General features: G+C 70.9%; 94 protein-coding genes and 1 tRNA gene (1 of these 95 only partly in view). 37 read left to right on the top strand and 58 right to left on the bottom strand.

Annotation, left to right across the window (positions count from 1 at the left end):
- From KYK13_RS03595 to KYK13_RS03575, 5 genes are all read right to left on the bottom strand, one after another.
- On the bottom strand, positions 1-2,369 hold the 5' portion of the coding sequence (locus KYK13_RS03595) for a TonB-dependent receptor domain-containing protein (protein ID WP_223641973.1). The gene continues 250 nt to the left of window position 1, outside the view; 2,369 of the gene's 2,619 nt are visible here — the first part of the coding sequence; its start codon is at positions 2,367-2,369; its stop codon lies beyond the left edge, outside the window.
- Between the two features lie 30 nt (positions 2,370-2,399).
- On the bottom strand, positions 2,400-3,212 hold the full coding sequence (locus tag KYK13_RS03590) for an OmpA family protein (protein ID WP_223641971.1): 813 nt from the start codon (positions 3,210-3,212) through the stop codon (positions 2,400-2,402).
- 117 nt (positions 3,213-3,329) lie between these two features.
- Positions 3,330-3,932 (bottom strand): chalcone isomerase family protein, encoded by a 603-nt coding sequence (locus tag KYK13_RS03585; protein WP_223641969.1) that lies wholly within the window; start codon positions 3,930-3,932, stop codon positions 3,330-3,332.
- Positions 3,933-4,115: 183 nt separating this feature from the next.
- Positions 4,116-5,396, bottom strand: a complete 1,281-nt coding sequence (locus tag KYK13_RS03580; protein ID WP_223640573.1) for a transposase — start codon at positions 5,394-5,396, stop codon at positions 4,116-4,118.
- A gap of 66 nt (positions 5,397-5,462) precedes the next feature.
- Positions 5,463-6,149 (bottom strand): hypothetical protein, encoded by a 687-nt coding sequence (locus KYK13_RS03575; RefSeq protein ID WP_223641967.1) that lies wholly within the window; start codon positions 6,147-6,149, stop codon positions 5,463-5,465.
- Positions 6,150-6,227: 78 nt separating this feature from the next.
- On the opposite strand from KYK13_RS03575, the gene KYK13_RS03570 reads away from it, so the two are divergent.
- Complete coding sequence (locus KYK13_RS03570; RefSeq protein WP_223641965.1) at positions 6,228-8,405, top strand: molybdopterin oxidoreductase family protein; 2,178 nt, start codon at positions 6,228-6,230, stop codon at positions 8,403-8,405.
- A gap of 802 nt (positions 8,406-9,207) precedes the next feature.
- On the opposite strand, the gene KYK13_RS03565 is transcribed toward KYK13_RS03570, so the two are convergent.
- Positions 9,208-10,188 (bottom strand): homocysteine S-methyltransferase family protein, encoded by a 981-nt coding sequence (locus KYK13_RS03565; protein WP_223641963.1) that lies wholly within the window; start codon positions 10,186-10,188, stop codon positions 9,208-9,210.
- Positions 10,189-10,423: 235 nt separating this feature from the next.
- Positions 10,424-10,705, bottom strand: coding sequence for a hypothetical protein (locus KYK13_RS03560; protein WP_223641962.1), 282 nt, complete (start codon positions 10,703-10,705; stop codon positions 10,424-10,426).
- A 136-nt stretch (positions 10,706-10,841) separates the two neighbouring features.
- Between KYK13_RS03560 and gcvA the strand changes: the two genes are divergently transcribed.
- Positions 10,842-11,861, top strand: coding sequence for a transcriptional regulator GcvA (gene gcvA / locus KYK13_RS03555; RefSeq protein ID WP_223641960.1), 1,020 nt, complete (start codon positions 10,842-10,844; stop codon positions 11,859-11,861).
- Here the strand turns inward: gcvA and KYK13_RS03550 are convergent.
- Entirely contained in the window at positions 11,773-12,849 is a 1,077-nt protein-coding gene (locus KYK13_RS03550) for a lysylphosphatidylglycerol synthase domain-containing protein (RefSeq protein WP_223641958.1), read from the bottom strand. The two genes, gcvA and KYK13_RS03550, sit on opposite strands and share 89 nt — an antisense overlap.
- Positions 12,850-13,131: 282 nt before the next feature.
- On the opposite strand from KYK13_RS03550, the gene KYK13_RS03545 reads away from it, so the two are divergent.
- Positions 13,132-14,118 carry a zinc-dependent alcohol dehydrogenase family protein gene (locus tag KYK13_RS03545; protein WP_223641956.1) on the top strand — a complete coding sequence of 329 codons (987 nt, stop codon included), beginning with the start codon at positions 13,132-13,134 and terminating at the stop codon, positions 14,116-14,118.
- A gap of 33 nt (positions 14,119-14,151) precedes the next feature.
- A complete protein-coding gene (locus KYK13_RS03540) occupies positions 14,152-14,916 on the top strand; it encodes a glucose 1-dehydrogenase (RefSeq protein ID WP_223641954.1) in 765 nt (254 codons plus the stop codon).
- Between the two features lie 34 nt (positions 14,917-14,950).
- Here KYK13_RS03540 and KYK13_RS03535 read toward each other — a convergent pair whose 3' ends face one another.
- On the bottom strand, positions 14,951-17,500 hold the full coding sequence (locus KYK13_RS03535; RefSeq protein ID WP_223641953.1) for a hypothetical protein: 2,550 nt from the start codon (positions 17,498-17,500) through the stop codon (positions 14,951-14,953).
- 185 nt (positions 17,501-17,685) lie between these two features.
- Here KYK13_RS03535 and KYK13_RS03530 point away from each other — a divergent pair, with 185 nt between their 5' ends.
- Positions 17,686-18,213, top strand: coding sequence for a YkgJ family cysteine cluster protein (locus KYK13_RS03530; protein WP_223641951.1), 528 nt, complete (start codon positions 17,686-17,688; stop codon positions 18,211-18,213).
- A gap of 9 nt (positions 18,214-18,222) precedes the next feature.
- Here the strand turns inward: KYK13_RS03530 and KYK13_RS03525 are convergent, their stop codons facing one another.
- Positions 18,223-19,140, bottom strand: a complete 918-nt coding sequence (locus tag KYK13_RS03525; RefSeq protein WP_223641949.1) for a TetR/AcrR family transcriptional regulator C-terminal domain-containing protein — start codon at positions 19,138-19,140, stop codon at positions 18,223-18,225.
- 132 nt (positions 19,141-19,272) lie between these two features.
- Here KYK13_RS03525 and KYK13_RS03520 point away from each other — a divergent pair, with 132 nt between their 5' ends.
- Positions 19,273-20,448: an FAD-dependent oxidoreductase gene (locus KYK13_RS03520; protein ID WP_223641947.1), complete on the top strand. Its 1,176-nt coding sequence runs from the start codon at positions 19,273-19,275 to the stop codon at positions 20,446-20,448.
- A 96-nt stretch (positions 20,449-20,544) separates the two neighbouring features.
- On the opposite strand, the gene KYK13_RS03515 is transcribed toward KYK13_RS03520, so the two are convergent.
- Complete coding sequence (locus KYK13_RS03515; RefSeq protein ID WP_223641945.1) at positions 20,545-21,693, bottom strand: BMP family protein; 1,149 nt, start codon at positions 21,691-21,693, stop codon at positions 20,545-20,547.
- Positions 21,694-21,754: 61 nt separating this feature from the next.
- Complete coding sequence (locus tag KYK13_RS38785) at positions 21,755-21,883, bottom strand: hypothetical protein (protein WP_255654179.1); 129 nt, start codon at positions 21,881-21,883, stop codon at positions 21,755-21,757.
- 242 nt (positions 21,884-22,125) lie between these two features.
- Here KYK13_RS38785 and KYK13_RS03510 point away from each other — a divergent pair, with 242 nt between their 5' ends.
- Positions 22,126-22,512 carry a hypothetical protein gene (locus tag KYK13_RS03510; RefSeq protein WP_223641943.1) on the top strand — a complete coding sequence of 129 codons (387 nt, stop codon included), beginning with the start codon at positions 22,126-22,128 and terminating at the stop codon, positions 22,510-22,512.
- A 3-nt stretch (positions 22,513-22,515) separates the two neighbouring features.
- On the opposite strand, the gene KYK13_RS03505 is transcribed toward KYK13_RS03510, so the two are convergent.
- Positions 22,516-23,652, bottom strand: coding sequence for a phosphatidylserine decarboxylase (locus tag KYK13_RS03505; protein WP_223641941.1), 1,137 nt, complete (start codon positions 23,650-23,652; stop codon positions 22,516-22,518).
- A 10-nt stretch (positions 23,653-23,662) separates the two neighbouring features.
- A complete protein-coding gene (locus KYK13_RS03500) occupies positions 23,663-24,715 on the bottom strand; it encodes a hypothetical protein (protein WP_223641939.1) in 1,053 nt (350 codons plus the stop codon).
- 194 nt (positions 24,716-24,909) lie between these two features.
- Between KYK13_RS03500 and KYK13_RS03495 the strand changes: the two genes are divergently transcribed.
- Both KYK13_RS03495 and KYK13_RS03490 read left to right on the top strand, forming a co-directional pair.
- Positions 24,910-26,586, top strand: a complete 1,677-nt coding sequence (locus tag KYK13_RS03495; protein ID WP_223641937.1) for an amidase — start codon at positions 24,910-24,912, stop codon at positions 26,584-26,586.
- Between the two features lie 105 nt (positions 26,587-26,691).
- On the top strand, positions 26,692-27,747 hold the full coding sequence (locus KYK13_RS03490) for a hypothetical protein (RefSeq protein WP_223641935.1): 1,056 nt from the start codon (positions 26,692-26,694) through the stop codon (positions 27,745-27,747).
- Positions 27,748-27,833: 86 nt separating this feature from the next.
- On the opposite strand, the gene hxsC is transcribed toward KYK13_RS03490, so the two are convergent.
- The 8 genes from hxsC to KYK13_RS03450 form a co-directional block, all read right to left on the bottom strand.
- The gene (hxsC, locus tag KYK13_RS03485; RefSeq protein ID WP_223641933.1) at positions 27,834-28,991 is read right to left on the bottom strand and encodes a His-Xaa-Ser system radical SAM maturase HxsC; all 1,158 of its coding nucleotides are present in this window, start codon (positions 28,989-28,991) and stop codon (positions 27,834-27,836) included.
- A 3-nt stretch (positions 28,992-28,994) separates the two neighbouring features.
- A complete protein-coding gene (gene hxsB / locus KYK13_RS03480; RefSeq protein ID WP_223641931.1) occupies positions 28,995-30,437 on the bottom strand; it encodes a His-Xaa-Ser system radical SAM maturase HxsB in 1,443 nt (480 codons plus the stop codon).
- Between the two features lie 11 nt (positions 30,438-30,448).
- Entirely contained in the window at positions 30,449-30,793 is a 345-nt protein-coding gene (hxsD, locus tag KYK13_RS03475) for a His-Xaa-Ser system protein HxsD (protein ID WP_223641930.1), read from the bottom strand.
- Between the two features lie 4 nt (positions 30,794-30,797).
- On the bottom strand, positions 30,798-31,400 hold the full coding sequence (locus tag KYK13_RS03470; protein ID WP_223641928.1) for a hypothetical protein: 603 nt from the start codon (positions 31,398-31,400) through the stop codon (positions 30,798-30,800).
- Positions 31,397-31,885, bottom strand: a complete 489-nt coding sequence (locus KYK13_RS03465) for a hypothetical protein (RefSeq protein ID WP_223641926.1) — start codon at positions 31,883-31,885, stop codon at positions 31,397-31,399. The genes KYK13_RS03470 and KYK13_RS03465 overlap by 4 nt, the downstream gene beginning before the upstream one ends.
- Positions 31,886-32,292: 407 nt before the next feature.
- Positions 32,293-32,703: an SET domain-containing protein gene (locus KYK13_RS03460; protein ID WP_223641925.1), complete on the bottom strand. Its 411-nt coding sequence runs from the start codon at positions 32,701-32,703 to the stop codon at positions 32,293-32,295.
- A 54-nt stretch (positions 32,704-32,757) separates the two neighbouring features.
- Positions 32,758-33,159 carry a hypothetical protein gene (locus tag KYK13_RS03455; RefSeq protein ID WP_223641924.1) on the bottom strand — a complete coding sequence of 134 codons (402 nt, stop codon included), beginning with the start codon at positions 33,157-33,159 and terminating at the stop codon, positions 32,758-32,760.
- A 133-nt stretch (positions 33,160-33,292) separates the two neighbouring features.
- On the bottom strand, positions 33,293-33,868 hold the full coding sequence (locus KYK13_RS03450; protein ID WP_223641923.1) for a nuclear transport factor 2 family protein: 576 nt from the start codon (positions 33,866-33,868) through the stop codon (positions 33,293-33,295).
- A gap of 88 nt (positions 33,869-33,956) precedes the next feature.
- On the opposite strand from KYK13_RS03450, the gene KYK13_RS03445 reads away from it, so the two are divergent.
- Genes KYK13_RS03445 through KYK13_RS03435 form a run of 3 tightly spaced genes read left to right on the top strand, consistent with a single transcriptional unit; the run spans position 33,957 to position 36,342 of the window.
- On the top strand, positions 33,957-34,736 hold the full coding sequence (locus KYK13_RS03445) for an alpha/beta fold hydrolase (RefSeq protein WP_223641922.1): 780 nt from the start codon (positions 33,957-33,959) through the stop codon (positions 34,734-34,736).
- Positions 34,718-35,512 carry a ZIP family metal transporter gene (locus tag KYK13_RS03440; RefSeq protein ID WP_223641921.1) on the top strand — a complete coding sequence of 265 codons (795 nt, stop codon included), beginning with the start codon at positions 34,718-34,720 and terminating at the stop codon, positions 35,510-35,512. The genes KYK13_RS03445 and KYK13_RS03440 overlap by 19 nt, the downstream gene beginning before the upstream one ends.
- Positions 35,513-35,532: 20 nt before the next feature.
- Positions 35,533-36,342, top strand: coding sequence for an SDR family oxidoreductase (locus KYK13_RS03435; protein ID WP_223641920.1), 810 nt, complete (start codon positions 35,533-35,535; stop codon positions 36,340-36,342).
- Positions 36,343-36,345: 3 nt separating this feature from the next.
- Here the strand turns inward: KYK13_RS03435 and KYK13_RS03430 are convergent, their stop codons facing one another.
- The 4 genes from KYK13_RS03430 to KYK13_RS03415 all read right to left on the bottom strand — a co-directional run bounded on the left by KYK13_RS03430 (position 36,346) and on the right by KYK13_RS03415 (position 45,457).
- On the bottom strand, positions 36,346-38,700 hold the full coding sequence (locus KYK13_RS03430; protein ID WP_223641919.1) for a hypothetical protein: 2,355 nt from the start codon (positions 38,698-38,700) through the stop codon (positions 36,346-36,348).
- A gap of 104 nt (positions 38,701-38,804) precedes the next feature.
- Positions 38,805-39,842: a trypsin-like peptidase domain-containing protein gene (locus KYK13_RS03425; protein ID WP_223641918.1), complete on the bottom strand. Its 1,038-nt coding sequence runs from the start codon at positions 39,840-39,842 to the stop codon at positions 38,805-38,807.
- A gap of 210 nt (positions 39,843-40,052) precedes the next feature.
- Entirely contained in the window at positions 40,053-42,428 is a 2,376-nt protein-coding gene (locus KYK13_RS03420) for an alpha-2-macroglobulin family protein (RefSeq protein ID WP_223641917.1), read from the bottom strand.
- Positions 42,425-45,457, bottom strand: a complete 3,033-nt coding sequence (locus KYK13_RS03415) for an MG2 domain-containing protein (RefSeq protein ID WP_370645281.1) — start codon at positions 45,455-45,457, stop codon at positions 42,425-42,427. Before KYK13_RS03415 ends, KYK13_RS03420 begins: the two co-directional genes overlap by 4 nt.
- Positions 45,458-45,639: 182 nt before the next feature.
- On the opposite strand from KYK13_RS03415, the gene KYK13_RS03410 reads away from it, so the two are divergent.
- Positions 45,640-46,830, top strand: coding sequence for a hypothetical protein (locus KYK13_RS03410; RefSeq protein WP_223641915.1), 1,191 nt, complete (start codon positions 45,640-45,642; stop codon positions 46,828-46,830).
- Between the two features lie 60 nt (positions 46,831-46,890).
- Here the strand turns inward: KYK13_RS03410 and KYK13_RS03405 are convergent, their stop codons facing one another.
- Positions 46,891-47,187 (bottom strand): hypothetical protein, encoded by a 297-nt coding sequence (locus KYK13_RS03405; protein ID WP_223641914.1) that lies wholly within the window; start codon positions 47,185-47,187, stop codon positions 46,891-46,893.
- A gap of 485 nt (positions 47,188-47,672) precedes the next feature.
- Here KYK13_RS03405 and KYK13_RS03400 point away from each other — a divergent pair, with 485 nt between their 5' ends.
- Positions 47,673-47,882, top strand: coding sequence for a hypothetical protein (locus tag KYK13_RS03400; protein ID WP_223641913.1), 210 nt, complete (start codon positions 47,673-47,675; stop codon positions 47,880-47,882).
- Positions 47,883-48,019: 137 nt separating this feature from the next.
- Here the strand turns inward: KYK13_RS03400 and KYK13_RS03395 are convergent, their stop codons facing one another.
- The gene (locus tag KYK13_RS03395) at positions 48,020-48,925 is read right to left on the bottom strand and encodes an AEC family transporter (protein WP_223641912.1); all 906 of its coding nucleotides are present in this window, start codon (positions 48,923-48,925) and stop codon (positions 48,020-48,022) included.
- Positions 48,926-49,151: 226 nt separating this feature from the next.
- Between KYK13_RS03395 and KYK13_RS03390 the strand changes: the two genes are divergently transcribed.
- The gene (locus tag KYK13_RS03390) at positions 49,152-50,405 is read left to right on the top strand and encodes an MFS transporter (RefSeq protein ID WP_223641910.1); all 1,254 of its coding nucleotides are present in this window, start codon (positions 49,152-49,154) and stop codon (positions 50,403-50,405) included.
- Between the two features lie 6 nt (positions 50,406-50,411).
- Here KYK13_RS03390 and traC read toward each other — a convergent pair whose 3' ends face one another.
- Complete coding sequence (gene traC / locus KYK13_RS03385) at positions 50,412-52,226, bottom strand: outer membrane exchange accessory lipoprotein TraC (RefSeq protein WP_223641908.1); 1,815 nt, start codon at positions 52,224-52,226, stop codon at positions 50,412-50,414.
- A gap of 275 nt (positions 52,227-52,501) precedes the next feature.
- Between traC and KYK13_RS03380 the strand changes: the two genes are divergently transcribed.
- Complete coding sequence (locus KYK13_RS03380) at positions 52,502-52,738, top strand: hypothetical protein (RefSeq protein ID WP_223641907.1); 237 nt, start codon at positions 52,502-52,504, stop codon at positions 52,736-52,738.
- Between the two features lie 175 nt (positions 52,739-52,913).
- On the top strand, positions 52,914-53,705 hold the full coding sequence (locus KYK13_RS03375) for an FRG domain-containing protein (protein WP_223641906.1): 792 nt from the start codon (positions 52,914-52,916) through the stop codon (positions 53,703-53,705).
- A 129-nt stretch (positions 53,706-53,834) separates the two neighbouring features.
- Here the strand turns inward: KYK13_RS03375 and KYK13_RS03370 are convergent, their stop codons facing one another.
- Positions 53,835-54,032: a hypothetical protein gene (locus KYK13_RS03370; protein ID WP_223641905.1), complete on the bottom strand. Its 198-nt coding sequence runs from the start codon at positions 54,030-54,032 to the stop codon at positions 53,835-53,837.
- A gap of 340 nt (positions 54,033-54,372) precedes the next feature.
- Between KYK13_RS03370 and KYK13_RS03365 the strand changes: the two genes are divergently transcribed.
- The 3 genes from KYK13_RS03365 to KYK13_RS03355 all read left to right on the top strand — a co-directional run bounded on the left by KYK13_RS03365 (position 54,373) and on the right by KYK13_RS03355 (position 57,847).
- Positions 54,373-56,184, top strand: coding sequence for an acyl-CoA dehydrogenase (locus KYK13_RS03365; protein WP_223641904.1), 1,812 nt, complete (start codon positions 54,373-54,375; stop codon positions 56,182-56,184).
- Position 56,185: 1 nt separating this feature from the next.
- A complete protein-coding gene (locus KYK13_RS03360; protein WP_223641903.1) occupies positions 56,186-56,995 on the top strand; it encodes a hypothetical protein in 810 nt (269 codons plus the stop codon).
- A 117-nt stretch (positions 56,996-57,112) separates the two neighbouring features.
- Positions 57,113-57,847, top strand: a complete 735-nt coding sequence (locus KYK13_RS03355) for a hypothetical protein (RefSeq protein WP_223641902.1) — start codon at positions 57,113-57,115, stop codon at positions 57,845-57,847.
- A 118-nt stretch (positions 57,848-57,965) separates the two neighbouring features.
- On the opposite strand, the gene KYK13_RS03350 is transcribed toward KYK13_RS03355, so the two are convergent.
- Positions 57,966-60,185 carry a M4 family metallopeptidase gene (locus KYK13_RS03350; protein WP_223641901.1) on the bottom strand — a complete coding sequence of 740 codons (2,220 nt, stop codon included), beginning with the start codon at positions 60,183-60,185 and terminating at the stop codon, positions 57,966-57,968.
- 258 nt (positions 60,186-60,443) lie between these two features.
- Between KYK13_RS03350 and KYK13_RS03345 the strand changes: the two genes are divergently transcribed.
- Positions 60,444-61,640, top strand: a complete 1,197-nt coding sequence (locus KYK13_RS03345; RefSeq protein WP_223641899.1) for a DUF1615 domain-containing protein — start codon at positions 60,444-60,446, stop codon at positions 61,638-61,640.
- Positions 61,641-61,658: 18 nt separating this feature from the next.
- Here KYK13_RS03345 and KYK13_RS03340 read toward each other — a convergent pair whose 3' ends face one another.
- The 7 genes from KYK13_RS03340 to KYK13_RS03305 form a co-directional block, all read right to left on the bottom strand.
- A complete protein-coding gene (locus tag KYK13_RS03340; RefSeq protein ID WP_223641897.1) occupies positions 61,659-63,266 on the bottom strand; it encodes a fibronectin type III domain-containing protein in 1,608 nt (535 codons plus the stop codon).
- Between the two features lie 160 nt (positions 63,267-63,426).
- Positions 63,427-64,962, bottom strand: coding sequence for a pitrilysin family protein (locus tag KYK13_RS03335; protein ID WP_223641895.1), 1,536 nt, complete (start codon positions 64,960-64,962; stop codon positions 63,427-63,429).
- Positions 64,959-66,365 carry a pitrilysin family protein gene (locus KYK13_RS03330; protein ID WP_223641893.1) on the bottom strand — a complete coding sequence of 469 codons (1,407 nt, stop codon included), beginning with the start codon at positions 66,363-66,365 and terminating at the stop codon, positions 64,959-64,961. Before KYK13_RS03330 ends, KYK13_RS03335 begins: the two co-directional genes overlap by 4 nt.
- A 91-nt stretch (positions 66,366-66,456) precedes the next feature.
- Positions 66,457-70,398, bottom strand: a complete 3,942-nt coding sequence (locus KYK13_RS39015; protein WP_304504091.1) for a DEAD/DEAH box helicase — start codon at positions 70,396-70,398, stop codon at positions 66,457-66,459.
- Between the two features lie 124 nt (positions 70,399-70,522).
- Complete coding sequence (locus KYK13_RS03315; RefSeq protein WP_223641891.1) at positions 70,523-71,065, bottom strand: hypothetical protein; 543 nt, start codon at positions 71,063-71,065, stop codon at positions 70,523-70,525.
- A gap of 28 nt (positions 71,066-71,093) precedes the next feature.
- The gene (locus KYK13_RS03310; RefSeq protein WP_223641889.1) at positions 71,094-71,807 is read right to left on the bottom strand and encodes a hypothetical protein; all 714 of its coding nucleotides are present in this window, start codon (positions 71,805-71,807) and stop codon (positions 71,094-71,096) included.
- Between the two features lie 496 nt (positions 71,808-72,303).
- Entirely contained in the window at positions 72,304-72,705 is a 402-nt protein-coding gene (locus KYK13_RS03305) for a hypothetical protein (RefSeq protein WP_223641887.1), read from the bottom strand.
- 328 nt (positions 72,706-73,033) lie between these two features.
- Between KYK13_RS03305 and KYK13_RS03300 the strand changes: the two genes are divergently transcribed.
- Positions 73,034-73,456 carry a carboxypeptidase-like regulatory domain-containing protein gene (locus KYK13_RS03300; RefSeq protein ID WP_223641886.1) on the top strand — a complete coding sequence of 141 codons (423 nt, stop codon included), beginning with the start codon at positions 73,034-73,036 and terminating at the stop codon, positions 73,454-73,456.
- Between the two features lie 73 nt (positions 73,457-73,529).
- Here KYK13_RS03300 and KYK13_RS03295 read toward each other — a convergent pair.
- Both KYK13_RS03295 and KYK13_RS03290 read right to left on the bottom strand, forming a co-directional pair.
- A tRNA-Phe gene (locus KYK13_RS03295) sits at positions 73,530-73,602 on the bottom strand.
- Between the two features lie 90 nt (positions 73,603-73,692).
- Positions 73,693-74,496 carry a sigma-70 family RNA polymerase sigma factor gene (locus tag KYK13_RS03290; RefSeq protein WP_223641884.1) on the bottom strand — a complete coding sequence of 268 codons (804 nt, stop codon included), beginning with the start codon at positions 74,494-74,496 and terminating at the stop codon, positions 73,693-73,695.
- Between the two features lie 124 nt (positions 74,497-74,620).
- On the opposite strand from KYK13_RS03290, the gene nhaR reads away from it, so the two are divergent.
- Complete coding sequence (gene nhaR, locus KYK13_RS03285) at positions 74,621-75,520, top strand: transcriptional activator NhaR (RefSeq protein WP_223641883.1); 900 nt, start codon at positions 74,621-74,623, stop codon at positions 75,518-75,520.
- On the opposite strand, the gene KYK13_RS03280 is transcribed toward nhaR, so the two are convergent.
- Together KYK13_RS03280 and KYK13_RS03275 are read right to left on the bottom strand one after the other, a co-directional pair.
- The gene (locus KYK13_RS03280) at positions 75,521-77,119 is read right to left on the bottom strand and encodes an amidohydrolase (RefSeq protein WP_223641882.1); all 1,599 of its coding nucleotides are present in this window, start codon (positions 77,117-77,119) and stop codon (positions 75,521-75,523) included.
- Between the two features lie 11 nt (positions 77,120-77,130).
- A complete protein-coding gene (locus KYK13_RS03275) occupies positions 77,131-77,349 on the bottom strand; it encodes a hypothetical protein (RefSeq protein WP_223641881.1) in 219 nt (72 codons plus the stop codon).
- 225 nt (positions 77,350-77,574) lie between these two features.
- On the opposite strand from KYK13_RS03275, the gene KYK13_RS03270 reads away from it, so the two are divergent.
- Both KYK13_RS03270 and KYK13_RS03265 read left to right on the top strand, forming a co-directional pair.
- Positions 77,575-78,930 (top strand): nodulation protein NfeD, encoded by a 1,356-nt coding sequence (locus KYK13_RS03270; RefSeq protein WP_223641880.1) that lies wholly within the window; start codon positions 77,575-77,577, stop codon positions 78,928-78,930.
- Positions 78,927-79,751 (top strand): slipin family protein, encoded by an 825-nt coding sequence (locus KYK13_RS03265; RefSeq protein ID WP_223641879.1) that lies wholly within the window; start codon positions 78,927-78,929, stop codon positions 79,749-79,751. The genes KYK13_RS03270 and KYK13_RS03265 overlap by 4 nt, the downstream gene beginning before the upstream one ends.
- A 66-nt stretch (positions 79,752-79,817) precedes the next feature.
- Here KYK13_RS03265 and KYK13_RS03260 read toward each other — a convergent pair whose 3' ends face one another.
- Both KYK13_RS03260 and KYK13_RS03255 read right to left on the bottom strand, forming a co-directional pair.
- On the bottom strand, positions 79,818-80,333 hold the full coding sequence (locus KYK13_RS03260; protein WP_223641878.1) for a peptidylprolyl isomerase: 516 nt from the start codon (positions 80,331-80,333) through the stop codon (positions 79,818-79,820).
- Between the two features lie 139 nt (positions 80,334-80,472).
- Positions 80,473-80,964 (bottom strand): DUF2721 domain-containing protein, encoded by a 492-nt coding sequence (locus KYK13_RS03255; protein ID WP_223641877.1) that lies wholly within the window; start codon positions 80,962-80,964, stop codon positions 80,473-80,475.
- Between the two features lie 116 nt (positions 80,965-81,080).
- Between KYK13_RS03255 and KYK13_RS03250 the strand changes: the two genes are divergently transcribed.
- The 3 genes from KYK13_RS03250 to KYK13_RS03240 all read left to right on the top strand — a co-directional run bounded on the left by KYK13_RS03250 (position 81,081) and on the right by KYK13_RS03240 (position 85,535).
- Entirely contained in the window at positions 81,081-81,569 is a 489-nt protein-coding gene (locus KYK13_RS03250) for a MerR family transcriptional regulator (protein ID WP_223641875.1), read from the top strand.
- Positions 81,566-84,310: a VIT domain-containing protein gene (locus KYK13_RS03245; RefSeq protein ID WP_223641873.1), complete on the top strand. Its 2,745-nt coding sequence runs from the start codon at positions 81,566-81,568 to the stop codon at positions 84,308-84,310. The genes KYK13_RS03250 and KYK13_RS03245 overlap by 4 nt, the downstream gene beginning before the upstream one ends.
- A 100-nt stretch (positions 84,311-84,410) precedes the next feature.
- Positions 84,411-85,535, top strand: coding sequence for a hypothetical protein (locus tag KYK13_RS03240; RefSeq protein ID WP_223641871.1), 1,125 nt, complete (start codon positions 84,411-84,413; stop codon positions 85,533-85,535).
- An 8-nt stretch (positions 85,536-85,543) separates the two neighbouring features.
- Here the strand turns inward: KYK13_RS03240 and KYK13_RS03235 are convergent, their stop codons facing one another.
- Together KYK13_RS03235 and KYK13_RS03230 are read right to left on the bottom strand one after the other, a co-directional pair.
- Positions 85,544-85,837 (bottom strand): YkvA family protein, encoded by a 294-nt coding sequence (locus KYK13_RS03235; protein ID WP_223641869.1) that lies wholly within the window; start codon positions 85,835-85,837, stop codon positions 85,544-85,546.
- 93 nt (positions 85,838-85,930) lie between these two features.
- Entirely contained in the window at positions 85,931-86,986 is a 1,056-nt protein-coding gene (locus KYK13_RS03230) for an ABC transporter ATP-binding protein (RefSeq protein WP_223641867.1), read from the bottom strand.
- A 153-nt stretch (positions 86,987-87,139) separates the two neighbouring features.
- On the opposite strand from KYK13_RS03230, the gene KYK13_RS03225 reads away from it, so the two are divergent.
- Entirely contained in the window at positions 87,140-87,772 is a 633-nt protein-coding gene (locus tag KYK13_RS03225; protein WP_223641865.1) for a nuclear transport factor 2 family protein, read from the top strand.
- A gap of 96 nt (positions 87,773-87,868) precedes the next feature.
- Here the strand turns inward: KYK13_RS03225 and gyrA are convergent, their stop codons facing one another.
- The 3 genes from gyrA to KYK13_RS03210 form a co-directional block, all read right to left on the bottom strand.
- Positions 87,869-90,667, bottom strand: coding sequence for a DNA gyrase subunit A (gene gyrA / locus KYK13_RS03220; RefSeq protein ID WP_223641862.1), 2,799 nt, complete (start codon positions 90,665-90,667; stop codon positions 87,869-87,871).
- 273 nt (positions 90,668-90,940) lie between these two features.
- A complete protein-coding gene (locus tag KYK13_RS03215; protein ID WP_223641860.1) occupies positions 90,941-91,708 on the bottom strand; it encodes a tetratricopeptide repeat protein in 768 nt (255 codons plus the stop codon).
- 150 nt (positions 91,709-91,858) lie between these two features.
- The gene (locus KYK13_RS03210; protein WP_223641858.1) at positions 91,859-92,704 is read right to left on the bottom strand and encodes a class I SAM-dependent methyltransferase; all 846 of its coding nucleotides are present in this window, start codon (positions 92,702-92,704) and stop codon (positions 91,859-91,861) included.
- 306 nt (positions 92,705-93,010) lie between these two features.
- On the opposite strand from KYK13_RS03210, the gene KYK13_RS03205 reads away from it, so the two are divergent.
- On the top strand, positions 93,011-94,345 hold the full coding sequence (locus KYK13_RS03205) for a Xaa-Pro peptidase family protein (RefSeq protein ID WP_223641856.1): 1,335 nt from the start codon (positions 93,011-93,013) through the stop codon (positions 94,343-94,345).
- A gap of 151 nt (positions 94,346-94,496) precedes the next feature.
- Positions 94,497-94,856 carry a response regulator gene (locus KYK13_RS03200; protein WP_223641854.1) on the top strand — a complete coding sequence of 120 codons (360 nt, stop codon included), beginning with the start codon at positions 94,497-94,499 and terminating at the stop codon, positions 94,854-94,856.
- A 247-nt stretch (positions 94,857-95,103) separates the two neighbouring features.
- Here KYK13_RS03200 and KYK13_RS03195 read toward each other — a convergent pair whose 3' ends face one another.
- The 6 genes from KYK13_RS03195 to KYK13_RS03170 all read right to left on the bottom strand — a co-directional run bounded on the left by KYK13_RS03195 (position 95,104) and on the right by KYK13_RS03170 (position 100,274).
- Complete coding sequence (locus KYK13_RS03195) at positions 95,104-95,907, bottom strand: acyl-CoA thioesterase II (RefSeq protein WP_223641852.1); 804 nt, start codon at positions 95,905-95,907, stop codon at positions 95,104-95,106.
- 22 nt (positions 95,908-95,929) lie between these two features.
- Positions 95,930-97,537 carry a TIM44-like domain-containing protein gene (locus KYK13_RS03190; protein ID WP_223641850.1) on the bottom strand — a complete coding sequence of 536 codons (1,608 nt, stop codon included), beginning with the start codon at positions 97,535-97,537 and terminating at the stop codon, positions 95,930-95,932.
- Positions 97,534-98,163 carry a TPM domain-containing protein gene (locus KYK13_RS03185; protein WP_223641848.1) on the bottom strand — a complete coding sequence of 210 codons (630 nt, stop codon included), beginning with the start codon at positions 98,161-98,163 and terminating at the stop codon, positions 97,534-97,536. The genes KYK13_RS03190 and KYK13_RS03185 overlap by 4 nt, the downstream gene beginning before the upstream one ends.
- A gap of 37 nt (positions 98,164-98,200) precedes the next feature.
- On the bottom strand, positions 98,201-98,881 hold the full coding sequence (locus tag KYK13_RS03180) for a uracil-DNA glycosylase (RefSeq protein WP_223641846.1): 681 nt from the start codon (positions 98,879-98,881) through the stop codon (positions 98,201-98,203).
- A 77-nt stretch (positions 98,882-98,958) separates the two neighbouring features.
- Positions 98,959-99,525 (bottom strand): hypothetical protein, encoded by a 567-nt coding sequence (locus tag KYK13_RS03175; protein WP_223641844.1) that lies wholly within the window; start codon positions 99,523-99,525, stop codon positions 98,959-98,961.
- Positions 99,522-100,274 (bottom strand): hypothetical protein, encoded by a 753-nt coding sequence (locus tag KYK13_RS03170; protein WP_223641843.1) that lies wholly within the window; start codon positions 100,272-100,274, stop codon positions 99,522-99,524. Before KYK13_RS03170 ends, KYK13_RS03175 begins: the two co-directional genes overlap by 4 nt.
- 143 nt (positions 100,275-100,417) lie before the next feature.
- Here KYK13_RS03170 and KYK13_RS03165 point away from each other — a divergent pair, with 143 nt between their 5' ends.
- From KYK13_RS03165 to KYK13_RS03145, 5 genes are all read left to right on the top strand, one after another.
- Positions 100,418-102,139, top strand: a complete 1,722-nt coding sequence (locus KYK13_RS03165; protein ID WP_223641841.1) for a CpaF family protein — start codon at positions 100,418-100,420, stop codon at positions 102,137-102,139.
- A 129-nt stretch (positions 102,140-102,268) separates the two neighbouring features.
- Positions 102,269-103,237 carry a hypothetical protein gene (locus tag KYK13_RS03160; protein ID WP_223641839.1) on the top strand — a complete coding sequence of 323 codons (969 nt, stop codon included), beginning with the start codon at positions 102,269-102,271 and terminating at the stop codon, positions 103,235-103,237.
- A gap of 14 nt (positions 103,238-103,251) precedes the next feature.
- Entirely contained in the window at positions 103,252-105,003 is a 1,752-nt protein-coding gene (locus KYK13_RS39010; RefSeq protein ID WP_304504090.1) for a hypothetical protein, read from the top strand.
- A gap of 134 nt (positions 105,004-105,137) precedes the next feature.
- Entirely contained in the window at positions 105,138-106,850 is a 1,713-nt protein-coding gene (locus KYK13_RS03150; RefSeq protein WP_223641837.1) for a serine/threonine-protein kinase, read from the top strand.
- Between the two features lie 8 nt (positions 106,851-106,858).
- The gene (locus KYK13_RS03145; RefSeq protein ID WP_223641835.1) at positions 106,859-107,341 is read left to right on the top strand and encodes a hypothetical protein; all 483 of its coding nucleotides are present in this window, start codon (positions 106,859-106,861) and stop codon (positions 107,339-107,341) included.
- Positions 107,342-107,348: 7 nt separating this feature from the next.
- Here the strand turns inward: KYK13_RS03145 and KYK13_RS03140 are convergent, their stop codons facing one another.
- The gene (locus tag KYK13_RS03140) at positions 107,349-108,134 is read right to left on the bottom strand and encodes a transglycosylase domain-containing protein (RefSeq protein ID WP_223641833.1); all 786 of its coding nucleotides are present in this window, start codon (positions 108,132-108,134) and stop codon (positions 107,349-107,351) included.
- Positions 108,135-108,189: 55 nt separating this feature from the next.
- Between KYK13_RS03140 and KYK13_RS03135 the strand changes: the two genes are divergently transcribed.
- Positions 108,190-108,882, top strand: a complete 693-nt coding sequence (locus KYK13_RS03135) for an NAD-binding oxidoreductase (protein ID WP_223641832.1) — start codon at positions 108,190-108,192, stop codon at positions 108,880-108,882.
- Here KYK13_RS03135 and KYK13_RS03130 read toward each other — a convergent pair.
- Together KYK13_RS03130 and KYK13_RS03125 are read right to left on the bottom strand one after the other, a co-directional pair.
- Positions 108,876-110,531 (bottom strand): WD40 repeat domain-containing protein, encoded by a 1,656-nt coding sequence (locus KYK13_RS03130; protein ID WP_223641831.1) that lies wholly within the window; start codon positions 110,529-110,531, stop codon positions 108,876-108,878. The two genes, KYK13_RS03135 and KYK13_RS03130, sit on opposite strands and share 7 nt — an antisense overlap.
- Positions 110,528-112,669, bottom strand: coding sequence for a penicillin-binding protein activator (locus KYK13_RS03125; RefSeq protein WP_223641829.1), 2,142 nt, complete (start codon positions 112,667-112,669; stop codon positions 110,528-110,530). Before KYK13_RS03125 ends, KYK13_RS03130 begins: the two co-directional genes overlap by 4 nt.
- Positions 112,670-112,773 lie beyond the last annotated feature (104 nt).

The following is a 112,773-nucleotide window of genomic DNA, read 5'->3' as shown; positions in this document are numbered from 1 at the left end:
GTGTCGTCGCGCTTCGCGCCCAGCACCGGCGTCGTCGGGTTGCCGGACGCGAAGCGGAACCGCGCGCCCACCTCCCAGCCCCTCGGCAGCTTGTAGCTGGCGATGGCCGTCAGCACGTGCGTCTGGTCGTTGTCGAACTTGCGCCAGCGCGCCCCCGGCGCGTCCCGGCGCTCGCTGCGGCTGAGCGTGTACGAGATCCAGCCGAACAGCCGGTCCGTCAGCGCGCGGCGGATGAGCAACTCAAAGCCATAGATGCGCCCCACGCCGCCGTTCTTGAGGTTCTCCGGCACGGACTCGCCGTTGCGCTCGACGCGCGCGTTCGAGCGCACGATGAGGTCATCCAGGTCGTTGTAGAAGACCTCGCTGCCCACGAACCACTCCGGCCGCGCCTGCCACTCCGCACCCACGCTGTACTGGAGCGACCGCTTCGCCCCCAGGTCCGGATTGCCGAACCCCGGCGACGGCTCATCCTGCACCGGCGGGCTGTGGTAGACGCCCGCGCCGCCCTTCAGCGTCAGCGTCTCCGTGAGCGCGTAGCGCACCGCGAGCCGCGGGTTCACCGTGCGCTTCACCTCCTGCTGCTCCGTGAAGATGTAGCTCTCCGTGCGCACGCCCGGCACCACGAGCAGGTCCTTGATGGGCCGCCACCGCACCTCCGCCCAGGCGGACGGGTAGTACTGGGTGAAGTTCCCATCGATGTTGATGAGGTCCTCCGTGACGAGCGGCGACGGCGGCTCGCCCTCGCGCGGCGGCTGCTGGATGCTGGCCGTCACCTTCGCCAGGTTCGCCACCACGTCCAGGCCGCCCGCCACCGTCACGCGGTCGTTGAACACGTACTCCACCGTGGGCCGCAGATACAGGTCCGTGGACGCGATGCGCAGCCCGCGCTCGCCAATCGAGAAGTCGAGGATCGTGTTGCCAATGAGCCCCTGCGTGTCGAGCGCCAGCCTGCCCTCGCGGAACTGGTGCCGCAGGCGCAGCTGGTTGAAGCCGGTCGTCACGTCCAGGCCGCCATTGATGGACGGGTCGTTGTCCGCCGGCTGGTCCAACAGCAGCGCCAGGCGGTCGCGCGACGTCAGGCCCTGCAGCGTGAACGTGTGGCGGCTGCTCGGCTTCCACACCAGCTTCGCCTGCGCGTCGTAGTAGCGCGGGGCCACCTGGAGGCTGTCGTCGTCGAACGGCACCGCCTTGAGCACCAGGTCGATGTACGAGCGCCGGCCGCCAATGGCGAAGCTCAGCGTGTCCGTGATGGGCCCCTCCACCACCGCGTTGGATTCGATGCCGCTGATGCCCACCGTGGCGTGCAGGCGGTCCGTGCGGGGCTCGCGGCTGCGCACGTTGATGACGCCGCCGGTGATGTCGCCGTAGTACGCGGAGAAGTTGCCGGGCAGGTAGTCCACTGCCTCCAGCAGGTCCGAGTTGTAGACGGAGGTGAGCCCCCCGAAGTGATACAGGATGGGGATGCGCAGGCCGTCCAGGAAGACGCCGGACTCCTGGGGGCTGGTGCCGCGGATGACCAGCGCGCCGCCGTTGAACGCGGGCCTCGCCACGCCCGGCAGGTTCTGCACCACCTTGAGCGTGTCGCCCTGCGTGCCCGGAACGCGCTGCACCTCCGCCACCGTGATGGTGGTGCGCGTCACCTCCTTGCGCTCGCGGTCGCTGCGGACCACCGTCTCGTACTGGCTGAAGATGCGCTTCTGCACGTAGTACGTGGCCTGCGTCTCCTTGCCCTCTTCAATCGTCTCCTGCGTCTTGAAGCGGTCGTAGTTGCCCAGCACGACGATGACCGGATGCGTGCCCACGGGGACTCCCCGGAAGGCGAAGCGCCCCTCGCTGTCCGTGACCGCGGAGCGGTCCAGCTCCGTGAGCACCACCTCCGCCCCCACCAGCGGCTTGCGCGTGCCGCGCTCCAGCGCCCGGCCGCTGAAGTTCACCGGCCCCTGCGGCTCCTGGACGCCGCCGTCCGGCGCGGCCTCCGGCGGGGGCTCCGGCGCGCGGAAGACGAACTGGTACGCGTACTGGATGCGCACCGGCGCGGGGACGTTGTCGACCTCCGCCGGTTCGAACTGGAACTGCTTCACCGCTTCCACCGCGGCCTCGTCGAAGCCGTGGCCCGCGGGCTGCGTGACTTCGACGTTCGTGACGGAGCCCGTCTCCGAGATGTCGATGAACATCACCACCGTGCCCTCGAGCTGCTGGGCGGCGGCATCCGGCGGGTAGGCGGCTTCGACCTGACGCAGGAGGGCGGGCGGCTTCGTCAGCACGCCCGTGGGAGCGCCGGCATCGCCAGCGAGGGTCCCTGCGTCCGGAGCCTGTGCCACGGCTCCGGTCGCAAGCAATACACAGACGACGCAGAGGAGCGTTCTCATGAAGGGTGCGCGGGTCTCCCGCGCACCCTCCTAGCGCCCTCCGAGGCCCGGCGCGAGGACGATTTCGATGCGCCGGTTCTGGCTCTTGTGCTCGGGCGTGTCGTTGGGGACGAGCGGCTGGTATTGCCCATAACCCGCCGCGGACAGCATGGTCGGATCCACGCCAGAGTCCTGCAGCGAGCGCACCACCGCCATCGCGCGCGCCAGGCTCAGCTCCCAGTTGGTGGGGAACTGTCCGCCGCCGGTGGGCACGTCGTCCGTGTGGCCCTCCACGCGCACGATGCGGCCCTTCACCGTCTTCAGCGCGTCCGCGATCTTGACCAGCGCCTCCTGCCCTTCCTTGCCCACGCGCGCGGAGCCTGACGCGAAGAGGATCTTGTCCTTGAGCTGCACGGTCATCCGGCCCTTCATCTCCGACAATTCAATCTTGCCGTCGGCGATCTCCTGCTTGAGGGACTGGGCCAGGTTCTCGTACTCGGAGCTCTTCTTCTCCAGCTCCTCCTTCGCCTGCGCGAGCTTCTTGGCGTTGCGCCCCAGCTCATCGTTGAGCGCGGCCAGCTGCGCGTTCTTGTCCTCCAGGGCGCGGCGCTCGGCCGCGGCGGAGGTGAGGCGGTTCTCGGAGGCGTCCAGGCGCGTCTGCAGCGCGGCCTTCTCCTGCTCCAGCGCGGCCTGCTTCTCCTCCAGCTCCTTCACCTTCGCCTCGGCCGCCGCGCGGGCCGCCTTCTCATCCGTGAGGTTCTTCGTCAGCCCTTCCGCCTCCAGGGCCTTCTCGTTGAACTTCCCCTGCGAGACGCAGCCCGTGGAGAGGGCAACGAGGGCAGCCAGAACCAGACGTGTCCGCATAGGTGCGATTCCTCCTGACAAGGATGTTGGTGGGTCTGAGACTACCGCGCTCAGACCCGCCGCCGAGGAGAAACGCGCATCCAATTTGAGGCCAAACTTCCCTGCTGAACGAGCGGCCTACTTGGGGAAGATGGGGTGGGTGTCCAGCCAGGAGCTGAAGAGGGCGTCGGCGAAGGACTTGCCCGGGATGTAGACGCCGCCGGACGCGCCGCCCGAGACGTGGAGGCCGGAGCCAGGCAGGTAGGTGAGGACGAGGTCATCGCCCTTGCGGACGTCATGCAGGGACGACAGGAGCTTCTCCAGGGACTGGCTGAGGGCGTCCTGGCGCATGGCCGGGTTCTGGCGCAGGCCTTCGCGGAAGCTGCCCACCAGCTGGTCGCGGGTGATGGTGCGCAGGAAGCGGAAGTGCAGTCGTTTCAGGCTGTTGGACGACACGGCCTCCTTGAAGGAGGACGGTTCCTCTTCCATGTAGAGGCTCCACACGTAGACATTGAAGAAGAGCTTCTTCTTCAGCTCCATGTGGGTGAGCGCCAGCGTCTTGCCCTCCACCTGGAGGGAATCCGGCATGTCCACCCCGCCCGCCTGCTCCGCGTGGGCGGCAGCGCCCACCAGCAGGAGCATCCCCAGCGCGACCCCTCGCGCCCCCGTCTTCCACGCCGTCCCCATCATCGCCCTCCCCTTCCCCCTCTTTCCGACGTCGGTGATCGCAACGGTGCGCATGCCCAAGAAAACCGCCACTGGCCGCGATCATTGGTTTGTGCACCATTGGACGGCATCAAGGCGCCCAAGGCAAGGCTGTTGGGGGTTCAAGTGACTCCCCGGTTGGCGAGCAGACGGCGCGGATGGCGCGTGGCGTCACGAAACCGGGGAAATGGGCCTACTCCGCAGACGGGCCCGGGGGGCTCAGGGGGTGAGAAGAAATGCCCCTTCCGACTCGTCGAGCCACCCTTGCGCGATGGCGAGCAGGAGGTTGTGGGCGACGAGTGCGAGCAACCACGCGGCTTCGGCTCGCTTGCGACCTCGTACGTGAAGCCTGCGCAGTCCTTGGCGCTCCTTGACCTGCGCATTGAGCAACTCCGCCGTCGGTGCGCGCTGGGCGTAGGTGCGCTTGCCGGCGGGTGTCTGCATCCGCGCACGCCACGCATGGGTGAGGTCGCCTCGTCGGCCCCTGCTCCGCCCCTCCGGAGGAGGCAGGTTCTTGCGCGCCGGTAAGGGAGAAAAGACACGAATGCCCTGCGACTCAAGCGCGGAGAAGGCCTTGAGATTCCGATAGGCCCCGTCCACCAGCCAGGCTTCGGGCTTGAGTCCCAGGACGCGGGCCACCCAGTGCACCATGGGGAGCAGCTGCGCAGCGTCCGCCCCCTCATCGGTGACACGACCAGCCAATGCCAACCGGCTCTCGACGTCCGAGACGGCCTGCGCGTTGTAGGCGGGACGGAAGCCGCCGTCTGGCATGCGCATCACCTGGGCCTGTGGGTCGGTGAGAGAGGCTCGGGGCTCGCCATGAGCGCCCCCCTTCGCACGTTTCTTACGGCGTGCTGCCGCCGGCAATGCAGCGAGTGCGAGCGCCGCCCGGGCCTGTAAATCGGCCTGAGCGCGCTTGCATGCTGCACGTGCCTTGGCGCTCGCGCCCTGTCGGCACCGGCCGGCGGCAGCCGCCGCGGTTGCCCGCCTCTGCAGAGTGGCCTTTCGGTGAAATGAGGCAGCCCCTGCTGAAGCACGTACACGCGTGCCGTCCTGCGCGAGTCGTCGTGGCCGGAGCACGGCACCGCGGCTGTACAGGTCATCCAGCAGCTTGCCCAGCAACGCCCGGAAGGCAGGGCCTGAGCGTGTCATGAAGGAGGACAACGTATGCGCCGACACACTGACGCCGCCGCACAACCACCAGTACGCAACGTCCGTACGCAGCCTGGCTGCAATGGCGTGAGCGCTGGAGAGGCCCTCCATCTGCCCATACACCCACAGCGCCAGCAACAACCGCGGGTCCACCGCCGCACGACCCGCGTGATGCGCGCGCGCACGGATGGCGCGCTCGAAGTCCGACATGTCCAGCGCTTCGACAGCCGCCCAGACAGCGCGCACTGGATGACCTCGGTCAACCAACTGCTCGTAGGTCCGAGCCGCCAGCACCTGCGTCCGTTTTGGCCGGAGCAAACGCACTCGAGGCCGTTTGCTCCTCGCCATGGCGATTCATGCTCGCACAGCAGCGCTTATGCATCCCTCGAATTCATTAGAATCGTTAAATTTTTCTCAGCCCCTCAGTGACTCGCGGTACTCGTCCACGAGTTTCCAGAACAGCGTCCACACATCGTGTTTGCGTCTGCCCGCCTTCACGATCATGGAGATGGGTCCACAGGATGCGCTCCAGCCTCTCGTCTCACTGAGATAGTCCGCGAAGTTCCAGAGGAACCTGAAGCCTGCTTCGGGAGCTCCATGAGCCCCCAGCGCGAGCGAATACCCGGACAGGAGATGTTCCAGGTTCCGCAACAGCAAGACCCGCTGCGAGTCATCTCCGCCCAAATACATCCCAGGGCGCTTTCGAATGCTCTCCAGGAGATCGAAGACATTTGGATGCGATGCGGCTGCCCTCGCGAGTGGGGAGCGAATCACCGTCGCGGAGCAAGCCAGGACGTATCCGCCAACGCCCACGGAGGGCGCCACCTCATACAGGGTGAACGCATCCGCCAGCACCCGCTGCGTCCAGTACGCGTCCAGTCCCAGGCTGCTGCAGCGTTCAGCGGTCGCGGCGTTCCCTGCCTTCCATTCGTGAATGTCGAACAGCACGTTCTGCCGCTGGAAGCGCGAGAGTGACCACTCGCAGGCGCAGGCAAAATCCACCCGAGCTTTTTCACCAGTCCGCAGCGCCAGCTCCAGTTGCAGGAACATCTTCTCCCGGTCCATCCGCACGCCCGTGACCTCGGCGTCGTGGACATCCACGTCTAGGAAAGCCATCGTGGGGAACAGTCTGTCATCCAGCGGTCCCACTCTGGAAGGAGCCGGCGTAGGCTCTCGTCCATGAGCGCTTCCACGCCGGCCCAGGTCCATTTCCGCACCTGCAATCTTTGCGAAGCGATGTGTGGCGTGCGCATCGAGGTGGCGGATGGGCGCATCACGTCCATCAAGGGGGACGCGGAGGACCCGTTCAGCCGGGGCCACATCTGCCCCAAGGCCGTGGCGCTGCGCGACCTGCACGAGGATCCGGACCGGCTCCGCCATCCCATGAAGCGCACCGCTTCCGGATGGGAGCGAGTGTCTTGGGAGGACGCCTTCCGCGACATCGCGCAGCGGCTCCATGCCCTCCAGAAGGAGCATGGACCCAACGCCGTGGGCGCGTACCTGGGCAATCCCAACGTGCACAACCTGGGCGCGATGATGTTCGGCCCCCAGCTCCTTCGCGCGCTACGCACGCGCAACCGGTTCTCCGCCACCTCTGTCGACCAGCTCCCCCACCAGCTCGCGGCCCACCTCATGTTCGGGCATCAGCTGTTGGTGCCCATCCCGGACATCGACCGCACGCGATACATGCTCGTCCTGGGCGCGAACCCGCTCGCGTCCAATGGCAGCCTGATGACCACGCCCGACGTGCGCGCCCGGCTGCGCGCCATCCAGGAGCGCGGTGGAAAGGTCGTCGTCATCGACCCTCGCCGCACCGAGACGGCTGCCATCGCCGACCAGCACGTGTTCGTCCGGCCCGGCACCGATGCGCTCGCCCTCTTCTCCCTGCTGCATGTCGTGCTGGAGGGCAACGCGCACCGCATGGGACGGCTCGCGGCATTCGTGGATGGGTTGGACACCGTGCTCCCGCTCGTCCGTGACTTCCCTCCGGAGCGCACGGCCTCGCACACGGGCATTGCACCGGACGTGCTTCGCGGCATCGCCCGGGACTTCCTCGCCGCGGACGGGGCTGTCTGCTACGGGCGCGTCGGCGTGTCCACGCAGCCGTTTGGCTCGCTCTGCCAATGGCTCATCAACGTCCTGAACATCGTCACCGGCAACCTGGACCGCGAGGGCGGCGCCCTCTTCACCCTTCCTGCCTTTGACCTCATCGGAGGGCCGCGTGCGTTCGGCGTCGGCCCTGGCAGCCATGGCCGCTGGAAGAGCCGGGTCCGGGGACTGCCGGAGTCCTCCGGGGAGCTTCCCGTCGCGGCGCTCGCTGAGGAGATCCTCACTCCGGGCGAGGGCCGCATCCGCGCGCTCTTCACCCTGGCCGGCAACCCCGTGCTGTCCACACCCAATGGCACGCAGCTGGACGCCGCGCTGGGACAGCTCGACTTCATGGTGAGCGTGGATCCGTACCTCAACGAGACCACCCGCCACGCGCACTACATCCTGCCTCCCGCGTCGCTGCTGGAGCGCGGACACTACGACCTCGTCTTCCACGTGCTCGCCGTGCGCAACACGGCGAAGTATTCGCCTCCGGTGTTCACCGCGGGTCCGGACGCGCGCCAGGACTGGGAGATCCTCCTGGAACTCCAGCACCGGCTGGAGACCCTGCGAAAGGGACGGAGCATTCGCGCGCTGCTCCAGTACCAGGCCCTCAAGCGGATGGGACCGGAGCGCCTCCTCGACCTGGGCCTTCGCATGGGGCCCTATGGCTCGCGCTTCCATCCGCTCAAGAAGTCCGGCCTCTCGCTCGCGAAGCTTCGCGCCTCGCCGCACGGCATCGACCTGGGACCGATGAAGCCCAGTCTGCCCGGCCGGCTCCGCAACCGCTCCAAGCGCATCCAGCTGGCACCGGAGCTGTTCGTCGCGGACGTGGCCCGGCTCCGCGCCGCGTTCCCGGACGACGCGGCACCTCGCGAGGGCGAGCTGCTACTCATCGGCAGGCGGCACCTGCGTGACAACAACTCGTGGATGCACAACGTGCCGGGGCTCGTGAAGGGCCGTCCTCGCTGCACGCTCATGGTCCACCCGGACGACGCTTCACGCCTGGGCCTCACCGAAGGCGCGAACGCCACCATCCGCTCACGGGTCGGCGAAGTCACCGTGCCCGTCGCGGTCACCCCCGATGTGATGCCCGGCGTCGTCAGCCTGCCGCACGGCTACGGCCACCAGCGCCCCGGCATCCGCCAACAGGTCGCCAGCGCGCACGCGGGCGCCAGCATCAACGACCTCACGGATGATCAGGCGCTGGACGTCGTCAGCGGCAACGCCGCCTTCAGCGGGACACCGGTCCAGGTGCGACCGGCCTGAGTCCCCCGAACATCCCTTCTGTACATCACCGGTCCGACACGGCCCTCCTCCAAACCTGTCCGACGGGCTCCATTTCCAGACGGGAGCGAAGGCCTCCGGCGACGGTCCTCGAAAACCTGTCCGACTGTCGGACCGGTTCGCGCCGCCCTGAAGCAGTCGGTCTCCCCCACCACGGTCCTCCAAACCTGTCCGACTGTCCGACAGGTTCTTGAGGCCCGACGGAAGCGAAGGCCCCCCGACCACGTTCTTCCAAAACCTGTCCGATTGTCCGACAGGTTTCCGCTGCGCGGCTGGGCGGAGGCCCCCGACCACGGTCCTCCAAACCTGTCCGACTGTCCGACAGGTTCCCCCCACCCGGATGTAGCCGAGGCCCCCGACCACGGTTCGCCAGGAACCTGTCCGACTGAACCTGTCCGACTGTCCGACAGGTTTCCGCTGCTCGGCTGGAGGAGGGCCCCGACCACGGTTCGCCAGGAACCTGTCCAACTGTCGGACAGGCTTCCGCCGCGCGGAGAAGGCGGTCCGCAGCCACGGTTCTCCGAAACTTGTCCGACTGTCGGACAGGTTTCCTCCACCTGGATGAGCCAAGAGACCGACCGCGGCCCTCCGAAACTTGTCCGACTGTCGGACAGGTTTCTGGAGTTCGCCGCCGCCGGGGTGTCCCCACGGGGGCTCTCACCTTCTCATGGCAGCAGAAATCAGGTCCGGAGACCGTGGCCCTGGCTGACGGATGCTGTGGGCTAGGACGAGGTGGATTCATGCCATGTGCATCATGGCCAGGCAGCTCACCCCGAACAGGACGTCACGGCTGCCGGGTGCCTGGCACTCCTTCTGTCAGGGCTCGAGCGAGCGCGGCGATGTGACGCTCGTCGGTGCCACAACACCCGCCGAGCACGCGCGTGCCGAGCTCCGCATGGACTCGGGCCATCTCTCGCGCGAACGCTTCCGGGGTTTCGCTGTCGAGCTCCGCGCGTCCATCGAGCTCTTCGGGCGAGAGGCGGGAGGTATTGGCCTGTAGGCCCATCACCCGCGCACCGAGGACGGGCGAGGCGGCCAGTTGGCGCGACAGGCCCTCGCGGAAGACGGAGGGGTGGACGCAATTCACCATGTACGCGGTCGGACGTGCGCCGGGCAGGGCGTCGATGCGCCCCACGGCCTCGGCCAGTGGGGTTCCGTCGAGCAGCGTCCCGGTGGGACGGAGGACGAAGCTCAACAGGAACGGCGTCTTCGTGCGCGCCATCGCCAGGGCGAGGCCCTCGGCCTCCGAGAGGGCCGGCAGCGCCTGGGCCACGAGGAAGTCCACCCCGGCGTTCGCGAGCGCCTCCACGTGGGGCGCATGGAAGGCCACGGCTGCATCACTTGGGAGGGCCTCCTCGGGCCGGTAGGCATCTCCGCGACACCCGACGAGCCCGCCGATGAAGATGCCCTCTCCCCGGCTGCCCACTTCCTCTCGCAGGCCCGCGAGCAGCCCTACCGCTTCGCCGAAAACGTCGCGGCCGGCGAGCCCCGCGCGCGCGAGCCGCTCCGCGTTCGCGCGCCAGGTGGGGGTGAGAAGAAGCGTGGGCAGGCCATGGCGCAGGCCGATGTCGCGGTAGTCGCGATAGATGCTGGCGAGCGCCTCGCGTCCCTCCGGACGGAAGAGGAGTCCTGCGTTGGCCACGTGCGGATCCAGCAGCCCCGCGGGGTGGCGGCGCAGGCGCTCGACCACGGAACCCTCGGTGAGCAGCCGCGGGGCCCCGTGCAGGACGCGAAGGAACGGTGCGTGGTTCACCAGCTCATCCATCAGCGTGCTCCTATCATCGTCAGCATCCTCCGAAACCTCGCCTCTTCCGCGTCACTGCGTTCGACTACACATGGGCAAGGGTCCGCGCGACATCCTCCGCGCGTCCCACACGCCCAACTCCGGCCAGGCGGCCTGGAGATTGTCGTCTCGATGCCCGATGACGACGGCCCGCCCGTCCTCCTCGCGGATGACTCATGCGCTGCTGCTGGGTGAATCGCGCACTCAGCAGAGCGCCTCATGCGGCCTGATAGATCCGGACGTCCGGGGCGGCGTCGAGGAGCGGCTTCAGCGCGGTCACGACATCGGCGGTGAACGGGTCGGTCTTGAGGTAGGCGCGGGCCTGCTGCGTCGTCTCGAATCCGTGGAGCACCTGCACATCCTCGTCACGGACGAGCAGGTCCTTCGACTTCGCGCCGGAGATCTTCTCGAGGAAGGGCGCCTTGTAGCGCTGGTACACGCCCACGGCCGCGGGGCGATTGGCGGGAGGAATCTGAAGAGTGATTGGCAGGCAGGCCATGGGGGTTTCCTCTGTCTTGACGTCCGCGCTACGTGAAAGATGAGCTATCGCGCTGGCGAAAGGATTCATGCGCCCGGGCATCCGGCGTCGCAAACGAGATGTTCTTGGCTTCGGACAAAGGAAACCTTGACCGCCCATGAGTGCACCCGAACACCTCAATACCTTGCGTGCCTTTGAAGCGAGCGCCAGGCACGAGAGCTTCTCCGGCGCGGCCGCCGAGCTTCATGTGACCCCGGCGGCGGCCGGACAGCTCGTGCGAAGCCTCGAGGAGGCGCTCGGCGCGCGGCTGTTCCACCGGGGTACGAGCGGACGGAAGCGGCTCGTCCTCACCGAAGCGGCCCAGCGGGCGTTGCCGGACATCCGCGCGGGGTTCGAGCGGCTGAGCGTCGGCGTCGCGCGGCTGAAGGAGGGCCCGTCGACCGGTGTACTGACCGTGACGGTCAGCCCCGCCTTCGCGGCCAAGTGGCTCCTGCCACGCCTCGAGCGGTTCCAGGCCGCCTGGCCAGAGTTGGACGTGCGGCTCGACGCGTCCACCGAGCTGCTCGACTTCGCCGCGCGCGAGGTGGATATCGGCGTGCGCTACGGAGCGGGGAGCTGGCCCGGGCTGGCCGCGGAGAAACTCCTCGAAGAGGAGGTCTATCCCGTCTGCTCTCCGGCGCTCCTCCGGCAGGGCCGCCGTCCGCGTCGGCCGTCGGACCTGCGCGGCCTACGGCTCATCCACGACCGGTCCGTGGATGCGCGCCTGGGCTTCGCCACGTGGGATGCCTGGCTCGAAAAGGCGGGCGCGAAGGACGTCGAGTCGCAGCGGGGCCTGCGGATCAACAACTCCGCGTCGGTGCTGCAGGCGGCCATCGACGGACAGGGCGTGGCGCTGGCCCGCAGCATCATGGCGCATGACGACCTCGCGGCCGGACGGCGGGTGCGCCTGTTCCCGGAGGTCGAGTTCCCCTCCGCGCTCGCCAACTACGTCGTCTACAGGCCCGAGTGCGCCACGCTCCCGAACTGGTGGCGTTTCGGGACTGGCTCGTTCGCGAGGCGTCCGAGCGCCGGGCCCCGGCGACCAGGACCTAGCGGTACACCGGCGCGGGCAGCACGGGCGGCCCCACCGGCGTGGCGGTCGTCACCTTCGCCCTGGCGCGCCACACCAGCGGCGTGAGCGCCCCCACCAGCACGAACACCGCCTGCACCGTGTGCGCGAGCAGCGCGATGGACATCGCCTTCGCCGCAGTCGTCCCCATCGCCCCCGCCGCCAGCGAGAACATCCCGTCCGTCACGCCCACCTGCCCGGGCACCAGCGAGCCCATCGCCAGCGCCACCAGGTAGAGCCCCTGCGTGAACAGCGCCTGCACCACCGTTGCGTCGATGCCCACCGCGTGCGCCAGCACCGCGTACTGCATCACCTGCAACGCGCGGCTGCTCAGGAACGCCAGCATCGGCCGCCAGGGACACAGCCCTCCTGCACACACCGACGCCTGGAAGGTCTCCGCGTGCGTGCCCCACTTGCCGCACCGCCTGCGCATCCACGCGCCCAGCCGCTTCGCCCGCAGCCCCGCTCGCACTCCCAAGGACGCGAGCAGCAACACGCAGCCATGCACCAGCATCGCCACCGTGAACGCACTCCACCCCGTCATCACGTACGCCGCCAGCGCGCATGGGAAGGAGATGAGCCCTCCCGCACCCAATGACGCGGACTGCGACGTGGCCGCCGCCGCCGTCGCGCATGCGCCTCCCGTGTACGGCGTCAGCAGCGTGGCCTTCGTCGCCTCCGCCGCCGCACGGCCCGCGGGCGCCATGCTCGACACCGCGGTTCCAATCAACTGCGCTCGCACCAGCACCGACAACGGTACCTGCCCTGCTCGCGCGCCGTAGGACAGCCGCGTCGCCGTGGCGTCGCATGTCTGCCGTCCCAGTTCGATGAGCACCACCCAGGGGAGCAGCGGCAGCGCCTGGGCGAGCGTCGTCTTCAGCTCACCCGCGCCAGCCTTGTGCACCAGGGTCGCCAGCATCCCCAGGCCCCCCAGCGCGAAGAGGGGTTTGAGCACCGTGAGCAGCCTGCGTCTCCAGACGCACGGTGTCTTGCCAAGCCCCTCCCCAACGGCGGTTCCCAGCCCGGCCAGGGCCCCTTCGTGGTGCACGTTGCTCACACTCGCCCTCCTCGCCCATCCCCACCCGCCCCACCGAGGGGTCCATTTCAGAACCTGTGCAGCCCCCACCGTCATGGCGAGGCCCTGATCGTCGACGTCCGGCAGGCTCCCTTCCCCCGCGTCCGGCGGTAGACAGAGCGCCGCACCCTCGGGGCGGCCGTGCAGGCGGAGTCGATCCATCCACCAGTGGATGCACACCGCGAGTGGCGCGAAAGCGCACGCTCGGCAGCAGGGCGGAAGGCGGTTAGGGTGGCGCCGCCATCACAGCGCGGGAGCAATGCCATGAAAGCAGTGCGCTTCTCGGCCTTCGGGCCGCCCTCCGACGTCGTCCAGGTGGTGGAGGAGCCCCCCGCGCCGCTGAAGCCCGGCGAGGCACGGCTGGCCGTGCTCGCGACGCCCATCAACCCCTCCGACCTGCTCACCCTCTCCGGCGAATACGGCGTGCTGCCCAAGCTGCCCGCCACGCCCGGCAACGAGGGCGTGGGCCGAGTGGTGGAGGTGTCCGGCTCCGACGCAGTGAGCGTGGGCGACCGGGTGTTCCTCCCGCTGGGCGCCGGCACCTGGCGCACCCACCTCACCGCGTCCGCCGCGCAGCTGTTGCCCGTTCCGCCGGGCCTGGACCTGCTCCAGGCGAGCATGCTGCTCATCAACCCGCCCACCGCCTACCTGATGCTGCGCCAGTTCGTGACGCTCCAGCCCGGAGAGTGGGTGGTGCAGAACGCCGCCAACTCCGCCGTGGGCCGCTACCTCATCACCCTGGCCCAGGTGATGGGCGTGAAGACCGTCAACGTCGTGCGCCGCCAGGAGCTGGCCGACGAGCTCAAGGCCCAGGGCGCGGACGCGGTGCTGCTGGACACGGACGAGCTGCCGCAGCAGGTGCGCGCGGCCACCGGCGGCGCGAAGGTGCGGCTGGGCATCGACGCGGTGGGCGGCGAGTCCTCGCGGCGCCTGGGCGACTGTCTTTCGACGGGCGGCATGCTGGTGAACTACGGCGCCATGAGCGGCAAGGGCCCCCAGCTGTCCGCGGCGGCCAGCATCTTCAAGGACGTCACCCTGCGCGGCTTCTGGCTGACGCGCTGGCTGCGCGACGCCCCGCGCGAGGAGCAGAACGCCACGCTCGCGCGCCTCGCGGAGCTGATGGCCGTGGGCACGCTCCAGGCGCCCGTGGACGGCACCTATCCGCTGGAGCGCATCCAGGACGCGGTGAAGCGCGCGCTGGAGCCGGGCCGCAACGGGAAGATCCTGCTCACCCCCAACCCCGCGGCGTGAAGCACCCGCCGCGCACATGAAGGAACGACGACCATGAAGCGAGTCGAAGGCAAGGTGGCCCTGGTGACTGGCGGTGCGGGGGGCCTGGGTGCCGCGTCCGCGCGGATGCTCGCGCGCGAGGGCGCGAAGGTGGTGGTCACCGACCGGCGCGAGGGTGAGGCCCGCGCGGTGGCCGAGGAGCTGGGCGACGCCGGTCTGTTCCTCCCGCTGGACGTCACCCGCGAGGACCAGTGGGTGAGCGCGCTGGCGCGCACGGTGGAGAAGTTCGGGCGGCTGGACGTGCTCGTGAACAACGCCGGCATGGGCATCGTGAAGGACATCGAGGAGATGTCATTGGACGAGTGGCGGTTCGTGCACTCGGTCAACCTGGACGGCGTGTTCCTGGGCTGCAAGCACGGCATCCGCGTGATGAGGGAATGCGGGGCCCAGGGCTCCATCATCAACATCTCGTCCATCGCGGGGCTCGTGGGCGTTCCGCAGTTCCCCGCGTACTGCTCCAGCAAGGCCGCCGTGCGCATGCTGTCCAAGTCCGTGGCGCTGCACTGCGCGTACAAGGGCTATGGAATCCGCTGCAACTCCATCCACCCCGGCTACGTGGAGACCGCCATGGTGGAGGCGCTGGCCCAGGCGGGCGGCAACGCGGAGAAGACGCGCGCGCGCATGCTCAAGGGCATCCCCGCGGGCCGCTTCGGTGAGCCGGACGACGTGGCCAACGCCGTGGTGTACCTGGCGTCGGACGAGTCCAAGCTGATGACCGGCGCGGAGATGGTCCTCGACGGCGGCGCCACCGCGCAGTAGCGCGACAGGGCCGCACTCCAGGCGCCCGGGGACCTCACTCCCAGGGCGCCGTCAGCAGCTCCCCGAAGCGCATGCCCAGCTCCATGCGGCCCACCATCGCCTGGCCCCAGGCGTTCGCCTGCGCGGCCCAGGTGACGGGCGTGAGCCCCAGCGTGTCGAAGAGCTTCATCACGTCCCCGCCCTTCTGCATCGCCTTGATCATCCGCGCGTAGTCCACGAGCGTGGGGAAGGCGGACTCCGGGAAGACCACCTCGAGGTCCACGGGCTTGGGCGGCACGCGGGGCTGGAGCGTCACCAGCAGCCGCTGCGCCTCCACGCGGGCGAGCGTCTCCTGCTGCTCACGCTCCGCGGCCTGCCGGGCCTGGAGCTCCTCCGCGGCGCGACGCTGGAGCTCCCTCTGGCGCTCCTGGTCGCGGCGGCGGGACTCGGCCACCTGTCGGTCGATTTCACGCTGCCGCTCGCGCTCCTGCTCCTCACGCCTGCGCTCGCGGCGCTCGCGCATCATCCGCAGCGCATCATGCGTGTCGTCCAGGAAGTCGCGGTGGACGTTCGACTCCTCCGGCGGGGACGGGGTGGCGCGCACGCGCTGCTCGAAGGCGGGGAGCCATGACTCGAAGTGCTCCAGCTCCGCGTCCAGGACCTGGAGGACCTGGGCGTGGTGGGACTCCAGTCCGTTGCGCAGGGCCATGGCGCCCTTCGACACGGAGAGGGAGGCGGTGCGCGGGCGCGTGCCCACCATTTCCTCCGCCGCGTCCCAGAGCGCGCGCAGCCTCCGGGGCAGCGCCTCCACCGGGGCGTTGTAGAGCAATTGCTCTGTCTGGCGGTAGAGCCCTTCCGGATCCACGCGCCACCACCTCTGGAAGCGCGTCAGGGCGTCCGGCTCCACCTCGCACTGGTGCTCCCACAGGAGGTCGCGCCAGCCCGCGAACGCGGTGAGCAGGTCTCCGCGCTCGGCGGGATGGGACTGGAAGCGCCGCCACACGGCCTCCACGAGCAGCTCGCTGCCGAAGGTCGAGCGCCAGGAGCGCGCCCGGCGCGACAGCGGCGGTACCAGGAGGTGCTGTCCAGGCCCCTCCCAGACGGCCATCAGCAGCCGGCCGGGATGTCCGGGGTCGGGGTGCTTCTGCGTGCTCCGGGGCTCGGCCACGACGCCCAGGCTCCGGGCCCGCGAAGGGAACGCGAGCAGTGCATCCAGCAAGGCCTCGCCGCTGTCCGGGTCACGGGCCCAGTCGTTCAGCCGCCGCTGTTCATCCACGCCCGAGTGGAGGAGGAAGCGCGCGAACGCGGAGTCCTCGAAGCACGCGGCGCGGTCCTTCGCCGTGCCCCGGTCGATGGCGTGCACGGCCTCCTCCAGGAAGGCCCACATCGCCTCGGACTCCTCCTCTTCGGGAGGCTCGGGGTCGTCGCGGGGAGGCGTGGCGGCCCAGCCGAAGAAGTCGAGCGCGGTCTTCGCGGGCAGGTCGCCCAGCGCCGAGCGCGCCCAGCGCGCCCAAGGCCGCTGGTCCTCCAATCCCCACTCCCGGAAGGAGCGCTGCTTCGCGAAGGAGAGCAGCTCCATCGCGAGCGATCCGACCGTGCGCAGCGACACGGCGAGCAATGCCTCCAGGGCACCTTCCGGAGGCGGCGAGGGGAGCGCGCGGAGGACCTCCTTCGCGAAGGCCGCGTCTCCGTCGCGTTGCAGCCGCGTGAGCACCTGCCGCGAGCCCCACTCGCTCAAGGTGCGCCGCGCGAAGGCGGCGACATCCTCGCCGGAGGAGTCCAGCGACCGGGCGACCTCCATCTCGTCGCGAAGACACAGGGCGCACTCAAAGCGGACGTCAGGGTCGGAGCCATACAAGCCCCGGTGCAGCGCTTCGGAGACATTCGCTGGCGCCACCTCATGCGACGCCCGTGTCCAGGCGACCGCGGCGCGCGCGGACAGCTCTGGCACATGGAGCACGCCCAGGGCGAGGCTGCGGATCCGCTCGCGCTCCTCGGTGCTCAGGCGCGGAGAGAGGCCGTTGCGCCAGCGGGTCATCGCCAGCATGGCCTCCACCGCCACGCGGCCCTCGCCGTGCAGCAGCTGGTTGCTCACTGAGAAGCGGGCCTCCCGCGACCAGGCGCCCGTGTGCACGCAGGCGAGCGAGGCCAGCAGGCGAAGGGTCGGATCCGGGGATTTGTTCGCCAGCCACTCCAGCGAGTCCGGCATGGGGCTGAAGGGCGCGAGCATCTCCTCCAGGGATGCCTCCTCGATGGGCAATATCAACGCCCACGCGTCCTCCAGCTCCCGCACGAAGCCGCGCTGGATGAGGTGGGGCTCGATGCGCCGGACGTCCTCGGACAGGCGCAGCACCGCGCCCCACTGCCGTGCGTAGCGCGCCTCCAGCACGGCCACCTGGGCGGGCTCCAGCGCGGCGGTGCGCGCCGCCAGGGCGAAGCGGTCCACGCCGGACTTGAACAGCGCCCGCGCGGAGCCATAGCGCTCCGGGGGGACGGCACCGCAGAGGCAGTGCGGGCATGCGGCGTCAGGGGGGATGAAGCGGATGCACCCGGGGCAGCGCACCTCGGCGCCCTGGCGCACGCCGCTGTCGAGCAGGTCGGACATGCCGTGTGTCTACTCCGGTCCGAGGGTGTCGCGCACTCCGGGTTTTCGATGCGTCGGCGAGGTGGGACATCCCTCGCGCGGTCCCTCTCGAAAGCGCCACGAGGAATGCCTGTCATCTCCTTCACGCGACTGGCTTTGGGAGGAGGGATGCGCCGGTGCCGGCGGAGCGATAGAAGGACGCTCCGATGAGCACGCCCGACGAAGCGCGCCGCGCGCTGGAGGCCCTCTACGCACGCGTGGAGACGCGTGCGGCGGACATCTCCGGCACCCACGACTGGTGGCCCTGCCGACGAGGGTGCGACCACTGCTGCCGCCACCTGGCCGCACCGCTCCCCATCACCCAGTTGGAGTGGAGCTACCTGGAAGAAGGGCTCCGGCTGCTCCCCACCCAAGCGCTGGAGGAGCTCCGCACGCGCGTCGACGCCATGGCCCGGCAGGAGGCCCGCCCGTACACCTGCCCGCTGCTGGACCCGGAGACAGGAGCGTGCCGCGTCTACGCGCACCGGCCGCTGTCATGCCGCTCGTATGGCTTCGCCGCCACGCGCGACGGCGGCCTCTTCTGCCACTTCATCCTGGACCTGGTGGGCCAGCACGGCGACGCGGACATCATCTGGGCCAACCAGGACGCGCTGGAGGATGCGGTGGCGCGGCTGGGCGGTCCCACGCGCCCGCTCTTCGACTGGTTCGCGGAGATGGAGCGCCGCGAGCCGTGAGCCTCCGGCTCAGCGTCCGTGCCGCCTCGCGAGCCGTGCCTCCAGCCCGTCGAGCCACACGCGCAACCCCAGCTCGAACAGCTCGTCGAAGTCGAGGTCGAACCCCGGGCGCAGGCCGACCAGCACCTTCTCGAAGTGCGGAAAGCGGCCTGACGTCGCGACACGCGTGAAGTGGTCCAGGTTGCGCCGCATGAACTCCTCGTCGTTCATGCCGGACTGCGCGACGGCGTCCGCCTCGGACTCGAGGTTGACCGCGATGCCCTGCACGAATGCGTGGAGCAGCACGTGGACGCGCATCGCCTCCTGCGCCGGGAGCCGCGTCTCCTCCAGTGCCCGCATGACCCAGTTCGCGAACGCGAGCGCGTTCTCCTGCGGCTGGGGCCGGGTGAGGTTCACCACCCGAGCGAGCCACGGATGGCGCTTGAAGACGCGCCACTCCAGCCTCGCGGCCAGCTCCAATTGCGCGCGCCACCCGGGCGGTGGCTTCGCCGGCAGTGGCTCCTCCGCGAAGGCGACCTCCGCCATCATGAAGAGCAGCACGTCCTTGCTCGCCACATGGCGATAGAGCGACATCACCGGCAGCCCCAGCTTCGCCGCGACCCCGCGAATGGACAGCGCAGGCAGGCCTTCGTCATCCGCCACGGAGATGGCCGCGCGCACGATGCGCTCGCGCGTCAGGTCCGCCGCGCCCCGTGTGGCCGCGGTCCGGGACGGACCTCCGGCGACGATGGTCCCCACGCGCGGCACGGCCTTCACCACGCCCTCCTGCGCCAGCGTCCGCAACGCGTGCGCCGCCGTCGCGAGCGCGACCTTCCACCGCCGGGCCAGCTCCCGCGTGGAGGGCAAGCGGTCACCGGGCCGCAATGCGCCGGTGCGCACCTGCCGCTTCACGTCGTCCACGATGCGTTGATACGGAGCGAGGGCCATGCCCTGGTGTACTAGTACAGAAGCCTCGTGGGCACAGCCCCTGCCCCGAGCGTCCCGCCTGAGCTAGCACACCCGGCAACATCATCAGCGGTCCCGTTGTGGAGGCAGGCACATGCGTACAGCGTACGCACCATGACCCGACCCCACGTCCTCATCGCTGGAGCAGGAATCGCAGGCCCGTCCCTCGCATGGTGGCTCACCCGGCGAGGCTGGCGGGTCACCGTCATCGAACGCGCCCGCGCGCTGCGCACCGGCGGACAGGCCGTCGACTTCCGGGGGCCCGTGCACCGCGCCGTGCTGGAGCGCATGGGGTTGTGGGAGGCCATCCACGAACGGCGGACGCGTCTGGGCACGCAGTCCTTCGTCGACGCCACCGGCCGGACGCTGGCGGAGCTGCCCGCGCTGATGATGAGCGGCGACGTGGAGATTCAGCGCGGCGACCTCTGCCAGTTGCTCCACGAGCGCACCCGCGAGCAGGCGGAGTACCGCTTCGGGGACAGCGCCACCGCGCTCCACGAGACGCCCGAGGGCGTGGAGGTCGAGTTCGAGCACCACGCCCCCCAGCGCTTCGACCTGGTGGTGGGCGCGGATGGCCTGCGTTCGAACGTGCGCTCACGCGTCTTCGGTGAGGTGAAAGGTCACATGAAGCACCACGGCTTCCGCGTCGTGGGGTGCACGCTGCCGAACGTGCTCGGCCTGCGGCAGCGAGGCGTCATCTACAGCGAGCCCGGCCGCGGCGTGTGCATCACCAGCGCCCGCGCCGACGACGAAGCCCGCGCGCTGTTCGTATTCTCCGGCGCGCCCCTCGGCCTCCAGGAGCGTTCCCCGGCCGTGGCGCGCGAAGCGGTGTCGGCAGCCTTCGCGGGAGCCGGTTGGCGGACAGCACGGCTCCTGGAGTCGCTGCGCGAGGCAGAGGACCTCTACTTCGACGCCGTCAGTTCCGTCCGGCTCCCGCGCTATTCACACGGGCGCGTGGTCCTGCTGGGAGACGCGGCCTGGGGCGGCACGCTGGGAGGACAGGGCACGCCCATGGCCATGGTGGGCGCGTACGTGCTCGCCGGGGAGCTGCTCACACATCCAGGCGCGCACACCCGGGCCTTCGCGCGATTCGAGGCCCGGCTCCGGCCCTACGCAATGAAATGCCAGGCAGGCGCGAGCCACGTGGGCGGCTTCTTCGCGCCTCGCACGCGGGCCAGCCTGTTCCTGCGCAATCACCTCTATCGGCTGCTCGCCACGAAGCCCCTGGAGCGAGTCTTCGAGAAGCTCGTCACCCGTGCGGCCACCGGGTTCGTGCTGCCGGAGTATTAGGTGGGGATGATCCACCAGGAGAGCCCGAAGCGGTCCTTGAGGCAGCCGCACTGCACCGGCTTGCCGCCGTTCGACCTGTGCGAGCAGGGCCTCTGTTCAGGGATTGGCGCCCGCCGTCCCGGCGGGGACCACCTGCGTGGGCACCTTCAGCGCCCCGGAGATGATGCGGGCCTTCAGCGCCTCCACCGTGCGCAGCGCCTCCTCCTTGCCGGGGAAGTCCAACCGCACGGGCGAGAGCCCCATGCCCCCTTCCTTCAAGCCGAGCGAGACATTGCCGCCCTGGAAGCGCCCCTGGCGCTGCTCGCGGATGGTCTCGTACACCACCAGGTCCACGTGCTTCACGACGGCGGCCAGCACCGCCTCCGGCGCCAGATGGGACGGGTCGGAGTCCACGCCAATCACAGACACGACCTTGCCCGCCTCGCGCGCCTCCTTCACGGCCTGGATGGCGCCCAGGCCGTCCACGCCGGCCGCCGCGAAGACGACGTCCGTGTTCTTGAGCAGCAGGTCCTGCCCCACCTGCTTGCCCAGGGCGAAGTCGGTGAAGCTGCCGGTGTAGTTGACCAGCACCGTGGCGTTCGGGTTCGTCGCGGCCACGCCCGCGCGGAAGCCCGCCTCGTAGCGCTGCACCAGGGGAATCTTCATGCCCCCCACCATGCCCACCCGGCCCGTCTTCGTGACGAGCCCCGCCAGCGCACCCGCGAGGAAGCAGCCCTCCTCCTCGCGGAACACCACCGTGCGCACGTTGGGCAGCGTGATGACCCGGCCCTGCGCGTCCAACAGCGGGCTGTCCACCAACAGGAAGGACAGTGAGGGATTGCGCCGGGCCACCGCCTCCACGGCGTTCTCCAGCATGAAGCCCACGCCCATCGCCAGCGACACGCGCTGCTCCGCGAGCAGCTGGAGGTTCGGCTCGTAGTCCTCCGCCACGCGGCTCTGGAGCACCACCGGCGTGACGCCCAGCGGGCCCATCTCCCCCCGCGACGCCAGGTCCGGGGCCAGCGAGGCCTGCCGCTCGGACGCGGTGGCATCCTGGTATCCAGCCTTCTCGTACTTCACTCCCGCGGCCCACAGCTCCAGCCCACGCAGGGCGGAGTCGTTGAACGCGTGGTCGCCCCGGCCTCCAAGCCCCAGCACCAGCCCGATGGTGGGCTTGGACAGCGCGGCGGGCGCCTCCTTCTTGCAACCAGTGGCGGCCGCCAGCAGACACAGGGCGAGGGAGAGAATTCGGCGGCGCGGACTCATCACACCACGCAATGTATCACGCGTCCGCGGGCGCCTCGAAGGTGAAGAAGCGGCGGGTGGACTACGACACGAAGTCCGGGGCGCTGAAGAACGACCAGGACCCGCTGACGACGACCACCCATACGGGCCGGGTGGTGTCGCTCGACGACCACAAGCCCCAGCTGACCCACCGGGAGACGGTCAACGGCATCAGCTATCCCTGCCTGAGCCAGTCCGCGCCCACGGTGGTGAACGCCGCGAAGGTCGTCAGCCGCGACGCCGTCTGGGATTACCGCGAGCTGGGCCCCAACTCCTTCATGCGGCGGCTCTGCACGCTGCTCTACACCATGGAAGTACATCTTCAAGCAGCTGCGCGCGTCGCTGGAGTGCGCGAACCACGAGCTGCTCACCATCACGAAGAACGGCGGCGACTACACGGACTGGGCGGCGCTCATGGTGGCCTCGGGCCGCGTCTACCTGGTCGTGCCGGAGCAAGGCCGGGGGACCTTCACGAAGAAGGACATCCACGCGGAGCAGCTGTTCTACCCGGTGCTCATGGACCTGGACGCGCGGGGGCTGTTGAGCGAGGCGACCCCCGCCTTCATCGGCGGCGTGAAGACGCCCTGCCGGACCTGCGACGAGGTGCTCCAGGCGGCCTCGCGCGCGTTGGGAGACAAGCTCGTGCTCCCGACGGACGCCTCCGGGCACTACTGGGAGGCGTCCGGCGTGCATGTCCCGGGCGTCGTCTTCCCGCCAACCCATGAGACGATGGTGTTTGGCAAGCCGGGGTCGGACAAGATCTTCGACACCGAGGTGCCGCCGTCCCCCAAGCACCGCTGACGCTCAGGGGAAGGCCTGACCAATCCAGCTGCCCTGGTTGTAGTGCACGTTGGGCCGGGCCGTCAGCCCCACGCTGCTGGAGGCCTCGAACAGCACGACGATGTCCGAGCCGCCGAACTGGAAGTAGGCGAACTCCTCGCCCTTGTGCAGCGTCTTGCCGGGCTCCGCGGTCATCACCACGGAGGACACCTGCGCCATGCCAATGGGCAGCACCGCCACCAGACCCGTGGGCGTGTCCAGCACCAGCAGGCCGCGCGCCTGCGCGAACTGGTAGCCCGTGCCGTCCTCGGCGTCCATCCGGCGCGCCGCGTGGAGCCGGTGCGTCCCGTCCGCCTCCGGCTTCGCCACGACGTCCAGGTACACCTGACCGTGAATCACGCGCGACTCCAGCACCCGGCCGGGCAGCGGCACGTGCAGGCGGTGGTAGTCCGTCGTGTTGAGGAAGCTGTGCATGAAGACGCCGCCCCGGAACCGCTCACGGTAGGGGCTGCCCTCCAACAGCTCCATCACGGACCAGGTGAGGTTCTTCACCGTGATGGTGGACTGCTCGTTGATCTGCCACCAGCCCACGAAGGTGGAGTCCGCCGGTGAGACAATCACCCGGTCATCCCCGATGGACGCGATGGGCCGCATCCCCGGCTTGTAGTTGCGCGCGAAGAACTGGTTGAAGGTCTTCCAGCCGCTGGGCGCCGGCATGTACTCGGCCATGTTGTACGCCGGTGAGTCATAGAACGTGCGCAGCGACTCCGGCGTGAGCGACTCGGGCGTGTCGAGGAAGCGCCCCCACGCGTTGGCGTAGGACACCATCCACCGGGAGAGCTCCGTCAACTCCGGTGCCTGCCGGCTCGGGGTGATGTGGTTCTGGAGCTCACGCACCGGCTTCTGGTCCAGGAAGAAATAGAACTCGCAGATGTGATTGTAGACGTGACGGCCGTTGGGCGTTTCGGTGGGCACCCACTCCAGCAGGCGGCTCATCCACTGGAGATAATCGTCCAGGCTCTCGATGTGGCGGAGGGTGGGGATCTGGTAGTGCCGGGCATCCTTGATGGCCTGGGAGAAGCGGCCCTCCCAACCATTCCGGGCGATGAGCTGCTTCAACTCCTCGACGACGGGCTGCAAGGGCTTGTCATGGGGGTGCATGGGCTCTCCTTCAGGCATACAGCATGTAGATGGCCGTCCCCGCCAGGAGCAGCGCGGAGGGAATGGAATACAGACAAATGCGATCCAGCTGCCGGGTGAGCCGCAGGGCGCGGGCCTCGTGCTCCGTGCCCTGGGTGCGCTTGACCACCTGGTGCACGCAGAGGCTCTCCGCGACGATGAGGAACAGCACCGCCTGGCCCCCGAACATGAAGTAGTCCATCACGCACAGGTAGGCGATGCGCGGCAGCACGGTGCAGGCGATGTAGTTGTGGGCGATGACCGCCAGGAGCGCGGTGATGCAGATGCCGCTGCGCTCGCCCAGGTTCTCCGGGTCCAGGAAGAAGACCACGCACGGGGCCAGCACGAGCAGCAGCAGGACCAGGATGAGCTTGAAGACGTAGTACTGGGGACGCCGCTCGACGTGGAGCGTGATGCTGAAGCGCGAGTAGCCCACGTCATCGAAGAAGGTGTAGCGGTGCGCCCCGGTGCCCACGCGGATCCCATGGAGCTCCCACTCCGACGGACCGCTGGAGGCCAGCTCCAGGACGTCGTCGCCATGGAGCGGGGCGCTGCACTCCGCGAGCGACTCCGCCCCCTGGAGCTGCGTCCCCACCTTCTCATGGACCAGGACCAGCTCCTCCTTGGAGTGCTGGAAGTCCTCGATGAGGACGGGCAGTTCCTGTGCGTCGAAGGGGAAGCGGCGCAGGTCCAGCTTGCTCGCGAGCGTGACCCGGTAGCGGTTCACCGTCTGCACGACGCCCGGCGCCACCAGCTGATAGGTGTCCTCCTCGAGCTGCTTGGACACGCTCTTGGCGTTGATGATCTCCAGGTTCGGGCGCCACGCGGGTGGCGTGTCCAGGTTCCCGAGCGGCGCGTGGGCGAGCGTGGGGTCGTACCAGCGCAGCCGCATGTAGAAGTCCGCGTCGAAGGTCTCGTTGACGTCGTCCACGCCGCTCAAGCCAGACAGGGCGAAGCTCACATAGACCTTGCGAGGCCCGGCCGTGGGCGGTGCCTCCGTCGCTCCCGCACGCGGGGCCAGGAACAGAGCGAGACACAGCAGCATCCCCCAGAGCCGGGGAGCCCAAGCCGAGCCATCTGCGTCCAGCGACCACCTGCGGCGCGCGTGCATGCTCGACGGTCGGTGCACACGATATGCCGCGTACCGGACACAAGCGCGCTCCTGCGCCGGTGCGTCCGGACGCGTTCCATGGGGACGCGGCCTGCGTGCATGCGCGACGCGGCGGTAGGCTGTCCGCCATGACCTACCGACGCGCTCCGGTGAAGGCTCCGCGACTCTCAGGCATGGCCCTCAAGGCGATGGTCAACACGCTGGAGCGGGGCGGCGTGGGCCCCGCGCTGGTGGAGAAGTTGATGCGGGACAGCGGCATCGAAGCGTGGCGCTCGCTGTCCGCCGGGGATGCCCCGCCCGTCCAGTACCCGCTGTCCCCGGGTGCGCCCGCCACCGAATCACAGACACCGGTGGAGCAGGCAGCGCGCGCGGTCGCCGCGTCGCCCGTGACACAGGAGCGGGAGACGGTCGCGGCGTTCGCTCGCGCCTACCGCGATGGGCGCACGGATCCGGTGGCCGTGACGCGGAGGGCCCATGAAGCGATTGAGCGGCTGGACACCGGCGCGGACCGGCTGGGCCTCTTCATCGCCCACAAGCCGGAGGAGGTGCTGCGGGCGGCGGAGGCGTCCGCGGAGCGGCTGCGCGCGGGCGCGCCCCTGAGCGTGCTCGACGGGGTGCCCGTCGTCATCAAGGACGAGTTGGACGTGGCGGGCTTCCCCACGACGCTGGGCACCACGTTCCGCAACGAGCCGGCCCGGAGCGACTCCACGGTGGCCGCCCGGCTGAAGGCCGCGGGCGCCGTCATCCTGGGCAAGGCCAACATGCAGGAGATTGGCATCAACCCCATCGGGTTGAACCCGCACCACGGCGCCGCGCGCAACCCGTGGAACCGGGGCCACATCACCGGCGGCAGCTCCAGCGGCTCCGGGGCCGTGGTGGCGGCGGGGCTGTGCCCGGCGAGCATCGGCGCGGACGGTGGCGGCTCCATCCGCATCCCCGCCGCGCTGTGCGGCGTCGTCGGGCTCAAGGCGACCTGGGGCCGCATCCCGGAGACGGGCGTGCCGCCGCTGTGCTGGAACGTGGCGCACGTGGGCCCGCTGGGCCTCACCGTCGACGACGTCGCGGCGGTGTATGCGATTGTGGCCGGGCCGGACGGACACGACGTCGTTGCCCAAGGGCAGCCACCGCATCACCTGTCGGGCTACGAGGACGGCGCGTTGAAGGGCGTCCGCCTGGGCATCTGCACGCCGTATTTCGAGGACGCGGATCCGGACGTGGTGGCCCGGTGCCGGGAGTCCGTGCGCGCACTGACCGGCGCGGGCGCCACGGTGGTGGAGCTGCCCGCGCCGGACCTGAACACGATTCTCTGGACGCACAGCTGCATCATCCTGAGCGAGATGGCGGAGGCGATGCTGCCGCAGGTGAAGGCACGCGTATCCGTGTTCGGGCTCGACTCACGCACCAACCTGGCGCTGGGGCGCCACTTCCGGGCCACGGACCTCATTCACGCGCTGCGGCACCGGCACCGGCTGACGCGTGAGCTGCTCGCGCGCATGGCGGACGTGGACGTCATCGTCACGCCGACGACGGCGAGCACCGCGCCCGTCATCCCCGAAGCGACGCTCCCGGCCGGCGAGTCGAACCTGCCGGTGGTGGACGCGCTGATGCGCTTCATCCGACTGGCGAACCTCACCGGCTGCCCGGCCCTCTCCGTGCCCGCGGGCTTCGACCGCGCGGGCCTCCCCGTGGGCGTGCATCTCACGGGGCGGCCCTACGAGGAGCACCTGCTGCTGCGCCTGGGCCGCGTCGTGGAGCGCGCGGCCGAGCACCGCACGCCGGGCATCCACGTCCGCCTTCTGTCCTGACCGACACAACTCTGTCTCTCCGCTCCCGATAACCCTTCTCGAACCGAGAACAGGGAGCTCCAGGGCATGTCCATCGACGGTGTGGGTCAAGGCGGAGTCCGGAAGGTGGCGCCTCGCCCCCTGGAGGGACAGACCGGGCCCGTGGCGGCGAAGAACACGGTCGCCCGTCCGCCGGCGTCGAAGGACGTCTTCGAGGCGAAGCGCGCGCAGTCCTCCACCAGCCTCCCGCCCGTCCAGTCCAACACGACGGGCACGGTGCAGGCAGGCACGGTGGTGCTGGATGACGCGACGAAGGTGGCGCGCGGCGCGCTGAAGCTCGACGCGAACGCGGATCCGAAGACGTACGACGGCATGTTCCTGGGCGCGGACGGCTACGCGTATCCGCCGGGCAGGTTCTCCATCTCGGAGATACCGCCGTTCAAGCCGGAGAAGCCCATCGCCTCCCCGACGCCGACGACGTACCACGTCAACGGCATCGTCACGCAGACGCAGGGCGACGGAGACGCCACGGGCCAGGCCCAGAAGCTGGCGAACGAGACGGGCACCAACGTGGTGCCCATCTACAACGCCACGGAGGGGCTGGCCGCGGACGTGACGCAGACGGGCCTGGACCGGCTGGGACTCGGCGACAACAAGGCGGCCCAGACGCTGGCGGATGCCATCTACAGCGACCTGAAGGCCGGCAGGAAGGTCAACGTCACCGGCTACAGCCAGGGCGGCGCCATCGTGGCGACGGCGCTGCGCGAGGTGGATCACCGCATCAAGAACGACATGGGCGGCTTCTGGGGCAACCTGCCCATCCTCGGTGACGGCAACCGCGACAAGCGCGAGGCGCTGCTCGGGAACATCCACGTCACGACCTTCGCGGGCGCGGGCAAGACGTTCCCGGACGGGCCCAAGTACACGTTCTACGTCAACAACCAGGACCCCGTGCCCACGTGGCTGGGCACGCATGGGTTCAACCCGGTGACGGACATCGTCAGCGGCATCGTGTCCGGCATCTTTCCGGGCATCGGGATCCTCAACGGCGGCCCGTCCATCCAGTACCCGGCAGGCGCCACCCTCCACACCTTCGACTCCGCCGGAAACGGCGAGGTGTTCGGCGTGGATGGCAAGCACGGCATCAACACGTACCTGGAGCACATCCAGGACGCGGTCTGAAGCCACCAGCGCGAAGAGGGCGCCTCAGTGCGTCTCGAACCAGGTGATGCCGTAGTCCAGGCAGAGCTCCTCGCCGCGCAGGCGCGTCACGGACGCGCGGCCGCGATCCCCCGGCTGCGCTTCAGCGTCGAAGAAGCGAAGAACCCGCCACAGGCCTCTTTCAAGGCGCAGCCTTCGCACTCCCGGAAGTAGACGTTCTTCCAGTCGGAGATGCTCTTGCGCGCGAAGGGATGGAGGTCCGCGGGGAGCACGCAGAGCGGATGGTTGTAGATGGAGGTGTTGATGCCCGCCCGGTCCAGGGTCCGCACCGCCGCGCGGAGGGGCTCCTGGTAATCGAGCGGATCCACCCAGAGCTTCGGAAGGTTCGTCTTCGCGAAGCCCATCAGCTCCAGCCCCATCAGCGCGACATGGTCCACGAAGAGCAGGTTCCGGGCGATGAAGCGCGCCAGGTCCGGGAGGCGCTCGTGGGTGAGGGCATGGATGACGACCCGGAGCTCCACCCGGATGCCCGCCCGCTTCAGGTTCAGGATGCCCCGCAGGGTCTCATCGTAGGCGCCCCGCGCCTGCACGACATGGTCATGCGCCTCCGGCAGGTCGGAGTACAGCGGGATGCCCACCATCAAGTCCGGATGCTTCAGCGTCCCCAGGCCCCGGGCGAAGACCTCCTCCGAGAAACGCCGCCCATTGGAGAGCATGTGCACCGCCGTTCCCGGCAAGTGCGTCTTCAACTGCTCCACGAGCCGTAGCAGCCCCTCGCCCAGCAGCGCGGGTTCTCCGCCAGTGATGCCCAGTTCTCGAGTCTCCGGGGAGATGAGCGGGATGAGCTCCAGAAGCTCGTCCAGCAGCCAGGAGTCATCGTGCTTGCGCGGAGGCTGCGAGCACATCAGGCAGTAGTTGTCGCAGCGCTCGGTGACCAGCAGGCTGTTGGAAAGGGAGGCCCTCCGGTAGAGCGCGCTCAACCGTCCGCTGGAGGGCTCCACCCGCACGACGTCTCCTTCCGCGAGCGGAAGAAAGCCGGAGGGCAGCACATAGGCATCCGGGACGCTCACGTCCGGAACCGGCTCCTCCAGCAGGTATGCGCGAAAGCCTGACGGCAGCGCGCCCTGGGGCTCACGGACGAGGAGGATTTCAGGCACCCCCGCGACTGGCGTGGATGCGGTGCCCTCTCGGAGGCGCCCCAGGAACGGATGAGAGGAGGCGCGGGACAGGGGCCGCAGCCCCACCGTGGAAAGAGCCGGGGTCATGATTCACAACCATCCCAGCAGGGTTTCGCGGGCAGGCGGATCATCCTCCAGCAACGTGATGAGGTGCCGGAGGACCGCCATCTGTTTCTTGCAGAAGGCGCTGAAGGCCTTATGGCCCACGGCGTCCCCCTGCGTCGCGCGGTGGAAGACGGGATCCGCTCCGCATAGCGGGAGGAACGCGCAGTCGCTGCACATGGGGACGCCCTCCGGCATGGTGTCACTCAAGTGGGACAGCAGCGTCTCCGACGCCAGGAGGGCCGCGTGGCCGTCCCGCGCGACATGGCCCAGCCGGAAGGAGAAGTCGCCCATCTCCGCCAGCATGCGTCCCTCGTCGGACGCGTAGACGTGACCGTCGTAGTTGTAGACCAGGGCTCCAATGCCCAGGCCCGCGGGCGACTGGAGGTCGACGTAGCTCGAGCCCCTCGGGGAGAAGAGCTTCTGGAGGAGGATGGTGGTGAACTCCTCGCGCAGCGGATATCCCCGGGCGTTGAGCTTCAGGATGTGCGCGAGCCCGCGCGTGTAGAAGGCGATCCACCGGTCGACGTCATAGTCCTGGCCACCCTTGCGCCGGACCGCGAAGCCATATGGACTCAGGTTGCGCAGGAAGATGGAGTGGAAGCCAAGGCGCACGTACTCGTCGATGATGTCCTCCACCCTGTCCAGGCTGGTCCGGGTGGTGGTCATGAGCGCGGAGACCGCGTGCTCGCCCAAGACCTCTCGCGCGCGCCGGATGCCATCCACGGTCCGCTGATGGCTGTCTCCTCCGCGCACCGGACGCTGGGCGTTGTGCAGGGACGCCGGCCCGTCGAGTGACGTGGAGAGGAAGATGCCGTGCTGCCGGCAGAACGCGAGGACCTCGTCCGACAGCCGGGACAGGTTCGTCGCGATGACGAACTGGAGGTCGCGGCCGTGGGTCCTGTTCAGCTCCAGGGCACGTTCGACGACGTGGCGAATGAGCCCGAAGTTGAGCAGCGGCTCTCCTCCCTGGAATTCAATCTTGAGCGCGGGTGACGGACTCTGGAAGACCAGCGCCAGGGCCTGCTCCGCGTGCTCGGGCGTCATGTCGAACCGGGTGCGGTCCTCCACCTGCCTCGACACCTGGCAGTACTGGCAGGAATGGTCGCACCGCAGGGTGACCACGAAGATGTGCAGCCCGGTGAAGGCCGCGAGCTGTTCGGCCCGGGTCCGGTACTTGAGCGCCAGCAGGTCCAACGCCACGCGGGACTGGCGGTCGAACATGAAGTGCCGGGACTTGAGCGCCTTGTAGGCAGCCGAGTCCGGCGACAGCGTGCGCTGGATGAAGGCGACCAGGTGTTCGCGCGAGAGCACCACGTGCTCGCCCACGTCGTTGGTCACCACGTACCGGCTGCCATCCAACGGGCTGAACCGGAGGGGTGCGAGCCGGTAGTCCCGGTCGGGCTCGAAGGCCGTGCGTTCCTGGAACATGGGGGCGTCCCTCAGTCCCGCCGGATGAGGTTGGTCCGCGAGAAGGCCTGGGCGAGGATCAACGCGCGAACCGCCCGGGTCTCCTCTCCAATCTGCTCGCGCAGTTCCTGGTCCAACAGCTCCTGGAAATAGCGACGGACGGCATCGAGCGCCTCCGGTTCTCGGGTGTCTGGCCGGAAGAGGCAGGTGACCGAGAGGCGGTGTTCCTCCGGAGCTCCCAGGAGGACCGTGAAGTGCTCCGCGAAGCGGTAGCTGGCCTTCTGCACGGCGGTGAGGCGGTAGACGCGCAGGTCGAGCGTGAGCGGGATACGCCCGTCCTGGAAGCGCAGGGCCTCCTCCACGGACGGCGAAGCCATGGCACTACCACTCAAGCTTCACCTCTCCGGTCTGCCCTTCGAGCAGTTCGACGTCGATCGTGATCCGCCCGACGAAGCGGTTCTCCACGCGCACGGAGTGCGTCCCCGCGGACAACTCCATGGGGGCCGTCACGTCCTGCCCCGCCGCCTTGTCGTCCACGAAGATCCGGCCGCCCGGGAACGCCACGAAGGAGACGCGAGCCGGCTTGGGCGCGCGAGGCGGCGGCTCGGTCGTCTTCTTCGCCTCGCTGCTGGGCGAAGGGGACGAGGTGGAGGACGTGGACGGAGCGCTGGGAGCTGGGGCCCGGGTGGGAGCCGGAGGCTCGTAGCTGGGAATGTAGCTGCGGGACCCCCCACCGCTTCCGGAGTAGTGGCTGCGGTGTGAGGAATGGGAGCGGTGCGAACGATGCCCCGCGAGCAGGACCGGGGCTCCCTCGGAAGGCTCCACCAGGAGGAGCTCGTGATGGGAGTCCTCCTCCTCACGCCGCCGAAGCGGGTCATGGGAGGTCTCCGCGCGAGGGGCGAGGAGCCCCGAGGGCGCGGCGCCGCTGATCAACGCGAGCAGCGCGGAACTGACAGACAGCAGGCCCGGCGATTTCGTGGTCATGGCTTCACGCTCCCCACGCGCAGCTCCATCAAGTCCGAACTCCTCCACCGGGCGACAACGGGGACCTCTCCCGCCTTCCAGCTCGACGTCGTGGGCACCCTGCCCCCTTCCCTCGCGGGCGGCGCGGGGAGCTGCGCGGGCTGCCCGAGGGCCTGTGTCAGCAGCGCCGCGGTCTGCTCCGCCTGCTCGGGGGCATTGAGCACGCGGCCCTCGCGGGCCCGGCCCACCAGATAGACCCCCACGCAGCGCTCGGCCTCCATCGCGCAGTGGAGCACCACGGAGTCCCGCTCCCAGGTGATGATCCGCGCGGAGGGCTCCGCGGAGAGGTGGAGCAACTGGAGGACCACTGCGCGCTCGGCCCCTATCAGGGGAATCTTCCGGCGCTCCTCCCGCGCCCAGGTGGCCGCCTCGGCTGCTCGCGCCGTCAGCTCCGCATCCCCGGAGACCTTGCCGGCCTCCTCGGCACGGGCGAGGACTTCGTCCACGCGCTGAAGCCAGACCTGGGTGGACCCTCCCGCGCGGACAGGAGGCGTCAGCGCATGCATCAATGCCTGACGGGCTTCAGCGCGCTGTTTTTCGGCGGACCCCTGCTCGTCGCGAGCCGCCTTCCAGCGGTCGGGCCCGGCGCCCCATGACACAGCCCCCACGAAGAACAGACTCCCTGCCACCAGGAGGGTCATCCCGCTCCGGCGACAGCGCCTGGCCCAGGAACCGCACCGTCTGTCCATGGTCACTTCCGCACCCCACCTTGCATGAGAGGGAATGTTGCCGGAACCGATATCCGGTGAACATCCCTCCACGAGGTGAGGCCATGCCCTGGAGCGAAGTATCCCTGGCTGCCCGCGGCAGCACCGCCGCGGGCGGGGTTCGCCTCGCCGCTCACATCAGCGCTTCAGTGCGTCTCGAACCAGGTGATGCCGTAGTCCAGGCAGAGCTCCTCGCCGGGCTGGATGTCGCGCAGCGCGACGGCCGCGCCCGTGTCCGGCACCGGCCCGTCGATGAGCTCCACGTTGGGCGTCTTCGAGTGGTTGTAGAGCGCCAGCATGCCCCACGCGTATGCCTTCTCCCGGCCAGGCTCGGAGCCCCAGGTGAAGACATGGTGTTGCGCCTGGCAGTCGCGGTGGTCCACCGGCTTGAGGTCGCTCGCGGGGAAGCGGCTGATGGGCGCCCACTCCACGAGCGTGCCCTTCGGCAGGAACCGGCGCGCGAAAACGCCCCGTCCCTTTCCAGGAACGAGGCGCCATTCAACGTTGGGGTGGAACTGATTCTCTGAGATGAGGCGCTCGAGTTCGGGATTGTTCATGGAGAAACCCTCCTCGCGGGAGGGTGCCTGCCCGAACTTAAGCACGTCCCGGGCTCACGGGGAGGCGGGCGCCTCTTCCACATTCCGGACGCGGTTGGGGCGGCGCTCGGGGACGGGCGCGATGCCGCCCTGCCACTCCCAGTCCACGCCATTCCACACCTGTTCACACCAGCGCAGGTCCGTCGCCAGCTCCCGCGCCTTGGCTCCATGGGCGATGAGCGCCCACCCCAGCCGGGACTGCTTGCACTCGCCGCTCTTGAACTTCAGCAGCCGGTGCTGCCCCCGGACCTCGGCGCGCTCCGCTTCCCACAGCGCCTGGTTCCGGAGGCCATCTCCCTGGGCATCCACCCCGTTCCACTCACACCACGCCAGAACGTCCTTCAGTCGGACCAGCTTCGATCCCCGGGAGAGTTCCGTCACGGCCGCGACAAGAAGGTCGGGGGTGATGACACGCATGCGTTGGGGCCTCCAGTACAGAGCAGCGAAGGACGCCAACCTACAGCGTAGGACGTCACGGAGGGCCTCAGCTCCGCCATGCGTTTGTCATGGTTCTGTCATGGAGCCGGGCCATGACGCAGGCAGGCAAGCGTCAGGGCTTCTTCGCGGACGCCTTCGCGGGCGGCGGGGTGGGCGCCTGGGCAGGCTTCTGTGCTGGCGCGGACGGTGTGGCCACCTTGGCCTTGGAGTACGTGGCGATGCGGTTCGTCACCTCGCCCATCAAGTCGTTGGGGATGGGGACGGAGAGGTTGTACTGGGCGATCTTCCAGCCGGACGCGTCCTTCACCAGCACGCCGCTGCCGCGCGCGGGGCCCAGGTTGGGCGTATCCAACGACTCGTCGAACCAGGCCAGCTGGCCGTCCTTGGAGAAGAACACGTTGCGGGACACCGACTTGAACGACCAGGCCTGCCCCTTGGTGAAGTAGGGCTTCGCCCACGCGCGGAACTGGTCCACCGTCCAGCGCTCCTCCCCGTCCGTGCCCATGAAGACCGCGTCCGGGGTGAAGTACGCGAAGTAGCGCGCCTCGTTCGCCACCGCGGCCGCGCGGTGCCAGTCGTCCAGCACCGTGGCCACCGCGACCTTCGGGTCTGCCGGAGCCTGGGCCGCGGCCGGAGCAGCGACGGGGTTGGCGCCGAGCGCCAGCAACAACCAGGAGACGGATGCCATCGGGTTCACCTCGACGAAAGGGGGCTTCGCGGTATGAAGCGGCAGGCGTGCCCCCAGGTCAAGGCATGCGACACAAGGTGGTGGTGGCGTGGTGCTCGAAAGTTTCCAGGTGGGCACGGGCGACGTGCTCACGGTGATGCTGCACGGCTTCCTCGGGACGGGCCGCAACCTGCGCTCGCTCGCCGTCGCGTGGACGCAGGCGGATCCGCGCCGCCGCATCCTGCTGCCCGACCTCACCGGCCACGGCACCTCCCCGGCCCTGTCCCCGGACGCGGACCTGGCCACGCTCGCGCGCGACGTGGTGGACACGCTCGAAGCGAAGGGCTTCCAGGGCCCCGTGGACTGGGTGGGCCACTCGCTGGGGGGACGCGTGTCGCTCGCCGCCAGCCTGGAGGCCTCCGAGCACGTGCGCAGCGTGGCGCTGCTCGACATCGCGCCGGGCCCCGTGCCGCTGGACCTGTCGGAGAGCGGCTATGTGCTGGACATCCTCCTGAAGGCCCCGCCGCGCGCGGACAGCCGCAAGGAGCTGCGCGCGAGCCTCACCGGCAATGGCCTGTCGGAGTCGCTGTCGGACTGGCTGCTCATGAACCTGGCGCCGGACGGTGACGGCGTGCGCTGGCGCTTCGACCGCGAAGCGCTCCAACGCCTGCACCGGCGCGTCAACGGCGAGGACCTCTGGCCCGCGGTGGAGCGCCCCGTGCACCCGCCCCTGCGCTGCATCCGCGGCGGGCGCAGCCGGTACGTGTCCGACGAGAGCGCCCGGCGCCTGGAGGACGGCGGCTGCCCCGTGGCCTTCCTGCCGGACGCCGGCCACTTCGTGCACGTGGACAGCCCCCAGGCCGTGCTCGCGTGGCTGATGGCCCCCTGATGGAGTCGCACACCGTCCTGTTCGTCCTCATCGCCGTGGGACTGGACGGTCTGGCAGGGCTCGCGGGCGGTGTGCTCTCCGAGCGTTGGCTGCACCAGCGGCTGCCCGCGCTGGTGGCCTTCGCCGCCGGCACGTTGTTGAGCGCGGTGTTCCTGGAGGTGCTGCCGCAGGCGGTGGAGGTCCAGGGCGCGGCGACCTTCACGTGGGCCTTCGCCAGCTTCGTCGCGCTGGCGCTCCTGGAGTGGGCGCTGGGCCATCACCCCCACCACGCGGAGGCCGCCGCCGGACACGCGCACGGCCACCATGCGCACCCGGGCACGCCCACGCTGCCCGTCACCCTGCTGGCGTCGGACGCGCTGCACAACGTGGGCGACGGGGCGGCGGTGGCGGCGGCCTTCCTCGTGTCGCCGCAGGCGGGCATCGCCACCGCGTTCGCCGTCATCGTCCATGAGCTTCCGCAGGAGGTGGGCGACTACGCGCTCCTGCGCGCCGCGGGCTGGTCTCGCGGGGGGTCGCTCGTCGCGCTGGCGGGGGTGCAGCTCACCGCCGCGATTGGCGCGGCGGGGGTGCTCCTGGGCACCCGGATGCTGCCGTCGCTCCAGGGCACGGTGCTGGCCATCGCCGGAGGCTCGTTCCTCTACATCGGCGCGGTGGACCTGCTGCCGGAGATGCGCCGGGGCCCGGACGCGCGCCAGCGCCTGGTGGGCTTTCTCTGCGGGCTGCTGCTCATTGGCGGGCTCCACTTCGCGGAGGCCTTCACGGGAGGCCATGGCTGAAGGGCCGCGCCCCTGAGAGGATGGGCGGCATGCAAGGAAAGACCGTGATTGTCACCGGTGCCTCCGCGGGCATCGGCGAGGCGCTGTCGGTGGCCCTGGCCGGACGGGGCGCGAACGTGGCGCTGGCGGCGCGGGATGCCCAGGCGCTGGAGCGCGTGAAGGCGCGGTGCGAGGCCGCGGGCGGCAAGGCGCTGGCGGTGCCCACCGACGTGGGCGACCCGGAGGCGTGCCGCCGGCTGGTGGAGCGCACGGTGGAGGCGTTCGGCGGCGTGGACGTGCTCGTCAACAACGCGGGCATCACCATGCACTCGCGCTTCGAGGACGTGAAGGACCTGGGCCTCTACGAGCGCCTCATCCGCATCAACTACCTGGGCGCGGTGCACTGCACCTTCCACGCGCTGCCGCACATCAAGGCGCGCAAGGGACTGCTCGTCGCCGTGTCGTCGCTGACGGGCAAGACGGGCGTGCCCATGCGCACCGGCTACGCCGGCAGCAAGCACGCCATGCAGGGCTTCTTCGATTCGCTGCGCATCGAACTGTTGGGCACCGGCACGGACGTGCTCGTGGTGTCGCCGGGCTTCGTGGCCACGGACATCCGCGCGCACGCGCTGGGGCCGGAGGGCCAGCCCCTGGGCCAGAGCCCCCGCGACGAGTCCGGCCCCACCATGGACGTGGACACCTGTGTGGCGCTCATCCTGCGCGCCATGGAGCGCCGCGAGCGCGAGCTGGTGATGACGCTCACCGGCCGCGTGGGACAGGTGCTCAAGCTGGTGGCGCCGTCGCTGGTGGACCGGCTGGCCGCGCGCGCCATCCGCGGCCGGAAGGCCTGAAGGCTACTTCTCCAGCCGCGACACCATGCCCCACAGCCCGTCGAACGTGGCGTTGCCCACCTGGTGCAGGCCGAAGCCCCAGAGGAAGGCGGTCATCCACGCGCCGGAGCCGCCCCACGTGGGCGCGAAGACGTCCAGCACCTGGAGCCCCAGCAGCACGGCGATGATGGACATCATCCCCAGCACCGCGAGCTCCACCTTCCACAGGTCGCGCGAGCGCGGCAGGGGAATCCAGTCCAGGTTCACCAGCGCGTCGGTGCTCGCCTTGGTGGACGGCGGCGGCAGGGGGGAGAGGTTCCCGCTGGCGGGCCCTCCGGGCAGCGGCGCGGGCGGCGGGGGCGCGCCCGGGGCCGGCTGCGAGAAGGGGTCCAGCGACACTTCGGCGGGGACGCGCTCCAGGCCGCTCCGGCCGCCCAGGGCGACCGCGGGGGGCGGGGCCGTGACGTGGCGCGCGAAGTCCTCGCGGGCGGCGCGGTACTCCGGCGCGGCCAGGTTCGCCTCGCCCTTGTCCAGGAGCGCGCGCGCCGCCGCCAACCGCGCTTCCACCTCCGTCCGCCAGTCCGCGCTCGTGTTCAGCCCGCCGCCGGACTGCGCCTGGAGCTGCGTCAGCGCCTCCTCCAGGTTGTCCACCAGCTCGCGCAGGTACAGCGCGTACGCGGCCTGGTAGTAGAGGTACGCCTCGTCCACGCTGGCGTGCACGCGGGCCCGCGCCCGGGCCAGCTGCTCGCCCACGCGCAGGCGCAGCGCCGCCCACTCCTCCTGCGTGAAGCCGCCGGGCAGCTGCTTCACGGTGAGGGCGCCCTCCAGGTCCGCCACGAGGATTTCGAGGAACGCCTCGCGCGCGGTCTCCACCAGCCGGTGCGACGCCTCCAGGTCGGGCCCCGGCAGCTGCTGGCGCGCGCGCAGCACGTACAGGGGCAGCTCCCCCTGGAGCCTGCGGCTCACCGGATCATCCCCGCGCTGGGAGGCCAGCGTCCGCGCCTGCTGCTCCAGCTCCGTCAGCCGCGCCTCCAGCACCGCGCGGGCCACCGACTCCAGGTCGAGCGTGCGCAGCATCTGCGCCTGCTCGGTGAAGTCCGCGGACGTGGCCTGATCATTCTGGAGCAGCGTCTCCACCGCCTTGAGCTTGCGCTCCGCGTCCAGCAGCGCCACGCCCTTGAGCCCCTCCAGCTGCCGCAGCAGGACGGACCAGAGGGAGAAGAGCTGGAGCCGCGCCTCGAAGAGCGCGAGCACGGAGTCCTGCACGACGAGCCCGCTCAAGGGGCGCTGGATGTTCGCGAGGAGCGCGTCCACCTGGCGGCGCAGCGACGCGGCCACGGTGGCCTCCTGCTCCAGCGGACGGGCGGGCACCAGCGATTGGAGCTTCTGGCGCGCGGCCTCCGCGCGGTCGCGCAGGTTCACGCGAGGGCGCACGCGCTGCACGTAGAAGCGCACCGCCGCGGACGTCACCACGCCCAGGAAGATGAGGAACGCGCCGAACATCGCGGGCGTCTTCACCCAGACGGTGAACGCCTGCTCCACCGCCGCGCCCTCCGGCACGAGCAGCCGCACCGTGCCGGTGTACTCACCGGACTCCGGCAGGTCGTCCACGTCCACGCTCAAGAGGCCGGTGCCGTAGGCGGGCACCTGGAGGACGCCCTCCTTCCCCGGGCCCTGCGGCAGGCCGTCCGGCCCCCGGAAGAGCCACTTCGCGTCCTGCGCCTGCACGGGCGCCGCGCCGTCCCCGCCGCCCGCCTTGCGGTCCAGCTGCACCACCGACGCGGGGCCCACGGCGCCGCCCACGCCCGAGGTCTCCCGGAAGGTGAGCCGCACCGTGGCTCTTCCGGAGAACGGCCCCAGCGTCCAGCCGCGCGCGGGGGCCACCGGATAGAACTGCACCGTGGGCGCGGACGCCACGCGCTGCACGAGGAGCGGGGTGACCTCCCGCGTGCCGTCGCCCAGCAGCACCACGCGGCCGTGGTAGTCACCGGCGGCGGGCAGGTCCGCGGACAGCGTCACCGTCACCGGCTGCCGCACGGAGATGGGCAGCTCCGCCGCGCCCTCCGCCGTGCCCACGCGCACCGTCACCGGCACCTGCGTGCCGTCCGCCGCGAGCAGCGGATCCACCAGCACCGTCACCCGCGCGGCCTCCGTGCCCGCGTCGCGCGGTGCCTCCGGAGACGCGTCCGTCACCGGCGCCAGCAGGTCCACACGCAGCACCGTCTCCAGATGGGCGGTGGACGTGCGCAGGCGCACCTCGTTGTTGGAGGACAGGCCCGCGAGGCCGAAGCGCGGCGCCGCGTCCGCGAGCATGGGCAGCAGGCAGAGGACGGCCCACGCCAGCGTCACGCCCGTGCAGAGCAGGACCTTCGCGGCCATGAGACGTCGAGCGGGAAGGCTCATGCGCGGGGACGATAGCAGTCCCCTCCCCCGGCCCCGCATGTCCGACGCCATTCACAGGTGTGTAGCGGCCACGCGGCGCTTCACTCCCAGCCCAGGCGGCGCAGCACGGTGGAGGACAGGCTGGAGCGGATGGTGTCCAGGGGGATGCCCTCGTCGTCCTCGGCGGATTCGTGGCCGGGGCGCGGGTCTCCGCTGTGATGCAGCGCCACCAGCTCCAGGTCCGGCGTGAAGCAGGGCGACCCCGACGAGCCCGGGTGCGTGTTGGTGCAGTACGTGACGCGCGTGTGTGAGCGGTTGATCGCCTGGAACGTGTCCAGCGCCACCTGCATGGGCCGGCCCTTCGGGTGCTGCACCACCAGCGCCAGCGCGCCGGGCGCGAACGCCGCAGGCGACGACGGAGCCAGCGGGATGAAGCCGCGCGGCCGGTCCCCCACCCGGTCCTCGCCGGGGGCGTCCTGGATCTGCAGGAAGGCGTAGTCCAGCTCGTCGCGCGTGGCCTCGCGCGGCCGCGGGTGCATCAGGTCCGCCGGGCTGTGCGGACTCTGCGCCAGGCACGCCGTCACCGCGAACACGCGGCCGGGGTGCAGCGCGATGCGGTCCGGCAGCACCTTCAGGTCGAAGCGCACGCGCAGCGCCTCCAGCAGCCGGTGCTCGATGACGTGCGAGTTCGTCAGCACCACGTCCGGCGCCACCAGGAAGCCCGTGCCCAGCGCACGGCCTCCCTCCAGCTCCACGCGGCACACGCGCCGCGACAGCGTCGTCAGCCGGTCGCGCCAGGCCGCCGGTGACAGGGCCAGCCTGGACTGTTGGACGATGCGCGCCAGGGCACTGCCGGACACGCTGCGCTGCACGGAGGACAGGTAGCTCTGCAGGAAGCGGCGGATGCGCGGGTGGCTCGGCGCCGCCGCGTGCGCGCCGCGCACCAGCACGTCCGTCCACCCTTCCGCCTCCGCGGTGTGCACGAGCGCCCGCGCCCGCGCCGCCCCCTCCCGTTCGACGGGGGCCACCAGGCTGCGGCCGCATTTCACCTCGACCATCCGGAGGAGCTCCTCCACCGAGGTGAACGCGCCCAGGAGGGCGTGGGTCAGTTCCTCCTGTTCGGAGCCTTCAAGCTCCATCCGTTTCCTCTCGCGGCCGCGCGCAATCTCCGCCCGCCATGCGATTAGCAGTGTACGCATGCGGGCAGCGATTGCACCGGGCCTGAAGCGCCTGGCGGGCCGGGCCCCTGCCGCGCTACCGCCGCGCATTCCAACCGCCCCCAAGGCGGGACGGAAAGGGGCCTGCACCGGCGCCGTGAGTGGGGAATGACCCCACGGCGCCGGAGGGCTTCAGCGCACGGCCCAGGTGGCGGGCGGCAGCGACGCGGTGAGGTCCGAGCGGCCGGGCACGTCCAGTCGCGCCGCGCCCGCCTGCAACGTCCCGGCGAGCGTGGGCAGCACGCGGAACTCCACCTGCACCGGCGCGCCCTGTTCCCTGGGAGGAAGGTCCAGGGACACTGCTCCATCCCGCACATCCCAGGAGGTCACCTGGCCGGAGTCGACGAGCGCGGCCAGGCTCGCGGGGTCCACCTGCACGCCCGCGGGCAGGTCCTGCTGGAAGCGCAGCGGCAGCGACGCGGGCGCCGCCAGCTGGACGCGCACGTTCGACAGCTGCCCCACGCGCGCCTCCTTCGGCCCCGTCACGGCCAGCTGCAGGCCGCCCCGGGTCTCGCGCTTCCACGGCACCGCCGCGGACAGCGCCAGGGAGAAGCCCAGCCCCGGCACCGCTGGCTCCGCGCGCACGGTCCACGCGTGCGTCCCCGCCGAGCCTGGCGCGGCGGCCTCCATGGCCAGCACCTCGCGCAGCGCCTTCGTGTCGTAGGTGCCCTCCGTGACGACCTGCCCGTCGCGCGCCACCGTCACGCGCACCCGGGCCGGCAACGGGTCCTTGAAGAGGACGAGCGCCGCGCGCAACCCCACTCGGTTGGCCTGCCCATCCCCCCAGCCCAGGCCCGGCGTGTAGTGCGCGAGCAGCCAGGCTCCCAGGTCCGCAAGCGGCGCCTTCGCATCGCCCTGGAGGGCGAGCACCGCCATCGCCGTGGCCTCCGCCTCCGAGGGCTCCTGCCCGTCCGCGCGGACCGTGTCCGGCTCCACCGGCAGCCACGCGGTGCCATCCGGCGCGGACTTCAGCGCCCCGCGCACGCGGGCGCGCAGGGCGTCCGCCACGCTGCCCTCCGCCGCGCCCTCCGCCAGCAGCACCGCCGCGGTGTAGCCGTCGTTCACCTGCGGCAGGTAGCGCTCGAAGACGCCCGCCGCGCGCACGGAGAAGGCCGCCGAGCGCCGCCTGCCCTCCGGGGTCCCTGACGCCGCGCGCACCGTGCGGGCGCAGTCCGCCGTCGCCACCAGCAGCCGCTGGAGCGTCCAGCCGTCACCGCCCTGGCAGGTGCCGTCCGGCCGCTGCGCCTGGGCCACCTGCGCCACCAGCCGCTCGCCCAGCCTCGCGAGCACCGGGTTGTCCGGGTGGGCCAGCGCGCCCTCGGCGAGCCGCGTCGCCACGTCCACCGAGGGAGCCCGCGCCGCGCGGAGCACCCGCTGCGTCGCCATCAGCGACACCGCCTTGAGCGCGGAGGGGTCCGTCGTCTCGCCCAGCGCCTTCAAGAGCTCCGGCGCCTGGCCCGCGAGCAGGAGCGCGTACGCGTCCCCGGCCACGTCCACCGGCCGGCGCTCCACCGCCGCCAGCTCCGCGCGCACCACGCCCAGCGCGCCCGGGTACACCTGCAAGCGCACCCGCTCGCTGCCGGCCTGCGCGTCCGAGGGGCCCACCAGGGTCAGCGTGCGCGGCGCGGCCAGTGAACCGCCGCGCGCCTGGACCACGGGCTGCCCGGTGGCCCACACGTCGAAGTCGCGCACCACCGCGTCCGTGTCTCCCAGCGACGCACGCACCGTCACCGGCCCCGCGCCTGCGGCCTTCACCGTCACCGCCTCCACCACGCTGCCGCGCGCGGGCACCCGCACCGTGCGAGCGCCGGACTCCACCTGCGCGCCCGTCACGTCCACCTTGAGCGCCGCCTCCACCGCCTTGTCGGTGGTGTTCACCACCTGCACCGGCAGGCGCACCGTGTCGCCCGCGCGCAGGAACGGCGGCAGCACCGGATCCACGTACGTGGGCAGCGTGCCCGCGAAGGACGTCACCGCCCCCGCCTGCGCGCCGGAGCGAGAGTGCGCGAGCGCCAGCACCCGCCACTGCGTCAGCCGGTCCGGCACGCGCACCGGCACCGTCGCCGCGCCGTTCGCGTCCGTCACCACCAGCGGCTCGAAGAGGAACGTCTCCGGGAACCACGCGCGGGTGGGCGCGGCCGCGCCGTCCTGGGCGCCCCCACGCTCCTTCGCCATCGCATCCATCTCCGGGGGCGCCGCCATCTCCTCGAGCACGGGCGCGGCGGCCATCGGAGCCTCGGCCCGTCCGCCGCCTCCCAGCGTTCCCCCCTCGTCGTCATAGGCGTTCGACGAGCCGAAGTTCCTCATCGCCTTGCGCTGCAGGCCATCCACTCCACCGGGGCCTGGTGGGCGCATGGCCACGACCATCCCATCGCCCGCGAGCGCGGCGGCGCTCTGCCCCATGGTGCGGCGGATGACGTCCCCCGCCACCAGCGCGAGCGTCACCCCGCCCAGCACGAATCCCACCCCGAAGCCCGCGGCCCCGGACATCCACGAACGCTGCTTCATGGCGCCTCCCGGGCGACCCACGCGCCCCAGTTCACGACGTCCTCTGGCAACCGCGTTCCACTCACCACCACCGCGCGCGGATCCGTCAGGGCCAGCAGGTCCTCCGGCAGCCGCGACAGCCGCAGCTTGCGGCCGAACGCATCCGTCACCTTCTGCCCGCGCTGCTCGCACGCGGCCAGTGACTCCGACCACAGCCGGGCGAGCCCCGCGGGGTCCAGCGTCTCACCCTCGGGCGCGCTCTCCTCCCACTTGCGCGTGCGCGCGTGCAGCTCCGTCAGCACCGCGTAGAAGGGCTCCGTGAGCTCCGCGTCCGGGGAGAAGGGGCTCGTGGCGCTCGCCGTCATGGGCGTCTCCACGTCCTCCAACGTGGGCACCGCCGTCACGCGCAGGAGCGCCGCCGCGGCCGCGTTCGCGCCCCGGATCCGCCCCATGGCCAGCGCCTGGCCGTCCAGCACGCCAAAGGCCGGCATGGCCACCGACGGCGAGGGCCGCAGCCCGTCCAGCGCGTCCGCGCCCGGCAGCGGCGCCAGCTGGGACAGCGTCTCGTCCACGCCGAAGAGGCCGACCGCCGCTTCCCCGTCCTTCCCGTCCACGCGCGTGTGGACCTGGAGGTGCGCCAGCTCCCCGGGCGCGTACGCGGGCTTGTCCGGCGACACCTCCACCGACAGCGACGCGCGAGGCGCCACGTACACGCGCGCGGTCGCCGCCATGCTCTCCACCTGCGCCCAACCCTCGAAGTCCTGGGGCAGCGTGAAGCGCGCCGAGCGCGTGGCCGGATCCACCTTCTCCTTGAGCCGCGTCTGTCCCGCCACCAGCTCCAGGGTCGCGGGCACCTCGCCCGTGAAGCCAGGGCCGCGAAGCAGCTCCACCTTCACGGGCTCGCCCGCCTTCGCCAGGACCGGCGTCGCGCGCAGGCGCAGCGGCGGCAGGCTCGCCGAGCGCAGCACGAGCTTCGTCTCCCCCATGTCCCGGCCGTCCCACCTCGCCTGGACCTTCAGCTCGTAGCCCAGGAACGTGGTGGGCTGGGGCGGATGGGGGATGCCGTTTCCGCCATACGTGGGCTGCGCGATGAAGCGCACCACGCCCATGGCCTCCGGCGGCCGCCGTCCCGCCTGGACGTCCGACGGGGTCTGGGCCGGGATGCGGATGCGGGCGAAGCGCTCCTTCACGCAGGCCAGCGCCGCCGCGGGCAGCGCGCCCTCACCCGTGGGCTCCGGCAGCCACGACACCGCCAGCTCCGGCCTGTCCGCCCACCGCCGCCACGTCAGCGCGGCGGGCACGGCCACGACGCGGTCCAACGCGGGCGGCAGGCACGCGCGCGCATCCAGCGCGGCGACGGCCAGCCCCTCGCTCACGCCCCGGTCATCTCCCTGCGCGGTCGCCGTGCTCCACCGCAGCGACGGCAGGCCCGGGTCCTGGACCCGGAAGCTCAGCTGGAGCATCCGCTCCGCGCCCGGGGGCAGGCCCTTCGCGCGCAGCGCCGACGCCACGCACGCCTCCAAGCCCTCGTCCGCTCCCGCCACGTCCAGCACCTGCCCGGACGCGCCCACCCGCACGGCGAACTCCGCCGTGGAGCCACTCCCGGAGACGGAGACGAAGCGCGCGCAAGGATGCAGCGCGGGCAGCAGCCGCTCCAGCGCCAATTGATCCTCCAGTGACGACTGTCCCGCCTGCGTGCCCAGCAGGTCCCGGGACGACAGCAACGACACGGGCGGAGGACGCGGCGGCACGCGCACCGGCAAGGGCGGCACCACCACGTTCACCGCGGGGCCTGGATCCAACTGGAAGGCGGCCACGCCGTCCTCGTCCGCCACCGCGCTCACGCCCCTGTCTCGCGGATCCCACGCGCGCGTCACCGTCACCTCCGCGCCCGGCAACACCTGCCCGGAGGCGGTGGTGGCGCGCAGGTAGACGCGGTTGCTGAAGCCCGCCACCAGCCCGTCCTCCAGCTCCGTCACGGAGGACACGGCCAGCGCGTCCTCGGACAACAGGAGCGACACGGCGCCGCGCACCGGCTCACCCGTGGGGTCCTTCGCCTCCACGCTCGCGCTCAGCGTGGCCTGTCCGCGCAGGTCCTGGGGCACGCGCGGCAGCGTCACGCGGAAGCGGCCGGCGGCGTCCGTGCGCGCCTTCGCCGGCAGCTCGCCCCGCAGCCACTCCGTCGGCGGAGGCCATCCACCCGCGTGGCTCCACGTCAGCGTCACCTCCGTGTCCGCCACCGGCGCGCCGGACGCGTACGACACCTGTCCCGTCACCTCCGGCGTGTCGTTGGCGCGCCAGAAGGGCCGCGAGCTCTTCGCCTCCAACCGCAAGCGCGGCAGCGTGAAGGGCTCCACCGTGAAGCGCGCGACGCCAGAGGCGCCACCACTGTTCCACGACACCGTCCACGTGCCCGTGAGCGCGCCCCGGTCCAGCGGGAAGTCCCCCGCCACCACGCCCCAGCTGCCCGCGGGCGCGCGCTCCTCCAGCACCACCTCACCGGAGGGGTCCGTCACCTTCCACGTCCCCGGCCGCCCATCGAGCGGCGACAGGTCCTTCGCGCGCAGCGCCACCGCGCGGAAGCGCACCCGGTGCCCGGGCTCGTAGAGGGGCCGGTCGGTGAGCACGCGCACCCGCGCGGGCGCGTACAGTGGCAAGGGTGCCTCCACCGCTCCGGCGCCCAGCGGCGTGGTGACGCGCGCGCGCAGCTGGTAGTCGCCGTCCGGCACCTGCGGCAGCGACACCGGCGCCGCGAGGGCCCCCGTTTCGCCGCGCTCCCAATGGCCGTCTGCGTCCAGCGGCAGCGGTGTCTCCTTGCCGGCCGCGTCCACCAGGAACAGCGCCGCGGAGCCCCGGATGACGGGGGCCTGGAACGCTCGGCCCTTGTCGTCCACGCCGTGCGCCAGCGCCCAGACATTCACCCGGCTGGAGGCGCCGCGCGCGAGGCCGTTGGCGGACACGCTCACCGTCTGGCGGAACTCCCCGTCCGGACACTCCGGCGTCTCCACGCCCTGGAACACCCAGGCGGACAGACACCGCCCGGAAGCCATGAAGGCCAGGCCTCCCCCCAGAAGCAACAAGCCGACCCCTCCGGCCACCCATCGCCGGCGCTGGATGCCACCTGTCATGCGTTTTCTCCCCGTCTTCCCACTGTACGCCGGAAAGCGGGAAGCCGGTCCCCACCTCCCCCCGATGACGTATCCGCGGAGTGGCTGCGCTAGGGTGAAGCGCCATGGCCGTCGCGTCGAAGAACCGTCCCCCGCTGGATGCCCTGCCGCCCCGCCTGGATGCGCTGCTCGAAGCCTTGATGGACCGCGACTTCGCGGCGCGACTGCACAAGGTCTACCAGGCGGCCGCCGTCGCCATCGACCGGCTGGGACACCTGAACATCGTGAAGTACGAGCCCACCACCGCAGAACCCGACGACGCCGCGGACCTGTCCCTCTGGGAGACGATGGCGCCCGCCATCGGCGAGACGCTGATGGACGTCAACAAGCTGGTGGCCGCCATCCGCGACGCCTTCCCGCCGCCCGCGCGCTCCGCCTCATCGAACGACGGCGGCTGGGCCCCGCCGCCCGCGAGCTCCGACGAGCGCCTGTCACAGGAAGCCGAGGCCGTGCTGCACGCCAGCGCGGAGCGCCTGTCCAAGCGCGTGCAGGAGCTGGGCGTGCAGATGCGCCGGCCGGAGGTGGTGAGCGACCGCTGGACGCTGATGTCGGAACTGGCCGCGTCGCGCGCGGACTTCCGCAATCGCATCGGCGACCTCGTGTACCTCACCGCCGCGGCCTTCGCGGACGTGCGCCGCGAGGACGTGGTGCCCGGCTACGCGAACCAGATGGGCGCGCGCGTCGCCCTCAGGGGCGCGGCCGCGGACCTGCGCCGCTCGCTGCAGGGCCGGCTGGAGCGCGCCGCGAAGGCCACGGACGCCCAGCGGCCCGCGCTGGCGAGGCAGGCCGAGGAGAGCCTGGCCGCGTTCGTGTCCCTGCCCGCGACGCTCGCGCTGAGGACGCCCACCAAGCGCGAAATCGTCGCGGCGAGGGGCCGGCTGCGCGAGGCGGGCGAGCGCGCCGAGCTGGGGCCGGAGGTGCTGCCCGGGCTGGTGGAGCCCTTCCTCGCGCTGATGGACGAGGCGATGGACGAGCTGACCCGCACGTGGCTCACCGTGCACGACCGCGCGGTGTGGGCCGCGAGCGGGGCGAAGCTGGAGCAGGTGGAGATGCACCTGGAGCTGGGCTCTCCCGGCGCCGCGCGCGTGCTGGAGGAGGCGGTGGCGGCGGCGGGCGCGCTCTCGGGTCGCTCGGCGCCCTTCGACGCGTTCCTGCGCAAGGGCCGCCAGGAGGCCGCGGCCGGGCTCGACGAGGCCGGCGCGCGCGACCTGCTCGCCCGCTTCCGCGAGCGGCTGGCCAGCCTGCCGTTCAGCTAGGGAGCCGTGCCTCGACAGGGCCCGGAAGCTCCGGGCCCTGGAAGCGAGCGGCTGGACGCCTCAGGGCTTCGTGGGCGAGGCCGGCGTGGGCGCGGGAAGCACGGGGACCTCCTGCTTCGGAGGCAGCACGCGCAGTTCCTCGTAGCGCGCCGCCAGCGTCTCCGGCGTCAGCTCCTCCTGCCACTGCTTGGGGTTGGTGTTCCACCCGAAGTCGGCCGGCACCTTGCCGCCGCCCTGGCTGGAGTAGCCAATCATGTCCGGGAACTGCGCGGACCAACGGCCGCCCGGATCCGGTTCCTTGGTGACGTGCTGCCGGTTGGGGAGGGGGAAGGACTTGGCCTTGGGAGCATCACTCATGAAGCCAAGCCTCTCCGAAAGAAGCCTCATTGGGTAGAGCCAAGCGGGGTCCCTGCCGCCTTCGCGCATGGTTCTTGGGGGGCAGCACGCTCGGCCCCAGCTCGAACACCGCCGCGAAGTAGCGCGCCTGGGCCTCGCTTCCATAGCGGTAGCGCCGCAAGCCCCCCGCATGGGCCACCTCCACCCGCCAGCCCTTCCGGTCGCACATGACCTTCACTGTGTTCCCTGCACCCATCCCACGCCTCCCCCGGCCCGTTGCTGTCCGAGGGGGTGCGCCATGAAATCCCCGTGCCAGCGCCCGCAAGCCCGCCCAAGGGGTTGCGGTGTCGGCGGGTGAGCAGTGGGCGGCGGGACCGGTAACGTTTGCAGGGCTGCCCCGGAGGGCTGTCTTCTGTCCCGGAGAGGTGGGGCAAGGCGCCACACCAGGTCCTCGCGGGCGAGACAGGTCGGCTTGTGTCGGGCGGATCCTGCGTTAACTCAAGGGCATGACCCAATTCGAGACCCAGAGCGGAGAGCGGTTCGCGGACTTCGATCTTCCCGAGGGCTGCATGATGTGCGGCGGCGCGGTCTCCATCCGGGCCACGCCGGCCGGCGCACACGGCTACTGCCCGCAGTGCCATGTGCTGTCGCGTCCGCAGATGCGCGTGAAGCCCAACGGCGTCGAGCTCTCCTTCCAGACCACGGCGCTCGCCTGAACCCGGGCGCCGCATCACCACGATGACCACCCGCCCGGGGGGCACGCTCCCCGGCGCGGCGATGACGAGAACGCCCGTGCGACCGCACGGAGGGCACCGCGCGAGAAACCCACGCGCCGCCTCCTGCCGCGCGGGCGTCAGTGCACCAGCGACACGAGCAACGGCGCGGTGAAGAAGGACAGCGGGATGCCCACGCCCACCATCAGCACCGCCAGCTCCGGATCCAGATCGTGCTCGGCCGCGAGGATGGCCGCCGTCACCATGGGCGCCATGGCGACCTGGAGCACCGCGGTCTGCCTCACCACCAGCGCCAGCCCTGGCAGGAACATCAGCACGCCCAGCACCGCCAGCGGCGCGAGCACCAGCTTGTAGGACAGCCCCAGCGCGAGCGCCGGCGCACGCGAACCAATCCCCTTCAGCCGCAGCTGGAAGCCCACGATGAACAGCGCCAGCGGCGTGAGCAGGTCACCCAGCCGCTGCAGCACGGACTCCAGCCAGTCCGGGAAGGCGAAGGGGCGCAAGAGCAGCGCCACCACCAGCGTCTGGAACGGGGTGAACAGCAGCACCTTGCGCGCGAGCGTGCGGACGGACAGCGACGCCTGGGCGCGGGCCCGCGCCGCCGTGAGCGTGGCCAGCGTCGCCAGCACCAGGAACGAGCCCAGCTGATCCGCCACCACCGCCACCGGCACCGCCGGGGGCCCCAGGAGCGCGGTGGCCATGGGCAGCCCCACGAAGGCCGTGTTGCCCAGGCCCGCGGTGAGGATGAGCGCCGCCACCGACTCGCGCGCCAGGCCCAGCCGGGGCCCGAGCACCCGCATGAAGAGCACCGCCCCCGCGAAGAGCAGCCACGGCGCCGCGGCGGCCACCAGCAGCCCGGGCGCGAACTCCAGCCGGTGCATGGCGCGCAGCACCAGCGCGGGCAGGGACACATTGAGCAGGAAGGCGTTGAACGCGGGCGCCGTCCCTTCCGGGAACCGGCCGCTCCGGCGCGCCACCACGCCCAACAGGAGGCACACCCCCAGGAGTCCGATGACCTGCCCCATGCCCGCCTTTCCCGGTGTGGGTTGGCGCGGCAACCTGGAGGAGCCCGGAGGGGATGTCCAGCGCCATGAAGGACGTACCGGGAAGTCGCGTTTCGCGCGCGACTGGAATGCATGAGGTTCCAACCGCCCGCGTGTGACGGAGCGCGCATGGAAACGGGCGGGGCGCGGGCGCATGCTGGCGGACGCCCCGGTCAGGCGTCCCTCCCACGGCCGTCGGGCATCCTCCATGAATCCCGTTGCCATGGTGTTGAGAGCGCTGGGCGGAGGTGGCCTGCCACGGACGTACTGGGTCCTGTGGGTGGGCACCTTCGTGAACCGGCTGGGGTCCTTCGTCGCGCCGTTCCTGGCGCTCTACCTCACGCGCGAGCGCGGCTTCAGCGTGGAGCAGGCGGGCTTCATCGTGGCGCTCAACGGCGCGGGCGCGGTGCTGGCGGCGCCCCTGGGAGGCATGCTCGCGGACCGGGTGGGCCGGCGGCTGACGCTCGCGGGGGGCCTGTGGCTGGGGTCGGGGGCCATGCTGTTCATCGGCCACTCGGAGACGCCGGGAAGCATCGCGGTGGCGGCCTTCCTCCTGGGCATCCTGGGAGACCTCTACCGGCCGGCGGTGTCCGCGGCGGTGGCGGACCTGGTGGCGCCCCGGGACCGGGCGCGCGCGTACGGGTTGCTCTACTGGGTCATCAACCTGGGCTTCGCCATCGCGCTGCCGCTGGCGGGCCTCCTGGCGGGGCTGGGCTACCGGCTGCTCTTCATCGCGGACGCGGTGACCACGTTCCTCTACGGCTGCTGCGTCTGGGCGTTCGTGCCGGAGACGCGGCCCGCGGAGGCGCGGGCGGCGCACGCGTCCCACTCGCCGCTGGGGGCGGTGCTGTCGCCCTTCCGCGACGGCGTGTACCTGGCCTTCTGCCTGCCGGTGTTCGCGCTGGCGCTGCTCTTCCACCAGAGCTTCATGAGCCTGCCGCTGACGCTCACCCAGCAGGGGCTGACGCCCGCCCAGTACGGGCTGGTGATGTCCGTCAACGGCGTGCTCATCGTCGCGCTCCAGCCGTTCGTCGTGCGCGGGGTGGCCCGGGTGCGGCGCTCCACCGCGCTGGCGGTGGCGGGCGTGCTCACCGCCGTGGGCTTCGGGCTGCACGCGCTACCAGCCACGGTGCCGCTGGCGATGGCCGCGGTGGCGGTGTGGACGCTGGGGGAGATCGTCCACTCGCCGGTGGCGCCGTCGGTGGTGGCGGACCTGGCGCCGGCGGAGCTGCGCGGCAGCTACCAGGGCGCGTACCACATGATGTGGGGCCTGGCCTCCAGCATCGCCCCCGCGCTGGGAGGCGCGATGCTGGGCCACGTGGGCGGCCGCGCGCTGTGGGCGGGCTGCTTCTGCGTGGGGCTGGCCGCGGCCGCGTGGCACCTGACCATCGCGGGCGCGCGCCGGCGCCGGGTGGAGACGCTGCGGCTGGAGCGCCCGGAGATGAGCGCCAGCCTGGACTGACCGGGGCTACTGCCCCACGCCCAGCAGGGCCTCCGGCTTCGTGAGGCCGCGCGCGCGGGCGACGGGCTGGAGGATGTCCTGCGGGGGCGCGTCCGCGGTGAGCAGCAGCGCGCGCACGGCCGTCTCCACCACGTCCTCCGCGCCGGGGCGCACCATGCCGCGCCGGGCGTCCTCCACGCGCTTGCCGCGGTACAGGTCGAAGCGCTCCTTCACGTGCCGGGCCACGTCCTGGACGGCCTTGTCGCCCGCGTCCACGCGCAGCTCCAGCTCGTTGCGCAGCTGCACGGGGTCCGCGAGCACGCCGTAGCGGTCATACCCCTTGTGCGCCAGGTCCTCGTGCAGCACCGCGTAGTCCTGCGTGTTCGGCGCGGCCACCTGCTGGGGCGTCAGCAGGTCGCGCATCACCGACGTCACGGTGGCCGTCACGGTGAGCCGGTGCAGCTGCACGTCGTAGACGAAGTCCGAATACATGGGCTCCTCCACGGTGATGGGCTCACGGAAGACGGCGTCGCGGTTGCGCTGCACCTCGGTGCGCTGGGACTCCGCCTTGTCCAGCGCCACCTGCACCGCCACCTCCAGCACGCGCGTCGCCTTGGCCTTCATCGTCATCAGGCCCTCGTCCTGGGTGCACTGGCCGGAGCAGCGCTCCGGGTCGCACTCGCCCGGCACCTTGCCCGGGCTCTTCGCGTCGCGGGCCTCCTCGCCGCACTCCTGGATGGCCTTGCGGCACTCGCGCTTCTCCCGCTCGCGGCAGCGCTCGGCGACGTCGCGAAGCGTGCCCAGCTCCAGCTGGGCCTTGAGGTACTCGCGCAGCACGGCGGCCTGCTTGCGCTCCACGCCCTCCAGGGTGCGCTCCGCCTCCAACAGCTTCTTCTCGTACTCAGCGCGCTTGGGGTTGGGCACGGAGCGGTTGCCCGCGAGGTAGCGCTGGCTGCGCTGGGACTCCTCCACCGCCTTGAGCGGCAGCACGCGCTCCAGGGCCAGGTCCAGCTTCACGCCCACGCGGCCCGGGGGCGCCTCCGTCACGACCTTCAGGGGCAGCTGCGTGGGGAGCGCCGCGGCCAGCCGTCCCGCGCTCAGCCGCTGGGCGACATCCGGGGCCTGGGCGTTGTCCTCCACGGGGGTGGCCACCACCAGGAAGGCCACCTCGTCGCGCAGCTTCTGCCGCACGGCCTCCGCGCGCTCGCGGGCGGCGGTGGCGCCCACGCGCTCCTGGTCCGCGCGCACGTAGGCCACGAGCGCGTTGCCCAGCTTGCCGGCCTTCTCCAGTGACTCCGCGCTGGAGAAGAAGCGCTTCGCCCACGCCACCTGCACGGCGTCCACGCCCTTGCGCGCATTCACGTGGTCCGGCGCCACGGCGAGCACCGCGTCCAGCTCCGCGCGGGCATCCTGGAGCTTCTCCTCCTTGAGCAGCCCCAATGCCACCTGCACGCGCGCCTCCAGCGTCTGGGCGAGCAGCGCGCGGGCACCGTCATGGTCGGGGTCCAGCTCCAGCACTCGCACCAGCAGCTTGGTGGCGGACGGCAGGTCCCCGGAGGCATGGGCGGCGCCGGCCTCCTGGTACACCTCCGCGCCCCACGCCTTGCGCACCGCGCGCAGCTTCACGGTGACCTCGGAGGCCCCCGGGTCCGCGGCCAGGGCGCGCAGGTAGGCCGCCTCCGCCTCCGCCCAGTGGCGCTCCTTCACGGCGCCGTCCCCCTCGCGCACGGCGCGGGAGAAGGCGGAACAGCCGCTGAGCAGCACCAGGGACAGGAGCGCCAGGGCGCTCAGCCAGCGGGAGGAAGCACGAGGGGGTCGGGCGGGGGAGCTCACGCGCCGCATTCTCGCGGGAAAGCGCTCCAGGCGTGAAGATTCCGACGGCCTGCCCGGCTGGTTGCTCCGCGTGAAGGCAGACATCCTGGCGGGGCGGGCCCGGGACGCCCGACGTCATTAGGCTGTTGTGCCTTTTGAATGTGTCGCACCCACACGGTCTTCTGCTGGCAGCGATGAGCCGGGGTGCAAGCGTTCAGTGTCCGGACAGCGGCACGCCGGGAATGACGCGACGCACCGGTCAGTAGAGGGAATCAGCACCCACGAGGGGGGCTAGAGAGAATCCCATGCCTTGTCCACAGCCGCGTCCCACCAGGTTCCACCCTCCGCTGCGGGCTGAGACGTTCTCCATCGAGGAGCACCGCAACGTGCACTGCCGCTTCTACGGCGGATGCATCGACGTGGCGGTCCGCCAGGATTGGGAGAGCTTCACCTGCGCCAAGTGCCCCTTGTTCCAGCAGGACAAGGCGCCGGGCGCCAGCTCGTATGCCTTCACGCAGCCCGCGGACTTCGGGCAGCCCTGAGATGTCTCTGTTTCAGTTTCCGTGATGGAGACGGCCGGGCGTCCTGCCCGCTGGCGCGCCCCTCCGCTGGGAGGGGGAGCGGGCGGGAGGGGCGTCCGGCGCCGTCTCCCGCCGGGCCCGCCGCTGCGTTCCTGAAGGGCAGGGTCCACCTTGTCAGGCGGCGAGGGGCCAGCGGATGCAGGAGCGGCGAGTCACATCCTGGTTGGAGTTGCAGGACCTGATGTTCGCGGGCTCGTGGAACGAGCCCCTGCACCGGTTCCGCACGAGCTTCGTGTTCCGGGGCGTTCCGAACGCGACGTTGGATTTGACGGCGACGCTGAACCGCCAGGGGGCGTTCGTGCGGCAGGAGAGGGATCTGCTACGGGCCTTCCGCAAGTACGCGCGGGGCGTCCCGGGCACGGAGCGCCTGACGTCCATCTGGGACTGGCTGGCGCTGGCGCAGCACCACGGGATGCCGACGCGGCTGCTCGACTGGACGTTCAGTCCCTATGTGGCCCTGCACTTCATGACGGAGCGCGTGGACCTGATGGAGGAGGACGGGGCGGTCTGGTGCGTGGACTACCACAAGACGAACGAGCAGCTGCCCCGGCCGCTGCGTGAGCAGTTGCGGGTGGAGGGGGCGGACGTGTTCACGGCGGAGATGTTGGCGTCGGTGGCGCAGGACCTGCCGACGTTCGACGGGCTGGGGGAGCATCCGTTCGTGTTGTTCTTCGAGCCGCCGTCGTTGGACGCGCGCATCGTGAACCAGTTCGCGCTGTTCTCGGTGATGAACGGGCCGGGGCTGAGCCTGAACGACTTCCTGGGGCACCAGCACCACGGCGTGCGCAGGCTGGTGGTGCCGGCGTCGCTCAAGTGGGAGATACGAGACAAGCTCGACCAGGCGAACATCACCGAGCGCGTCCTCTTCCCCGGCCTGGATGGACTCAGCCGCTGGCTGCGTCGCTACTACGCTCCGCGGCCCCGGTAGACACAGCGTCGCCTGCGGGAACTTCCGGTGCGGGCGGAGTCGTCCATCCGCACACCCCACCCACAGCCCCAGCAGTGACGGCAGCACGAAGCGCACGGCGCATCCTCGCGAGGAATGCGCCTCACGCCTTCACGCGTGCACGGGTTCCCCACCCATGGGTCCGGACCTGTCCCTCTCGTGCCGCGCCGCGAGCTCTGCGTTTTCCCTCGCCCACCGCGCCTCGTCGTCGCGCGCGTTCTTGTGCGCGAGCACGCCCCCCATGATGACCCCACCCATCACCAGCAACATGACCAGGACTCCCACCAGCATCGAGCCGACGATGATCATCGGAAAATACCTCCACCTCCAACGGTGCGTCGCGCCCGCCCCTCCCGCAGGCCCGGGCCGACACGCCCTGCGGGACCTTGCCTCCCCGACCGTCCCCGCCCGGCAATGGACAGACATGAGCCCCACCTTCAGACGGGAATCGCCGGGACACCCCACACGGAGGTGCACCAATGCCAGACACCGGCATCGACCCGCACAGCCCCCCCTCCCCCGCCGGAAAGCCCAAGCCCTCGCTGCCCCCGCACGCTCCCCGCCCGGAAGCCCCACCCGCGTCCAACGGTGAATGCCCGTCGCACGATGACTTCGACGGCCCCATCGCGTCCTGGTAGGGAACCCGGGCATGAGCGTGCCCCGCCCCAATCCCCTGCTGTCGGACCGCGACGTGGACTTCCAGCTCTACGAGGCGCTGGACACCGCCGCCCTCTGCGCGCTGCCGGCCTTCCAGGAGCACTCGCGTGACACCTTCACGCTCCTCCTGGACAGCACCCGCCGCTTCGCCCGCGAGGTGCTCGCTCCCACCTACCGGCCCATGGACGCCGCCCCGCCCGTCTTCGAACACGGCCGCGTGCGCGTCCACCCCGCCATGCGCTCGCTCTACGCCGGCATGGCCGACCTGGGCCTGCTCACCGCCACCCGCCCGGCCGACGTCGGCGGCCAACAGCTCCCCCTCACCGTGCACGCCGTGGCCAGCGCCTACCTCATGGCCGCCAACCTGAGCGCCTATGGCTACCTGGGCCTCACCCTCGGCGCCGCGCACCTGCTGGAAGTCTTCGGCACGCCCTTCCTGCGCGACACCTTCATGACCCGGATGTACCGGGGCGAGTGGACCGGCACCATGGCGCTCACCGAGCCCCAGGCCGGCAGCAGCCTCGCGGACGTGAAGACGCGCGCCACGCCCGCGCCGGACGGCACGTACCGGCTCCAGGGCTCGAAAATCTTCATCAGCGGGGGCGACCAGGACTTCACCGACAACATCGTGCACCTCACCCTCGCCCGCATCGAGGGCGCCGAGGGCGGTACGCGCGGCGTGTCCCTCTTCGCCGTGCCCTCGCGCAGGCCCCAGGGAGACACCCTCGTCCCCAACGACGTCCAGGTGGCCGGCGTCATCCACAAGATTGGCTGGCGCGGCCTGCCCAGCCTCGTCCTCAACTTCGGCGAGTCCCATGACTGTCACGGCTGGCTCGTGGGCCAGCCCGGACGCGGGCTCGCCTGCATGTTCCAGATGATGAACGAGGCCCGCATCATGGTGGGCCTCAACGGCGTGTCCACCGCCGCCGTCGCCTACCAGGAATCACTCGCCTACGCGCGCGAGCGCCCCCAGGGCCGCCCCGCCGGCATCCGCGACACCTCGCGCGCCCAGTCCCCCATCATCGAACACGCGGACGTGCGGCGCATGCTGCTGCGCCAGAAGGCCATCGTGGAGGGCGGCCTCGCGCTCCTGCTCCTCACCTCCACGCAGTCGGACCTCGCCCACCACGCCCCGGACGAAGCCACGCGCAAGCGCGCGCAGCTGCTGCTGGACCTGCTCACGCCCATCGCCAAGACGTTCCCCGCGGAGAAGGGCTTCGAGTCCAACGCGCTCGCGCTGCAGATCCACGGCGGCTACGGCTACTCCAGCGAGTACCTCCCCGAAGCGTGGCTGCGAGACCAGAAGCTCAACAGCATCCACGAGGGCACCACCGGCATCCAGGGCCTGGACCTGCTCGGGCGCAAGGCAGTGGCGGAGGGCGGCGCCGCGCTCCAGGCGCTCGACGAGGAGGTGCGCGCCACCACCGCCCGTGCCCGCGCCGCCGGGGTGGAGCCCGCGTGGAGCGATGCCTTGGAGGACGCGCTCCAGCAGGCCGCGTCCCTCACCCTGGAGCTGGGCGCGCGAGGCATGGCCGGCGAAGTGGACGTGATGCTCCGCCACAGCACGGACTTCCTGGAGCTCTTCAGCGTGGTGGCCGTCGCGTGGCGCTGGCTCGCGCAAGCAGCCGCCGCGAAGGAAGGCCTCGCGCGCGCTCCCTCACCGGAGGACACCGCCTTCTACGAGGGCAAGCTCGCCGCCGCGCAGTACTGGTTCGCCGTGGAGGTGCCGCGCGTGCCGCTGCTCGCCCACCTGTGCCGCACGGGCGAGGACTCCTACGCGCGCATGCGTCCGGACTGGTTCTGACATGTCCGTCTCCTTCCACCTGTGCCAGCCCGGCAGGGGCGCGTCCTGCGGCGCCTGCTGCGGCCTCTACAACTTCCGGGACCACTCGCGCGCGGCGCTGACCCGCAGGCTCACGGCGCAGACCGAGCGCCTGTCCCGCACGCCCCACACGCCCGAGGCCTACGCCGAGGCCGCGCGCGAGCTCACCGCGAACCGGGACGCCCCCGCGCTCTTCCCCATCGTGCGGGTATGTCCCCTGCTGGGCTTCCTGGACGCGGAGCGCCAGCGCGTGGGCTGCCTGGGCCACCCGCTGGTGACGGGAGGCACGGACCTGCGCGACTGCGGCGTCTACCGCGCCACTGTCTGTGAAACCTTCACCTGTCCATCCTTCGGCTGGCTCACCGACGCGCAGGCGCGGCTGATCCAGGCCGCGTGCGCGGACTGGTACCTCTATGGGCTCGTCATCACCGACGTGGAGTTCGTGCGCGGCTGCCTGAAGCTCCTCGAGTGGGAGCTGGGAGGCCCCGCGTCCCCCGACGTCCTGCGCGAGCGTCCGGAATCGCTCGCCGCCGTGCGCCGCCTCTTCGCCCTCAAGGAGACGGCCCCCGGCCGCGACGGCCAGGCCACCGTGTTCGGGCGCTTCACCCATGACCCGGAAGGGGAACCCACCCCGCGCTCGCTCGACTACGCGGCGCTGGGTACGCGCGCCGCCCCCGAGGATGACGTGGTCCTGTGCCTGGGCTACACCCCCTCGAGCGCGACGGAGCTCATCGCCGCGAGGGAGCGGGTGCGCGACCACGTGCGCGCCGTGGCCGCCACGCTCCCCGCGTAGCCGCCATCCAGAAGCCAACACCCTTCCAGACGCTGGACGCTTGCACCGGCAGGGGGTCGTCCGCAGGTTCGCCTGCGGGAGGGTTGGCGGATGGGTGGACGGTGGATGTGGTTGGGGATGGTGGGTTTGTGCTCGCTCGCTCCCGGCTGTCGGGAGCATGACACCGCGGACGCGATGCCGACGGCGATGCAGGCCCGCGACTCCGCGAGCGGCGGACTGATGGTGCCGGCCACGCCCGCGCTGGCGCGGAGCACGGTGGACACCACCCGGCCTCCAAGCGGGGACGCGCGGCCCGCCGCGAACGCGCAAGTGCCTCCGGATACGACGCCTCCGCCCGCTGCCCGGCCGCTCCCAGGACCTCGCGTGAACGAGCCCGCCCAGACGGCGCAGGCCCGTCAGAGCGCCCCGCCCAACCCCAACGCACAGGCGAACGCCCGACAGCAGCCCCAGGGCCGCCCGGACGGCACGCCCACGACGCGGGCGCCCGCCGAGGGGCGGGTCATGATTGGCGCCCAGGCCGTGCAGGCCAGCGATGACGAGGCCTGGTACGAGGGCGCGGCCAAGGCGGCACAGGCGGCGGTGACGGACACCTCCGCCAACCGGCCGCTGGAGCAGGTCATCATCGCGTCCAGCACGGTGAGCGGCCGGGTGACCAGCGTGGGCCGGAACACCCTGCACGTGCGCGACGGCGAAGGTACCGTCTACGAGCTCCAACTCGACCAGCGCAGCCGCGGTCTGCGCCAGGGCCAGCGCGTGCCCCTCAAGGAGCTCCAGGAAGGCACGCCGGTGCGCGCGCAGTTCGTCCTCATGGGCGGCCGCACCGTCGCGCGCGACGTGCAGGTGCGGCGTTAGGCGGCACGTTCCGGTGCCTGAAACGACGACACCCGGGAAGCCATGGAGGCTCCCCGGGTGCCTGTCTTCATCCCGGACTCCCCTCACGCGAAGGGAGCCGGGCTGGAAGCGGGTGCGACTACCAGACCGCCTTGAGCGTCACGCCCGAGTAGGCCGTGTACCCGTTGAGCTTCACGTAGTACTTGCCCGCGGTCGTCTTGGTGATGCTGCACGACTCGTTGTTGCCGGACAGGTACGGACGGCAGTCATACGACGCGGTCGTCGGCGAGGAGCCGAACTTCACGTACATGTCCGCGTCGCCCGTGCCACCCGCGATGGAGAACGTGACCTTCTTGCTCGCCGGCACGTCCACGGTGATCCACTCCTGGGTGAAGGAGCCGGAGGCGCCGGAGATGCCCGTCACCGGCACGTTGTTCTGCAGCACGTTGCCACCGCCGCCACCGCCCGTGCTGTAGCTGCCCGTCAGCGTCACGCCGGAGTAGGCGGAGTAGGCGTTCAGCATCACGTAGTAGGTGCCCGCCTGGATGTTGGTGATGGTGCACGTCTCCTCGTTGCCACTGGCGTACGGACGGCAATCGTAGGTGGCCGAGTCCGGCGCCGCGCCGAAGCGCACGTACAGGTCCACGTCACCCGTGCCGCCGGTCGTGACGAACTTGAGGTTCGTGGCGCCCGAGGGGACGACCAGCGAGTAGTACTTCTTGCTGCCCGAGCTGCCGGACAGGCCGGTCACCGGCGTGCCGTTGGTCAGCGGGGTGGAGGTCGGGGGCGGAACCGTCACGCCCACGCCCACCGCTTCCCAGGCCGCCTTCACCGCGTCCTGCGTGGCCTGGTCATAGCCCAGGTCCGCCGCCGCCTGGATGGTCCAGGCCTTGGCCTGCACGTACGTCGTGCCCGCCGTGTAGAGCTCCGTGTTGGCGCGGTACCAGATCTGCCCGGCCTTCTGGACGCCGATGCCCGGCACGTTCACGGTGCTCTTGCCGCGCGGGTGCGTGCCGCCCTTGGAGAGCAGCGCGAACGCCAGGTTGGGCACGCCAGAGGTGTAGTGCACGTCCTGGCCGGAGTAGTCCGGCGCCCAGTCGAGCGACACGCCGTCCTTCGCCGGGTCGTCCATGTAGCGGAGCGCGTCACCCGCGACGCCGGGGGTCCACACGTCCTCGCCCACCATCCAGACGTCCGGCGCGGTGCTCCACGTGCCGGAGGCCCAGCTCTCGCAGATGGCGCCGAAGGTGTCGGACATGGCCTCGTTGAGGCCGCCGGACTGGCCGGAGTACGTGAGGTTGGACTCGTTCTGCGTCACCGCGTGGGTCAGCTCGTGGACCGTGACGTCCGCGTCCTTGCCCAGCTCGATGGAGTTCACGCCGTCGCCGTCGCCGTACACCATCTGGGTGCCGTCCCAGTAGGCGTTCACGTAGTTCTTGCTGTAGTGGACCGAGCTGATCAGCGTCTGGCCCGCGTTGTTCAGCGAGTCGCGGTTGAAGTTCGTCTTGTAGCAGTCGTAGGTGTAGCCCAGCATGTCGTAGTTCATGTCGACATGCGAGTCACCGATGGCCGCCTGGCCCTCGGAGCGCTTGAGCGTGCCCGGGGTGGTGGTGGTGTTGTTCGAGCTGTACACCTTGCGGTTGAGCGCGGAGTGGATCTGCGGCGCGCGCAGCACGATGGAGCCGTCCACCGCGCTCACGTACACGCGGTCGCGCAGCGGCATCAGGTCCTTCTCACCCGTCACCGTCACTTCGTACGCCAGGCGGAGCGCGCCGTCCTCTGTGCGCACGTACACCAGGCGGGGGGAGCCCTGGACGTCCAGGCCCGTGCCCACCGTCGCGCTCAGCGCCGCTTCGCGAGCGGCCGTGCCGGCGATGCGCGGCATGGCGGACACGTTCAGGCCGTCGCGCGCGGACCCGTTGGCGCGGAACACCGTGCCGTCCGGGCGCACGTGAACCACCAGCTCACCGCCGACGACCTCCAGGCCGTTCTTCGTCTGCGTGAAGCGCAGGTGCTGGTTGCCCTGCTCGTCGGTGCTCGACTTGCGCAACACCAGGTCGTCCGGGTTCAGCCGGAACGCCGCGGCCACGCCGGCCACCGCCTGACGGCTCGACTGCAGCGTGTTCAGCGTCCGCTCCACCCGGCCCAGCTCGCCACGGATGCTGTCCGGGATGCCGTCCGCGTGCACCCCCAACACCTGCGCGCCGCCGAGCGCGTTCAGCGCGCTCTGGATGTCCTCGCCCGACTTCTCCTGCTCGGGAGCCTGCGTCTCCTCCCCCGTCGAACCCTGCGTGCCGCACGCCGTCAGAGCCACACCCAGCCAGGCTGCGCCAATCGTCTTCAACAGTCGATGAGCCAAAGCGATACCTCCAGGAAAAAACAGCGGGATGATACGTGACACATTCGAATTCATCAGATCAACTTCTTTTTGGAGAAAGTGCGTTTTGCCACTTTCTCCTTTCCTAATGCTCGAGCGTGGAACTCAAGAATTGCAGTTTAAGAAATTTACAGCAGTTTTGCCGCTATTCACCGGCTCTCGGGAGGGAACGGACCCGCCTCCGGGATGTCTCAAAAAATGTTTCATGAGACGCCCTCTCACCTGCGGCGGGAGGCGGGCATGACGCGGACCGCCGTCCGGCGTTGGACAGGCGTGTTGTACGTGGGTGCGGCGCTGGCGCTCACGGCCTGCGCGTCGCGGGCGCCGGTGGTGACGGAGGTGCCCGCGCCACCCACGTTGTCGGTGGCGCAGGTGGCGCGGCTGATGCCCGCGAAGGTGAAGGGAGCGGAGCGCGAGGGTTGGGCGCGCGACGTGCTGGCGGCGCTGGACGCGGAGGCGATTCCCGCGTCGGCGCCGGTGGTGTGTCAGGTGCTGGCCATCATCGAACAGGAGTCCGGCTTCCAGGCGGACCCCGCGGTGCCGGGGCTGCCCAGGCTGGTGCGCCAGAAGCTGGACACCACGGCGGGACGGCTGGGCCCCCTGGGGCGGCGGCTGCTGGACGAGGTGCTCGCGGCGAAGCCGAAGGGGGCGAAGCGCACCTTCAGCGAGCGGCTGGATGCCCTGCGCACCGAGCGGGACCTGGACCGGCTCTTCCGCGACATGCTGGCGTACTACGAGGCGGAGTACCCGACGGCGTACGCGGCCGCGGACCTGGCCAGCTCCCTGTTCGGTCCGTCCTCGTTCGCGGGGCAGAACCCCGTCACCACCGCGGGCTCCATGCAGGTCAGCGTGCGCTACGCGGTGGAGAAGGCGGGCCCGGACGCGGATCCGGTGGCGGTGCGCGAGTCGCTCTATACGCGCGCGGGCGGCGTGCGCTACGGCACCGCGCGGCTCCTGGGCTTCGAGGCCGCGTACGACGCGCCGCTCTACCGCTTCGCGGATTACAACGGAGGCGTCTACAGCTCCCGCAACGCCGCGCTGCAGGCCCAGGTCAGCCGCCTCACCGGCGTCCCCCTGGCGACGGATGGCGACCTGCGCTTGTATGACAAGAAGGGAGAGCCCCGGGGCGAGGACAGCCAGAGCCTCAAGGCGCTGCTCCTCTTCCGCCAGCGCTACGCGCCGGACCTGAGCGAGCGTCGGGTGCGCCGGGACGTGGAGGAGGAGAAGACGGCGGACTTCGAGAAGACGGACACGTACCTGGCCGTGAAGCGCGTGTACGCGAAGCAGACGGGAGAGGCGCCCGCGTATGCCCAATTGCCCCAGGTGACGCTCAAGAGCGTGAAGCTGAGCGGGGAGCGCACCACCGCGTGGTTCGCGAAGTCGGTGGACGCCCGCTACCAGCAATGCATGGCCCGCCACCGCCAGACGGCGCGGTAGCGGGCCCGCACGCCGGAACTACGGCGTGGTGAAGGCGGCGCTGAACGTGTCCGCGGTGATGGAGGGCAACAGCTCCCCGGTGATGTACGGGGCGCGCGAGGGCTCGTAGAGCGGCGAGCCGTCCGCCAACACACGCACGTAGTAGGTGGAGCCGGGCAGCAGCAGGCCCGGCGGCAGGCGGACCTGGGTCCGGTCACCCGGCACGGCGAAGCGCAGCGTGGGGTTGGAGGTCCAGGTGCCCATCAACTGGATGACAGACACCACGTAGTTCCGGGCCGTGCCCAGGGCGGGGGGCCGCCAGGAGATGACGGGCTGGTTGGTGCCCACCACGCGCGACACATAGGCGTCCAGGCCGTCGATGCGCAGCTCCCGCGGCGGCGAGAGGGCCGGCTGGATGGGGCCGGCGACCAGGTGGTCCAGCCGGTCGGTGACGAAGATGTTGCCGCTGGGGTAGTGGACCCGGCTCCCGACGACGACGGGCGTCGCGGACCGGAACGAATAGCCGGCGGTGCCCACCACGCCCCAGCTGGACGGATAGGGATTGCCGTAGGCGAGCCGGCTCGCGATGACGCCATCCTCTCCGCGCGGCAGCCACATGTTGAACAGCTCGCCCTGGTAGCCCACCCACCCGTACTGGTAGCCGAACGGCGCGGGAACCAGCGACAACGAGGGATAGTTGAGCGTGCCGTTGGGGTTCGCGTCCGAGCGCCAGCGGGTGAACTCCTTCAGGCGCCACTCCAGGGAGAAGGGCGTCTGCCGCAAGGGCTGCAGCGTGGCGGACAGCGCCAGCGGGGTGGTGCCGTCCGGCATGAACGAGAACGGCGGCAGGTGCGCGCTGCTCACCACGGACTGGTACGCCAGGGGCCCGCCGCTCGGCAGCGTCCCGGCCTGCACGGAGTTGAACTGGTTCACGTAGATGCGGTCGCCCTTCGACGCGTCCAGGACCGGCGCCCCGTAGGTGAAGAACGCGGAGGCGTACGGGTCGACGATGGAGGTGTCGCCGGCCGGGGACCACACGGACAACGTGCTGTACAGGTTCACGTCCGCGCTGATGAGCTGCACGGAGCTGCCCGGCTCGGAGACGGACGAATAGTCCTGCCAGGGCTCCAGGTTGAAGAGCTCCGCCGATACGGGGGAATCGGTGAGGGGCAGATAGACCGCGTCGGGCCGGCCAATGCGGTTGACGCCCAGGTCGAAGTGACGCTCGCGCGTCAGGTAGTAGTTCCGGCCCGAGCGCAGGAAGTATTCACCTTCGGGAACGTTGTCGAAGCGCACGCCCCCTGCCACCGGCGTGCCCGAGTACCGGTCGTAGTCGACGCCGTGGGGGATGAGGATCTCCAGGTCGAGGCTGGACAGGTCCTGGGGCACCACCGTCACCCCGGCGCTGGTGTGGAAGCGCGTGTCCGCCGTCACCAGCACGGACGTGCCCGCGTCCACCGGCCCGGAGCCCGCGTCGGGCTCACCGCAGCCCGGCAGCAGCTCCTCGTGGGTGATGACCGCGGCCCCCTCGCGGGGGTCCATGGCCATTTCGGGAGGGTGCACCTCCTCGGGGGGAGGCGCCTCGCCGCAGCCCAGCCAGGCCGCGCAGGTGGGGACGAGCAACAACGACAGGCGTCGCAAGGACATGATGGGCCTTTGAACAGACAGTCAGCAATGCTTGTCTGGTTCCGGCCCCAACCAGACGCCGCCTTCTATACGTGAAGGGTCTGACTTTCTGGATATTTATTTTTTGATAGGTAATTCCGGTGGGCGCAATTCAAGACTTGCGCCCACCTCCGTCCGCCGTCTACCGGCCCGGCGCCGCCGGCGGGGCGAACCGCTTGTCTGAGATTTTCATCTCCGTGACAGGCCCGTACTTGCGGGCCACGTCGCGCAGGGCGTCCGCCTTGCCGATGAGGACGAACGTCAGGTCGTCCTGGGCGGGCAGGACGCGCTGGAGCACGGTGTGCACGCCGTCGCGGGTGGCGGTGGACACGGCGTCCGCGAACCCGTTCACGTCCTGTGCGTCCAGGCCGTAGAAGGCCAGCTCCGACAGCTTCATGGCCAGCTGCTCGCCCGTCTCCAGCGTCGGCGGGAACTGCCCCAGCACGTACGCCTTGGCGGAGGCGAGCATGGCGTCGTCCATGCCGGTCTGGCGGTAGCGCGAGAGCACGTCCAGCGCCAGGTCGATGGCACGGCCCGTGGTGGCCGTCTGGGTATAGGACACGAGGACGACGGGCCCCGGCTGGAGGGCGGGCTCCAGGGTCGAGCGGGCGCCGTAGGTGAGGCCCGTCTTCACGCGCAGCTCGGTGTTGAGCAGCGAGGTGAAGCGGCCGCCCAGCACGGTGTTGCCCAGCTGCGCCGCGACGCGGTCCGGGTCGGTGCGGCGGATGCCGGTGTTGCCGATGGAGAAGTAGGTCTGCGTGGCATCCGGCTTGTCCACCAGCAGCACGCGCCGGCCCTTCGTGGGCGCCGTGGGAGGCACGGCTGCCAGCGGCTGCGCCGCCGGGGCCCATCCGCCCAGGGCTGTCTCCAGCCTCGCGGCGAGCTGCTTCGCGTCGAAGTCCCCCACCACGGACAGGATGAGCCGGTCCGCGCCCAGGTTCGCCTTCGCCCAGCCGAGCACGTCGCTCCGGCTGATGGTGGGCAGCGACGCCTCACTGCCCACCTCGGGCCGGCCGTAGGGGTGCGCGGGGAAATGGAAGGCATTGAAATACACGCCGATGAGCGCGCGCGGGTCGCCGTCCTTGGCGGAGGCGATTTCGGACACGCGCAGCGCGCGGGCCTTCTCCAGCTCCTGTGCGTCGAAGCGGGGGCGCACGAGCATGTCCGACAGCAGCTCCACCATCAGCGCGGTGTCGCGGGACTGGAAGCTGCCGTTGAGGATGAGCGCCTCGCGCTCCGGCACGACCTCCAGCTCGCCGCCCGCGCCATCCACGGCCTCGGCGAACTGCTGCGCGTTCCGGGAGCCCGCGCCCTTCTGGAGCAGCTCGGCGGTGAGCGCGGCCAGCCCCTCCTTGCCCGCGGGGTCGGTGACGGCGCCGCCCTTGAGCCACGCGCTGAAGGACACCAGCGGCAGCTCGTGCTTCTCCACCAGGAGCAGGCGCACGCCGTTCTTCAGCGTGACGGAGGTGGTCTCCGGCAGCGTCACGCCCTTCGTGGACAGCGGGGCGGCGGGCGCCGGGGTGGCCGGGGCCGGGGCCTCGGGTGCGGGCGGCGTGGCCGTGGAGGTGGCGGCGGGCGTCGGCGCGGTCGCGCACGCGGAGGTGAACAGCAACGCGGCGAGGGCGGAGCGCAGCGGTCGGGGGGACATCAAGACGGACGGCCGGAAGGGAGCACTCATCGCGCGGCCTCCTTGGGGGCCGGGGCAGCGGAATCCGAGGTGGGAACGAGCCAGCCCACGGTGCGGTGGTCGGGGTTGAAGATGCGGGCGGCCAGCGCCTTCACGCCGTCGCGGGTGACCTTTTCATAGCGCGCGGGCGCTTCGAACAGGGCCTTCCAGTCGCCGCGGAAGGTGGCGGCGGCCCCCAGCTCGCGGGAGCGGCCGCTGTTGGTCTCCAGCTTGCGCCAGAAGGAGGCCAGCGCGACGTTGCGCGCCTTCTTCAGCTCCGCGTCGGTGACGCCGTCCTTCACCACGCGGGCCAGCTCCGCGGTGAGCAGGGCCTCGGTCTTCGCCAGGTCGCCGCCCGGCGGCAGGTCCACGGCGAACCACACGAGCGACGGATCGAATCCCCCGGAGGTGGAGGCCCGGACGCGGATGGCCACGCGCGCCTCGTCCACCAGCTTGCGGTGCAGGCGCGACGAGTCCCCGTGCGAGAGGATGAGGCCCAGGAGCTCCAGCGTCTCCATGTCCGGGTCGTTGGCGGCGAGCCCGTGGTAGGCGAGCTGGAGCAGCGGGGACTGGGCCAGCTTCTTCACGACGATGCGCCGCTCGCCCTGCTGCTCGGGCTCCTTCGTGCGCACGGGCTCCGGCGCGGGCTGCGCGGGGATGGTGCCCAGCGTGGCCTCCACCTGCTCGAAGACGCGGGCCGGATCCAGGTCGCCCGCGAGCACGAGCGTGGCGTTGTTGGGGGCGTAGTACGTCTTGAAGTACTGCTGCAGGTCCTCCATGCGCCACGACTCGATGTCGGACGGCCAGCCGATGACGGGGATCTGGTACGGGTGCGCGACGAAGGCGGTGGCCTGCACCTGCTCCTGGAGCGCGCCGCTGTTGTCATTGTCCACGGAGGAGCGGCGCTCGGAGTAGACGACGCCGCGCTCGGACTCGATGACCTTGGGGTCGAAGGAGAGGGATTGGAGCCGGTCCTGCTCCAGGTCGAGGATGAGGGGCAGCGCGGACGCGGGGAACCAGTCCAGGTAGACGGTGACGTCCTCGGAGGTGAAGGCGTTGTTGGAGCCGCCGTGGGCCTCCATGACGCGGTCGAACTCACCGGGGCCGTACTTCTTCGCGCCGTTGAACATCATGTGCTCGAAGAAGTGGGACAGGCCGGTGATGCCGGGGCGCTCGTTGCGGCTGCCCACGCGGAACCAGTTGGCGAGCGCCACGTTGGGGATGTCGTGGTCTGGCCAGACGATGACGGTGAGCCCGTTCTTGAGCGTGCGGGCCTGGATGTCCGAGCCTGGCTTCGCGACGGGGGTGGAGGCAGCAGCGGGCCTCGCGGACGGCTCGGAGACGGCCTGGGCCCCGGCCTGGGGCGCACCCAGGAGGGCCAGACAGGCGAACCACGACAACGGCGGACGGAACATCCTTGCTCCTGGGGAGGGACCTCGGCGGCGCCCGGGAACGGGCGGCAGCGCACCCTATTCCAGAAACGCCGCGAGGGGGTTTCCGGCGGCCTCAGTCCACGTGCGCATCGGCGCCGAAGCGCAACAAGCCCAGCAACTGCTCCGGCGACAGGGCGGCGGCGCCATCCGCTTCCGACAGCAGGCTGTCCGCCAGGTCCCGCTTCTCCGCGTGGAGGGCCAGGATGGCCTCCTCGATGGTCCCTTCCGACACGAACCGCGACACGGTGACGGGGCGCGTCTGCCCGATGCGGTGGGCCCGGTCCGAGGCCTGGTCCTCCACGGCGGGGTTCCACCACGGGTCCAGGTGGAGGACGTGGTCGGCGCCGGTGAGGTTGAGGCCGGTGCCGCCCGCCTTGAGCGAGATGAGGAAGAGCGCGCCCTCCCCCCGCTGGAAGGCCTCCACGCGGGCCTGCCGCTGCGCGGCGGGAGTCCGTCCATCCAGGTACTGGAACGCGACGCCCCGCGCTTCCAGCGCCTCGCGCACCAGGGCCAGGTGGCGCACGAACTGGCTGAAGACGAGCGCGCGGCCCCCTTCCGCCAGCAGCTCGTCCACCCGCTCCATGACACGCTCCAGCTTGGCGGACGACAGGCCCGAGTCCGGATCCACGAGCCGCGGGTGGCACGCGGCCATCCGCAGCCGGGTGAGCGCGGCCAGCATCTCGAAGCGCTGGTTCCCGTCGGGCGCCCCCTCCCCCAGCCGCGCCAGTGCCGCGAGCCGCACGTCGTCGTACACACGCCGCTCAGCGTCCGACAAGGTGATGGGCACCACCGTCTCCACGCGAGGCGGCAGCTCGCGCGCCACCTGGACCTTGGTGCGGCGCAGGAGGAAGGGGCGCACCAGCCGGGCCAGCGACGCGCGGGCATCCGTGCTCCGGTCCCGCTCGATGGGAATGGCGAAGCGCGCGTGGAAGGACTCGCGCCCGCCCAGCAGTCCGGGAAAGAGCAGGTGGTAGAGACTCCACAGCTCGGACAGGCGGTTCTCCACCGGCGTGCCGGTGAGCGCCACGCGGGCCCCGGCCTTCACGGTGCGCAGCGCGCGGGCCCGGGCCGTGTCCGGGTTCTTCACCGCCTGTGCCTCATCCACCACCAGGGTGGCGAGGCTCACGTCCGCGAGCTTCGTGGCATCCCGTGCCAGCAGGCCGTAGCTGATGATCAGTACGTCGCGGGGCCCCAGCAGGGCCGGCAGGGCATCCCGGTCCGCGTCCTGCCAGACGTGCACGCGCAGCGACGGCGCGAAGCGGGCGGCCTCGCGCACCCAGTTGCCGCGCAGGGACGTGGGGGCCACCACCAGCGCGGGGCCTTCCGCCGCGCGCGACAGCAGCAGGGCCAGTGCCTGGACGGTCTTGCCCAATCCCATATCATCCGCCAGGCACGCGCCCGCGCCCCACGAGGCCAGCCGCGCGAGCCAGGTGAAGCCCTCGCGCTGGTAGTCGCGCAGCTCCGCCTTCAGGGCCCGGGGCACGCGCACCGGACGCGCGTGGGCCTCGCGGATGCGCTTCGCCAACTGGCGCCAGTCCGGAGGAGCCTGGACGCGCGCGCCCACCTTCTCCAGCGTCTCCAGCACGGGCGCCGCCGCGGCGCTCACCTCCAGCCCCTTCCGTCCCGGATGCGCCACGTCCGCGAGCGGCGTCAACTGCTCGCGCAGCGCTTCCGTGAGACGCATCCAGCGCCCCTTCCCCAGCGGAACGTAGCGCTGACGGCGGCGTACGGCCTCCAGCAGGACCGCCAGCTCCACGCGCGCGCCGTCCAGCTCCACGCCCCCCTTCGCGCCGAACCAGTCATGCTCCCGCAGGACCTGGACCCGCACGTTCGTGGGCTCCGGGCAAGACACCGTCCACGGCCGCTCCGCCCACTCCACGCGCACCTCAGGGCCCGTGAGCAGATCCAGCGTCTCCAGGAGCTGGAGCGCATCCTCCGCGGTGTCACGCGTGAAGTGATACATCCCGGCCGGCAATGACAGACGTGCCAGGAGCGCGTCCGCCTCCGCGCGCTCCGCTTCCAGGTCGCGCTGGACCTTGACGCGTTCCCGGCCGCGCTGGCCCCGGAGTACGGGGGCGCCCTCGCCCACGGGCTGGGGAGGAGCTTCTGGCAGGGGCCTCACGAGGAGCGAGACCTCCAGGGCGGAGTCCTCCACCGCGCGCAGCCGCACCAGCAGGCCCGGCTGGATGTCCACGGGGCGGGGCTCCAGGGCGGGCGGCAACGCTACCGGGAAGGCCTCCTCCAGCGCGGAGAGATGGCCCAACAGCGCGTCGCGCTGGTAGGCGGACACATAGGCGCCGTGGCGCTCCAGGGATTCGAGCAGGGGCACCGCGCTGGGAGGAACGGACACCAGCGTGACGCTCGGCCCGCCGGGCTCCACGAGCAGCCAGGGCTGGGAAGCCATCGGCCCCTCCGGCGGGGGCGTCATCGCCTCCACGGCAACGGGGCGTCCGTCCACTGCCGGCCGCAGGCGCAGGGCTTGTTCCTCCTGCTCCAGGGCGAAGCCCAGCGGCGCTTCCCGCACCTGGACGGGGACATCCGGAACGTCGGCAAGCCGGAGCCGGGGGCTGCGCGCGAGCGACCGCAGTGCCTGGAGCATCAGCGTGTACGGTGCGCCCGACGCGAGGCCAGCGCCCAGAAACATGCCGTTCGTGGTCATCCGCTGTTCCATGTCGAGGAGGGACCAGGCCTCGCGCTCATTCGGATCCGTGAGCGACCGGAATACCTTGTCGCGGTCGTACCAGGAGACGGCATGGCCCTGGGTCAGACCGCCCTTCTTCGAGGGGTGGTGCAGGTGGGGCCGGAGCCGCCAGCCGCGCCGGGACTCCAGCTCCAACCGGAAGGTGACGAGGTCTCCGGTCGCCGGAGCCTCCTCACGAACCGCCCGGCCCAGGAGGGACGCTTCCAGCGCGGACAGGAGTTCGCGGCCCGGCGCCTCGACCAACAGCTCCGCCAGCCTCGCGGCGCGCGAGGCCCGCTTCGGCAGCACCAGGAACGCCAGCGCCGCGTCCACGGCGGTCAGGGCATGGACACAGGACGCCTCGGTGGCCTTGGGGCTGCACGGACAGGACACACCCGGGCGGCCCTCCATCAGGGCGCGAGGATCGAGCTCGACATGACTTTCGTCCTCGAACCCCACGGGCGGGTGCGTAGGGCGCCACGCCGCCAGTTCTGGCTCCGTCACGAGCAGCCGCAATGGACGCTCCTGGAGTTCGAGCGTGGGGGCTGGCGACAGTGACCGGGGCTCGGCCTGCTCACGGATCCGCGCGCGGACGCGGGTCAGCGCCTCCTGCAGGGGAGCGAGGCGGGCGTCCGTGGGCGGCAGGGGCTTCGCGGAGGCTTCATGGGACCGCCCGCGTGACACGCGTCCCGCCTCGTCACGCACCCAGCGCCAGGCGGCCTCGGCGAGTACGTCCTGCTGGCCGTCCTTCAAGCGCTGGAGCTTCGGGCCGCCCTCCAGTGCATCCACGACCGTGGCCTTGCGCAGCGAGGGGAGCACGCGACGCGCATAGGCTCCGGACACCAGCCGCTCCAGCACGGCCACGGGCACGATGCGGGCACGCTCCACGTGGTGTTCGACGAGCCACGCCTGGATGGCGACGGGAAGGGAGGGCCGCGCGGGGTCTTTCGCGCGGCGCGCGGAAGCTGGCCGCCGGGTGCGAGCCGGGGGAGCGCGCCTCTGCCCACGAGGCGCGGCGGACCGGAGCCACGCGAGCCCGACCGCGATCGCATGCACGCAGACCCCTTCATTCCAGTACGCGTCGCATTCGCACGACAGCACCAGCTCATCGGCACCGGGCTCCACGTAGAGGGCCACGTTGAGCAGGGGCCCTGGGCCATCGGACACGGTCCCCCGGAGGCAGTCCCGGGAAGGAGGCCACACCTCCACCGCCTCCCGGTTGACGAACCACCGGGCCCGCTTGAGCAGCTCCGGCCCCGCCAGTTCCTGGAGGTGCTCCCAGGTGAGCTCTTGCCGGAGGGAGTCTTCTTGGGAAGAGGATGAGTGGCGTGGCATCAGCTAGAAAAGCTACCCATGGGGTAGCCCTCCCGCGAGCCCGATTTCCGGTCGCCGCACCTTTGGTGGAAGGATGCCAGGCGGCCCAGCGAGCGCATCCTGAAGGTGACCCTGGTCGCGGGAGCTACGCGCCCAGCACCTGCCGCAGCACGGCCTGGAAGTAGTTCGTGCTGCCGATGTGACCCGCGTGCAGCTTGGCGGAGTGGTGGAGGCGCTGGGCGACGGCCTCGAACTCCGCCTGACTGACGTCGCGCAGGGACAGGTACAGGCGGGCGGCGGCGCGCAGGTAGGAGAAGAGCGGGTTCTTGTGGTGCCCGTCGGGCCGGCGCGCGAGGTGCCGGTAGAGCTGGGAGAACTCCTGGTCGACTTCCGCGTGGCGGGTGTCGCGGCAGAAGCCGGCGGCGGTGGCCTCGATGAGGAAGAAGAAGGGCTCGTACTCGGGGAAGGGCGGCCGGGAGAAGTCGGGGGGCTGCTTGTTGCCGGTCCACAGCGCGGAGACGGGCTGCAGGCGCACGTGGGCGGTGATGTCGCCGAAGCGCACGGGCACCTCGTCGCCCACGGGCTTCACCTGGCCCTGTTCGTCCCGTTCCACGGGGATGAACAGGCGCATGGGGTCCTCCACCTTCACGCCCGCCTTCTCCAGCTCCGCCACCACGTTCGCGTCCATTGCGTTGATGAACCTCCGGAACCCCCATCTACCGCGTCGCGCCCGGATGTGCACCCGGTGCTTCGTCCGGGCGAGGGGAGGTCGCCTGCTCCAGCACGTCCCAGGCGGTATCGAAGACGCCATCGACTCGTTCGTAGGGCTCGGTGGCCCCCTCGTCGTGCTGCCACCGGAAAGAACACAGACTGCCGGTGAGCGTCGCACGCTGAAAGGTCTTGAACAGGCCGGAGCCACAGGACCAGGTCAGCCGCACCTCGGCCTCCGTGGTCGACTGACAGCGCATGCCATGCTCGGCACGCGTCGCCGCGTCCACCAGCTTGTGGAGGAGCTGTTCTCCCATGGTCCGGTCCAGGCGCTGGTCCACGCGGATGGGGTCCGGGTATTCCTCCCGGCTCCCCTTCAAATGCGTGCCCTCGGTCCGGACGCGCAGCTCCAAGGCACTCGTCGAGCCTCCGAAACACGCACGGCTTTCAAATTCAATCTGAAGCATGGCGTCGGACGTCGACAGCAGACATGCGAGCGGATGCTCTGTTCCCGGATTCCGGCCGGTGGCCACGGCGAAGTCACGGGCCTCCCATCCCTTTCCAGGTGCCCAGGTCCGCCCGTCATCACTCGAGCGAAGAAGCCGCCCGCCATCGAGTTCCGCGAGCAGGATTCCATTCTCAAGCAACACCAGCGCGCGAATTGATTCGCCTGAAGTATTGCTTTGACGAAACCAGTTCTTGCCCGCGTCCCGGGTGGCCATCACCTGCCCCCCCTGACCATCCCGGTCAATTCCTGCCCTCTTGAATGGGCTGACCTGAAACGTAGGTGGTGAGCGTGCTCAATTGTGAAGGGAAAGCCACCGTGTCGCAGGGGAAGGCCTGGGCTTTCGAGAAGGCAGGAATCCATTGTTCGACCGGCAGTTCCGGAGGCGTGAGGGTCAACACCTGTCGTCCATCCGGTGTGACGGAGACATGGAGGGGGCCGACGGACTGGAGATGGGCCCCCGCCAGGTCTTGCCACCGTCCATCGTCTTGTAGAGCCCGGTGGAGGCCGAGATCCATGCCAGGTCCCGGGTGAGACGCAGGACCCGTGCAGGTCAGGGGACGATGAATAGCGCCAGAAGGGGCGAGAAAGCTGGAGCAGTTGGAAGGGAGGCGTCAGGGGCGTCCAGGTATCGCCACCGTCCTCCGTGGCCCAGAGCGTGGAATTCGAGCCCGTGGCCCAGCCCTGGGCCGGACTGATGAAAGAGAGGCCCTTCAGGACCGGGAACCCGCACGCTCCAGCGCGCCTATCGATTTTTCATCAAACAACGGCACCGCCCGCCATGTCGTACCGGCATCCGTGGTGCGCAAGCCCCAGGGCCCGAGGGAGCCCGCCGCGATCCCCACTTCCGGGGTGTACCAGGTGAGGGAGTGGATGGCACTCGGGGACCTCTCTCCCCACGCCGTGTTCAGCACCCGGGAGAGGTCCGTGGCGCGCTGCCAGGTCCTGCCTTCATCCGTGCTGCGAAAGGCTTCGATGCCGCGCGGTTCGGGGACTTCAAAGGACTCCTCCCCAATCGCCCACCACTCCCCTCCAGGGCCTGGTGCGACGACATGAATCTGGGCATCGATGGCTTCAACGGTCAGGTCCGCGGACACCGACGACGCGGCGACCATCCGAGGCGCGGCACAGCCCACCGACACGCCACACATCGCCCAGCCCACCCAGTGACTCGCACGCATCGACACCCTCCCGGCTTGGAGTCAGTATTCGTCCGCGAGCGAGCAGGCGTTCCTCACCGTTCCATCATGGCTCCCGCATTCCTACCTCTGTCTCGTAGCCCCCCATACCGGGAGTGTCGTTGACAGCGCGAGGCCGAAGGCCTCGAATGAAACACAGTCCTTCCAGAGGTGACCCATGTCACAACGCATCCCCCCGGTACTCATGCTGTGTTTGACGGCTGGCAGTCTTCTCGCGGGATGCGGCGGAGGCAGCCTGGAAGCGGTGAGCACCTCCGAGTGCTCCACGGGCATGAAGTGGACGGGCGGCGACAGCGGCAACGCCCTGATGCATCCCGGTGGCAACTGCATCCAATGCCATACAGACCGGGGCGAGGGGCCGAAGTTCGTGGTGGCGGGGACCGTCCAGGCCGCGACTCACGAGGCGGATGACTGCGCGGGCCTCGAGGGCGCCCAGGTCGTCATCACCGACGCCAATCAGAAGGCCTACACCCTGACGACCAATGCCTCCGGCAACTTCTTCATCAAGGCCGGAGACGCGAAGGACTTCGCGTTCCCCTACACCGCCCGCGTCACCCACGGCGGCACCCAGTGGGCCATGAGCAGTTCGCAGAGCACCGGAGCCTGCGGCTCCTGCCATACCGTGGCCGGCGCCAATAGCGCCCCCGGACGCATCAGCCCCCCGTAACGACGCCGAGCGGACCCAAAGCAAAAGGGCGCCGGACCGGAGTCCGACGCCCTTCAGATTCTTCGTACTGGTGTGCCCAAGGGCGGAATCGAACCACCGACACGGGGATTTTCAGTCCCCTGCTCTACCGACTGAGCTACTTGGGCGTACCGCGCACCGCGAGCGGCGACGCCGATTTACGGTCACTGGGCCGCGACGTCAACCTCTTTCCGCCAACCTCCCCCCTCGCCCGACACTCAGGCCGCCAGACGGGGCGCTTCGCCGTCCCACGCCGTGCACCCCTCCGTCAGCCGCTGGCGCAGCTTCTGGCGCAGGCCCTGTTCGATCTGCCGGATGCGCACCGCCGTCACCCCGAAGCGCTTCGCCAGGAACTCCGCGCTCACCCCGTCCTCCGCCAGCATCCGCTCCTTCACCAGCGCCCGCTCCCGCGCGTCCAGCTCCGGCCAGGCGGCCTCCACGCTCTGGTGCAGCTTCTCCGCCCAGTCCCCCCGCTCCACCCGCTCCTCCACCGAGTCCTCCTCCGACTCCAGCATGTCCAGCCGCGTCACGTCCCCCTCCCAGCCCAGGGGCGCGTTCAACGACACGTCCTTCGCCAGCGCGTCCGTCCCCCGCACCACGTCCTCCTCCCGCTTGCCCAGCGCCTCGGCCAGCCGCTTCGTCACTTCCGGGTGGCCCTCGCCCCACCGGGCCTCCAGCCGCGCACGCTCGCGGCGCAGCTGGAAGACGATCCACGGCGCGCGGCCCCCCGCCACACTCCAGGTGCGGGACACGTACGCCCGGATGCGCGCGCGGATCCACTGCTGCGCGTAGGCGCCGAAGGGCACGCCCCGCTCCTCGAACCGGCGCGCCGCCTCCACCAGGCCGACGTTGCCCTCCGCCATCAGCTCCTCCAACGACAGGCCCGTCCAGCGGTACTTCCAGGCCAGCCGGCGGACCAGCTCCAGGTGCCCCCGCACCCGCATCTCCACTTCCGCGGAGTCCACCTCGGCCTCCACACCCTTCACCGTCGTGGACTCGAGCTCCTCGTAGATGGCTTCCATGACGCGTACCTCCCCAATCAGTCCCCCGCGCCCCCATCACGCGGTGACAGGCCTAGGAATAAGCGGGGGTGACTCATAAAAAAATGAGCTAGTTTGGATGAAAACCTTCGGTTATTCCTAAGTCATGGCGTGGCTCAACTACCACCATCTCCTGTATTTCTGGACGGTTGCGCGGGCGGGAAGCATCGCCAAGGCGAGCGAGGAGCTGCACCTCGCCCAGCCCACCATCAGCGCGCAGATCAAGCTGCTGGAGGAGTCGCTGGGCCACCAGCTCTTCGAGCGCAAGGGCCGCAAGCTCGTCCTGTCCGACGTGGGCCGCACCGTCATGCGCTACGCGGATGAGATCTTCCGCCTGGGCAACGAGCTGAAGAACGTCGTCTCCGGCCTGCCCAGCGGGCAGCAGCTGCGCCTCAACGTCGGAGTGCTCGACGTCATCCCCAAGCTCGTGGCCGAGCAGCTGCTCAAGCCCGCGCTGGAGGCCGGTCCCTCGCTGCGCATCATCTGCCGCGAGAGCCCCCTGCCCCAGTTGCTCGCACAGCTGGCGCTGCATGAGCTGGACGTGGTGCTCGCGGACGCACCCGGCTCCGAGCCCGTCAGCGTCCGGTCCTTCAACCACCTGCTGGGCAAGTGCGGCGTGACGTTCTTCGCCGCCCAGCCGCTCGCGCACCTGCGCAAGGACTTCCCGCGCTCGCTGGACGGCGCGCCCATGCTGCTGCCGTCGGAGGAGTCTTCGGTGCGCCGCTCGCTGGACCTGTGGTTCGAGCGGCTCGGCATCCGGCCCCTCATCGCCGGCGACTTCGACGACAGCGCGCTGCTCCAGGCCTTCGGACAGAAGGGGCACGGCATCTTCGCCATGCCCTCCATCATCGACGCCGAGGTGCAGCGGCAGTTCAACGTCACCGCCATCGGGCACACCGACGAAATCGAGCAGTGCTTCTACGCCATCACCGTGGAGCGACGCCTGCGCCACCCCGCCGTCGTCGCCATCGCCGAGGCCGCGCGCTCGCACATCTTCGGCAGCTGATCAGTCCGCCGCCCGGAACACCTCCGCGCCCGCCACCACCGTGGCCAGCACGCGCGCGTCCACCAGGGCTGACGCGGGCCCCTCCAGCGGATCCGCCGACAACGCGACGAAGTCCGCGTCCAGGCCGGGCTTCAGCCGCCCGCGCCGCGCCTCCTCGAAGGAGGCCCACGCGGGCCCCACCGTGAAGCCCTCCAGGGCCTCCGCAGCGCTCAGGCGCTCCTCCGGATACCAGCCGCCCTCCGGCCAGCCCTTCGCGTCCTGCCGCGTGCGCGCCGCGTAGAGCCCCGCGAGCACATCCGGGTTCTCGATGGGGAAGTCACTGCCCAGCGCCAGGTGCGCGCCCGCGTCCTTCAACGTGCGCCAGGCGTAGGCGCCCTTGAGCCGTTCGCGCCCCAGCCGCGTCTCCGCCCAGGGCATGTCGCTGGTGGCGTGCGTGGGCTGCACGCTGGCCACCAGGCCCGCCGCGCCCAGCCTCTGGATGTCGTCCCGCCGCAGGATCTGCGCGTGCTCCACGCGGTGGCGCAGGGCCTGTGTGCCCGTCCGCTCCGCGCCTCGCAGCAGCACGTCCACGACCAATGTATTGGCACGGTCTCCAATGGCGTGGATGCACACCTGGAAGCCCCGGGCCATGAAGGCCTGTGCGCGCGCCTCGAGCTCCTCGGGCGTGAGGAGCAACAGGCCGCGCTGGCCGGGCTCGTCGCTGTAGTCGTCGTGCAGCGCCGCGCCCCGGCTCCCCAGCGCTCCATCCGCCAGGAACTTCACCGAGCGCATCGACAGGTGGCGCCCCTGCCAGGGCCCCTGCTCCAGATAGGCGTGGCGCTGTTCACCCTGCCCCGCCGCCATCGCGTAAACCCGCAGGGGCAGCGTCCCCGCCGCGTCCCAGGCCTGCAACGTGCGGAAGGCCTGCAGGTCCATGCCCGCGTCGTGCACGCCCGTGAGCCCGACCTGCGCGCACCGCTCCAGCGCGGCCCGCAGCCGGGTCTCCAGCTGTTCGCGCGTGGGCGTGGGAATGGCGGCCTCCACCATGTCCATCGCGTTGTCCACGAGGACGCCGGTGGGCTCGCCGCTGACGTCCTTGAGGATGCGGCCTCCGGGCGGATCCGGCGTGTCGCGCGTGATGCCCGCGCGGCGCAGCGCCTCGCCGTTCACCCAGGCCGCGTGATGATCCACGCGCGTGAGGAACACCGGCGTCGAGGGGAAGCGCGCATCCAGCTCCTTGCGGCCGGGGAACGCGGCGCCGGGCCACTCGTTCTGGTCCCAACCCTTGCCGAGCAGCCAGTCGCCCTGGAAGCTCGACGCGGGCGCCCTCGCCAGGCGCTGGAGGACGTCCTCCACCGAGGACGCCTTCTCCAGGCGCACCGTGGTCAGGCTCTTGCCCAGGCCGTGGATGTGCGCGTGCGCGTCCACCAGGCCGGGCACCACCGTGGCCCGGCCCAGGTCCACTTCACGTGCGGTGGGCCCTGCCGCGGAGCGGACCTCCGCGAGCGTGCCCACCGCGAGCAACCGCCCGTCCCGCACCGCCAAGGCTTCCGCGCGCGGACGCTCCGCATCGAGCGTCCACACGCGCTCCGCCTTGTAGACCGTGGTCTCCGCCGTCATGGCGCGGAAGACTACCCGCCACCCTCGGGGATGCCACCATCCACGTCCGGCGCATTGATGGGACCCGCGGGACCCGCCGGTTCATTGGGCACGTTCTGGATGACTTCGCGGTTCGTGTCCGGGCCCTGGATGGGCAGCTGGTCCTCCGTCCCTGGGGGCTGGGTGGTCTTGCAGGCCACCGCTGCAGCGGTCAGCCCCAGAGCAGCGATGAAGAGCACGGCACGGCGCATGAAACCTCCTGGAAGAAAATCGCGATGTTGAAGCTAAGGAGGTGCGTCCTCCTCCAGCAACGCGCATCCCCTCCAACGTCCAGGATTGGATGCACAAGCGGGGTAGCGGTCCCCTCCTGCCCGCATGCCCTCCGGGCCCCCGGCTTCTCATCCCGGTCATCCGAACGTCCGATGCACATCGTTCACCGAGTGCGTGTGCGTGGGGAGCGCGCACCGGGGGCGGCCATGCGGGAGCACGTCGACAGGAGGAGCTGGCGCCATCACGCCCTCTGGGGCTGGCTCGTGGCGCTTCTCTTCATGGGCCTTGCCGCTCCGGCGGCGCCCGCTTCACCGTCCTTCGTCGCGCGGTGCGAGCTGGAGGGCGTGGTGGATACCGGATCCGGCGCGTACCTCACGGACTGCGTGAAGCGCGCGGAGGACGGCGGGGCCTCGGCGCTGCTCGTGCGGCTGGACACACCGGGGGGCTCCCTGGAGGCCACCCGCGCCGTGGTGCGCGCGTTCCTGGGCTCGCGCGTTCCCGTGCTCGTGTGGGTGGGGCCTTCCGGCGCCCGGGCGGGCAGCGCGGGGGTGTTCATCGCGCTCGCGTCGAACGTGAGCGCCATGGCCCCGGGGACGAACATCGGCGCGGCGCACCCCGTGGGCATGAAGGGCGAGGATGTGGAGCAGGTGGGCGGTGAAGAGCTTGCCCGGAAGCTGGAGAACGACACGGTCGCCTTCGCGGAGGGCATCGCCCAGCAGCGGGGCCGCAATCCGGAGTGGGCCGCGGCCGCCGTGCGCGACAGCGCCAGCGTTCCCGCGGACCGTGCCGTGCAGCTTCACGTGGTGGAGCTCATCGCGCCCACCGAGGCCGCGTTCCTCACCGCCGTCGATGGCCGCCGTGTGCAGGTGGCGGGCGGCGACAACGTGACGCTCGCCACCCGCGAGGCCCGCGTGGTGTCGCTGGAGCCGGGGCTGTCACAGCGGGTGGTGCATGCGCTCGCGCAGCCTTCGCTCGTCTACCTGCTGTTCCTCGTCGCGGCGCTGGGCCTGGTGGCGGAGCTGTCCCATCCGGGCGCGGTGGCGCCGGGCCTCATTGGCGGCGTGGCGCTGGTGCTGGCGTTGATGGCCTCCGCGACGCTGCCGGTGCGCTCGGGCGCGCTGGTGTTGATGCTCGCGGGCGTGGGGCTCATCGTCGCGGAGCTGTTCGTCACCAGCGGCCTGCTGGGCGTGGCGGGCGTGGGGCTGTTGATATTGGGGGGCGTGTTCCTGATGGACCGCTTCGAACCGGACTGGTTCGTGGAGCCGTCCTTCCGCCTGTCGTGGGGCGTGATGCTGCCCACGGCGCTCGTGCTCGCGGGGAGCGCGGCCTTCATCGCGTACCGCAGCGCCCAGACGCGCAGGCTGCCGCAGCGGGGCGGTGACGCGGGGCTCGTCGGCGAGTCGGGCACGGCGCTGGCCCCCGTCACGCCTTCGGGCGGCGAGGTGTTCGTCCATGGCGAGCGCTGGCGCGCTGTCTCCTTCACTCCCATCCGCGAGGGCGCCCGGGTCGTGGTGCGCGCCGTGGAGGGACTCACCCTCACCGTCGCGGAGTCCATGCCATGAATGAACTGGTCGGTGCGCTGGGATGGATCATCCCTTTGGCCGTGCTGTTCCTCCTCTTCCTCTCCGGTGTGCGCATCGTCGCCGAGTACCAGAACGGCGTCGTGTTCCGGCTGGGCCGCTACGTGGGCCTCAAGCGCGCGGGCTTCCGCTGGCTCATCCCGTTCATCGAACGGATGGTCATCATCGACCTGCGCACCGTGGCGCGCGACGTGCCCCCGCAGGACGTCATCACCAGGGACAACGTCAGCGTGAAGGTCAGCGCCGTCGTCTACTTCCGCGTCATCCAGGCGGACAAGGCGGTGCTCCAGGTGGAGGACTACCTCTACGCCACCAGCCAGATCGCGCAGACGACCCTGCGCGCCATCCTGGGCCAGGTGGAGCTGGACGGCCTGTTGTCCCAGCGCGAGCGCATCAACCACGAATTGCAGCAGGTGCTGGATGCTCGCACCGACCCGTGGGGCGTGAAGGTGTCCAACGTGGAGGTGAAGCACATCGACCTGCCCATCGAGATGCAGCGGGCCATCGCCCGTCAGGCCGAGGCGGAACGCGAGCGCCGCGCGAAGATCATCGCCGCGGAGGGCGAACACCAGGCCGCGGAGAAGCTCGCCCAGGCCGCGGACGTGCTCAGCCGCAACCCCGCCACGCTCCAGCTGCGCTACCTGCAAACGCTGGTGGAGATCACCAGCGGCGGCAACCACACCATCCTGCCCATCCCCCTGGAGCTCTTGCGCGCGTTCGGCGCCGTGCCCGCGCGGCCCTTCCGGCCGGAGGAGGTGCATGAAGAGGAGGAGGACGAGGGCGCGTCCCACGGGCTGTCCTGAAACGAAGAAGGCCCACCCGCGCGTCGCACGGATGGGCCTTCTGGGTGAGGCGAAGCAGCGGCGGGATTACAGCTGGCCGCTGTCCTCGATCTTCACGGGCTGGCGCGTCGCGCCGGACTGGCTGCCCACGGCTTCAATCTTCTTCACCACGTCCATGCCCTCGACGACCTTGCCGAAGACGACGTGCTTGCCGTCGAGCCACGGGGTGGCGACGGTGGTGAGGAAGAACTGCGAGCCATTGCTGTTGGGGCCCGCGTTGGCCATGGAGAGGATGCCCGGGCCCGTGTGCTTGTGCTTGAAGTTCTCGTCCGCGAACTTCTCGCCGTAGATGGACTCGCCGCCGTAGCCATTGCCGAGCGTGATGTCGCCGCCCTGGCACATGAAGCTCGGGATGACGCGGTGGAAGGGCGTCCCCTTGAAGTGCAGCGCCTTGCCGCTCTTGCCGGTGCCCTTCTCACCCGTGCACAGGGCGCGGAAGTTCTCGGCGGTCTTGGGAACGTCGTCGGAGAACAGCTCCATCACGATGCGGCCGGCGGGCTGGCCACCAATCGACATGTCGAAGAAGACCTTGGCGTTTGCCATGTTCACGTGCTCCACGGTGAGGGTTGAGCCACAGAGGCTGCGGAATCCTGCGCGATACCCGGCGCGCGGGCCGGGACGTACCAGACCCGCGCGCCTCGGAGGCCCCCGCTAGCACCTTCGCGTGCGTTGCGGAACAAATTCAGGGCGAAGGAGGGCCGCCCGCCCGCTCATCGCGGAAGAGCTCCGCGCCCTCCAGCGTGATGGCGCGGCGACTCAACCGCAGCGACGCCAGGGCCAGCACCGCCGTGGAGCCCAACAGTCCCACGCCCAGGGAGAAGGACATCACCGGCAGCCCCTCCAGCACCGCGACGCTGCGGCGAAGCAGGTAGAGCAGCGACGTCACCACGAAGGACAGCAGCGCCGCGTAGGTGAAGCCGATGGCCCTCGCGAGGATGGCGTGGCGGCGGTCCATGATGGCCACCTCCTCGCGAAGGAGGAGGCGGCGCGCGTGGCCCTCCGGCAGCGTGCGCCATTCCCGGACCATGTCCCGCATGCGCGCGGTGATGCGCGAGATTTGATTGTCCAGGCCCGTGGCCAGGATGCCGCACCCGGACACCATCACCGCGGGCGTCACCGCCGTGCCGATGAGCTGGATGGAGGAGGGGTCCAGGCCGTCCACGCCGACGTTCATGCCCCCTTCTGTCCCACCGCCCGCCTGGCCGCCACCTCCCCGCATCCAGACACCATCGCTGACGAATCGCCACCGACATCTTGACACTTAAACTGTCACAACCTACTGTCAGGTTCGTGAGCACGCCCAAGACACAGACGGAGTGGAAGCTGGCCGCGCTGGCGGAGGAGGTGGGCGTCTCGCCTCGCACGGTCCGCTATTACGTCCAGCGAGGCCTGCTGCCCGCGCCTCCCTTCAAGGGGCCGGACACGGTCTACGGAGAGGAGCACCGGGTGCGGCTCAAGGCCATCCGGGTGCTCCAGGCGCGGTTCCTGCCCCTGGACGCCATCCAGGCGGAGCTGCTGCGGCTGTCGCCGGAGGAGCTGCGCCGGCTGGCGGAGTCGCCGGTGGGCCCGGGGACGCCTCCGGTCCCGGAGGACGTGGCCCGGGTGCCCCCGAAGCGGCCGGGGAGAGACCCGACGGTGGAGGTGGCGCGTTACCAGCGCTGGCTCCTGGCGCCGGGGTTGGAATTGCACGTGTCGGAGCAGGCGGAAGCGAAGGTCCGGGCGCTGGCGGAGCGGGTGCGCGCCCTCATCGAGGAGTCCGAGGAAGGAACGCCGTCATGAACGAGCAGGCGAAGTGTGGGCTGTTCACGCGTGAGGGGGCCCGGGTGCCCCTGCAGGGAGTGGAGGTCACCGGAGAGCTGCTCGGGGGGCACGCGCGGGTACGCGTGACGCAGCGCTACCGCAACGACGAGAAGAAGCCGGTGGAGGCCATCTACACCTTCCCCCTGCCCTCCGACGCGACGCTCAGTGCCTTCTCCATGACGTGCGCGGGCCGCCGCGTGGCCGGCGTGGTGAAGGAGCGCGAGGAGGCCTTCCGCGCCTACGACGACGCCATCACGGAAGGGCACGGCGCGGCGCTGTTGGACCAGGAGCGCGCCAACGTCTTCACCGCGCAGGTGGGCAACCTGCTGCCGGGCGAGGAGACGCGGGTGGAGGTGGAGTTCCTCCAGACGCTCACCGCGGAGGAGGGCAGCGTGCGCTGGATGCTGCCCACGCTGGTGGCGCCCCGCTACATCCCCGGCGCGGTGCACGGCGACCGCACCGGCCACGGCGAAGCGGCCCCGACGACGCGGGTGCCGGACGCGGACCGCATCACCCCGCCGCAGGGCCCGGTGGACTACGGGATGCGGATGGACCTGCTCATCGACGTGGGCCGTGACGTGGTGGTGGAGAGCCCATCCCACCGGCTCACCGTCACGAAGGACGGCACGCGCACGCGGGTGAACCTGCAGCGCGACGCGTTCCTGAAGAACCTCGCGGGCGACGAGGTGGCGCTGAACCGGGACGTGGTGCTCACGATGCGCAACGCCCACCCGGACGTGATGCTCACGCCCGTCGTGACCCACCGGAAGGCGGAGGGCCCGGGCACGTTCGCGCTCACGGTGGTGCCGGACCTGCTGAACCTGGCGACGACGCCGCCCCGGCAGGAGGTGGTGTTCGTGGTGGACACGTCCGGCTCCATGGACGGGGACAGCCTGCCGCAGGCCCAGGCCGCGCTCCGGCTGTGCCTGCGCCACCTGCGCGAGGGCGACCGCTTCAACGTCATCGCGTTCGAGAACGCGTTCCGCTCCTTCTCCGCGCAGACGGTGCCGTTCACCCAGCGCACGCTGGAGCAGGCGGACGCGTGGGTCGCGGCGCTGCGGGCCCATGGCGGCACGGAGCTCCTGGAGCCGATGGTCACCGCGATGAAGGCCGCGCCGGACGGCGTGGTGGTGCTGCTGACGGACGGCCAGGTGGGCAACGAGAGCGAGATCCTCGACGCGGTGCTCGCGGCGCGCGGGACGGGGCGGGTGTTTTCGTTCGGCATCGGCACCAACGTGAGCGACGTGCTCTTGCGCGAACTGGCGCGGCGCACGGACGGCGCGGTGGAGTTCATCCACCCGGGGGAGCGCATCGACGAGAAGGTGGTGGCGCAGTTCTCGCGGGCGCTCGCGCCGCGCGTCACCGACCTGGAGGTGGCCTTCGACGGCGTGGAGGCCAGCGAGCTGGCTCCGTCCACGCTGCCGCCGCTGGTGGACGGCACTCCGTGGACGCTCTTCGGGCGCTATGCGCAGGCGGGCACGGGCAGCGTGACGCTGAAGGGGAGGTCGGGCCGGGAGCCCTTCTCCCTCACGGTGCGGCTGGCGCTGCCCGCGCAGTCGGACCGGCCGGTGGTGGAGAAGTTGTGGGCCGCCGAGCGCATCCGGGGATGGATGGACGCGGGGCTGGTGGGCCGGCGCGCGGACGCGATGAAGGAGCGCATCGTGCGGCTCGCCATCGAGCACCAGCTGGCCACGAAGTACACGTCCTTCGTGGTGGTGGAGGAGCGCCAGGGCGACCGTCGCGCATCCGGCACGCCGGAGACACGCGTGGTGCCGGTGAGCGCGCCCGCGGGCTGGAACATGTTCAACGCGGCCCCGCACGACGTGGACGACGACATGCCGGCGCCGGCGCCCGTGTTCGGAGGCGCGGCTCCGAGGCCGCTCATCCAGGTGAGGCGGGCCACTTCCTCGCAGAGGCCGATGCCCGCGCCCGGAGCGATGCCTGGAGGGGTCAGCCGCTCCCGGGGCGGCGCGGTGCCTGCGCCGCCTCCGAGCGTCGCCGCCCCCGCCTCCGCGCCCGCGCTGGGGCCTGAGCCCACCACCGGCGCCTCCATCCAGGAGGAGTTCGCGGATGGCGCCGGGGCCACGGGAGCCGCCGCGCCCATGGAGCGCAGGGAGCAGGAGTCCACGAAGCGGAAGAAGGAGAAGGGCGGCATCTTCGACCGGCTGATGGCCGCCGCGAAGCCTCACAAGGCCGCCGCTCCAGGGGCGCCGACTCCTGCGCAGGCGGCTCCGCGCGCCCAGAAGGCGGAGGTGCTCTACGAGCAGGCAGCGTCCCGGACGCTGTCCGTGGAGGAGGAGTCCCTGTCGCTGTCCGTGGCGGAGGCCCCCAGCTTCACCGAGGACGTGGGCGACCTGTTGGGCCGGCAGCTGGCGAACGGGCTGTGGGCCGGCACGGGTGAGGGGCCGGAGCCGGTGCGCCAGGCTCGCGCCACCGCCCGGGTGCTGCTGGTGCTCCTGCGCGAGGGCATCACCAGCAGCCACCCGCTGCACGGCGCGCAGGTGAAGAAGGCCGTGGACGCGCTGCTCGCGCTGGCCGCGCAGCTGGGACAGGCACCGGACGTGGCGGAGCTGGCGCTGGGCGTGGCGTGGCTGGTGGCGGCGGGGCCTCGCACGAGGGGCCGCATCGAGCAGGCCGCGAAGCCTCTTCCGGGCCTGGGCGGACGGCTGGGGGACACGGCCGCGCTCCGCCAGCACCTGGAGACGCTGGTGGCGCGGTAGGCCCCCGCGTGGTGGCACCCGGGCCCCATGCCTCCTCCAGGAGGAGCGGGGTCCCGGGTCTCCCGCTCCGTCCCGGGGGTCGACTAGGGTGGCCGCCCGCATGCTCCTCGCGCCCTTCGTCCTGGCCCTCCTCGTCGCCGCGCAGCCCGGTCCCCTCCCCCAACCGTCCGCGGGCGCCGTGTCCGCGCCGCCGCTCCTGGCGAGCGACGAGGCCTGCGCCGCCGAGTCCGACTACGCGGCGGGCTTCGATGCGCTGGTGTACGGACAGGATGCACAGGCGCTGGAGCTGCTGGAGCGCGTGATGCTGGTGTGCCCCCACCATCCTTACGCACCGGAGCTGGCGCGGCTGGCGCGGACGCGGCTGGAGCCGGGCGCGCGGCTGGCGCAGGACACGCTGGCGCGGCCGGGGGCGCTGCCGCCGGAGGCGGTCCCCAGGGAAGCGCCGTCGCAGGGGGCCCGGGCATCGTTGACCGTCGTGCAGACGATGCACGGGGTCACCCAGGGCATCCTGCTGTGCGCCATCTCCCACTGTCAGGACACTCGGGCTTACGTGGCGCTGTCGCTCTTGGGCGGCGGCGCGGGCGCGGCGATTTCGCTGCTCACGACCCGGGGCGGGCTGACGCAGGGCCAGGCGGCGGCCATCAACTCCGGAACGGTGTGGGGCTTTGGCTATGGCCTTGCGTCCATGAGCTCGTTCGACCTGGAAGGGGACCAGGCCACGGGGATGGTGATGGCGGGGGCGCTGGGCTTCACGGGCCTGGGCATCCTGGTGGCGGAGTTCGCGCGGCCCACCGCCGGGCAGGTGTCGCTGACGAACTCGGGCGGCCTGTGGGCGGGCGTGGTGGTGGGGCTGCTGATGGCCACGCAGGAAGGCGAGACGCGCGACTTCATCGGCATCGAGCAGGGCGTGGTGGGCGCGGGCCTGCTCACCTTCGCGCTCGTGTCGCGCAACCTGGACATCTCCCGGGGCCGGGTGCTGCTCATCGACGCGGGCGGCATCCTCGGCGGCCTGGTGGGGTTGAGCGCGCTGTACCTGGCGCTCAACACCGACAACAGAGATGCCCTGCTGGTGGGCACCTCCGTGGGCGTGGTGGCCGGCCTGGGGACCGCGACGTTCCTCACGCGTGACTTCGATGCGCCAGACGCCACGCCGGCCGTCTCCGTCGTCCCGGCGGCCATGGGACGTCATGGGGGGATGGGGCTCGCGGTGCTCGGGCAGTTCTAGACCGCCGGCTAGGAGTGGCGGCGCAGCGTCGGCTCGCGCGTCCGGCCCTCCTCGTCACGCGGGAGCCCGTCGAACGCCGGTTCGCCGGACGGCGTGCTGGGACGCCAGCGCTGGACCTCGCGCACCACGAAGAAGGCGGCGGCGGACAGCACGCCCAGGTCGTCCAGCCAGCCGAACACGGGGATGAAGTCCGGAATCGCGTCCACGGGCGACACGAAGTACAGGATGGCCAGCAGCCCGGCCAGCTTGCGCCACGTCGCCACCTGCGGGTCGCGCAGGTAGTGGAAGAAGCGGGTCCCCATTCCTCGAAGGCCTGCGATGTTCATACCCCTCCCTACGCATGGGGGACGCGGGTGATTGCACCATTCGTGCCCGGGGCTCGCACGCCCGGTGTGCTAGCGGGCCGGCCCAGCTGTCTCCTCCAGCACATCCGCGCGGCCCGCGACCTCCAGGCGGGCGCGGCCGCCCTCGCGAAACGGGGCCGAGGCCGGGGCGCGCACCACCAGCGCCATGCCCGCGCAGGACACGGTGAAGTCCACGTGCGCGCCCCGGAAGGCGCGCTCCAGCACCTCCGCGCGCAGCGCGCCGCCCACCGCGACGCCGTCCGTGTCCGGGACCAGCCGCAGCGCTTCCGGGCGCAGGGAGAGCATCACCTCGCCGCGGGCGTCGGTGGTCAGCGGCACGTTGCCCAGGGCCGTGCGCGCGACGCGGCCGAAGGCGGAGCCGGGCAGCAGGTTGGTGCCCCCCAGGAAGTACGCAGCGAAGGCGGTGCGCGGCGCTTCGTAGACGGACTCGGGCGTGCCCTGCTGCTCCACCGTGCCCGCGCGCAGCAGCACCAGCCGGTCCGCGAAGGCGAGCGCGTCGGCCACGTCGTGTGTCGCGAAGAGCACGGCGGTGCCTCGCGCCTTGAGCACGCGGCGCAGCTCCCCGAGCAGCGGGCCGCGCAGGCCAGCGTCCATGCCAGCGAAGGGCTCGTCCAGCACCAGCAGCTTCGTGCCGGAGGCCAGCGCGCGCGCCAGCAGCACCCGCTGCCGCTGTCCCCGGGAGAGCGTGCCGCAGGTGCGCGACTCCAGGTCCTCGACTTGGAACATCGCCAGCATGCCGCGCGCGTGCGCCAGGCCCTCCCCCTTGGGCTGCACGCCCATCACCACGTCGCGCACGGTGAGGCCGGACTCGAGCTCGCCGTCATGGAGGACGCGGCGCAGCGGGCGCTGCTCCGGGGGCACGAACACGTCCGGACCGGCGACCACGCGGCCCGCGAGCGAGAGGGTGCCGGAGCTCGGTTCTTCCAGGCCCGCCACCAGCCGCAGCAGCGCTGTCTTCCCGGAGCCGGAGGTGCCCATCAGCGCCACCACGTCCCCCGGCTCCAGCGCCAGCGACACGTCCCGCACCGCCGGGGCAGTGGCGCCAGGGAACTTCAGGGTGAGGGCATCGAGCGAGAGGAAGGCCATGACGGCGGGCACACTACGGTGCGGCACCGGCCGGGCCAAGCACCGGGTCCCGTCTCCGGGGACTGCCGGACGCATGGCTCCCCGAACCGGCTGCGGCGCTTCCCACCGCGAGGCTAGGCTCCCGTCCCGCCCTTCCCTCTTCCGGGAGTCCCCATGTCGCGCCTGCTCATCGCCTGTGCCGTCCTGTTGGGAGCCACGTCCTTCGCTCAAGCCCCCGCCACGCCTCCGCCGCAGCCCAAGGCCACGGCCGCCCCCGCCGCTCCGGAGAAGCAAAACCCGGCGAAGACCGCCGCGATGCGCGCGCAGGCCGCGCTCGCCCAACTGCCCAAGGCGAAGCCGGAGGACGTGAAGTCCCAGGACGCCATCCTCAAGGCCCTCTATGACGTCATCAGCGGACCGGCTGGCGCGCCCCGCGACTGGCAGCGCTTCCGCTCGCTGTTCTATCCGGGTGCCCAGCTCATCCCGCTGGGGAAGCCGCCGGGCGCGACCACGCTGGCGGCCCAAGCCATCACCCCGGACGACTACGTGGCGTGGGGCCAGGAGGCCACCGCCACGCACGGCTTCTTCGAGAAGGAGATTGCCCGCCAGACGCACGCCTTCGGCGGCCTGATGCAGGTCATGAGCACCTACGAGGCGCGCGGCACGCAGGACGGGCCGCTCATCGCCAAGGGCGTCAACAGCATCCAGCTCTTCAACGACGGCCAGCGCTGGTGGGTGATGAACATCTTCTGGCTCGACGAGGCCACCGCCGGCCTCAAGGTGCCCCAGGACCTCACCTCGAAGTAGCCCCGGCACCTGTTCCCACGAAGAGGGCCGGGTCCCGGAGCGCGCATCGAAGCGCGTCCCGTGCCCGGCCCTCCCGTACCGCTACCGCCTCAAGCCTCAGCCTTCCGAGCCGGGCTCACCTTCGGAGCCGGCCGAGCCCGCCGGAGCCTCCGAAGCATCCGCCAGCGCGGCCTCCGGGGACGCCTCGGCGCCGGACGCATCCACCGGCGAGGTGGTCTCCGTCTCCTCCTCGGACTCCTCGCCCTCCGGCAGCTTGGAGATGGCCATCACCTTCTCCTCGCCGTTCTCCAGCGCGATGAGGCGCACGCCCTGCGTGTTGCGGCCGATGACGGAGATCTCCTTCACCTTCATGCGGATGAGCATGCCGCCGTTGGTGACGAGCATCACCTCGTCGCTGTCCTTCACCTGCACCACGCCCACCACGCGGCCGTTCCGCTCGGTGGTCTTGATGTCGATGATGCCCTTGCCGCCACGGCCCTGCTGCCGGTACTCGCTGCCCTCCGTGCGCTTGCCGTAGCCGTTCTCCGTGACCGTGAGGATGGCGCTGCTCTGCTCGGCCGGCGTCTGGCCCGCCTCGGGCTCCTTGTCCAGGAGGTCCGCGCCCACTACCTCGTCGCCGTCCTCCAGCGTGATGCCCTTCACGCCGTAGGCCTGACGGCCCATGGAGCGCACGTCCTCTTCCTTGAAGCGGATGCTCATGCCCGTGGCCGTGGACAGGAGGATGTCCTTGGTGCCGTCGGTGATCATCACGCCCACCAGCTCGTCGCCCTCGTCGATGCCCAGCGCGATGATGCCGCTGGCGCGGACGCTCTCGAACGCGCTCAGGTCCGTGCGCTTCACCACGCCCTTCTTCGTGACGAAGAAGACGTAGCGGTTCTCCGGGAAGTCGCGCGTCACCAGCACCTGCGCCAGCCGCTCCCCCTCCCCGAACTGCACCAGGTTCACGATGGCCTTGCCGCGCGAGGTGCGGCTGCCCTGCGGAATCTGGTGCACCTTCAGCGAGTACAGCTTGCCCTTGGTGGTGATGGGCATGAGGTACGCGTGCGTGCTGGCCACGAACACCTTGGTGACGAAATCGTCCTCCTTCGTCCCCGCGCCCGTCTTGCCGCGCCCGCCGCGCTTCTGCGCCCGGTACTCCGACAGGGGCGAGCGCTTCACGTAGCCCGTGTGCGACAGCGTGACCACCATCGTCTCTTCGGCGATGAGGTCCTCGCTGGTGATTTCATCCACCGCGCCGGTGATCTCCGTGCGGCGCTTGTCGCCGTAGCGCTCGCGGATCTCCATGAGCTCCGCCTTGATGACGGAGAGCAGGCTCTTCTCGTTGGCGAGGATGTCGCGCAGGCGCGCGATGTCGCGCACCAGGCCAATCAGCTCCTTGAAGAGCTCCTCGCGCTGCAGGCCGGTGAGGCGCTGCAGGCGCATCTCCAGGATGTTCTGCGCCTGGTCCTCGCTGAAGCCCGCGCCCTCGTACTTGTGCTCCAGGCCGCCGTAGGCCGGCTCCTCGTTGCGCGCGCGGCTGACCAAGAGCTCCATCTGCGCCTTGGCCTTCGCGTAGTCGATGCGCTCCAGGTTCTGGAAGCGCTCGCGCGTGTAGAGCTCCGGCGACAGGATGTGCATCAGGCCCCAGCGCGCTTCATCCGGGTCGCGGGACGCGCGGATGAGGCTGACCACCAGGTCGATGAGGTCCTGCGCGACGAGCAGGCCTTCCACGATGTGCATGCGCGCCAGCGCCTTGCGCAGCTCGTAGCGCGAGCGGCGCGTCACCACATCGCGGCGGTGCGCGATGAAGCGGTCCAGCAGCTCCTTCAGGTTGAGCGTGCGCGGCTGCCCGCCGTCGATGGCCAGCATCACCGCGCCGAACGTCGTCTCCATCTGCGTCATGGAGAAGAGGTTGTTGAGCACCACCTGGGAGATGGCATCGCGCTTGAGCTCGATGACGATGCGCATGCCCTGCCGGTCGCTCTCGTCACGGATGTCGCTGATGCCCTCCAGCTTCTTCTCACGCACCAGCTCGGCGATCTTTTCAATCAGCCGGGCCTTGTTCACCTGGTAGGGGATCTCCGTGACGATGATGGACTCACGGTCCCCCTTCTTGCTCGTCTCGATCTCCGTGCGCGCGCGGATGGTGATGGACCCGCGGCCCGTCTCGTAGGCGCGGCGGATGCCCTCGCGGCCGGTGATGATGGCGGAGGTGGGGAAGTCCGGCCCCACGATGAACTCCATCAGGTCCAGGACGGTGCAGCCCGGGTTCTCGATGAGGTGCAGCGTGCCGTTGATGACCTCCGTCATGTTGTGCGGCGGGATGTTGGTGGTCATGCCCACCGCGATGCCGCTGCTGCCGTTGACGAGGAGGTTGGGGAACTTGGACGGCAGGACGAGCGGCTCTTCCAACGAGTCGTCGTAGTTGGGACCGAAGTCGACGGTCTCCTTGTCGATGTCGGCGAGCAGGTCCTCCGCCAGCCGCTCCATGCGCACTTCCGTGTAACGCATGGCCGCCGGCGAGTCGCCGTCCACCGAGCCGAAGTTGCCCTGGCCGTCCACCAGCAGGTAGCGGAGGCTCCACTCCTGGGCCAGGCGCACCATGGCGTCGTAGACGGAGGAGTCGCCGTGCGGGTGGTACTTACCGATGACGTCACCCACCACGCGCGCGCTCTTCTTGTAGGCGCGGTTGTGGAGGTTGCCCAGGTCGTTCATCGCGAAGAGGACGCGACGGTGGACGGGCTTCAGGCCGTCGCGCACGTCCGGCAGCGCGCGGCCGATGATGACGGACATCGAGTAGTCGAGATACGACCGGCGCATCTCGTCTTCGATGTTGATGGGGATGAGCTCTCCGGCGCCGCTCGACGGAGGAGGCGCGGGGGGCGTTGCCGGCGTGTCGGTGGTGTCGTCAGCCATGGGCTCTGGAAGGTGCGGACGGGCCCCGCGCGAGGGGGGCTCCGCCCGATGGGAGAGTGTTCGTAACCCCCGGATTTCCCTCAGTCAATAAGGGAAACAGGGGGGATTCGCCCCGGCTGCCCGCCCGCCCGGTTTCAAGCGTTTGGGAGGGCCTTTCCGGGGCGCCCGGATGGAACATCCGGGCGGTGCGTTTTCAGCCCCACCGCAGGCCGTTTCCCGGGCCGGATTCCGGACGGTTTCCGGGGCACCTCCCGGGCCATTCCGGGCCCGCTTTCAGGCCTTGGGGCGGAGGTTCGCGGCCAGCCGTTCGGCCTCCGCGCCCACGCCGCCCTCGGGGTCCCGGGCCCTGGCCGCTTCGAACGCGGCGAGCGCGCCTTCGCGGTCGCCGCGCAGCTTCAGCGCGACGCCCACGTTGAGGTGCGCGGAGGCGTTGTCGCGGTCCATGGCCAGGGCTTCGCGGAACAGCGTGAGGGCCTGGTCCACGTCACCGGACAGGAGCGCCTCGCGGCCCGCCTGGACGCGCTTGTCCGCGTCGTTGACCAGCTCCACCTCCAGCACGCTCTTGCCCACGACGTTGGCCACGAGCACGCGCAGGATGCCGCCCCAGTAGAACGACAGCCCCTCCGCGGCGACGACGGCGGCCAGGGGCAGGTCGGGCAGCAGCTGCTTGCCCCGGAACTTGAAGCGGACCTTGGTGTAGCGGCCCTTGTTGGTCCAGTGGACCAGCTCACCGCGGAGCTTCTGGAAGCCGGCCTCCAGCTGGGCCGGATCGATTTCGAAGGGCAGCACCCGGCCCTTCGTTTCACCGGCGGGCAGGCTCTTGGGCGTGGCCGCGCGAGGGTCGGCCGCGGGGCCGGCGTCGAAGACGGGCTCGGCCTCCAGCACGGGGGGCTTCGGGGACGACGCGGAGGCGCGGCGGGGCTCCACCATCTCCACCTTCGCCTTCACCGGCCGGGCCGGTGTCTTCGCGGGCGCGGCGGGGCGCGCGGGCTGCTTCTTCTTCGCCTTCGCGGGGGACTTGCGGGGTGCCGTCTTTGCCATGGGGCCACTCTAAGCGACCCACTCCCCCGCCGCTCGTGAAGTCGTGCGAAGACGCAGTCGTGTAGACGAAGTCGTCCGGAGACGCAGTCGTGTAGACGAAGTCGTCCGGAGACGCAGCCGTGTAGACGAAGTCGTCCGGAGACGGCCGCGCTAGGTGGGGCCTGGACGGTGGCCCCAGACGCCCACCATGAGGCTGGGCACCAGGACGGCGCCGTGGGAGTGCAGCTCGGCGGTGAGGCGGGCGACCAGCGTGTCGATGTCCACCTCCATGGCCAGCGCCACGCCCAGCCGCTCCATGTGGGGCAGGAGCGTGCGCACGGTCTCCACCAGGGCGTGCGTGGGCTCCGCGTCCGGCGTCACGCCCAGCCGTCCGCCCACCACGCCGTCATCCACCACCAGCCCGGCCCTGCGCAGCGTGGACACGAGCTCCAGGCCCATGTGGACCTTGATGCCCACGCGTTCGCAGGTGGGCAGCATCCAGTTCCAGATGCGGGTGAACAGGGGGAGCTTCGGGTGCATCAAGCCCATGGCCGCCAGCTCCAGCTCATGCAGCGCCATCACGCCGCCGGGGCGCAGGTGCTCCGCCATGCGGCGCACGAAGGACACCGGGTCCGGCTGGAACATCAGCACCAGCCGGCAGACGATGGCATCGAAGGGGGCGCCCACGGGCAGGGACTCCAGGCTGCTCTGCTGGAAGCGCACATGGGACAGGCCCTGCGCTTCGGCGCGGTGCTTCGCGCAGGCGAGGACACGGGCCTCGCGGTCGACGCCCACCACCTCGCCCGTGGGGCCCACCATCTGCGCGGCGAGGAAGGACACGGCACCCACGCCGCAGCCCACGTCCAGCACGCGCATGCCGGCCTTGAGGCCGGCCCCGCGCAGCACCCCTTCCGTCAACGGCGCGTACACCTGGGCCTGGAGCATCAGCCGTCGCAGCTCCCGGTCCTCGTTGCTCGGGACGTACTCCGCGGCGGCATTGGTTTCTTCGACGCGCATGGGGCCCCCCCAGGGGTGGCGTGGATGAAGCGGCCCGCACGCTCGCAATTCCTCGCACCGCTGGCGCTGTCCCCCGGTCCCAGGCGAATGACAGACACGAACGCCACGCCTCTTCCGGAGGGAGGTCTGACATGCGCTGGAGGACAGGCCCCCATCCCCCACGAAGGCTTCACGGCTGAATCCCGTGAAGCCAGCAGGTCGCGAAATGCGTTGCATGGAATGCGCGTGGGGAGGGCGGATCCGGCTTGGCCCGGCGTCCGGCCGTGGAACAATCCGCGCCCTCCCCCCACCAGGAAGAGCGCATCCATGACGCGTGTCCGGCCCGTCCTCCTCTCCGCCCTGCTGCTTGCCTCCCTTGCCCATGCGGCGCCCGCCGTGCCCACCGCGGAAGGGGCGTGGCCGCGCGTGCGCAAGGAGCGCATCCAGAAGCTGCTGCCCCAGGCCATGGCGCGCGCGGGCGTGGACGCGTGGGTGGTGCTCTGCCGTGAGAACGACAACGACCCGCTCGCCAGCCACGTGGGCGGTGAGAACGCCGGCGGCACCGCCGCGTTCCTGTTCCTGCGCGACGGCGACACGCTGCGCTCCACCGCCCTCTCCCCCGAGGGCGAGGCCACCGCGCTCCGGGACATGGGCGTCGTGGACGAGGTGGTGGCCTTCGAGCGCGGCGCGGACGTGAACGCGCTCATCGCCGCGCGCCTGGCCAAGGCGAAGCTCACGAAGGTGGCCATCAACGCGTCGGAGCGGATGTCCATCGCGGATGGCCTGTCCGCCACGCAGCGCGCGAAGCTGGAGGCGGCGCTGTCCCCCGCGCTGCGCAAGAAGCTGGTGTCCTCCGAGGACCTCGTCTCCGAGTGGCTGTCCGTGAAGACGCCGGAGGAGGTGGACATCATGCGCAAGGCCGCGGACCTCACCGCGAAGCTGGAGGAGGAGGCGTACCGCACCGTGGTGCCCGGCAAGACGCGGGACTCGGACGTGGCGCGCTTCCTCAAGAAGCGCATCGCGGAGCTGGGCGTGGGTGACGGGTGGCAGCCGGACCAGAACCCCAACGTGAACAGCGGGCCCACGCGCGGGCACTCGAACGCCACCGACCGCGTCATCCAGCCGGGGGACTTCATCCAGACGGACTTCGGCATCCGCGTGGGCGGCACGTGGGTGACGGACATCCAGCGCTTCGCCTACGTGCTGGCGCCGGGCGAGACGCAGCCTCCCGCGGAGGCGCTGGCGAAGTGGGAGAAGTCGAAGAAGGGCAGCCGCATCGCGCTCGCGGCGATGAAGCCCGGCGTGCGCGGCTACGACGTGGACAAGGCCCAGCGCGACTGGATGCGCGAAGCGGGCTCCGAGCCCGTGATGTGGGGCACCGGCCATCCCGTGGGCTACTGGGCCCATGACGCCGGCCCTGCCCTGTCCGGCGCGGCGTCCGGCAAGCCTCCCGCGGGCTCCGCGCTGCGCAAGCTCCAGCCCGGTCAGGTGTTCGCCTTCGACGGCTTCTTCGCGTGGAAGGACGGCAGCAGCCCGGACGCGCTGCGCATCCTCTCCGTGGAGGAGATGGCCGTCGTCACCGACACCGGCGCCGAGTACCTCAACCCACCCCAGGAGCAGCTCATCCTCATCCCGTCTCCCGTCACGCCCGCGAAACACTGACAACCTCCGGCCTGGAGCCCACCCACACGCTACGACGTGGGTGGGTCCGACCCCGGCGACCTGGACGGAGGGACGTGGCGCGTGGGGGCGTGGGCTCGGCTACACTCGGGCGCATCGCCGCGCCGGAGAGGCGCTGCTGGAGGGCCTGCCCATGCCAACCGTGCTGGTCATCGACGATGACCTCTTCGTCCTCGCGACCGTGGGAGACGCCCTGCGGGCCGCGGGCTACACGGTGCTCACGGTGCAGTCTCCGGCGGAGGCGTTCCACCTGGACCTCAAGAACGTCGCCGCCATCCTGTGCGACTACAACATGCCGGACATGAACGGCTCCGACGTGCTCGCCGCCATGCGCGAGTTGCAGGGGTGCCGGGCGCCGTTCATCTTCCTCACCGGCCACTCGGAGCTGGATGACCTGCTGCCCGTGGCCATCCGCTACGGCGCGGAGCTGCTGCCCAAGCCGGTGGACCCGTCCGAGCTGACGCGGCTGTTGCGCAAGCAGATCGCCGCCTGAGCGGCGCGTGCGCCTCAAGGTCCTCACCCTGAACGTGGCCCATGGGGCGCGGTTCGCGGTGCCCCTGCACCTGGATCCGTCCTCCGCGGCGGAAGGCGAGCCCACGTACCCCGTTCCGCACGCACGCCAGCGGGTGGATCAGGTGTTGAGCTCCCACGCCCTGCGCTTCACCCGCTACGCGCTCGTGCCCGACGCCATCTCCGACCCCCACGCCGCGGTGGCCGAGCGGGTGTCCGCCGATGACTGTTCAACCGAGCACGGCGACGAGCTGCCGGCACTGCGCGAGCAGCGTGCCGTCCTGCGCCCAGAGGAGCTGGGTCTCCTCCGTGTAGCCCTCCGCGGCCTGACGTGAGCGGCCGGTGCGCAGGTAGTGCGCGTCCGGCGCGATGCCCGCCACCGGGAACGTCTGGAAGAACTGCACGCTGAAGTCCACGGACGCCGCCGCGCGGAAGCCCTCCAGCCGCGACAGCACGGACGGCGGATACGCGTCCATCAAGCCCACGCACAGCGGCGCGTCCAGCGCGGTGGGGACGCGAGGCCGCAGCCAGCCGCCCACCTCCGCCTCGGGCCCGCCCGAGTACGGCGCCGAGCCCACGCAGTAGCGGTACTCGAAGAAGCGGCAGAAGTCCGGCATGGGAATGTCGTCGGGGATGGGCGCGAGCGTCTGAGGCGCGGGCACCTTGGGCATGACGAAGTCCATGTACCCGGGCGCTCCGCCGCGAGCGGCGCCGAAGGTCGCCGTGGCCACGGCCACCACCACACCGCCGCTCTCCACCCGCGCGGTGGCATGGGTGACGAACTTGCCGGCGCGCTCGATGCGCGTGTGCAGGTCCGCCACGCCCTCCGCCGCGGGCGAGCAGAAGTGCACGGTGAGCGAGCGCACCGGCCTGCTGGCGTCATTGAGGTGGTGCTCCAGCGCGCGCAGCACCTGTCCCGCCACCACGCCACCGTAGGCACCCCGGCCCTGATACCAGGCCGCCTCGTAGCGCGAGCGGTAGTGCCCGGATTCCAGCGGTTCAACGACGGTGGCGGCGAGGAAGGGTGCGGTCATGATGCGCCGCATCCTAGTTCCATCAACCCTGGTACGACTCGTCCTGTTCGATGCGGCTGAGCACCCAGTCGAACTCGCCGGACGTCACCCGTGCCTGGCAGTGCGTGCAGTGGCCCGCCATGTTGATGGACAGCGGTGCGCCGCACGACGGGCACTTCTTCTCCGTGGAGGGCCTGCCCTGCACGCCCCGGCCGCGGATGAGCGTCCAGTATTCGCTGTAGGCGCGCTCCCGGTGGCGGCTGCCACCCACGACCTCCCCGTCCGCGTCCCGCACCGTGTAGTCCAGGCTGGACGCGAACACGCGCAGGGTGACGGCGTCGTAGTACGCATCCCGCGTCACGCGCGCGAGCACCATGTGGGTGATGTGCGCGTTCTCCGTGATGTTGCGCAGGCCCGCCTGGCGGTAGGCGTTGATCCAGTACAGCTGCGTCTGGAAGAGGTTGTCGCTGAGGAAGGGCCGCATGCCCTTCCACTCGCGCGCGGCCCACGCGGTCTGCATCTCGTGGAAGATGAACTCCAGGCGCTTGCGCAGGGCCAGCGGCGTCGCGTGCGGGTCGTCGTGCTGGAGCGCGTTCAGCCGCTCCTGGGCGCGCGGGTCCTTGACGGTGGGCAGCTCCGTGCCCTCCTCCTGCGTGGTGCCGGTGAGCTGCGGGCCGCGCCGCTCGCGCTCCTGCGAGGCCACGCGCGTCACCACCCAGTCGAACTCGCCGGTGTTCACCACCGTGTCGCAGTACGAGCACTTGTGGCCGTGCACGTTCTCCAGCGGCGCGCCGCAGTTGGGGCACTTGAACGCGCGAGCGTCCTCGGGTGGCCGGGACTTCGCGGACGCGTCGCGCTCCAGCTGCCACTCCTCCGCGACGTACCAGCTCTGTTCGGAGCCGCGGGAGACCTCCGTGTAGTTGGCCTCGAAGCGCAGGACCACGCTGACGCGGCGGCTGCTCGGGCCCACGCCCCTCACGTCCTCGTACGTCACGGCGCCCACCACCACGGCCTTCACCGCGTCCGGCGTGCCCAGCTCATGGAGCGACGCGATGGCGCCGTCGGACAGCCAGCCGCCCAGCGTGTCCAGGCGGCCGCCGCCGCGCGCCTCGTGCACGCGGGCGAAGAGGGAGTAGACGAAGTCCTCGAAGAGGACGATGGAGAACTCTGGATCCAACGGCTGCGTCGACCCGTCCGAGCCCTTGGGCCCCACGCGGGCCAGCCCCGCGAGCTTCGTTCGCAACGAGCCCTGACGCCGGGGCGGCGGTGGCGGTGCGTGGGGCTCGGCAGTGCTCCAGTCCTCTCGTCCCAAGGCGGCCCTCAGGTTGACGAACACGATCGCCACCACGCCCAGGACGACGATGAGCATGCAGATGCTCCCGAACGTGCCTCCTCCGTCCGAGGACGACGAGCCGCTGGAGCCGTAATAGCGGGGACTGGAGCTGTACGAGGACCGGCTGCTGCTGGAGCCGAAGGAGGACGACGAGCTGCGGCTGCTCGACGAGCTGCGGCTGCTCGACGAGCTGCGGCTGCTTGATGAACCGCGGTAGCTGTTGCCGCCGCCGGGGCGCGCCTCGGAGTCGGGGAGCGAGGCGAAGCCCAGCCCGACGAGCAGCGCGACGAAGAGGAGGACGGAGCGCGAGCCCCTCACGCCACGGCTCCGGGCATGTCCGGCAGCTCGTTCACGTCATCCTCCAGGCGGGGCAGTACGCGCGCCAGCGGCGCCTGGAAGCGGCGCAGGGCCTGGAAGAAGGGCTCGGACGCGGTGGACGCCGTCAGCGCGGCGGACACTTGCGTGAGCGCGTCCTGCCACTCCGCGCCCATGAGCGAGGTGTCCACGCCGTAGTCGGTGAGGACCTCCACGCGGCGCTCGAAGAGGGAGACGAACACCAGGATGCCGGTGCGGCGCGACGTATGTGACACGCCCAGCTCCGTGAACGCCGCCCGCGCCGCGGTGCGCACGGAGTCCTCCTGGAGCTTGCGCGGCGTGAGCGCGCGGCGCAGCGACGGCAGCAGGCGGCCTCCCATCACGCCTGCCGCATAGGACAGGAGCACGATGGGCGGGAAGGCGAAGAGGTGGACCTCCTGCGGGATGAACAGGAGGATCAGCAGCATGACGAAGGCGACGGCCGCGCCCAGCCTTGCGTCGATATGGGCGTAGGGGCTGGAGGCCCGGCGCACGGCCACCACGACCTCGGCGGAGGTCTGGGACTCAATGGCCGCGACGGCTTCAGCGGCCTGGGGGCGAGCGGCGTCTTCGAGGAGGGTGATGGCCATCGTGGGCGGGCACTATAGCCACCCCCGGGACACGCACCTACGAGGGCAGCTCCCAGTCGATGGGGTGCTGGCCGTGCTTCTTCAACTCGGCGTTGGTGGTGCTGAAGGGCTTGCTGCCGAAGAACCCCTTGCTGGCGGACAGCGGCGAGGGGTGCACGCCCTCCAGGACGATGTGGCGCTTCGAGTCGATGAGGGCCTTCTTCTTCTTCGCGGGCGTGCCCCAGAGCAGGAAGACGACGGGGTCCTCCTTGGCGCTGACGGCGCGGATGACGGCGTCGGTGAAGGCTTCCCAGCCGTGCTTCGCGTGGCTGTTGGGGGAGGCCTGGCGCACGGTGAGCACGGTGTTGAGCAGGAGCACGCCCTGCTTCGCCCACGGGATGAGCGACCCGTCGCGAGGCTTGGGCACACCCACGTCGCTCTGGAGTTCCTTGAACATGTTCACGAGCGAGGGCGGCGGCGGCACGCCGGGCTGGACGGAGAAGGCGAGGCCATGGGCCTGGCCCGGGCCGTGGTAGGGGTCCTGCCCCAACAGCAGCACGCGCACGTCCGCGTACGGGGTGAGGCGGAAGGCGGAGAACAGGTCTTCTTCCGACGGGAACACGGTGTGTTCCTGGCGCTCCTTGCGCACGAACGTCTCCAGCTCCTTGAACGACGGCGCGTGGATGGCGTCATGCAGCACCTGCTTCCAGTCCTCGGGCAACCCATCCGCCAGGCTCATTGCGACCCTCCGTGAAGGGCCCACCCTAGACCAGCGCGCGCGTCCTGAGGCGGGCGTTGCGCGGGGAGGCGGCCTGCTCAGGGTGCGGGACTGCCGGCATCCAGCCACTGGGATGGAAACGAAGGGAGCGGCTCTCCCCAGGAGGTATCCCCCACCGGAATGGATGGGTCCGAGGGATTGCCGGACACACCCGCATCGGAACCACCAGGAATCCCCTGCCCGTCGGGCTCTCCATCGTGGAGCCGCCTCAGGATGCGGCCGTCGGAGAGTCGGACCGCGTAGGTGACACCGCCATCCAGCAGCAACCCTCCGGGTTCACAGGCCCGCGGGTCCAGGTCCATGCGAATGAAGACGATGTCTCCTTCACGGAGGACCCGGAAGCGATGAGCCTCTCTCCTGCTCGAACAGGACCGGCCCTCCTGTTCGCGGGGAAGGAAGTCATCCACCGCCACGACCAGGGCCCGAACCAGGCTTCCGTCCAACGAGTACGGCTGCCCCGGCGCTCCGACCTCCAGCACCTCGTGTGCGTACATGTTCGGAAAGACGATGGAGCGATCCTCCACCGCCAACGAATCAGACGGATTCGCCTCGCGCCGCAAGCAGCCAACGCACAGGACCGCGCCCACGAGCAGCAGTCGCCTCATGGCCCTGCCCCTCTCAGACAGGGGCCTTGGAGTTTCTGGATCGTGAAGTCCAATGCCTCCGCATCGTGCCACGTGACGCGGCCCGTCTGCTCGCACTGCCATCCCGCCGATGCGGTGCGTGTCCACTTCAGCAACTGCCCCGTGAGGGGGATGTACTGGTGGAAGCCGTCACATGATGCCGGTTCGATGGTGTTGGAGAAGAAGGCGACGATGGAGAGCCTCACGCGTCCGGCCTTCGTCTCGGTTTCGAAGCCATGCGCACGCCCTTCGGAAACGATGAAGCGCAGGTCATTCGAGGACAGCGCGCTCCCATAGGGATGGTTGTGAAGGGCGTAGACGTAGCGGAGCGCGTCGGCGGGATACCGCGCATCCGCGACCCGGGAGGGCAGCAGGCAGCTCTTGCTCCGCTGCACCGGATCGACCCTCGACTGGTCGGTGAGCCGGCTGACGACGTACTGATGTTCCGGTGTGTAGTACACCCATGCGCAGTACTCGCTGGAGACGCGCCAGTGGGTGCTGAAGCTGGGATGATCCGGGCGGTCCGCGCTCGCATGGGGCTTGGAGAGGATCCTCCCGCACGCGGCCAGGAGCGCATCCGAGGACGTCTCGAACGGCCCCAGCAGGGGCCCTGGAATCTCCTCCAGGAAGGGAGCCCCGGCTTCGGGCCTCACGATGTCCGGGTCGCGCGGGGCGGAAGACGCGCAGCCCCCAAGCCAGCACACCAGGCAGCACCACCAGGGACCGCGCATGGGCTGGAGTTCCTTCCTCGGAAGCGGAGGGCGGGTAACCGCCCCCGGACGGCATCGTGCCGGACCGCCGCACCTGAAAGCGAGCAGGCAATCAGGGCGGGAGCTTGGGGCCCGGGCCCGGGCGCGCTAGCCTCACGCCCGCCATGACGATGTACACCGAGTCACTCCGCGCCTTCCTCAAGCCCGTCCTCGCCTACCTGGATGACGAGTCGGTGTCGGAAATCATGATCAACGGCCCCACTGACGTGTGGATCGAACGCAAGGGCCGGCTGATCAAGACGGATGCCACCTTCTCCGATGAAGGCCTGCTCGGCGCCGCGCGCAACATGGCCCAGTTCGTGGGCCGCCCCCTTTCGGAAGAGCGCCCCCGCCTGGACGCGCGCCTGCCCGACGGCAGCCGCATCCACGTGGTGATTCCGCCCATCGCGCGCAACGGCACCACCATCTCCATCCGCAAGTTCTTCAAGGACAAGCTGACCATCGACTCGCTGTTGAAGTTCAAGTCGCTGACCAAGCCCATGGCGCGCCTCATCGAGGCCGGCATCGCCACCAAGCTCAACATGCTGGTGGCCGGCGGCACGGGCTCCGGCAAGACGACGCTGCTCAACATCGTCTCGTCCCTCATCCCGGACGAGGAGCGCATCCTCACCATCGAGGACTCCGCCGAGCTCCAGCTCAACCAGTCCCACATCGTGGCCTTCGAATCCCGCCCCGCCGACAAGTTCGGCAAGGGTGAGATCAACATGGGAGACCTGCTGCACTCCGCGCTGCGTCTGCGTCCGGACCGCATCGTGGTGGGCGAGGTGCGCGGCGGCGAGGCCTTCCACCTCATGCAGGCCATGAACACCGGCCACGGCGGCTCGCTGGCCACCACGCACGCGAACACGCCCACGGACACGCTGCGCCGCATCGAGTCCCTGTGCCTCATGTCGTCCGTGGAGCTGCCCATGGTCGCCGTGCGCGCCCAGGTGGCCAGCGCCATCAACTTCGTCATCTGCTGCGAGCGCCTCCACGACGGCAGCCGCAAGACCATTGCCCTGTCGGAGGTGCTGCCCCTCACGGAGAAGGGCGAGTACCGCACGCAGGACATCTTCGTCTTCACGCCCGTCGCCAAGGACGAGCACGGCAACATCCTGGGCTACCACGCGCCCACGGGCATCATCCCCAACTTCATCCAGAAGGCGCGCGCGTACGGCTTCGACGACCTGGACGACGCCTTCTTCGACCCGGCCACCTACGGCGTGCCGCCCCCGCCCAGCTTCCACGTGGGCGAGGCGTACACCCTGCGCTGGGCTCCCTCGCTGAAGCACCGCGAGCAGGGGCTGCCGGATCCGGCGCACTTCAAGGAGGACTGGGCCCGCTTCGAGCAGGTGCTCCGCAACGCGGCCCCGGACGGCCCGGTCTCCGGCCCCAAGCCCGCGGCGCCCGCGCCCAAGCCCGCCGCCGCGCCGCCTCCGGCCCCGCCGCCCGCGAAGGCCGCTCCGGCGCTGCGCCCCGCGACGCCCCCCCGGCCGCCGCCTTCCGAGGACGACGACAAGACGCCGCCCCCCACGCGCAACCCGTTCGCGGAGCAGGAGGACACCCGGGCATCACCGGCCTCCGAACCGCTGGTTCAGGTGTCCGAGGACCTGCTCGCGGAGGCCCCGCCCGCGCGCAACACCCCGCCTCCGCGCCGTCCGCCGCCTGCTCCCGCGCGTCCGGGCGCGCCCGCGGCCAACACGCTGCGCGCGGGTGCGGTGCCCACGCGCCGTCCGCCTCCACCGCCCTCGGACGATGAGGACGAGGACGACGACCGGCCGAGGACGGAGCTGAACACGTCGGAGAAGACGCAGATCCGCCCGCCGCCGGAGCGTCCGCGCCGGTAGCGGCCGGCGACGCGGTGCGCTCGGCGTAGGACATCGGGCTCATCCCTGGGTGGGTGGGGCCCTGTCCCACCACGCGGGTCAGCGAATCCTGACCTTGCGAGGAGGGCGGGTCAGGGAGAAAGTGCTCCCGTGTTGATCCCCTTCATCGCCGCGCTCACTCTGGTGGTCGCCCAGGCGCCCGCGCCTCCCTCCTCCGCGAAACCCGTCACCGTGCTGCTGGCTCCCACGGACGTGACGCGGGGCACGCCGCGCTATCTCGTCGGAACCGCCCAGGAACACGTGGCCGAGCAGCTCAAGGCCCGGGGCCTGGAGGTGATCCGCGTCGAGGATGTCACGCGCACGCTGCCGAAGAAGAAGCGCACGGCGATGATGCGCTGCAACCGCACGCAGCCGTCCTGCATCGCGTCGCTGGGTGTGGCGGCGAAGACGGACGTGGTGATGGTGACGGAGATTGGTCCGTACCTGAACGCGTACAAGGCGGGCGTGCGCGTGTACACGGCGCAGGACGGCGCTCCGCTCGTCGAGGAGTCCGTCCCCGGCGTGAGCGAGGACCAGGTGCTGGACGCGCTCAGCAAGTCGCTGGACGTGGTGGTGCCGCGCACGCTGCGGGTGCTGCGTCCGGAGCCGGTGGCGCCGCCGCCGGTGACGCCGCCCGTGGCGCAGCAGACGCCCAACGTGACGCCGGGAGAGAAGCAGCCGGTGCCGGGGCCGGACCTGACGCCGGGCGTGCAGCCGCCCAGCCAGATGGACCTCACGGACACGCCGAAGGTGGAGACGCCGGGACGGCGCAAGTGGGCCTGGGTGCCGGCGGCGGGCGGCGTGGTGCTCGCGGGCGTGGGTGCGGTGTTCTACGTGCAGTCGCACAGCAAGTACAACAAGCTGACCGAGGGCACGGAGCCGCTCCCCAACGGGCAGGACGTGAGGGACTCCGGCAAGCGCTCGCAGACGCTTGGCGTGGTGGGCATCGGCGTGGGCGCGGCGGCGATCGCGGCGGGCGCGCTGATGTACTTCCTGCCGGTGAAGCAGACGAACGTTCAGCCGTCCGTGACGCTCACGCCGCAGGGCGGTGGGTTGAGCCTCGCCGGGACGTGGCAGTGAGCTCGGAGAGAACCATGCGGAACCTCTGGAAGGTCGGCGCGCTGAGCGCGGTGTTCGGTGCGGTGCTCGGCATGGGTGGCTGCCAGGACTTCGACGCGGCCTACGAGGAGTGCCGGGACGCGGGCCGCTGCGATGTGAAGGACGGCGGTGACAGCCAGGACGGAGGCGGAGGAGACGGGGGTTATGACTGCGAACCCGTTCCCAACTCAGGCCCCGACCTCCCCGATGACGAGGCAAAGGACACGGACTGCGACGGCGTGGATGGCGTCGCGGACGCCGGCTACTTCGTGGATCCAGAGAGGGGGCTGGACGACAAGAACGACGGCTCCCGCGTGAAGCCGTTCCAGACGCTGGCGCGCGCCCTCCGGGAGATCCGCGACGGAGGCTCGGGACGCACCATCGTGTACCTGGGCACGGGGACGTACAATGAGCCCGCGCCCGTGGTGGACATCCCGGTTTCAATCCACGGCGGCTACAAGTGGCAAGGGGGCACGAGCCCTTACTGGGGCCGGTTCCTCGACGGAGGCGGAACCACGTTCTTCGACGGCGGAGCACTCGCATTCACGGTGCGCGACGTAACGGGTGCGAGCGTAGTGCTGGACTCACTGCACATCGCATCCGCGACCATCGGAAACGATGGCGGCGCCTCGGTGGCGCTCAAGATCGTGAACAGCGTGGACACCACGCTGAACGCCACGCGCCTCGAGTCTGGCACCGGTGGCACCGGTGCTTCGGGCGTCACGGGGGGAGAGGGGGCGAGCGGGGGCACTGGCGCCACGGGCCAGGAGGGCAAGAGTGGCTCCGGCGGGAACAGCCGGAGCGGTGGTGCGAACGTTTGCGCGGCGGGCGGTGCTCGAACGGGCGGTGCGAGTGGCTCCGGACTCATCCGTGGGGATGGACAACCAGGGTTCAAGGGGGCGCCTTCGGACCGAGGTGGTTCCGGAGGCCAGGGCGGTGGGGAGGGAACCTTCATCTGCCCCGTCCCCGGACAGCCCTGCTCCTGCTTCGTATCGAATGGCCACGACGGTGGGGTAGGCCAGGATGCGAACGACGCGGGCGCCGCTGGCCGGCCTGGATTGGCGTCGTTGGGGCAGATGGATCGAGCGACCGGAGCCTGGACGCCTCGTGAAACCGAGCATGGACAGGGGGGCGAGGTGGGTCCCGCGGGTGGTGGTGGTGGTGGCGGCGGTGGCGGAGGGGCTTGCTCCGCCAGTTCCCTGCCGGCCGTTCCGGATGAATCGACGGCAGGCGCTGGCTCTGGAGGCGGTGGTGGCGCAGGCGGATGTGGTGGACAGCCCGGCACTGGCGGCCTCAACGGAGGCGCGTCCATCGCGCTCATCGTCATCGACTCTCGCGTCACACTCTCCGGCATGTCCCAGGTCCACCCGGGCCAGGGAGGCATGGGCGGGGAAGGCATGGCCGGCGGCCCTGGAGGCGGCGGCGGTCCGGGAGGGTCGGGTGGACAGGGAGCGACGACCAACTTCCGCGTGAACGACGCAGGCCCGGTCTACACGGTGTATGGCGGCACTGGCGGGAACGGCGCGAAGGGTGGAGCGGGTGGCCCGGGCGGCGCCGGAGGTGGCGGTGCGGGCGGCCCGTCCGTCGGCGTCTGGTGCCTGGGAGACGCGGGTGTCGCGCTCATCAACAGCCAGGTCGTGACGGGACAGGGCGGAGCAGGTGGTGTGAGTGTCGGCGGAAACGCAGGCCCCACCGGACTCACCCAGGACTTTGTCGACTGCATCGTCGTCGACGCCGGGACTCCCTGACCCACCGCATCGCCCGCTGTCCGACAAGAGCGGGTGAGAAAACAAGACCTGGGGGCAGGTGCCTGTCCGCTTGCCCGGCATCCCCGGGGCGGTGACTTCGCTTCCCGGGTTTTCACCTGTTACGCTCCCTCCCGGTGGAGACGTCTTCCGAGCTGATCTGCGAAACCTGCGGCCTCACCGTTCCGTCCGAGACGGCGGTGTGCCCTCGCGACGGCACCGTCGTGCTGTCGTCGTTCCATCCGACTCCACCGGAACCGAAGGTCATCGTGGAGCACTCCGGCAGCGAAGCCACGGCCCTCACCGACCCCCTCATCGGCCTGAAGCTGGGCGAGTACGAGCTGCGCTCCCGCATCGGCGTGGGCGGCATGGGGCTCGTCTACGACGGCATCCAACCCCTCATCGGCAAGCGCGTCGCCGTGAAGGTGCTGCGCCCGGAGCTGGCGCACTCGTCCGAGCAGGTGGCCCGGCTCCTCGCGGAGGCCCGCGCCGTCAACGCCATCCGCCACCGCGGCATCATCGACATCTTCGGCTTCGGCCAGCTCCCCGACGGCCGCCAGTACATCGTCATGGAGTACCTGGATGGCCAGCCGCTGGACGCCGTCCTCGCGGAGAAGGGCCGCCTCCCCGTCCCGGAGGCCCTGTCCCTGCTGGATGAGGTGCTCGCCGCCCTGGGCGCCGCGCACGGCGCGGGCGTGGTGCACCGCGACCTGAAGCCCAGCAACATCTTCCTCGTGCGCCAGCCGGACGGCTCGCGCTACGTGAAGCTCCTGGACTTCGGGCTCGCCAAGCGCGGCGAAGGGCCCACCGTGCGCACCGCGCAGACGCGCACGGACATGGTCGTCGGGACGCCGGAGTACATGGCGCCCGAGCAGGCCCGCGGCCAGGCCGTGGGCCCCATGACGGACCTGTACGCCATGGGCGTCGTCACCTTCGAAATCATCACCGGCCGGCTGCCCTTCATCGGCAGCTCCCCGGTGGACCTGCTCATGAAGCACGTGGAGGCGCGCCCGCCCCGGCCGTCGGAGTTCGTCCCCGACCTGCCGCCCGCCGTGGACGCCTTCATCCTGCAGATGCTCACCAAGGACCCGGAGACGCGCCCCAACTCCGCGGATGCCCTGCGTCAGCACCTGTCCAAGCTGCGCCGCACCCTGCGCGCCACGCGCACCAACCCCACCGCGCCCGCGCCCGTGGAGCCCGCGCCGCCCAAGCCCGCCGCCGTCGTCAGCGACGCGGACTCGCGCCGCCCCACCACCCAGGTGCCGCCGCCGGTTCCGCCAGAGGACCTGGTGGTGCCGCAGGAGGAGACGTCATCCCTGCGCCGCCTCGCGCCCATCGCCGTGGGCGCGGCCGTGCTGTTCGCCGCCGTGGGCGTGGTCATCGCCACGCGCGGCGGTGGCGAGACGCCGCCGCCCGTCATCGCCACGGCGCCGACGCCGCCTCCCGCCCCGAAGGCCGAGCCCACGCCGCCTCCGCCCGAGGCAGTCGCCGCGCCCGTGCAGGAGCCACCCGCTCCCGCCGCCGAGCCGCCTCCCCCAGCGAAGGAAGAGCCGCCGATCGTCGCGAAGGCCGTGGCCATGAAGCCCGTCCGCGAAGGCCCGGCGCCCACGCCCAGGCGCGCGGAGTCCTCGAGCGAGTCCGCCGTGCGGGAGCAGATCCTCGCGACCGTGAAGCAGGTCAAGACCAGCCCCCTGTACGCCGACAGCCAGGGCTACAAGGGGCTCACCCAGCAGGCCGCCCTCAACTACCTGGACAAGCAGATCAAGCGCCTGGAGAACGCGGACGACGCGGCGGGCCGCGCGGAGATCCTCGAGGAGCTTCGCGGCTGGAAGCGCACCTACCTCAAGTAGCCTCCACCATGACCGCGCCCCCAGGCCCTGCGTTGCTCGCGGTGGACCTGGGGCTGCGCAGCGGGCTCGCGCGCTTCGGCGCGGACGGGCGGCTGCAGTGGTACCGCTCGCAGAACTTCGGCACGCACGCGCGGCTCAAGCGCGCGGTGCCCTCCGTGCTCCAGGACGCGTCCCCGCTCGCGTGGCTCGTGCTGGAGGGCGGAGGCCCCGTCGCGGACGTCTGGGAGCGCGAGGCCCTGCGCCGCGCCCTGCCCGTGCTGCGCGTGGCCGCGGAGGACTGGCGCCACCGGCTGCTCTACGCGCGCGAGCAGCGCAGTGGCGCTCAAGCGAAGGACGCCGCGGACACGCTCGCGCGGCGGGTCATCGGGTGGTCCCACGCGCCGCGCCCCACCTCGCTGCGGCACGACGCCGCGGAGGCCATCCTGCTGGGCCTGTGGGGCGCGCTCGAGGTGGGCTGGCTTCCGCAGGTGCCCGCGGAGGTGCGGCGCTGAGCGCCCGCTACTTCACCGACAGGCACGCCACCGGCTGCGCGATGGCGTTGCGCGCGCGCTCCTCGCTCACCAGCGTGTAGCCCGCCAGGTCCTGCAACAGCATGTCGCGGTTCTGCCGGATGAGGCTCGCGTTCTTGCACGCCTTGATGTCGCCGTAATACCCGTATGGCGGCAGCGCGAGCTGCAGCTCCGCCAGCTCCGACAGCTGGAGGTCGCCCAGCTCCCGGCCGAAGAGCTTGCGGGCCGCGTCCTCCACGCCGATGACGCCGCGCTCGAAGCGGATGGTGGCCAGGTCGTAGGCGACGAGCTGGTCCTTCTGGAAGAACGCGTGCAGCCGGTGCGCCGCCACGGCCAGCTGCAGGTCGCCTTCGATGCCCATCTCGCGCGCGATGCGAACCGCCAGCCGGCGCTCGCAGGCGCCGTCGCCCGGGGGCGCCTTGCCCAGCGTCACGCCGGCGAACAGGCGCCACGCCCACGCGCGCCCGTCCTCGCGCGGCGTCTGGAAGTACGTGGGGCAGTCCATCTGGCGGATGTAGAGCGCCACCAGGTCCTTGGGCATCCGCGAGAAGTCCGGCCGCGTGAACGTCACCGGCGTGCGCTCCCGGCCGCCCTGGTCCATCCGGCCGGCCAGGATGCTCATCCGGTCGCCCTCGATGCGGTGGCGCAGCTGGCTCTCGACGTCGAACTCGCTCTCCAGCCGCGGCAGCTTGCTGGCCGTGTACAGGTACGTGAGCGGAATCACCACGCCGGCCAGGCCGACGAGGAACATGAACAGCCAGAACACGGTCTTCACGGGCCTGACTCTAGCAGGGGAGGCACGCGCCAGGAGGACGGGTTAGAAAGTCCCCATGAGCGACTGGCACACCGCCACCGTCACCGCCAGCACCCCCGCGGCGGATGGCCTCACCGACTGGGTGCTCGACATTGGCGGGACGCCGCTCGTGGGCGCGCACGTCCACCCGGGCCAGTACGTCCAGCTGCGCCTTCCCGGTGGGCAGCCGGGCATGTTCGCCATCGCCTCGCCGCCCGCCCCCGCCGGCACGCGGTGGGAGTTCCTCCTCAAGGCCGAGGGCGGGCTGCCCTCCGCGCTCCTGCAACTGCCCGTGGGCGCGCGCGTGGAGGTGACGCGGCCGGAGGGGCCCGGCTTCCCCATGGAGAGGGCGCGCGGCCGCGACCTGCTGCTGTTCGCCAGCGGCTCCGGCATCTCCGCCATCCGTCCCGTCATCGCCGCCGTGCGCCAGGACCGCGGCGCGTATGGCCAGGTGACGCTGTACTTCGGCGCGCGCACGGCGGGGGGCTTCGCGTACCAGCACGAGCTGAAGCAGTGGCAGGCGGACGGCGTGAGGGTGCTGTGCACCGTGAGCCGCCCCGGCGCCAGCGGCTGGCAGGGGCTCACCGGCTACGTGCAGGCCCACCTGGGCGAGGAGCGGCTGGAGCACGCCATCGCCTTCGTGTGCGGCCCCTCGGACATGGTGCAGGACGTGATGGTCCAGCTGGCCCAGCGCGGCGTTCCGCGCAGCGCCGTGTTCCTCAACTACTGAGCCGCCGGGGCCTCGCGCGGCTCCACCGTGGGGGACGCGTAGCGCACGTCCACCACCACCGCCGCCGGGTCGCTCTCCTGGTTGCCGGTGATCTTCTGCGGCGTCCACGCGGCCACTCCCAGCTGACGCCCCTCCGGTGAGAAGCGCACGCGCCGCACGGTCCAGCCGAACTCCAGCGCGCCCTTCGGCTCCGGCGCGCCTTCCGTGAAGAGGTACACGCGCCGGTCCCATCCCCCCGACGCCAGCGAGCGCCCATCCGGCGCGATGGCCGCGGTGGACACCACGCCGTGGTGCAGCTCCCACTTGCGCAGCACCTGACCGGAGGCCGCGTCCACCAGGGCGCTCGCGTTCCACGGGCCCTGGGGCGCCTCCACGCCCTTGCGTTCGCGCTGGTACACCGCGAGCGTGCGCTCCGCCTTCTCCTGGCTGAAGGCCACGCCCAGGCGCCTTCCGCGCGCGTCCACGGTGACGTCGTTGACGTGCGCCGGGAAGGTGAAGTCCCGCCGGGGCGACAGCGCCCGTGACGCCACCGGGAGCGCCCCTTGCGGAGCAGCGCCCCTCAACGTGAGCACGGCCTCCGCCGTCGCCTCGTCGAAGGCCGCGTCCACGCGCTCGCTGAAGGGCGCGCCCAGCACGCCCTGGCTGCCCTGCGGCACGCACGCGTCGCACACCGCCACGTCCACGCCCGGCAGCGTCAGCGCCTTGAAGCGCAGCGTGCGTCCGCGCGCCAGCCGCGCCACGGTGTTGCCCAGCGCGCCCGGCACGGTGACGGTGTCCTTCAGCAGCGCCACGTCGATGCCGGCAGCCGCCGCCGCGGCAGCCGTGAGCACCACCACCGGCGTGCGCGAGTCCAGCACCAGCACCACCGGCGGCCCGCTGTCCACGCGCCCCTGCACCGCCGTGGCCCCGCCGCGCCGCTCGAAGTGCGTGCGCGCCACCCCCGGCGTCTGCGTCTGCTCCGGCGTGTCCGACGCGCGCACGTGCCCGTCCCAGCCGCCCGAGTACAGCGTCCCGTCCGCCGCGAAGGCCAGCGCGCTCACCGGCCCCGTGTGCAGCCGCGCCTCCGCGCCGAACGCCAGGTCCGTCACGGACAGCAGGGACACCAGGCCCGCCGCGCTGCCCACCGCCAGCCACCGGCCGTCCGGATGGAAGGCCACCGACACCAGCGGCTCCTCCGTGGCCAGCGCCGCCACCTGCGCGCCCGTCGCCGCGTCGAAGAGCTGCACCGCGCCGCTGCGGCTCACCGTGGCCACGCGCGCGCCGTCCGGCGAGAAGGCCACGCCCTCCACGTCGTACTGCTGCGCGTTGACGGACGGATCCGCGCGCATCACCGGCGCGGTGCTGCCCCCGGGCCGAGCCGAGGCCGGCGCCAGGTCCCAGACGGAGGCGTGGTACGCGTCGAGCCCCAGGCGCGTGTACGCCACGCGCGAGCCCGTCGGGGCGAAGTCCAACGCGTAGATGAAGTCCTTGAGGTTGAGGACCGTGGGCTCGCCGTCGAAGCCCTCCACCGCGCCGGAGAGGAAGCCTCCGGGCGTGGACTCCAGCCGGCCCAGCGTGTCCGCTGACAGGCCCACGCCCACGGCCGTGTGCGCGCAGCCCGTGAGCGCCAGCACGCCCGCGAGGAAGAAGCCCCCTGCGCGAACGCTCATGAACCCGAGCCGCGCGCGGCGGCCTTCTCCTTCTCCACGTTGATCTCGTTCACGCCCTTGCTGTCCACGGACAGCAGGAACAGCTGCTTGTCCGCCTCCCGCTTGTCGTTGAACGAGGTCTTGCCGGTGGCGCCGTCGAAGTCCTTCAGCCCCGCCAGCGCCTCGCGCATGGCCGCGCGCGTGTTGGGCCGCTGCTTGTCAATCACCTGCCGCACCATGCGCGCCGAGTCGAAGCCGATGGCCTCCAGCAGGCCCGGGTCGCGGCCCGTGTCGCGGTACGCGTCGCGGTAGGCCTTCACGAACTTCTGCGTCGCCGGCCGCTGCGAGTCCACGAAGAAGCCGTCCACGTACACCGAGCAGGTGACGAACTTGCCGCCGCGCTCCAGCAGCTCCGGCAGGCCCGAGCGGCCCTTGGGGCTGGACCACTGGTTGGTGCCGAAGAGCGTGACGGTCTTCAGGTCCTTCTTGCCCGTCGTCTTGCGGATGCGCTCCAGGTCGCGCGGGTCGCACGCGTTGGTGACGATGTCCTCCACCGCCAGCGCCGGCGTCACCAGGCTCACCCGGCGCCAGTCGTCCGGGATGAAGAGGCCCTCGAAGTCGATGATGGGCTCCACGCCGCTCTTCGCCTTCTCCATGGCCTTGCGGCGGCGGAACGCGTCCGTGATGTTCTCACCCTGCACGTCGCGCACGGCCTCCGCGTAGTCGCCGCGGTCCTCCAGGTAGTAGCGGCCCACCAGGCGCTTGGCCTCGCCGGTGAACGTCGTCTGGTCGTAGGAGTAGGACTCCGCGCCGCGCACCGCGCCGCCGCGCGACACCACGTCGTCCCAGAACTCGTTCGCCAGCTCCACGCCGTAGGGGATGTTCGGGTAGAGCACCGCGAAGCGCTTGTAGCCCTTCACGTTCATCGCGTAGTCCGCGATGGCGCGCGCCTGCGCGGAGTTCGTCAGCATGTTGCGGAAGACGTACGGGCCAATGTCCGTGATGCCCTCCTGACGGCTCAGCGTCAAAAGCGGCACCTGCAGCTCCTCCGCCAGCAGCGCCGCGCGCTTGGTGTCGTCCACCAGCAGGGGGCCCATGGCCGCGATGGCGCCGTCGTCGAACGCGAGCTGCTCCATCGCCTGGCCCGTCTTGTTGACGTCGCCCTGCGTGTCCTTCACCACCAGCTCGATGTCACTGCCCTGCAGGGCCAGCTTCACGCCGCGCAGCACCGCCTCACCGATGGGCTGGTAGCGGCCCGTCATGGGCAACAGCACCGCCACCGTGCGCGGACGCACCTCCACGCGGCGGGTGGCGCGCGCGAGCAGCTCCTTCGCCTGCGGCGCGAACGCGCTGTTGGGCGCCTCGCGCAGGTACGTCTGGAGCGCCTCCTCCAGGCGGGTCCAGTCACGCAGGTGGTAGTAGATGCGCGCCAGCTTGAACTGGAGCACCGGCCACGCCGGGTTGGACGGGGACAGCCCCTCCTGCACGCGGGCGATGTCGAGGAAGCTGGCGCGGCCCTCCACCAGCTGCTCCACCTTCTGCACCGCGGCCGCCTTCTCCTCGGGCGTCCGGGCGTCGCCCGCTTCCTTCACCGCGGACGACAGCGCCTGCGAGTACAGGCCCGCGCCCTCCGCCGCGCGCGCGGCCTCCCTCAGGAGCTGCTCCTTCTCCGCGCCCTCCGCGCGCTCGGCCAGGCTGGTGAGCGTCTGGTACGCGTCGCGGTAGGCGCCCACCTCCATGGCGGAGACGGCCAGCTTGTGCTTGGCGTCCTCGGCCTGGGCGTGGAGGGGGTTCTCGAAGAGCAGCTCGTTGAAGGTCCGGCGCGCGTTCGCGTAGTCCTTCGCCTCGAAGAAGAGGACGCCCGCGTTGTAGAGCGCGTCCTGGCCGGCCGTGGTGGCGGGGTACGCCTTGCGCACGGACAGGTAGGCCTCCGCGGCCTGCTTCTTGTCCGGGTTCGACTGCGCCTGGGTGCGGGCCTGGGCGAGCGCGGCGTTCGCGGTGGCGTCCTGCTTCACCTCCACGCGCGGGCGGTTGTTCTGGGCAGTCTCATCCCCGGTGCCGTCCCGGCTGTCGGTGCGGGAGGGCGTCTTGGGGCAGGCGGTCAGGGTCAGGGCCAGCGCGGCGACGAGCGCGCGGCGCGATGCGGAGAGGACTTCCATGGCGAGGTGCATAGCAGCGCGGGTGAGGCTCCGTCGACACTTGAGCGGAGGGAAGATTCCCCCGGAACGTCCGCTTCAGTGCACCGCGCGTGCCCGCTTGCGTC

The organism is Corallococcus sp. EGB (assembly GCF_019968905.1).
GTDB lineage: Bacteria > Myxococcota > Myxococcia > Myxococcales > Myxococcaceae > Corallococcus.
This window is presented reverse-complemented; position numbering and strand designations above follow the sequence as displayed.

Excerpts from the sequence above, each read along its gene's own strand:
- KYK13_RS03450 (WP_223641923.1), bottom strand. The coding sequence starts at position 33,868 with ATGGCATCCGTCTCCTGGTTGTTGCTGGCGCTCGGCGCCAACCCCGTC.
- KYK13_RS38785 (WP_255654179.1), bottom strand. The coding sequence starts at position 21,883 with ATGCCGTTGACCGTCTCCCGGTGGGTCAGCTGGGGCTTGTGGTCGTCG.
- KYK13_RS03535 (WP_223641953.1), bottom strand. The coding sequence starts at position 17,500 with ATGTCCGACCTGCTCGACAGCGGCGTGCGCCAGGGCGCCGAGGTGCGC.
- KYK13_RS03390 (WP_223641910.1), top strand. The coding sequence starts at position 49,152 with ATGAATCCCGTTGCCATGGTGTTGAGAGCGCTGGGCGGAGGTGGCCTG.
- KYK13_RS03460 (WP_223641925.1), bottom strand. The coding sequence starts at position 32,703 with ATGAACAATCCCGAACTCGAGCGCCTCATCTCAGAGAATCAGTTCCAC.
- KYK13_RS03135 (WP_223641832.1), top strand. The coding sequence starts at position 108,190 with ATGAGCGACTGGCACACCGCCACCGTCACCGCCAGCACCCCCGCGGCG.
- KYK13_RS03290 (WP_223641884.1), bottom strand. The coding sequence starts at position 74,496 with ATGGAAGCCATCTACGAGGAGCTCGAGTCCACGACGGTGAAGGGTGTG.
- KYK13_RS03500 (WP_223641939.1), bottom strand. The coding sequence starts at position 24,715 with ATGCTGCTGTGTCTCGCTCTGTTCCTGGCCCCGCGTGCGGGAGCGACG.
- KYK13_RS03590 (WP_223641971.1), bottom strand. The coding sequence starts at position 3,212 with ATGCGGACACGTCTGGTTCTGGCTGCCCTCGTTGCCCTCTCCACGGGC.
- KYK13_RS03400 (WP_223641913.1), top strand. The coding sequence starts at position 47,673 with ATGACCCAATTCGAGACCCAGAGCGGAGAGCGGTTCGCGGACTTCGAT.
- KYK13_RS03340 (WP_223641897.1), bottom strand. The coding sequence starts at position 63,266 with ATGTCCTTGCGACGCCTGTCGTTGTTGCTCGTCCCCACCTGCGCGGCC.
- KYK13_RS03435 (WP_223641920.1), top strand. The coding sequence starts at position 35,533 with ATGGGCGGCATGCAAGGAAAGACCGTGATTGTCACCGGTGCCTCCGCG.
- KYK13_RS03395 (WP_223641912.1), bottom strand. The coding sequence starts at position 48,925 with ATGGGGCAGGTCATCGGACTCCTGGGGGTGTGCCTCCTGTTGGGCGTG.
- traC (WP_223641908.1), bottom strand. The coding sequence starts at position 52,226 with ATGCGGCGCGTGAGCTCCCCCGCCCGACCCCCTCGTGCTTCCTCCCGC.
- KYK13_RS03585 (WP_223641969.1), bottom strand. The coding sequence starts at position 3,932 with ATGCGCACCGTTGCGATCACCGACGTCGGAAAGAGGGGGAAGGGGAGG.
- KYK13_RS03245 (WP_223641873.1), top strand. The coding sequence starts at position 81,566 with ATGAACGAGCAGGCGAAGTGTGGGCTGTTCACGCGTGAGGGGGCCCGG.
- hxsC (WP_223641933.1), bottom strand. The coding sequence starts at position 28,991 with ATGACCCCGGCTCTTTCCACGGTGGGGCTGCGGCCCCTGTCCCGCGCC.
- KYK13_RS03130 (WP_223641831.1), bottom strand. The coding sequence starts at position 110,531 with ATGAGCGTTCGCGCAGGGGGCTTCTTCCTCGCGGGCGTGCTGGCGCTC.
- KYK13_RS03175 (WP_223641844.1), bottom strand. The coding sequence starts at position 99,525 with ATGAGGCGACTGCTGCTCGTGGGCGCGGTCCTGTGCGTTGGCTGCTTG.
- KYK13_RS03515 (WP_223641945.1), bottom strand. The coding sequence starts at position 21,693 with ATGAGTCCGCGCCGCCGAATTCTCTCCCTCGCCCTGTGTCTGCTGGCG.
- KYK13_RS03210 (WP_223641858.1), bottom strand. The coding sequence starts at position 92,704 with ATGCGCGTCGAAGAAACCAATGCCGCCGCGGAGTACGTCCCGAGCAAC.
- KYK13_RS03545 (WP_223641956.1), top strand. The coding sequence starts at position 13,132 with ATGAAAGCAGTGCGCTTCTCGGCCTTCGGGCCGCCCTCCGACGTCGTC.
- KYK13_RS03405 (WP_223641914.1), bottom strand. The coding sequence starts at position 47,187 with ATGAGTGATGCTCCCAAGGCCAAGTCCTTCCCCCTCCCCAACCGGCAG.
- KYK13_RS03170 (WP_223641843.1), bottom strand. The coding sequence starts at position 100,274 with ATGCGCGGTCCCTGGTGGTGCTGCCTGGTGTGCTGGCTTGGGGGCTGC.
- KYK13_RS03505 (WP_223641941.1), bottom strand. The coding sequence starts at position 23,652 with ATGCACCCCCATGACAAGCCCTTGCAGCCCGTCGTCGAGGAGTTGAAG.
- KYK13_RS03510 (WP_223641943.1), top strand. The coding sequence starts at position 22,126 with ATGGTGGCCTCGGGCCGCGTCTACCTGGTCGTGCCGGAGCAAGGCCGG.
- KYK13_RS03410 (WP_223641915.1), top strand. The coding sequence starts at position 45,640 with ATGGCCGTCGCGTCGAAGAACCGTCCCCCGCTGGATGCCCTGCCGCCC.
- KYK13_RS03355 (WP_223641902.1), top strand. The coding sequence starts at position 57,113 with ATGGTGGGTTTGTGCTCGCTCGCTCCCGGCTGTCGGGAGCATGACACC.
- KYK13_RS03185 (WP_223641848.1), bottom strand. The coding sequence starts at position 98,163 with ATGGCCATCACCCTCCTCGAAGACGCCGCTCGCCCCCAGGCCGCTGAA.
- KYK13_RS03165 (WP_223641841.1), top strand. The coding sequence starts at position 100,418 with ATGACGATGTACACCGAGTCACTCCGCGCCTTCCTCAAGCCCGTCCTC.
- KYK13_RS39010 (WP_304504090.1), top strand. The coding sequence starts at position 103,252 with ATGCGGAACCTCTGGAAGGTCGGCGCGCTGAGCGCGGTGTTCGGTGCG.
- hxsD (WP_223641930.1), bottom strand. The coding sequence starts at position 30,793 with ATGGCTTCGCCGTCCGTGGAGGAGGCCCTGCGCTTCCAGGACGGGCGT.
- gyrA (WP_223641862.1), bottom strand. The coding sequence starts at position 90,667 with ATGGCTGACGACACCACCGACACGCCGGCAACGCCCCCCGCGCCTCCT.
- KYK13_RS03315 (WP_223641891.1), bottom strand. The coding sequence starts at position 71,065 with ATGGACGCGAACGTGGTGGCGGAGCTGGAGAAGGCGGGCGTGAAGGTG.
- KYK13_RS03580 (WP_223640573.1), bottom strand. The coding sequence starts at position 5,396 with ATGGCGAGGAGCAAACGGCCTCGAGTGCGTTTGCTCCGGCCAAAACGG.
- KYK13_RS03495 (WP_223641937.1), top strand. The coding sequence starts at position 24,910 with ATGACCTACCGACGCGCTCCGGTGAAGGCTCCGCGACTCTCAGGCATG.
- KYK13_RS03215 (WP_223641860.1), bottom strand. The coding sequence starts at position 91,708 with ATGGCAAAGACGGCACCCCGCAAGTCCCCCGCGAAGGCGAAGAAGAAG.
- KYK13_RS03425 (WP_223641918.1), bottom strand. The coding sequence starts at position 39,842 with ATGGAGCTTGAAGGCTCCGAACAGGAGGAACTGACCCACGCCCTCCTG.
- KYK13_RS03520 (WP_223641947.1), top strand. The coding sequence starts at position 19,273 with ATGACCCGACCCCACGTCCTCATCGCTGGAGCAGGAATCGCAGGCCCG.
- KYK13_RS03430 (WP_223641919.1), bottom strand. The coding sequence starts at position 38,700 with ATGGCCGCGAAGGTCCTGCTCTGCACGGGCGTGACGCTGGCGTGGGCC.
- KYK13_RS03280 (WP_223641882.1), bottom strand. The coding sequence starts at position 77,119 with ATGACGGCGGAGACCACGGTCTACAAGGCGGAGCGCGTGTGGACGCTC.
- KYK13_RS03560 (WP_223641962.1), bottom strand. The coding sequence starts at position 10,705 with ATGGCCTGCCTGCCAATCACTCTTCAGATTCCTCCCGCCAATCGCCCC.
- KYK13_RS03570 (WP_223641965.1), top strand. The coding sequence starts at position 6,228 with ATGAGCGCTTCCACGCCGGCCCAGGTCCATTTCCGCACCTGCAATCTT.
- KYK13_RS03255 (WP_223641877.1), bottom strand. The coding sequence starts at position 80,964 with ATGAACGTCGGCGTGGACGGCCTGGACCCCTCCTCCATCCAGCTCATC.
- KYK13_RS03235 (WP_223641869.1), bottom strand. The coding sequence starts at position 85,837 with ATGGGGACCCGCTTCTTCCACTACCTGCGCGACCCGCAGGTGGCGACG.
- KYK13_RS39015 (WP_304504091.1), bottom strand. The coding sequence starts at position 70,398 with ATGCCACGCCACTCATCCTCTTCCCAAGAAGACTCCCTCCGGCAAGAG.
- KYK13_RS03310 (WP_223641889.1), bottom strand. The coding sequence starts at position 71,807 with ATGGCCACCCGGGACGCGGGCAAGAACTGGTTTCGTCAAAGCAATACT.
- KYK13_RS03230 (WP_223641867.1), bottom strand. The coding sequence starts at position 86,986 with ATGGCCTTCCTCTCGCTCGATGCCCTCACCCTGAAGTTCCCTGGCGCC.
- KYK13_RS03145 (WP_223641835.1), top strand. The coding sequence starts at position 106,859 with ATGACCGCGCCCCCAGGCCCTGCGTTGCTCGCGGTGGACCTGGGGCTG.
- KYK13_RS03260 (WP_223641878.1), bottom strand. The coding sequence starts at position 80,333 with ATGGCAAACGCCAAGGTCTTCTTCGACATGTCGATTGGTGGCCAGCCC.
- KYK13_RS03345 (WP_223641899.1), top strand. The coding sequence starts at position 60,444 with ATGACGCGGACCGCCGTCCGGCGTTGGACAGGCGTGTTGTACGTGGGT.
- KYK13_RS03275 (WP_223641881.1), bottom strand. The coding sequence starts at position 77,349 with ATGCGCCGTGCCGTGCTCTTCATCGCTGCTCTGGGGCTGACCGCTGCA.
- hxsB (WP_223641931.1), bottom strand. The coding sequence starts at position 30,437 with ATGTTCCAGGAACGCACGGCCTTCGAGCCCGACCGGGACTACCGGCTC.
- gcvA (WP_223641960.1), top strand. The coding sequence starts at position 10,842 with ATGAGTGCACCCGAACACCTCAATACCTTGCGTGCCTTTGAAGCGAGC.
- KYK13_RS03180 (WP_223641846.1), bottom strand. The coding sequence starts at position 98,881 with ATGAGCCTGGCGGATGGGTTGCCCGAGGACTGGAAGCAGGTGCTGCAT.
- KYK13_RS03200 (WP_223641854.1), top strand. The coding sequence starts at position 94,497 with ATGCCAACCGTGCTGGTCATCGACGATGACCTCTTCGTCCTCGCGACC.
- KYK13_RS03305 (WP_223641887.1), bottom strand. The coding sequence starts at position 72,705 with ATGGTCGCCGCGTCGTCGGTGTCCGCGGACCTGACCGTTGAAGCCATC.
- KYK13_RS03330 (WP_223641893.1), bottom strand. The coding sequence starts at position 66,365 with ATGTTCCGTCCGCCGTTGTCGTGGTTCGCCTGTCTGGCCCTCCTGGGT.
- KYK13_RS03380 (WP_223641907.1), top strand. The coding sequence starts at position 52,502 with ATGCCTTGTCCACAGCCGCGTCCCACCAGGTTCCACCCTCCGCTGCGG.
- KYK13_RS03335 (WP_223641895.1), bottom strand. The coding sequence starts at position 64,962 with ATGAGTGCTCCCTTCCGGCCGTCCGTCTTGATGTCCCCCCGACCGCTG.
- KYK13_RS03370 (WP_223641905.1), bottom strand. The coding sequence starts at position 54,032 with ATGATCATCGTCGGCTCGATGCTGGTGGGAGTCCTGGTCATGTTGCTG.
- KYK13_RS03360 (WP_223641903.1), top strand. The coding sequence starts at position 56,186 with ATGTCCGTCTCCTTCCACCTGTGCCAGCCCGGCAGGGGCGCGTCCTGC.
- KYK13_RS03455 (WP_223641924.1), bottom strand. The coding sequence starts at position 33,159 with ATGCGTGTCATCACCCCCGACCTTCTTGTCGCGGCCGTGACGGAACTC.
- KYK13_RS03270 (WP_223641880.1), top strand. The coding sequence starts at position 77,575 with ATGCGGGAGCACGTCGACAGGAGGAGCTGGCGCCATCACGCCCTCTGG.
- KYK13_RS03530 (WP_223641951.1), top strand. The coding sequence starts at position 17,686 with ATGAGCACGCCCGACGAAGCGCGCCGCGCGCTGGAGGCCCTCTACGCA.
- KYK13_RS03265 (WP_223641879.1), top strand. The coding sequence starts at position 78,927 with ATGAATGAACTGGTCGGTGCGCTGGGATGGATCATCCCTTTGGCCGTG.
- KYK13_RS03205 (WP_223641856.1), top strand. The coding sequence starts at position 93,011 with ATGACGCGTGTCCGGCCCGTCCTCCTCTCCGCCCTGCTGCTTGCCTCC.
- KYK13_RS03420 (WP_223641917.1), bottom strand. The coding sequence starts at position 42,428 with ATGAAGCAGCGTTCGTGGATGTCCGGGGCCGCGGGCTTCGGGGTGGGA.
- KYK13_RS03415 (WP_370645281.1), bottom strand. The coding sequence starts at position 45,457 with ATGGCTTCCGGGCGGTGTCTGTCCGCCTGGGTGTTCCAGGGCGTGGAG.
- nhaR (WP_223641883.1), top strand. The coding sequence starts at position 74,621 with ATGGCGTGGCTCAACTACCACCATCTCCTGTATTTCTGGACGGTTGCG.
- KYK13_RS03125 (WP_223641829.1), bottom strand. The coding sequence starts at position 112,669 with ATGGAAGTCCTCTCCGCATCGCGCCGCGCGCTCGTCGCCGCGCTGGCC.
- KYK13_RS03525 (WP_223641949.1), bottom strand. The coding sequence starts at position 19,140 with ATGGCCCTCGCTCCGTATCAACGCATCGTGGACGACGTGAAGCGGCAG.
- KYK13_RS03565 (WP_223641963.1), bottom strand. The coding sequence starts at position 10,188 with ATGGATGAGCTGGTGAACCACGCACCGTTCCTTCGCGTCCTGCACGGG.
- KYK13_RS03195 (WP_223641852.1), bottom strand. The coding sequence starts at position 95,907 with ATGACCGCACCCTTCCTCGCCGCCACCGTCGTTGAACCGCTGGAATCC.
- KYK13_RS03225 (WP_223641865.1), top strand. The coding sequence starts at position 87,140 with ATGTCGCGCCTGCTCATCGCCTGTGCCGTCCTGTTGGGAGCCACGTCC.
- KYK13_RS03470 (WP_223641928.1), bottom strand. The coding sequence starts at position 31,400 with ATGACCACGAAATCGCCGGGCCTGCTGTCTGTCAGTTCCGCGCTGCTC.
- KYK13_RS03375 (WP_223641906.1), top strand. The coding sequence starts at position 52,914 with ATGCAGGAGCGGCGAGTCACATCCTGGTTGGAGTTGCAGGACCTGATG.
- KYK13_RS03240 (WP_223641871.1), top strand. The coding sequence starts at position 84,411 with ATGCTCCTCGCGCCCTTCGTCCTGGCCCTCCTCGTCGCCGCGCAGCCC.
- KYK13_RS03540 (WP_223641954.1), top strand. The coding sequence starts at position 14,152 with ATGAAGCGAGTCGAAGGCAAGGTGGCCCTGGTGACTGGCGGTGCGGGG.
- KYK13_RS03365 (WP_223641904.1), top strand. The coding sequence starts at position 54,373 with ATGAGCGTGCCCCGCCCCAATCCCCTGCTGTCGGACCGCGACGTGGAC.